This is a genomic window from Pseudomonas sp. Pse35, from assembly GCF_024519715.1.
In the GTDB taxonomy this organism is placed as follows: Bacteria; Pseudomonadota; Gammaproteobacteria; order Pseudomonadales; family Pseudomonadaceae; genus Aquipseudomonas; species Aquipseudomonas paracarnis.
Map to the genome: position 1 here is coordinate 1 of NZ_JALJRP010000015.1, position 115,343 is coordinate 115,343.

General features: G+C 59.8%; 99 protein-coding genes, 5 tRNA genes and 1 pseudogene. 72 read left to right on the forward strand and 33 right to left on the reverse strand.

Features of this window, described 5'->3' with window-relative positions:
* Window positions 1-575 precede the first annotated feature (575 nt).
* A complete protein-coding gene (locus OC445_RS14465) occupies window positions 576-1,508 on the forward strand; it encodes a hypothetical protein (RefSeq protein ID WP_172415489.1) in 933 nt (310 codons plus the stop codon).
* Window positions 1,509-1,594: 86 nt separating this feature from the next.
* On the opposite strand, the gene OC445_RS14470 is transcribed toward OC445_RS14465, so the two are convergent.
* Window positions 1,595-4,873 (reverse strand): EAL domain-containing protein, encoded by a 3,279-nt coding sequence (locus OC445_RS14470; protein ID WP_198790611.1) that lies wholly within the window; start codon window positions 4,871-4,873, stop codon window positions 1,595-1,597.
* A gap of 66 nt (window positions 4,874-4,939) precedes the next feature.
* Complete coding sequence (locus OC445_RS14475; RefSeq protein ID WP_054922601.1) at window positions 4,940-5,830, reverse strand: LysR family transcriptional regulator; 891 nt, start codon at window positions 5,828-5,830, stop codon at window positions 4,940-4,942.
* A 140-nt stretch (window positions 5,831-5,970) separates the two neighbouring features.
* Between OC445_RS14475 and leuC the strand changes: the two genes are divergently transcribed.
* From leuC to OC445_RS14590, 23 genes are all read left to right on the forward strand, one after another.
* Window positions 5,971-7,389 carry a 3-isopropylmalate dehydratase large subunit gene (leuC, locus tag OC445_RS14480; RefSeq protein ID WP_054922598.1) on the forward strand — a complete coding sequence of 473 codons (1,419 nt, stop codon included), beginning with the start codon at window positions 5,971-5,973 and terminating at the stop codon, window positions 7,387-7,389.
* Between the two features lie 10 nt (window positions 7,390-7,399).
* Entirely contained in the window at window positions 7,400-8,044 is a 645-nt protein-coding gene (gene leuD, locus OC445_RS14485) for a 3-isopropylmalate dehydratase small subunit (RefSeq protein WP_014719160.1), read from the forward strand.
* A gap of 144 nt (window positions 8,045-8,188) precedes the next feature.
* On the forward strand, window positions 8,189-8,953 hold the full coding sequence (locus tag OC445_RS14490; protein WP_057977614.1) for a class I SAM-dependent methyltransferase: 765 nt from the start codon (window positions 8,189-8,191) through the stop codon (window positions 8,951-8,953).
* Window positions 8,954-9,006: 53 nt separating this feature from the next.
* On the forward strand, window positions 9,007-10,089 hold the full coding sequence (gene leuB, locus OC445_RS14495; protein ID WP_003192555.1) for a 3-isopropylmalate dehydrogenase: 1,083 nt from the start codon (window positions 9,007-9,009) through the stop codon (window positions 10,087-10,089).
* Between the two features lie 64 nt (window positions 10,090-10,153).
* Window positions 10,154-11,266, forward strand: a complete 1,113-nt coding sequence (gene asd, locus OC445_RS14500; RefSeq protein WP_003192554.1) for an aspartate-semialdehyde dehydrogenase — start codon at window positions 10,154-10,156, stop codon at window positions 11,264-11,266.
* A gap of 249 nt (window positions 11,267-11,515) precedes the next feature.
* Window positions 11,516-12,526 carry an aspartate-semialdehyde dehydrogenase gene (locus tag OC445_RS14505; protein ID WP_054922592.1) on the forward strand — a complete coding sequence of 337 codons (1,011 nt, stop codon included), beginning with the start codon at window positions 11,516-11,518 and terminating at the stop codon, window positions 12,524-12,526.
* A gap of 161 nt (window positions 12,527-12,687) precedes the next feature.
* Window positions 12,688-15,207, forward strand: a complete 2,520-nt coding sequence (locus tag OC445_RS14510) for a FimV/HubP family polar landmark protein (protein WP_096144799.1) — start codon at window positions 12,688-12,690, stop codon at window positions 15,205-15,207.
* 243 nt (window positions 15,208-15,450) lie between these two features.
* Window positions 15,451-16,275 (forward strand): tRNA pseudouridine(38-40) synthase TruA, encoded by an 825-nt coding sequence (gene truA, locus OC445_RS14515; protein WP_054898765.1) that lies wholly within the window; start codon window positions 15,451-15,453, stop codon window positions 16,273-16,275.
* A 63-nt stretch (window positions 16,276-16,338) separates the two neighbouring features.
* Window positions 16,339-16,971, forward strand: a complete 633-nt coding sequence (locus OC445_RS14520) for a phosphoribosylanthranilate isomerase (RefSeq protein WP_262020197.1) — start codon at window positions 16,339-16,341, stop codon at window positions 16,969-16,971.
* A gap of 245 nt (window positions 16,972-17,216) precedes the next feature.
* Complete coding sequence (gene accD / locus OC445_RS14525; protein ID WP_003192545.1) at window positions 17,217-18,137, forward strand: acetyl-CoA carboxylase, carboxyltransferase subunit beta; 921 nt, start codon at window positions 17,217-17,219, stop codon at window positions 18,135-18,137.
* Window positions 18,134-19,441 (forward strand): bifunctional tetrahydrofolate synthase/dihydrofolate synthase, encoded by a 1,308-nt coding sequence (gene folC, locus OC445_RS14530; protein ID WP_034126239.1) that lies wholly within the window; start codon window positions 18,134-18,136, stop codon window positions 19,439-19,441. Before accD ends, folC begins: the two co-directional genes overlap by 4 nt.
* A complete protein-coding gene (locus OC445_RS14535) occupies window positions 19,425-20,093 on the forward strand; it encodes an SPOR domain-containing protein (RefSeq protein ID WP_014719152.1) in 669 nt (222 codons plus the stop codon). Before folC ends, OC445_RS14535 begins: the two co-directional genes overlap by 17 nt.
* A 242-nt stretch (window positions 20,094-20,335) precedes the next feature.
* Complete coding sequence (locus OC445_RS14540) at window positions 20,336-20,893, forward strand: CvpA family protein (protein ID WP_003192538.1); 558 nt, start codon at window positions 20,336-20,338, stop codon at window positions 20,891-20,893.
* A 41-nt stretch (window positions 20,894-20,934) separates the two neighbouring features.
* Window positions 20,935-22,440: an amidophosphoribosyltransferase gene (purF, locus tag OC445_RS14545; RefSeq protein WP_003192537.1), complete on the forward strand. Its 1,506-nt coding sequence runs from the start codon at window positions 20,935-20,937 to the stop codon at window positions 22,438-22,440.
* A 65-nt stretch (window positions 22,441-22,505) separates the two neighbouring features.
* Entirely contained in the window at window positions 22,506-23,717 is a 1,212-nt protein-coding gene (locus tag OC445_RS14550; RefSeq protein ID WP_054922419.1) for an O-succinylhomoserine sulfhydrylase, read from the forward strand.
* Window positions 23,718-23,728: 11 nt separating this feature from the next.
* Window positions 23,729-24,493, forward strand: coding sequence for an SDR family oxidoreductase (locus OC445_RS14555; RefSeq protein WP_003192533.1), 765 nt, complete (start codon window positions 23,729-23,731; stop codon window positions 24,491-24,493).
* 107 nt (window positions 24,494-24,600) lie between these two features.
* A tRNA-Val gene (locus OC445_RS14560) sits at window positions 24,601-24,676 on the forward strand.
* 55 nt (window positions 24,677-24,731) lie between these two features.
* Window positions 24,732-24,808: transfer RNA gene (locus OC445_RS14565), tRNA-Asp, on the forward strand.
* Window positions 24,809-24,913: 105 nt separating this feature from the next.
* Window positions 24,914-24,990: transfer RNA gene (locus tag OC445_RS14570), tRNA-Asp, on the forward strand.
* A gap of 386 nt (window positions 24,991-25,376) precedes the next feature.
* Complete coding sequence (locus OC445_RS14575; RefSeq protein WP_186527145.1) at window positions 25,377-28,208, forward strand: xanthine dehydrogenase family protein molybdopterin-binding subunit; 2,832 nt, start codon at window positions 25,377-25,379, stop codon at window positions 28,206-28,208.
* Complete coding sequence (locus OC445_RS14580; protein ID WP_054922414.1) at window positions 28,201-28,740, forward strand: (2Fe-2S)-binding protein; 540 nt, start codon at window positions 28,201-28,203, stop codon at window positions 28,738-28,740. Before OC445_RS14575 ends, OC445_RS14580 begins: the two co-directional genes overlap by 8 nt.
* A gap of 2 nt (window positions 28,741-28,742) precedes the next feature.
* Window positions 28,743-29,978, forward strand: coding sequence for a c-type cytochrome (locus OC445_RS14585; RefSeq protein ID WP_054922412.1), 1,236 nt, complete (start codon window positions 28,743-28,745; stop codon window positions 29,976-29,978).
* 1 nt (window position 29,979) lies between these two features.
* Entirely contained in the window at window positions 29,980-30,951 is a 972-nt protein-coding gene (locus tag OC445_RS14590) for an XdhC family protein (protein WP_096143888.1), read from the forward strand.
* 136 nt (window positions 30,952-31,087) lie between these two features.
* Here the strand turns inward: OC445_RS14590 and OC445_RS14595 are convergent, their stop codons facing one another.
* Window positions 31,088-32,371, reverse strand: coding sequence for an NAD(P)/FAD-dependent oxidoreductase (locus tag OC445_RS14595; protein ID WP_054898770.1), 1,284 nt, complete (start codon window positions 32,369-32,371; stop codon window positions 31,088-31,090).
* Window positions 32,372-32,555: 184 nt separating this feature from the next.
* Here OC445_RS14595 and OC445_RS14600 point away from each other — a divergent pair.
* From OC445_RS14600 to OC445_RS14620, 5 genes are all read left to right on the forward strand, one after another.
* Window positions 32,556-32,632: transfer RNA gene (locus tag OC445_RS14600), tRNA-Val, on the forward strand.
* 624 nt (window positions 32,633-33,256) lie between these two features.
* A complete protein-coding gene (locus OC445_RS14605; RefSeq protein ID WP_014719143.1) occupies window positions 33,257-33,973 on the forward strand; it encodes a DUF969 domain-containing protein in 717 nt (238 codons plus the stop codon).
* Complete coding sequence (locus OC445_RS14610) at window positions 33,970-34,920, forward strand: DUF979 domain-containing protein (RefSeq protein ID WP_198790609.1); 951 nt, start codon at window positions 33,970-33,972, stop codon at window positions 34,918-34,920. The genes OC445_RS14605 and OC445_RS14610 overlap by 4 nt, the downstream gene beginning before the upstream one ends.
* A 7-nt stretch (window positions 34,921-34,927) precedes the next feature.
* Entirely contained in the window at window positions 34,928-35,557 is a 630-nt protein-coding gene (gene pcp, locus OC445_RS14615; protein WP_054898331.1) for a pyroglutamyl-peptidase I, read from the forward strand.
* Between the two features lie 79 nt (window positions 35,558-35,636).
* Window positions 35,637-36,128: an anti-virulence regulator CigR family protein gene (locus OC445_RS14620; protein WP_198790608.1), complete on the forward strand. Its 492-nt coding sequence runs from the start codon at window positions 35,637-35,639 to the stop codon at window positions 36,126-36,128.
* A gap of 12 nt (window positions 36,129-36,140) precedes the next feature.
* Here the strand turns inward: OC445_RS14620 and OC445_RS14625 are convergent, their stop codons facing one another.
* From OC445_RS14625 to OC445_RS14635, 3 genes are read right to left on the reverse strand one after another with little or no spacing between them, the layout of a single operon-like run.
* On the reverse strand, window positions 36,141-37,541 hold the full coding sequence (locus OC445_RS14625; RefSeq protein ID WP_198790607.1) for a heavy metal sensor histidine kinase: 1,401 nt from the start codon (window positions 37,539-37,541) through the stop codon (window positions 36,141-36,143).
* Window positions 37,538-38,209: a heavy metal response regulator transcription factor gene (locus OC445_RS14630; protein ID WP_032896183.1), complete on the reverse strand. Its 672-nt coding sequence runs from the start codon at window positions 38,207-38,209 to the stop codon at window positions 37,538-37,540. Before OC445_RS14630 ends, OC445_RS14625 begins: the two co-directional genes overlap by 4 nt.
* A gap of 42 nt (window positions 38,210-38,251) precedes the next feature.
* Window positions 38,252-38,512, reverse strand: a complete 261-nt coding sequence (locus tag OC445_RS14635; protein WP_054898328.1) for a DUF2790 domain-containing protein — start codon at window positions 38,510-38,512, stop codon at window positions 38,252-38,254.
* Between the two features lie 183 nt (window positions 38,513-38,695).
* Between OC445_RS14635 and OC445_RS14640 the strand changes: the two genes are divergently transcribed.
* A complete protein-coding gene (locus OC445_RS14640) occupies window positions 38,696-39,373 on the forward strand; it encodes an HAD family hydrolase (protein ID WP_054898327.1) in 678 nt (225 codons plus the stop codon).
* 20 nt (window positions 39,374-39,393) lie between these two features.
* Here the strand turns inward: OC445_RS14640 and OC445_RS14645 are convergent, their stop codons facing one another.
* The 3 genes from OC445_RS14645 to csrA form a co-directional block, all read right to left on the reverse strand.
* Window positions 39,394-39,690, reverse strand: coding sequence for a hypothetical protein (locus OC445_RS14645; RefSeq protein WP_054898326.1), 297 nt, complete (start codon window positions 39,688-39,690; stop codon window positions 39,394-39,396).
* Between the two features lie 93 nt (window positions 39,691-39,783).
* Complete coding sequence (locus tag OC445_RS14650; protein WP_054898325.1) at window positions 39,784-40,044, reverse strand: hypothetical protein; 261 nt, start codon at window positions 40,042-40,044, stop codon at window positions 39,784-39,786.
* A 209-nt stretch (window positions 40,045-40,253) separates the two neighbouring features.
* On the reverse strand, window positions 40,254-40,448 hold the full coding sequence (csrA, locus tag OC445_RS14655; RefSeq protein ID WP_003192511.1) for a carbon storage regulator CsrA: 195 nt from the start codon (window positions 40,446-40,448) through the stop codon (window positions 40,254-40,256).
* A gap of 264 nt (window positions 40,449-40,712) precedes the next feature.
* On the opposite strand from csrA, the gene OC445_RS14660 reads away from it, so the two are divergent.
* Window positions 40,713-41,078, forward strand: coding sequence for an SPOR domain-containing protein (locus OC445_RS14660; protein ID WP_034128243.1), 366 nt, complete (start codon window positions 40,713-40,715; stop codon window positions 41,076-41,078).
* 31 nt (window positions 41,079-41,109) lie between these two features.
* On the opposite strand, the gene OC445_RS14665 is transcribed toward OC445_RS14660, so the two are convergent.
* The 3 genes from OC445_RS14665 to OC445_RS14675 form a co-directional block, all read right to left on the reverse strand.
* A complete protein-coding gene (locus OC445_RS14665; RefSeq protein WP_052199994.1) occupies window positions 41,110-41,799 on the reverse strand; it encodes an endonuclease in 690 nt (229 codons plus the stop codon).
* Between the two features lie 2 nt (window positions 41,800-41,801).
* Window positions 41,802-42,053, reverse strand: coding sequence for a DUF1654 domain-containing protein (locus tag OC445_RS14670; protein ID WP_034128242.1), 252 nt, complete (start codon window positions 42,051-42,053; stop codon window positions 41,802-41,804).
* Between the two features lie 258 nt (window positions 42,054-42,311).
* Window positions 42,312-43,400, reverse strand: a complete 1,089-nt coding sequence (locus OC445_RS14675; protein WP_034128241.1) for an asparaginase — start codon at window positions 43,398-43,400, stop codon at window positions 42,312-42,314.
* Window positions 43,401-43,964: 564 nt separating this feature from the next.
* On the opposite strand from OC445_RS14675, the gene OC445_RS14680 reads away from it, so the two are divergent.
* From OC445_RS14680 to OC445_RS14710, 7 genes are read left to right on the forward strand one after another with little or no spacing between them, the layout of a single operon-like run.
* The gene (locus tag OC445_RS14680; RefSeq protein WP_003192504.1) at window positions 43,965-44,924 is read left to right on the forward strand and encodes a sugar ABC transporter substrate-binding protein; all 960 of its coding nucleotides are present in this window, start codon (window positions 43,965-43,967) and stop codon (window positions 44,922-44,924) included.
* A gap of 57 nt (window positions 44,925-44,981) precedes the next feature.
* On the forward strand, window positions 44,982-46,535 hold the full coding sequence (locus tag OC445_RS14685) for a sugar ABC transporter ATP-binding protein (RefSeq protein WP_054898322.1): 1,554 nt from the start codon (window positions 44,982-44,984) through the stop codon (window positions 46,533-46,535).
* Window positions 46,532-47,509, forward strand: a complete 978-nt coding sequence (locus tag OC445_RS14690; protein WP_054898321.1) for an ABC transporter permease — start codon at window positions 46,532-46,534, stop codon at window positions 47,507-47,509. Before OC445_RS14685 ends, OC445_RS14690 begins: the two co-directional genes overlap by 4 nt.
* Before the next feature lie 3 nt (window positions 47,510-47,512).
* Entirely contained in the window at window positions 47,513-48,535 is a 1,023-nt protein-coding gene (locus OC445_RS14695; RefSeq protein WP_054922657.1) for a LacI family DNA-binding transcriptional regulator, read from the forward strand.
* A 23-nt stretch (window positions 48,536-48,558) separates the two neighbouring features.
* Window positions 48,559-49,476 carry a ribokinase gene (gene rbsK / locus OC445_RS14700; protein WP_054922656.1) on the forward strand — a complete coding sequence of 306 codons (918 nt, stop codon included), beginning with the start codon at window positions 48,559-48,561 and terminating at the stop codon, window positions 49,474-49,476.
* Window positions 49,473-49,877, forward strand: coding sequence for a D-ribose pyranase (gene rbsD / locus OC445_RS14705; RefSeq protein ID WP_034128236.1), 405 nt, complete (start codon window positions 49,473-49,475; stop codon window positions 49,875-49,877). Before rbsK ends, rbsD begins: the two co-directional genes overlap by 4 nt.
* Window positions 49,878-49,904: 27 nt before the next feature.
* The gene (locus OC445_RS14710) at window positions 49,905-50,933 is read left to right on the forward strand and encodes a nucleoside hydrolase (RefSeq protein WP_054898319.1); all 1,029 of its coding nucleotides are present in this window, start codon (window positions 49,905-49,907) and stop codon (window positions 50,931-50,933) included.
* Between the two features lie 29 nt (window positions 50,934-50,962).
* Here OC445_RS14710 and OC445_RS14715 read toward each other — a convergent pair whose 3' ends face one another.
* Window positions 50,963-51,169: a hypothetical protein gene (locus OC445_RS14715; RefSeq protein ID WP_003192496.1), complete on the reverse strand. Its 207-nt coding sequence runs from the start codon at window positions 51,167-51,169 to the stop codon at window positions 50,963-50,965.
* Window positions 51,170-51,326: 157 nt separating this feature from the next.
* Here OC445_RS14715 and OC445_RS14720 point away from each other — a divergent pair, with 157 nt between their 5' ends.
* Complete coding sequence (locus OC445_RS14720) at window positions 51,327-51,632, forward strand: hypothetical protein (RefSeq protein WP_034128280.1); 306 nt, start codon at window positions 51,327-51,329, stop codon at window positions 51,630-51,632.
* A 144-nt stretch (window positions 51,633-51,776) separates the two neighbouring features.
* A complete protein-coding gene (locus OC445_RS14725; RefSeq protein WP_054898318.1) occupies window positions 51,777-52,097 on the forward strand; it encodes an I78 family peptidase inhibitor in 321 nt (106 codons plus the stop codon).
* A 67-nt stretch (window positions 52,098-52,164) separates the two neighbouring features.
* On the opposite strand, the gene OC445_RS14730 is transcribed toward OC445_RS14725, so the two are convergent.
* Both OC445_RS14730 and OC445_RS14735 read right to left on the reverse strand, forming a co-directional pair.
* The gene (locus tag OC445_RS14730; protein WP_003234260.1) at window positions 52,165-52,377 is read right to left on the reverse strand and encodes a cold-shock protein; all 213 of its coding nucleotides are present in this window, start codon (window positions 52,375-52,377) and stop codon (window positions 52,165-52,167) included.
* Window positions 52,378-52,666: 289 nt separating this feature from the next.
* The gene (locus tag OC445_RS14735) at window positions 52,667-52,981 is read right to left on the reverse strand and encodes a hypothetical protein (RefSeq protein WP_019820908.1); all 315 of its coding nucleotides are present in this window, start codon (window positions 52,979-52,981) and stop codon (window positions 52,667-52,669) included.
* 364 nt (window positions 52,982-53,345) lie between these two features.
* Here OC445_RS14735 and thrS point away from each other — a divergent pair, with 364 nt between their 5' ends.
* The 13 genes from thrS to OC445_RS14800 all read left to right on the forward strand — a co-directional run bounded on the left by thrS (window position 53,346) and on the right by OC445_RS14800 (window position 66,389).
* On the forward strand, window positions 53,346-55,268 hold the full coding sequence (gene thrS / locus OC445_RS14740) for a threonine--tRNA ligase (protein WP_262020198.1): 1,923 nt from the start codon (window positions 53,346-53,348) through the stop codon (window positions 55,266-55,268).
* The gene (gene infC / locus OC445_RS14745) at window positions 55,268-55,819 is read left to right on the forward strand and encodes a translation initiation factor IF-3 (protein WP_015884933.1); all 552 of its coding nucleotides are present in this window, start codon (window positions 55,268-55,270) and stop codon (window positions 55,817-55,819) included. The genes thrS and infC overlap by 1 nt, the downstream gene beginning before the upstream one ends.
* 59 nt (window positions 55,820-55,878) lie before the next feature.
* Window positions 55,879-56,073: a 50S ribosomal protein L35 gene (rpmI, locus tag OC445_RS14750; RefSeq protein WP_002553160.1), complete on the forward strand. Its 195-nt coding sequence runs from the start codon at window positions 55,879-55,881 to the stop codon at window positions 56,071-56,073.
* Between the two features lie 29 nt (window positions 56,074-56,102).
* On the forward strand, window positions 56,103-56,459 hold the full coding sequence (gene rplT / locus OC445_RS14755) for a 50S ribosomal protein L20 (RefSeq protein ID WP_003192488.1): 357 nt from the start codon (window positions 56,103-56,105) through the stop codon (window positions 56,457-56,459).
* Window positions 56,460-56,568: 109 nt separating this feature from the next.
* Window positions 56,569-57,585 (forward strand): phenylalanine--tRNA ligase subunit alpha, encoded by a 1,017-nt coding sequence (gene pheS, locus OC445_RS14760; RefSeq protein ID WP_003192486.1) that lies wholly within the window; start codon window positions 56,569-56,571, stop codon window positions 57,583-57,585.
* Window positions 57,586-57,611: 26 nt separating this feature from the next.
* Window positions 57,612-59,990 (forward strand): phenylalanine--tRNA ligase subunit beta, encoded by a 2,379-nt coding sequence (gene pheT, locus OC445_RS14765; protein WP_198790605.1) that lies wholly within the window; start codon window positions 57,612-57,614, stop codon window positions 59,988-59,990.
* A 3-nt stretch (window positions 59,991-59,993) separates the two neighbouring features.
* Complete coding sequence (gene ihfA / locus OC445_RS14770; protein ID WP_002553164.1) at window positions 59,994-60,296, forward strand: integration host factor subunit alpha; 303 nt, start codon at window positions 59,994-59,996, stop codon at window positions 60,294-60,296.
* Window positions 60,277-60,633, forward strand: coding sequence for a MerR family transcriptional regulator (locus OC445_RS14775; protein WP_003174972.1), 357 nt, complete (start codon window positions 60,277-60,279; stop codon window positions 60,631-60,633). The genes ihfA and OC445_RS14775 overlap by 20 nt, the downstream gene beginning before the upstream one ends.
* A 90-nt stretch (window positions 60,634-60,723) precedes the next feature.
* A tRNA-Pro gene (locus OC445_RS14780) sits at window positions 60,724-60,800 on the forward strand.
* Window positions 60,801-61,537: 737 nt separating this feature from the next.
* Entirely contained in the window at window positions 61,538-62,974 is a 1,437-nt protein-coding gene (locus OC445_RS14785) for a hypothetical protein (protein ID WP_068580291.1), read from the forward strand.
* 11 nt (window positions 62,975-62,985) lie between these two features.
* Window positions 62,986-63,795, forward strand: a complete 810-nt coding sequence (locus OC445_RS14790) for a hypothetical protein (protein ID WP_043049579.1) — start codon at window positions 62,986-62,988, stop codon at window positions 63,793-63,795.
* Window positions 63,796-65,340, forward strand: coding sequence for a hypothetical protein (locus OC445_RS14795; RefSeq protein ID WP_068580289.1), 1,545 nt, complete (start codon window positions 63,796-63,798; stop codon window positions 65,338-65,340). It begins immediately after the preceding gene.
* Entirely contained in the window at window positions 65,340-66,389 is a 1,050-nt protein-coding gene (locus OC445_RS14800; protein ID WP_198790604.1) for a hypothetical protein, read from the forward strand. The genes OC445_RS14795 and OC445_RS14800 overlap by 1 nt, the downstream gene beginning before the upstream one ends.
* Window positions 66,390-66,544: 155 nt before the next feature.
* Here OC445_RS14800 and OC445_RS14805 read toward each other — a convergent pair whose 3' ends face one another.
* From OC445_RS14805 to OC445_RS14830, 6 genes and pseudogenes are all read right to left on the reverse strand, one after another.
* On the reverse strand, window positions 66,545-68,788 hold the full coding sequence (locus OC445_RS14805; protein WP_198790603.1) for a DEAD/DEAH box helicase: 2,244 nt from the start codon (window positions 68,786-68,788) through the stop codon (window positions 66,545-66,547).
* Window positions 68,763-70,058 (reverse strand): ATP-binding protein, encoded by a 1,296-nt coding sequence (locus OC445_RS14810; RefSeq protein ID WP_069557042.1) that lies wholly within the window; start codon window positions 70,056-70,058, stop codon window positions 68,763-68,765. Before OC445_RS14810 ends, OC445_RS14805 begins: the two co-directional genes overlap by 26 nt.
* Window positions 70,055-72,478 (reverse strand): TerB N-terminal domain-containing protein, encoded by a 2,424-nt coding sequence (locus OC445_RS14815; protein ID WP_262020199.1) that lies wholly within the window; start codon window positions 72,476-72,478, stop codon window positions 70,055-70,057. Before OC445_RS14815 ends, OC445_RS14810 begins: the two co-directional genes overlap by 4 nt.
* Window positions 72,479-72,850: 372 nt before the next feature.
* Window positions 72,851-74,224, reverse strand: a pseudogene (locus OC445_RS14820) (transposase).
* A gap of 175 nt (window positions 74,225-74,399) precedes the next feature.
* Window positions 74,400-75,854 (reverse strand): tyrosine-type recombinase/integrase, encoded by a 1,455-nt coding sequence (locus tag OC445_RS14825; protein ID WP_198790601.1) that lies wholly within the window; start codon window positions 75,852-75,854, stop codon window positions 74,400-74,402.
* Window positions 75,855-76,242: 388 nt separating this feature from the next.
* On the reverse strand, window positions 76,243-76,764 hold the full coding sequence (locus tag OC445_RS14830; RefSeq protein ID WP_125919826.1) for a hypothetical protein: 522 nt from the start codon (window positions 76,762-76,764) through the stop codon (window positions 76,243-76,245).
* 257 nt (window positions 76,765-77,021) lie between these two features.
* On the opposite strand from OC445_RS14830, the gene OC445_RS14835 reads away from it, so the two are divergent.
* Window positions 77,022-77,420 carry a VOC family protein gene (locus tag OC445_RS14835; RefSeq protein ID WP_072446255.1) on the forward strand — a complete coding sequence of 133 codons (399 nt, stop codon included), beginning with the start codon at window positions 77,022-77,024 and terminating at the stop codon, window positions 77,418-77,420.
* Between the two features lie 70 nt (window positions 77,421-77,490).
* Here the strand turns inward: OC445_RS14835 and OC445_RS14840 are convergent, their stop codons facing one another.
* Both OC445_RS14840 and OC445_RS14845 read right to left on the reverse strand, forming a co-directional pair.
* Complete coding sequence (locus tag OC445_RS14840; RefSeq protein WP_198790600.1) at window positions 77,491-78,822, reverse strand: LLM class flavin-dependent oxidoreductase; 1,332 nt, start codon at window positions 78,820-78,822, stop codon at window positions 77,491-77,493.
* Window position 78,823: 1 nt separating this feature from the next.
* Entirely contained in the window at window positions 78,824-81,016 is a 2,193-nt protein-coding gene (locus OC445_RS14845) for a TonB-dependent receptor (RefSeq protein WP_198790599.1), read from the reverse strand.
* 198 nt (window positions 81,017-81,214) lie between these two features.
* On the opposite strand from OC445_RS14845, the gene OC445_RS14850 reads away from it, so the two are divergent.
* The 18 genes from OC445_RS14850 (at window position 81,215) to OC445_RS14935 (ending at window position 100,228) form a co-directional block, all read left to right on the forward strand.
* Window positions 81,215-82,255 carry a LacI family DNA-binding transcriptional regulator gene (locus OC445_RS14850; protein ID WP_072446249.1) on the forward strand — a complete coding sequence of 347 codons (1,041 nt, stop codon included), beginning with the start codon at window positions 81,215-81,217 and terminating at the stop codon, window positions 82,253-82,255.
* A gap of 257 nt (window positions 82,256-82,512) precedes the next feature.
* Complete coding sequence (locus OC445_RS14855) at window positions 82,513-84,180, forward strand: GspE/PulE family protein (protein WP_233453247.1); 1,668 nt, start codon at window positions 82,513-82,515, stop codon at window positions 84,178-84,180.
* Window positions 84,177-85,373, forward strand: coding sequence for a type II secretion system inner membrane protein GspF (gene gspF / locus OC445_RS14860; protein WP_072446247.1), 1,197 nt, complete (start codon window positions 84,177-84,179; stop codon window positions 85,371-85,373). Before OC445_RS14855 ends, gspF begins: the two co-directional genes overlap by 4 nt.
* A gap of 20 nt (window positions 85,374-85,393) precedes the next feature.
* The gene (gene gspG / locus OC445_RS14865; RefSeq protein ID WP_019821138.1) at window positions 85,394-85,804 is read left to right on the forward strand and encodes a type II secretion system major pseudopilin GspG; all 411 of its coding nucleotides are present in this window, start codon (window positions 85,394-85,396) and stop codon (window positions 85,802-85,804) included.
* A gap of 7 nt (window positions 85,805-85,811) precedes the next feature.
* Window positions 85,812-86,237: a GspH/FimT family pseudopilin gene (locus OC445_RS14870; protein ID WP_262020200.1), complete on the forward strand. Its 426-nt coding sequence runs from the start codon at window positions 85,812-85,814 to the stop codon at window positions 86,235-86,237.
* Complete coding sequence (locus OC445_RS14875; protein ID WP_054898349.1) at window positions 86,234-86,566, forward strand: type II secretion system protein; 333 nt, start codon at window positions 86,234-86,236, stop codon at window positions 86,564-86,566. The genes OC445_RS14870 and OC445_RS14875 overlap by 4 nt, the downstream gene beginning before the upstream one ends.
* The gene (locus tag OC445_RS14880; protein ID WP_054898350.1) at window positions 86,563-87,171 is read left to right on the forward strand and encodes a prepilin-type N-terminal cleavage/methylation domain-containing protein; all 609 of its coding nucleotides are present in this window, start codon (window positions 86,563-86,565) and stop codon (window positions 87,169-87,171) included. The genes OC445_RS14875 and OC445_RS14880 overlap by 4 nt, the downstream gene beginning before the upstream one ends.
* Window positions 87,168-87,869, forward strand: coding sequence for a hypothetical protein (locus OC445_RS14885; RefSeq protein ID WP_054898351.1), 702 nt, complete (start codon window positions 87,168-87,170; stop codon window positions 87,867-87,869). The genes OC445_RS14880 and OC445_RS14885 overlap by 4 nt, the downstream gene beginning before the upstream one ends.
* Window positions 87,866-88,858, forward strand: coding sequence for a PilN domain-containing protein (locus tag OC445_RS14890; RefSeq protein WP_054898352.1), 993 nt, complete (start codon window positions 87,866-87,868; stop codon window positions 88,856-88,858). Before OC445_RS14885 ends, OC445_RS14890 begins: the two co-directional genes overlap by 4 nt.
* Entirely contained in the window at window positions 88,833-89,435 is a 603-nt protein-coding gene (gene gspM / locus OC445_RS14895) for a type II secretion system protein GspM (protein ID WP_032902001.1), read from the forward strand. Before OC445_RS14890 ends, gspM begins: the two co-directional genes overlap by 26 nt.
* Window positions 89,432-89,932, forward strand: coding sequence for a hypothetical protein (locus tag OC445_RS14900; RefSeq protein WP_054898353.1), 501 nt, complete (start codon window positions 89,432-89,434; stop codon window positions 89,930-89,932). The genes gspM and OC445_RS14900 overlap by 4 nt, the downstream gene beginning before the upstream one ends.
* Window positions 89,933-89,937: 5 nt before the next feature.
* Window positions 89,938-92,064 carry a type II secretion system secretin GspD gene (gene gspD / locus OC445_RS14905; protein ID WP_054898354.1) on the forward strand — a complete coding sequence of 709 codons (2,127 nt, stop codon included), beginning with the start codon at window positions 89,938-89,940 and terminating at the stop codon, window positions 92,062-92,064.
* Between the two features lie 1,043 nt (window positions 92,065-93,107).
* Window positions 93,108-95,501, forward strand: coding sequence for a TonB-dependent receptor plug domain-containing protein (locus OC445_RS14910; protein ID WP_034128278.1), 2,394 nt, complete (start codon window positions 93,108-93,110; stop codon window positions 95,499-95,501).
* 19 nt (window positions 95,502-95,520) lie between these two features.
* The gene (locus OC445_RS14915; RefSeq protein ID WP_054898355.1) at window positions 95,521-96,492 is read left to right on the forward strand and encodes an amino acid ABC transporter permease; all 972 of its coding nucleotides are present in this window, start codon (window positions 95,521-95,523) and stop codon (window positions 96,490-96,492) included.
* Window positions 96,485-97,258, forward strand: a complete 774-nt coding sequence (locus OC445_RS14920; protein WP_034128215.1) for an amino acid ABC transporter ATP-binding protein — start codon at window positions 96,485-96,487, stop codon at window positions 97,256-97,258. The genes OC445_RS14915 and OC445_RS14920 overlap by 8 nt, the downstream gene beginning before the upstream one ends.
* A gap of 18 nt (window positions 97,259-97,276) precedes the next feature.
* On the forward strand, window positions 97,277-98,200 hold the full coding sequence (locus OC445_RS14925) for an ABC transporter substrate-binding protein (RefSeq protein ID WP_054898356.1): 924 nt from the start codon (window positions 97,277-97,279) through the stop codon (window positions 98,198-98,200).
* A 10-nt stretch (window positions 98,201-98,210) separates the two neighbouring features.
* Window positions 98,211-99,794, forward strand: a complete 1,584-nt coding sequence (locus tag OC445_RS14930) for a flavin monoamine oxidase family protein (RefSeq protein WP_262020201.1) — start codon at window positions 98,211-98,213, stop codon at window positions 99,792-99,794.
* 11 nt (window positions 99,795-99,805) lie between these two features.
* Window positions 99,806-100,228 (forward strand): RidA family protein, encoded by a 423-nt coding sequence (locus OC445_RS14935; protein ID WP_032896335.1) that lies wholly within the window; start codon window positions 99,806-99,808, stop codon window positions 100,226-100,228.
* A 171-nt stretch (window positions 100,229-100,399) separates the two neighbouring features.
* Here OC445_RS14935 and OC445_RS14940 read toward each other — a convergent pair whose 3' ends face one another.
* The 10 genes from OC445_RS14940 to OC445_RS14985 form a co-directional block, all read right to left on the reverse strand.
* Window positions 100,400-101,236 (reverse strand): 5'-nucleotidase, lipoprotein e(P4) family, encoded by an 837-nt coding sequence (locus tag OC445_RS14940; protein WP_054898358.1) that lies wholly within the window; start codon window positions 101,234-101,236, stop codon window positions 100,400-100,402.
* A 59-nt stretch (window positions 101,237-101,295) separates the two neighbouring features.
* A complete protein-coding gene (locus OC445_RS14945) occupies window positions 101,296-103,806 on the reverse strand; it encodes a fimbria/pilus outer membrane usher protein (RefSeq protein WP_054898359.1) in 2,511 nt (836 codons plus the stop codon).
* An 85-nt stretch (window positions 103,807-103,891) separates the two neighbouring features.
* A complete protein-coding gene (locus OC445_RS14950) occupies window positions 103,892-104,632 on the reverse strand; it encodes a molecular chaperone (RefSeq protein WP_014719105.1) in 741 nt (246 codons plus the stop codon).
* A gap of 75 nt (window positions 104,633-104,707) precedes the next feature.
* On the reverse strand, window positions 104,708-105,310 hold the full coding sequence (locus OC445_RS14955) for a fimbrial protein (RefSeq protein ID WP_014719104.1): 603 nt from the start codon (window positions 105,308-105,310) through the stop codon (window positions 104,708-104,710).
* A 198-nt stretch (window positions 105,311-105,508) separates the two neighbouring features.
* Window positions 105,509-106,156, reverse strand: coding sequence for a response regulator (locus OC445_RS14960; protein ID WP_054898360.1), 648 nt, complete (start codon window positions 106,154-106,156; stop codon window positions 105,509-105,511).
* 23 nt (window positions 106,157-106,179) lie between these two features.
* Window positions 106,180-109,353, reverse strand: a complete 3,174-nt coding sequence (locus OC445_RS14965) for a hybrid sensor histidine kinase/response regulator (RefSeq protein ID WP_198790598.1) — start codon at window positions 109,351-109,353, stop codon at window positions 106,180-106,182.
* Window positions 109,354-109,423: 70 nt separating this feature from the next.
* The gene (locus OC445_RS14970; protein ID WP_003192443.1) at window positions 109,424-110,617 is read right to left on the reverse strand and encodes an EAL domain-containing protein; all 1,194 of its coding nucleotides are present in this window, start codon (window positions 110,615-110,617) and stop codon (window positions 109,424-109,426) included.
* Window positions 110,604-113,402 (reverse strand): ATP-binding protein, encoded by a 2,799-nt coding sequence (locus OC445_RS14975; RefSeq protein WP_054898362.1) that lies wholly within the window; start codon window positions 113,400-113,402, stop codon window positions 110,604-110,606. Before OC445_RS14975 ends, OC445_RS14970 begins: the two co-directional genes overlap by 14 nt.
* Before the next feature lie 57 nt (window positions 113,403-113,459).
* On the reverse strand, window positions 113,460-114,443 hold the full coding sequence (locus tag OC445_RS14980) for a fimbrial protein (RefSeq protein ID WP_054898363.1): 984 nt from the start codon (window positions 114,441-114,443) through the stop codon (window positions 113,460-113,462).
* A gap of 23 nt (window positions 114,444-114,466) precedes the next feature.
* On the reverse strand, window positions 114,467-115,156 hold the full coding sequence (locus tag OC445_RS14985) for a molecular chaperone (RefSeq protein ID WP_014719099.1): 690 nt from the start codon (window positions 115,154-115,156) through the stop codon (window positions 114,467-114,469).
* Window positions 115,157-115,343 lie beyond the last annotated feature (187 nt).

The window sequence follows — 115,343 nt, forward strand, 5'->3', positions numbered from 1 at the left end:
CGGAATCAAATCCCAGGCCCGGTCCCGCGCCGGAATCGAACCCCGTGCCCCAGCTGGGTCCGAAGCCGGAATCGAACCCCGTGCCCCAGCCGGGTCCAAAGCCGGAATCGAACCCCGTGCCCCAGCCCGGTCCGAAGCCTGAATCGAACCCCGTGCCCCAGCCCGGTCCAAAGCCTGAATCGAACCCCGTGCCTCAGCCGGGTCCGAAGCCTGAATCGAACCCCGTGCCACAGCCCGGTCCGAAGCCGGAATCGAACCCCGTGCCGCAGCCCGGTCCGAAGCCGGAATCGAACCCCGTGCCCCAGCCCGGTCCGAAGCCGGAATCGAACCCGATGCCACAGCCAGGCCCGAATCCGGATACCAACCCGATACCTACACCCGCGCCACAGCCCGATAAGTTTGTTCCGGGTTTGACCAGCCCAGGTCCTGATGAGAATAAATTCGACAAAAACTGGCGCTTCAATGCTCGACTTTCATCCAGATCCTGAAATCCACTGGCTCATAAGAACGCTTGAATAAAACGGGGGCTTCTCCGAGGTATACCACTCGGAGAAGTACTGTTTAAGGAGAAACTTGTGTCGTGCTGTTCGATTAATAATATTGCGCGCGTGATAGATGTCCGTCAGGTGGCACCTGTTGATACGTTGAAACCCATTAATGACACTCTGCAGTGCACTCCAGTTAATTACGGAACTGTCGAGACAGCTAAAAATAGCATTGGTACTAATAGGGAATTAGTCACTACATTGTCGGGGCTGTTTGCGTCTTTTTTTTCACAGTTGATTTCTCTGTTGTCCGATAAAAAAGATACGACAGTTCCTGACGTTCCTCCTCCGCCCAGGGTTCAGCCTGAGGTTGCGCCTCGGGTCATACCTGAACCGCTACCACCAAAGCCAGAGGTCGCCGCACACATTCCGGGTCTTTCGATAAAGCGTAATGGGGCTAAGCCGGACAACATCTGGAGTGGCTTTCGCCAAGGGCCAGATGGCAACTGCGTTACCGTATCGGCCATCAAGGCAGCCATGTACCGATTTGGTCAAAGCCCTACGGACATTTTTCGCTCAGTGAGAAAAGAGCCTGGCGGTTATCACGTGGTCATGCGCGACGATTTTCAGCTGAGATTGACCGACTCGGAGTTGGCGCAAGCAGCACAAGGTTCGCGGTTCATAGGTCCCGATAAAGAGATGCTCAAGGATGCGCAGTTTCTTTTTGCCGTCAGCGCCAAGCGCGCGCAAATGGAAGACAACGATGGTACGGCGAGCAGGAGTTTTCATGCTGCCATTCGCAGCCTGAACAATGGGGAGGATGAGTGGGGGCCGGGGGAGGGGTTTCTGCGCCTGGGGTTGAGGAAACACATGAGAACGGTGCCCGTCAGTGCGCTCGCCGGTGGGCAAGTGGGTATGTGCAATCGGGATAAGCATTCGGTAGCGGTTATCAATGGTCGTGAAGAGTTGTGGGGGCGCCGAGGCTCGGCCCCTACCTACGGCCATGCTGTAGCGCTTATGTAATTGAACAGGCACCCAGGCGGGCGGCTCCGTTGACGGCAGTGGCGCTTGGCTGCATCTTTTGCAACCTCGCGTGATCAGGCGCGGCCCTATTCCAGCAACCGCCTGAAACCCTCGATCGGCAATGGCCGGCTGTGTAAATACCCCTGGAACAAATGGCAGCCCAGCTTTTGCAGGAACGCCAGCTGTTCCAGGGTTTCCACCCCCTCGGCGATGACTTCCAGGTTCAGGCTGCGCGCCATCGCCACAATGGCGCGGATGATTTCTGCATCATTGGGGTCGTGGGTCGCATCGCGCACGAACGACTGATCGATCTTCAGTGCGTCCACCGGCAAGCGCTTGAGATAGGTCAGGGATGAGTAGCCGGTGCCGAAATCATCCATCGCAAAGCTCACGCCGAGTTTTTTAAGGCGGCGCATCTTCATCACGGTGTCGTCCAGGTTCTGGATCACGATGCCTTCGGTGATTTCCAGTTTCAGCAGGCTGAACGGCAGGCCGTGTTGCTTGAGGCTGTGCTCCACCCGTTCCACAAAGTCGTTCTGGCGGAACTGCCGCGGGCTGATATTCACGCACAGGCTGAAATTGAGCGGGTCCACCAGGCCGTCGGCAATCAACTGGGCAAAGGCGCCGCAGGCTTCATCGAGAATCCAGGTGCCGACCTCCAGGATCAGGCCGCTGTCTTCCAATACCTTGATAAATTCCGCCGGCGACTGCGCGCCCAATTGTGGATGCTGCCAGCGCACCAGGGCTTCGGCGCCGATTATCCTGTTGCCTCGCGCATCCACCTGGGGCTGGTAATGCACGCTGAATTCGCCGCGTGACAAGGCCAGGCGCAAGTCGGTTTCCATGCGCAGGCGCTCGCTGGCGGTTTTTTGCATGCTGTTGTGGAACATCTGCGTGGTGTTGCGCCCGGAGTCCTTGGCGCGGTACAGGGCGATGTCGGCACGCTTGAGCAGATCGGCGGGTGTGGTGCCGTGGTCGGGGATCAGCGCCACGCCGATGCTGGGCGTGACCTGCAACCGGTGACCGTCAAGGAACATGGGTTCCGAGAGCAATTCGCGCAGGGTATCGGCCAGCGCTTGCACCTGGCTGCTGACCGTCTGGCGGGTGCCCTCCAGGCCGCTGAGCAATACCACAAACTCGTCGCCGCCCAGGCGGGCCACGGTGTCCTCCGTGCGCACGCTGGCTTCCAGGCGCGCGGTGACGATTTTCAGCACGGTGTCGCCAACGGGGTGGCCGAGGGAGTCGTTGATGTGCTTGAAGTGATCCAGGTCCAGAAACAGCAGGGCGCCGCGCAGGTTGTGGCGCTTGAGCAGGGCGATCTGCTGGCTCAGGCGGTCCATCAGCAGTGCCCGGTTCGGCAGGTTGGTCAGCGGGTCGTGATAGGCCAGGTGCCTGATCTGCGCCTGGGCGTTCTTCAATAGGCTCACATCCCGCGCGGTCAGCAGCAGGCAGGGGGTTTCATTCAAGGTGATCGGCTCCACCGAGACCTCCACCGCCAGCACCTCGCCACGCTTGTTGCGCCAGAGCATTTCCAGGTGGTGAATGCGCCCCTTGATGTGCAACTCGGCCAACAGTGCGGCGCGTTGGTTTTCATCGGCCCAGATGCCGATCTGGTACAGCGTCAGGCCGATGGCTTCTTCGGTGCGGTAACCGGTCAGGCGGCAAAAACCGTCGTTGACCTCCACATAACGGCCGGTGTCGCGTTCGGTGATGGATATCGCATCGGGGCTGGAATGGAACGCCTTGGCGAACTTCTCTTCACTGGCCTTGAGTGCGGCTTCCGAGCGTTGCTGTTGGGTAATATCGCGCAGCGTGGTGACGATGCACGGCTGGTCGCTGACCTTGATCAAGCGGCTGGAAATCATGCAGGTCAGGCTTTGGCCGTCCTTGTGATGCACCACTATGGCCACATTGCTCAGGGCCTGTTCGCGTATCACCTGCTCGATGCGCTGCAGGCGCTTGCTGGAGTCGTCCCACAAGCCGATTTGTTCGGCGCTTTTGTCGAGCACTTCGGCGGCTGTCCAGCCAAACGTCTGGGTAAACGCCGGGTTGATCTCGATAAAGGCGCCGCTGTCCAGGCAGGTCACGCAGATCGGGTCGGGGCTGGCCTGGAACAGGCTGGCGAACTTTTCTTCCGAGGCGGTCAGCCGTTGCTCGCGCTCGACCTGGTCGGTGATATCCAGCAAGGTGCCGGCCATGCGCAGGGGCTTGCCTGACTCATCGCGATACAGGCGTGCGCGGCTCTCCAGGTAGCGCGGGCTGCCGTCTTCCATTTGCACGCGGTAGGTCAGCTGATAGTTGCCGTCCGGGCCTTCGCGCAAACTGCGGTACGCATGGCGCATGCCCTCGCGGTCCTCATCGGACATGCCCTCAAAAAACGCATCGAAGGATTCATGGAACGGCGCGGGTTCCAGCCCGTGCAACTGGGCGGCACGCGCCGAGCCGTAGAGCATGCCGCTGGGGATGTGCCAATCCCAGGTACCCAGTTGCGCGGAATCCAGAGCCAGGTCCAGGCGCTCCTGGCTTTGCTTGAGCGCTTGCTCGGCGTTTTTGCGTTCGGTGGTGTCCAGAAAGGTGCTGATCAGGTACGCCTCGCCGTCCAGTTCCACTTTTTGTGCGCTGAGGGTGCCGTCATGAATCTGACCGTTGCTGGCGCAGAACTGCACGTCCATGGTGATCGGTTCACCCTTGCGCTGCGTGGCCTTGACCAGCAGCGCCCGCTGTTCCGGGTGGCGCCACAGGCCCAGCTCCAATGTGGTGCGGCCGATGGCATCGGCCACCGGCCAGCCGAACAGCATCTCGAAGTACTGGTTGGCTTCGCTGATCAAGCCGTCGGCCTGGCGCGTCAGCAGTACCATGTTCGGGCACAGGTGGAACAGGGTGGCGAAGCGCTTTTCCGAATGGCTGAGGGCGTGTTCACGGTCGCGTTGGTGGGTGATTTCGCGGATGACCCCGATCATGCGCCGCCGTCCGGCTTTATCGGGGGCCAGGTTGCCGCTGATTTCCAGCCAGTGCAGGCTGCCATCGGGCCATTGGATGCGGTGGTGCATGGCGCGGTCGAAGGGCTCTCCGGCGAGCACCGCATGAAAGCCGCGCACCACCCGCGCACTGTCTTGCGGGGCCAGTAGGTCTAGGTAATCGAGGTCCTTGGGCAGAGGCTGGCGCGGGTCAAAGCCGAATAGCGCCTGGGTGCCCCGTGACCAACTGATTCTTCCTGTGTCGATTTCCCAGCACCAGGCACCCAGCCGCGCGGCATTGAGGGCCGCCAGCAGTTGCGGGGCACTGTCCCAGCTTTGTTCCGCCGCTTGAGGGTCCAGGGCGTAGATGCGGGGCAGGGGGGGAATCGGGTCAAGGGGGTTGCGCATTATCAAAGGGCCTTGGCTCATTGAGAAAACCGCGCGGTTTGACCTAAACCCCTGGCCCGCACGGTGTCATGCCGGTAACCCTGGCAGATCGACCTGTGCATCCAACAGGCTCATGAAAGCCCGCGCAGCGTTCGACAGCGTCCTTTCGGTGTGCACGATATAGCCTAGCTGGCGACTGAGCTGTATGCCCGGCAAAGCGATACTTGCCACCTGATCGTCAAGCATGGTGCGCGGCAACACGCTCCAGGCCAGGCCGATGGAGACCATCATCTTGATGGTTTCCAGGTAGTTAGTGCTCATCGCGATATTGGGCGTAAGGCCCTGGGCCTCGAACAGGCGGCTGACAATATGGTGGGTAAAGGTGTTGCCACCGGGAAACACGGCCGGATGCCCGGCGATATCAGCCAGGCTGACGGAACCGTTGCTGATCAGGCTGTGTTCCGGCGCCACCACAAAATCCAGTGGGTCGTCCCACACCCGGGTTGCACGTACCAGGTTGTGGGGCTCAGGCGCCAGGGTGATTACCGCGACTTCCGCACGGCCATGGAGGATTTCTTCGTAGGCCACTTCTGAATCCAGAAACTGAATATCCAACGCCACCTTCGGATATTGCCGGGTGAAGGTGCGCAGGATCGGCGGTAGGCGATGCAGACCGATATGGTGGCTAGTGGCCAGAGTGAGGCGCCCGCTGACTTCGCCGGTGAGGTTGGTCAGGGCCCGGCGGGTGTCGTCCAGCACGTTGAGGATTTGATAGGCGCGGGGCAGCAAGGCCCGCCCGGCCTCGGTCAAGCCGACTTCGCGGCCCAGGCGGTCGAACAGCCGTACCTTCAATTGTTGTTCCAAACCGGCGATGCGCTTGCTGATGGCCGGCTGGGTCAGGTGCAGGCGTTCGCCGGCGCCAGAGAAGCTGCCGGTCTCGGCGATGGCGATAAAGGCGTTGAGGTTGGCCAAGTCCATGGTGCTATTCCAGTTGGTAATCCAAAGCATAAAAAATATGAATTTGAGTTATTTAATGTAGCGCCATACCATCAGCCTCACAAGCCAAAGGGTTATTGAAAAGCCCGGCGTATAGAAGCACCGCTGATGAGGACCGACTGATGGCCGGCAAAACGCTTTACGACAAGCTTTGGGATTCCCACGAAGTGAAACGTCGCGATGATGGATCGTCGCTGATCTACATCGACCGTCACATCATCCATGAAGTGACCTCGCCCCAAGCGTTCGAAGGCCTGCGACTGGCCGGGCGCAAGCCTTGGCGCGTCGACTCCATCATCGCCACGCCGGACCACAACGTGCCGACCACTCCTGAGCGCAAGGGCGGCATCGAAGCCATTGCCGACCAGGTTTCGCGGTTGCAGGTGCAGACCCTCGACGACTATTGCGACGAATACGGCATCACCGAATTCAAGATGAACGACGTGCGCCAAGGCATCGTCCACGTGATCGGCCCGGAGCAGGGTGCGACCTTGCCGGGCATGACCGTGGTCTGCGGCGACTCCCACACCTCCACCCACGGTGCGTTCGGCGCCCTGGCCCATGGCATCGGCACGTCTGAGGTGGAACATGTGTTCGCCACCCAGTGCCTGGTGGCCAAGAAAATGAAGAACATGCTGGTACGCGTCGAAGGCCAATTGCCGTTTGGCGTGACCGCCAAAGACATCGTGCTCGCCGTGATCGGCAAGATCGGCACCGCCGGCGGCAACGGCCATGCCATCGAGTTCGCCGGCAGTGCTATCCGCGAGCTGTCCATTGAAGGCCGCATGACCATTTGCAACATGTCCATCGAAGCCGGTGCCCGCGTGGGCATGGTGGCGGCGGACGAAAAAACCGTCGAATACGTCAAGGGCCGCCCGTTCGCGCCGCAAGGCGCCGATTGGGATGCCGCCGTCGAAGCGTGGAAAGACCTGGTCTCCGACGCCGATGCGGTGTTCGACACCGTGGTCGAACTCGACGCTGCGCAGATCAAGCCGCAAGTCAGCTGGGGCACTTCGCCCGAAATGGTCCTGGCCGTCGACCAGAACGTGCCGGACCCGGCCAAAGAGGCCGACCTGGTCAAGCGTGGCTCCATCGAGCGCGCCTTGAAATACATGGGGTTGACCGCCAACCAGGCGATCACCGATATCCAGTTGGACCGCGTGTTTATCGGTTCCTGCACCAACTCGCGGATCGAAGACCTGCGCGCCGCGGCGGTGATCGCCAAGGGCCGCAAGGTGGCCTCGACCATCAAACAAGCCATTGTGGTGCCAGGTTCCGGGCTGGTTAAAGCCCAGGCGGAAGCCGAAGGGCTGGACAAGATCTTCCTCGAAGCCGGTTTTGAATGGCGTGAGCCGGGCTGCTCGATGTGCCTGGCGATGAACCCGGACCGCCTGGAGTCGGGCGAGCATTGCGCGTCGACCTCCAACCGTAACTTCGAAGGGCGCCAAGGCGCGGGTGGGCGTACTCACCTGGTGAGCCCGGCCATGGCCGCCGCTGCTGCCGTCAACGGTCGTTTCATCGACGTTCGCGAATTGATCTGAGGAAAACCCGATGAGAGCTTTTACCCAACACACAGGCCTTGTAGCGCCGTTGGACCGTGCCAATGTGGACACCGACCAGATCATCCCAAAGCAATTCCTGAAGTCGATCAAGCGCACCGGTTTCGGCCCCAACCTGTTCGATGAGTGGCGCTACCTGGACGTGGGCTACGCCTACCAGGACAACTCCAAGCGCCCTCTGAACAAGGACTTTGTGCTCAACGCCGAGCGTTACCAAGGCGCCAGCGTGTTGCTGGCCCGGGAAAACTTCGGCTGCGGCTCCAGCCGCGAGCACGCGCCGTGGGCACTGGAAGAGTACGGCTTTCGCAGCATCATCGCGCCGAGCTACGCCGATATCTTCTTCAACAACAGCTTCAAGAACGGCCTGTTGCCGATCATCTTGAGCGACGCTGAAGTGGACGAGTTGTTCCAGCAAGTGGAGGCCAATGTCGGCTACCAGTTGACGGTGGACCTGGCCGCGCAAACCGTGACCCGCCCGGATGGCAAGGTGTACCACTTTGAAGTGGATGCCTTCCGTAAGCACTGCCTGATCAACGGCCTGGACGACATTGGCCTGACCTTGCAGGACGGCGATGCGATTGCTGCGTTTGAAACCAGGCACCGGGCGAGCCAGCCCTGGCTGTTTCGCGATGCCTGATTTGCGGTAACCGTGCGGGCCCCATCGCGGGCAAGCCCGCTCCCACAGGGATCGAGGTTCGCCTGAGCACCTCGGTCAACGGTGGGAGTTGGCTTGCCTGCGATAGCGCCAGTGCAACCACCACAAACCCCAAGGAAAGCCACCATGACCACCACCGCCCACACCCAAGTCGTGCAAAAACAATTCGGCGAGCAAGCCTCGGCCTACCTGAGCAGCGCCGTACACGCCCAGGGCACCGAATTCGCACTGCTACAGGCCGAACTGGCCGGGCAGGGCGCTGCACGCCTGCTGGACCTGGGCTGCGGTGCCGGTCATGTCAGCTTCCATGTAGCGCCTCTGGTCAAAGAAGTGGTGGCCTACGACTTGTCCCAGCCTATGCTCGACGTGGTGGCCGCCGCCGCCAAAGACCGCAACTTGGACAACATCCGCACCGTGCACGGCGCCGCCGAGCGCCTGCCGTTCGCCGATGGCGAATTCGACTTCGTGTTCAGCCGTTATTCGGCCCATCACTGGAGCGACCTCGGCCTGGCCCTGCGTGAAGTGCGCCGGGTGCTCAAGCCGGGTGGCGTGGCGGCATTTGTGGATGTCTTGTCACCGGGCAGCCCGCTGTTGGACACTTACCTGCAAACCGTCGAAGTGCTGCGCGACACCAGCCATGTACGTGACTATTCCAGCGCCGAGTGGATGCGCCAGTTGAGTGAGGCCGGCCTGCACGTGCGCAACAGCAGTCGCCAGCGCTTGCGCCTGGAGTACGCCTCGTGGGTTGAACGCATGCGCACGCCAGAGGTACTGCGTGCAGCAATCCTTGAGCTGCAAAAGGCGATGGGCCAGGAAGTACGTGATTATTACGAAGTTCAAGCCGACGGCACCTTCAGCACCGATGTGCTGGTGGTCTTCGCCGAACGCTGATTGATTTTTCCCGACCTGCCCACGGGCGGGTCGCTTGATGAAATGAGGAACGCATGAGCAAGCAGATTCTGATTCTCCCTGGCGACGGTATTGGGCCGGAAATCATGGCCGAAGCGGTCAAGGTCCTTGAGCTTGCCAACAGCAAGTACAGCCTGGGTTTCGAGCTGAGCCACGACGTGATCGGCGGCGCTGCCATCGACAAGCACGGCGTGCCGCTGGCTGACGAGACCCTCGACCGCGCCCGGGCTGCCGATGCGGTACTGCTCGGCGCCGTGGGTGGGCCGAAATGGGACAAGATCGAGCGTGACATCCGCCCTGAGCGCGGCTTGCTGAAAATTCGTGCGCAACTGGGCCTGTTCGGTAACCTGCGCCCGGCCATCCTCTACCCGCAACTGGCTGACGCGTCGAGCCTCAAGCCGGAAGTGGTGGCGGGCCTGGATATCCTCATCGTGCGTGAGCTGACCGGCGGTATCTACTTCGGCTCGCCACGGGGTGTGCGCGAGTTGGAAAATGGTGAGCGTCAGGCCTATGACACGCTGCCATACAGCGAGAGCGAAATCCGCCGTATCGCCCGTGTCGGTTTCGACATGGCGCGCGTGCGCGGCAAAAAAGTCTGCTCGGTGGACAAGGCCAACGTGCTGGCTTCCAGCCAACTGTGGCGTGAAATCGTCGAAGAAGTCGCCAAGGATTATCCGGACGTCGAACTGAGCCACATGTACGTCGACAACGCCGCCATGCAACTGGTGCGCGCACCCAAGCAGTTCGACGTGATTGTCACCGACAACCTGTTCGGCGACATCCTGTCCGACCAGGCGTCGATGCTCACCGGTTCCATCGGCATGCTGCCGTCGGCGTCCCTGGACACCAACAACAAAGGTATGTACGAGCCGTGCCACGGTTCGGCGCCAGACATCGCGGGGCAGGGCATTGCCAACCCGCTGGCGACGATTTTGTCGGTGTCGATGATGCTGCGCTACAGCTTCAACCTGGGCGATGCGGCGGACGCAATCGAGAAGGCCGTCAGCCTGGTGCTGGATCAGGGCTTGCGCACCGGCGATATCTGGTCCCAGGGTTGCACCAAGGTCGGGACGCAAGAAATGGGCGACGCAGTAGTCGCCGCGCTGCGGAATCTGTAATCTCTCGGGCCCGCTTGCAGTTGTTGCTGCAAGGCGGCCCACTTTTTAACAAGGTGTAGTTGCGATGAAACGTGTAGGTCTGATCGGTTGGCGCGGTATGGTCGGTTCCGTGCTCATGCAGCGGATGCTGGAAGAGCAGGATTTCGATCTTATTGAGCCGGTGTTTTTCACCACTTCGAACGTAGGTGGCCAAGGGCCGTCCGTGGGCAAGGATATTGCCCCGCTCAAGGATGCCTACAGCATTGAAGAGTTGAAGAGCCTCGACGTGATCCTGACCTGCCAGGGTGGCGACTACACCAGCGAAGTCTTCCCCAAGCTGCGCGAAGCCGGCTGGCAGGGTTACTGGATCGACGCCGCTTCGAGCCTGCGCATGCAGGACGACGCGGTGATCATCCTCGACCCGGTCAACCGCAAGGTCATCGACCAGCAACTGGACGCCGGTACCAAGAACTACGTGGGCGGCAACTGCACCGTCAGCCTGATGCTGATGGGCCTGGGCGGCCTGTTCGAAGCGGGCCTGGTGGAGTGGATGAGCGCGATGACCTATCAGGCGGCCTCCGGTGCCGGCGCGCAGAACATGCGTGAACTGATCAAGCAGATGGGCGCGACCCACGCCGCTGTCGCCGATCAACTGGCTGACCCGGCCAGTGCGATCCTCGATATCGACCGCCGTGTGGCCGAGGCCATGCGCAGCGATGCTTACCCGACCGAGAACTTCGGCGTGCCATTGGCCGGTAGCCTGATCCCGTGGATCGACAAGGAACTGCCTAACGGTCAGAGTCGCGAAGAGTGGAAGGCCCAGGCCGAAACCAACAAGATCCTGGGGCGCTTCAAGAACCCGATCCCGGTGGATGGCATCTGCGTGCGCATTGGCGCCATGCGTTGCCACAGCCAGGCGCTGACTATCAAGTTGAACAAAGATGTGCCGATCGCCGATATCGAAGGGCTGATCAGCCAGCACAACCCTTGGGTCAAGCTGGTGCCGAACAACCGCGATATCAGCATGCAGGAGCTGAGCCCGACCAAGGTCACCGGCACCCTGAATGTACCGGTGGGCCGCCTGCGCAAGCTGAACATGGGCAGCCAGTTCCTTGGCGCGTTCACCGTTGGCGACCAACTGCTGTGGGGCGCGGCTGAGCCGTTGCGTCGCATGTTGCGGATTTTGCTGGAGCGTTGATCGCTTGAGGCAATAACAGAAACCCGCGTTCTGGTGACAGGCGCGGGTTTTTTGTTGCCCTTGTGATCGTTCCCACGCTCTGCGTGGGAATGCAGCTCTGGACGCTCTGCGTCTGCTTTAGAGGCGTGACGCGGAGCGTCACAGGAGGCGTTCCCACGCAGAGCGCGGGAACGATCAGGGGGGCTGTAATTGCCTCACCCTCTACCACCCGGTAAAGTGCCGCTCCCCCGTAATGCCCGAGGCAATCCCATGACCCAGACCTTTGAAATCGCCGTGATCGGCGCTACCGGTACCGTTGGCGAAACCCTGGTGCAGATTCTCGAAGAGCTGGAGTTCCCGGTGGGCACCTTGTACCTGCTGGCGGGTAGCAACTCGGCGGGGGCTTCGGTGCCGTTTCGGGGCAAGAACGTGCGGGTCAAAGAGGTCGACACGTTTGATTTCAGCAAGGTGCAGTTGGCGTTCTTCGCTGCAGGCCCCGCGGTGACCCTGAGCTTCGCCCCGCGTGCCACCGCCGCTGGCTGCGCGGTGATCGACTTGTCTGGCGCATTGCCCGCCGAGCAGGCGCCGCAAGTGGTGCCGCAGGCCAACGCCCATGTGCTGGGCGCGTTGAAAAAGCCTTTCCAGCTCGGCAGCCCGAGCCCTTGTGCCACCTACCTCGCGGTGGTGCTGGCACCGTTGCGCAATGTAGTGGACATCCAGCGCGTGAGCGTCACCGCCAACCTGGCCATCTCTGCCCAGGGCCGCGAGGCCGTCAGCGAGTTGGCGCGCCAGACTGCCGAACTGCTGAACGTGCGTCCCTTGGAGCCAGCGTTCTTCGATCGGCAAGTGGCGTTCAACCTGCTCGCGCAAGTCGGCACGCCAGACGTCCAAGGTCATACCGCCCTGGAGAAGCGCCTCGTACACGAACTGCGTGCGGTGCTGGAAACACCTTTACTAAAGATTTCCGCCACCTGCGTTCAAGCCCCGGTGTTTTTCGGCGATAGCCTGACTGTGTCGCTGCAACTGGCCGCGCCGGTCGACCTGGCCGCGGTGAACCGCGCCCTCGACGCTGCGCCGGGAATCGAGCTGGTCGAGGAGGGCGATTACCCCACAGCCGTAGGCGATGCCGTCGGCCAGGACGTGGTGTACGTCGGGCGAGTTCGCGCAGGTATCGACGACCCGGCGGAACTAAATCTTTGGTTGACGTCAGATAACGTACGCAAAGGCTCGGCCCTGAACGCCGTGGAACTGGCGCAGTTGTTGATAAAAGACCTTGTGTAAAAGATACTTGGCGGCAATTTGTAGATTGATTCTAGCCAGGCGCTATGCTTGGTCCCAAGTGAAACACAAGCGCGTCGGTGACCTATCGGCTCGCCATGCCTTATGGCAGCGGTTACCAACCTTCTCGCAGAGCGGGAAGTGTTCAAACAAAGGATGAGGCTATGGTTCAAGTTCGCAAACTGGTGTTAGCAATAGCGGCCGCCTCGGCGCTGTCCTCCGGTATGGCGCAGGCGCTGCAACTTGGGGAGATGACCCTCAAGTCGAAGTTGAACCAGCCGCTGTCGGTGGAAATCGAATTGCGCGATGTGGGCGGCCTCACGGCGTCCGAGATCACCCCCAGCCTGGCTTCGGCCCAGGCCTTCGTGGATGCGGGTGTCGACCGCCAGGCGTTTCTCGATGACCTGACGTTCACGCCGGTGATCAACCCCGAAGGTCGCAGCGTGGTACGTGTGACCTCCAGCAAGCCGCTGCCCGATTCCTACGTGCGTTTCCTCATGCAGGTGCAATGGCCCAATGGCCGCTTGATGCGTGACTACAGTGTGCTGCTCGACCCGGCCAAGTTTGACCAGCCGGCACCGACTGCCAGCGCGCCGGCCAGCTCTGCGCCTGCCACTGGCACGCTTGCCCGGCACACCACCACGCCCCACGATACCTTGTGGGAGATTGCCGCGAAGAACCGTCACGGCGCCTCGGTCCAGCAAACGATGTTGGCTATCCAGGCGCTTAACCCGGATGCCTTTGTCGACGGCAACATCAACCGCCTGAAAACCGGCCAGGTGCTACGCCTGCCGGATATCACCCAAAGTACAGCCCTGGCCCAGCCGCAAGCGATTGCCGAAGTGAGTGCGCAGAACGCAGCCTGGCGCCAGCGCCAGCGTAGTCCTCAGGGGCAAGTGGCTGGTAAGCCGCAGTTGGATGCAACCCGGCGCACCCAGGCCGGCAATGCGCCGTCGAGCACCCAGGCCAAGGACAATTTGAGTCTGGTATCGGCGCAAGCCGCCAAGAAAGGTGGCAAAGGCGCAGCTGGGGACAGCCGCGCCCTGAGCGACAAGCTGGCGATGACCCAGGAAGAGCTCGACACCACGCGGCGCGACAACGAAGAACTGAAAAGCCGTGCCGCCGACCTGCAAAGCCAGCTGGACAAGCTGCAGAAGCTGATCCAGCTGAAGAATGACCAATTGGCTCGTTTGCAGGCGCAAACCGGTGAGCCCGCCGCGATCCCCGCACAGTTGCCCGGTGAGCCTGCAGCCGAGCCTGCGGCCCCTGTTGCAACGCCAGCGCCAGCGCCTGAACCTGTCAAGCCGGCTGCCGCGCCGGCCAGTACCGAAGGCAAGTTCAATGATCTGCTGACCAACCCGATTGTGCTCGGCATCCTTGGCGGTGCGGCCCTGCTGGTGGTGCTGCTGCTTCTGCTGCTATGGGCTCGCCATCGCAATGCTCGCCGTGAAGAAGAGAAGCATCTGCGCATGGCTCGGGCGTTGGCCGAAGAGCCTGAGTTCGTTTCCAATATCGATCAAGACCTGCCGCCTGACAGCTTCGAGGGCCTTGAAGTGCCGCCGCCGAGCGTCAAGCTCGCCACCGCAGTGGCGCCAGCAGCCGCACCCGCGCCAGCCCCGGTGGTCGAGACGGTTGTGGCGCCGACGGTCGCCTCCGTGCTGGCGCCGTTGGCGGTTGCCGTGGCTCAGGAAAATTCCAGCGACGCCCTGGCCCAGGCCCAATCCCATATTGACCGTGGCCACCTGAACCAGGCGGCGGATGTGCTTGAACAAGCCATCAAGCACGAGCCCAAGCGCAGTGACCTGCGTTTGAAGCTGATGGAAGTCTATGGCCTGCAGAACAACAAGGACGGGTTCGTCACCCAGGAGCGCCAGTTGGTGGCCAACGGTGAGAACCATGCCCAGGTCGAGCAGCTCAAGGCGCGCTTCCCGGCCATGGCCGTATTGGCGGCGGGTGTCAGTGCCGCAGTGGCCGCCGCAGCCCTGGATGCGCAATACGTCAAGGACCTGCTCGACGACAAGCCGGCCTCGGCTGCGCAGGCAGACACCTTCGACACCGATTTCGACTTGAGCCTGGATGACCTGGAAGCCGCCTCGCCGGCCGAGATCGCGCAAGACCAGCAAACCTTTGAAACATTGCTCAAACAACAGACCGAGTCTAAGGCCGACGCACAGGACCTGTCGGACTTTGACCTGGACCTGCAGCTGGACCCGCCCGCGTCGCAAACCGATGACGACTTCCTGTCGGGCCTTGAAGAGCAGATCAAGGATGTACCGCCAGTGGAGCCGCCGACCCTGACGCCGGCTGCGCTGGACGAATTCGACCTGCCGGAAGACTTTGACCTGTCGCTGGCGGACGAGCCGAGCAACCCTGCGGCCAAGCCCGATGCCTTCGCGTCGGAGCTGGACGACGTCAACGCTGAACTGGATCGATTGTCCCAGAGCCTGGAACATCCGCCGATCGAGCCTTCCTTCACGGCTGAAGATGCCGCGCTGGGTGCTGAGGATGAGCCGGATTTCGACTTCCTCTCGGGCACCGATGAAGTGGCTACCAAGCTCGACCTGGCCCAGGCCTATATCGACATGGGCGATGCTGACGGCGCGCGAGACATCCTGTCCGAGGTGCTGACCGAAGGCAACGAAGGCCAGCGTGGCGAAGCCAAGGAAATGCTCGGCCGAATCTAACGGCCGAGGCAGAAAAATGTGTGAGCGGGCTTGTTGTGGCGAGGGAGCTTGCTCCCGCTGGGGGGCGTAGTGCCTCTGAAAAGCGGGCTCCAGTTGCGCTGTCGAACGGGAGCAAGCTCCCTCGCCACAAAAACCCCAGATTAAAAGCCCCCTCTCATGCACCCTGACGCCCTATAATGCCCGCCTTTGCGCAACTCATCAGGCTCACAGTTCTTGGCAAATATAGATAACGCGGCTGCCGAAATGGCGGCCGCAGGCTTTTACCGCATCGCACTGGGCGTGGAATACAAAGGCTCGCGCTATCGCGGCTGGCAGCGTCAGGCCTCCGGGGTGCTGACGGTGCAGGAAACCCTGGAAAACGCCCTGTCCAAAGTCGCCAACTCGCCGGTGTCGCTGATGTGTGCCGGGCGTACCGATGCCGGCGTACACGCGTGTGGCCAAGTGGTGCACTTCGACACCCAGGCCGAGCGGTCGATGAAGGCGTGGGTGATGGGGGCTAATATCAATTTGCCCCATGATGTCAGTGTCAGCTGGGCCAAGGTCATGCCGGCGCATTTTCACGCCCGTTTCAAGGCCATCGCCCGCCGTTACCGCTACGTGATCTACAACGATCAGATCCGCCCGGCGCACCTCAATGAAGAAATCACCTGGAACCACCGCCCGCTGGATGCCGAGCGCATGGCCGAGGCCGCGCAGCATTTGGTCGGGGTGCATGACTTCAGCGCGTTCCGTGCCGGGCAGTGCCAGGCCAAGTCGCCGATCAAGGAAGTCCACCACCTGCGGGTGACGCGCCACGGCAAGATGATTGTGCTGGATATCCGTGCAGGTGCCTTCCTGCATCACATGGTGCGCAACATCGCTGGCGTGCTGATGACCATCGGCACCGGTGAGCGCCCGGTGGAGTGGGCCAAGGAAGTGCTGGATAGCCGCATTCGCCGCACGGGCGGGGTCACGGCGCATCCGTTCGGCCTTTACCTGGTGGATGTGGAGTACCGCGACGAGTTCGAATTACCGGAACGCTTTATCGGGCCGCACTTCCTCACCGGTTTCAGCGAACTTGGCGGCTGACGCCCGGAAAAGCTTTTGTTACCATCCGGGACTTTCTCGGTCCAACCCTGAGGTTCCTACGACATGTCAGCCGTTCGCAGCAAGATTTGCGGGATTACCCGCATAGAAGACGCGCTGGCGGCAGTCGAAGCGGGGGCGGATGCCATTGGCCTGGTGTTTTATGCCAAGAGCCCACGGGCGGTGAATGTGCTGCAGGCGCGGGCGATCATCGCTGCATTGCCGCCCTTCGTGACCACCGTGGGGTTGTTCGTCAACGCCAGCCGCTGCGAGCTCAACGAAACCCTGGATGCGGTGCCGCTGGATATGTTGCAGTTCCATGGCGACGAATCGCCAGAGGAATGCGAAAGCTATCAGCGCCCGTACATCAAGGCGTTGCGGGTCAAGGCCGGGGACGATATCGCCGCAGCCTGCGCCGCTTATACCGGCGCTCGCGGGATTCTGTTGGACACCTACGTCGAAGGCGTACCTGGTGGCACGGGCGAGGCGTTCGACTGGACGCTGATTCCCGAGGGGTTGAGCAAACCGGTCATTCTCGCGGGTGGGCTCACTCCAGCGAATGTCCAGGCGGCCATCGAACAGGTCCGGCCGTATGCCGTGGACGTCAGCGGTGGGGTGGAGCAGGGCAAGGGGATCAAGGACTCGAGCAAGATTCGCGCGTTCATGCAGGCCGTGCGCAACAGCAGTGGTGGGATGTGACGGCTGGCAGTCTGCCGCCGTCCATAACTACCACTGTGTAAAACAGCCCGGCGCCGCCTGTGGGTGGCCCGGAAACGAAGTGGCAACCCTGCGCAGGCAGGTTGTCTGGACGGCTGAGGATACGGGCGGGAAATGGCAGGTCCAACGTCTGACCCCGTCCCGTCTGTGTCATCGCCACATATGAATTTAGCTCAAGGGCATACGCGGGGCTGTGTTCGAGCCACCGGTACTGGAGAAAAGAAAGCATGAGCAACTGGTTAGTAGACAAACTGATCCCTTCGATCATGCGTTCCGAGGTGAAGAAAAGCTCGGTTCCTGAAGGTCTGTGGCACAAATGCCCATCCTGCGACGCGGTGCTGTATCGCCCGGAGCTGGAAAAGACCCTGGACGTTTGCCCCAAGTGCAACCACCACATGCGTATTGGCGCACGCGCCCGTATCGACATCTTCCTGGATGCCGATGGCCGTAATGAGCTGGGTGCCGACCTGGAGCCGGTTGACCGTCTCAAGTTCCGCGACAGCAAGAAGTACAAGGACCGCCTGGTCGGCGCACAGAAGCAGACTGGCGAAAAAGACGCGCTGATTTCGGTCAGCGGCAAGCTGCTGGGCATGCCGGTAGTAGTCTCGGCCTTCGAATTCTCCTTCATGGGCGGTTCCATGGGTGCCATCGTCGGTGAGCGCTTTGTTCGCGCTGCCAACTATGCCCTGGAAAACCGTTGCCCGATGATCTGCTTCGCCGCCTCCGGTGGTGCGCGTATGCAGGAAGCCCTGATTTCCCTGATGCAAATGGCCAAGACCTCGGCGGTACTGGCGCGTCTGCGTGAAGAAGGCATTCCGTTCATCTCCGTACTGACCGACCCGGTCTACGGCGGCGTCTCCGCCAGCCTGGCGATGTTGGGCGATGTGATCGTTGGCGAGCCTAAAGCCCTGATCGGTTTTGCCGGCCCGCGCGTAATCGAGCAGACCGTGCGGGAAAAACTGCCGGAAGGCTTCCAGCGCAGCGAGTTCCTGCTGGAGCACGGTGCGATCGACCTGATCATTCCGCGTGGCGAACTGCGCCCTCGCCTGGGCAGCCTGCTCGCGCAAATGATGGGCTTGCCGACGCCTGTGTACATCGCGCCTAAGGTCGAGCCGATCGTCGTGCCGCCGGTGCCAGCAAACCTATGACCCAACGTACCCTGGGCGAATGGCTCGCCTACCTTGAGCAGTTGCATCCGTCCGCCATCGACATGGGCCTGGAGCGCTCGCAACAGGTAGCGGCCCGCCTCGGGTTGGGCCAGCCGGCACCGCGTGTGATCACGGTGACCGGCACCAACGGCAAAGGCTCCACCTGTGCCTTTGTCGCCGCGCTGTTGCAGGCCCAGGGCCTCAAAGTCGGCGTGTACAGTTCGCCGCACCTGCTGCGCTACAACGAGCGGGTGCAGCTCAATGGCGTCGAAGCCACTGATGCCCAGCTGTGCGAAGCCTTCGCAGCCCTGGAAGCCGGGCGTGGCGACATTTCCCTGACCTATTTCGAGATGGGCACCCTGGCGGCGTTCTGGCTGTTCGAGCGTGCGCAACTGGATGTGGTCGTGCTGGAAGTCGGCCTCGGCGGGCGCCTGGATACTGTCAACGTGGTGGATGCCGACCTGGCCCTGGTAACCAGCATTGGTGTCGATCATGCCGATTACCTGGGCAATACCCGCGAATCGGTGTCTTTTGAAAAGGCCGGGATCTTCCGCCAGGGCCGTCCGGCGCTGTGTGGTGACCTGGACCCACCGCAACCCTTGCTCGACAGGGCGCGCGAACTGGATTGCCCGTTCTACCTGCGGGGTCGCGAGTTCACCCTGGACATCGGCCACACCCATTGGCAATGGCGTGGGCAGGATGCACGTGGCCAACGGGTAGAGCTGCTTGATTTGCCGTTGCTGAACCTGCCGATGGAAAACGCCGCGCTCGCGCTGCAAGCCTATTTGCTGCTGGATCTGCCGTGGGACGCCGCGCAGATCGCCGCGACCTTGCTGGCAACGAAAGTGGTGGGGCGCCTCGATCGCCGAACCTTCGACTGGCAAGGCAAGCGCCTGAGCCTGATGTTGGATGTAGGCCATAACCCCCATGCTGCGCAGTACCTGGCTGAGCGTCTGGCGCGTACGCCGCCGGTGGGGCGTCGCCTGGCGGTGTTCGGGTTGTTGGTCGACAAGGACCTGGACGGCGTGGTTGCGCCACTGCTGGGCAGCGTCCAGTCTTGGGCCGTTGCGCCGCTGGACACGCCACGCAGCCGTCCTGCGGTTGAGTTGGAAACTGCCTTGCAGAACCTTGGCGCGCCGGTGACGTCGTATGCAAGCGTCACTGCAGCCCTGGAGGCGCAGTGTGCGGTAGCGACGGCCGAGGACGAAATCCTGTTGTTCGGATCATTTTATTGTGTTGCCGAGGCGCTTGAATGGCTGGCCCGGCGCTCCACGGAGGAAGCTGCACATGGCATTACTGGATAGCGCATACAAGCAGCGAATGGTCGGGGCCCTGGTGCTGGTGGCGTTGGCGGTAATCTTTTTGCCGATGCTGTTTTCCCGCCAGGACGAACAGCGCCAGGTGGTGGTTGAAGCTCCCGCTGCGCCCCAGGCGCCGGTGGTGCCGCAGGTTCAGGTCGAACCGGTGGTCGTGCCTGAGCCTCAGGTGTTGCCGGAAGAGCCTGTGCCCGTCGAGGAGGAGGTCGTCACACAGCAGGCGCCTTCACAGGCCCCTTCGATGCCGGTGCAGCCAAGTGTGCCGGTGGTCAAGCCAACGCCAGCCCCGGCTGTCGCCGCCAAACCGGCTGCACCGGCGCCAGCGCCCAAGCCGGTAGCGCCGCAGCCTGCAGCGCCTGGCAAGCCGGATGTGGGGCAGAGTCGCATCGACCCTAATGGCCTGCCGATCAGTTGGTCGATCCAGCTGGCCAGCCTGGCCAATCGCGAAAGTGCCGACGCCTTGCAGAAAAAGCTGCGTGCCCAGGGGTATAACGCTTATATCCGCAGCGCTGACGGCAAGAATCGTGTGTTTGTCGGGCCGCTGATCGAGCGTGCGGAGGCAGATCGCCTGCGCGATTTGCTGGGTCGTCAGCAGAACCTCAACGGGTTTGTGGTGCGTTTCCAGCCCGAGCGCGGCTGAACGGGCAATATGCTCTAAATGTGGGAGCTGGCTTGCCTGCGATGACGGTGGTTCAATCGACAACGATGTCGAGCGTGCCGCCTTCATCGCAGGCAAGCCAGCTCCCACATTGGTTTGTGCTGGGGTTGAAATGCGATTGGCCCGTCACAATCTATTGATTTGCAAAGCACCCGCAATCACCGCTTACCGATAGCCCGGCGCTCTGCTAAAATGCGCCGCCTTATCCGTACGTAGGCTGCACTGTGCCATTTACCTGGGTTGATTGGGCGATCGTTGCAATCGTCGCCATCTCCGCTTTGATCAGTCTGAGCCGCGGCTTCGTAAAAGAAGCACTGTCGTTGCTGACCTGGATCATCGCAGGAGTCGTAGCCTGGATGTTCGGTGGTTCACTGTCGGTCTACCTGGCCGGGTACATAGAGACACCTTCGGCTCGCGTCATCGCGGGCTGCGCCATCATGTTCATCGCCACGCTGTTGGTGGGGGCAATGGTCAATTATCTTATTGGCGAGTTGATACGTGTCACCGGCCTCTCCGGGACCGATCGATTTCTCGGCATGGCCTTCGGGGCTGCGCGTGGCGCGTTGCTGGTGGTCGTGGCGGTCGGGCTGTTGAGCCTGGGGCCGGTACAGCAGGATTCGTGGTGGCAGGAGTCGGTACTCGTGCCAAAATTTCTATTGGTTGCAGACTGGTCCAAGAACCTCATCCTGGGGTGGAGCAGTCAGTGGCTGGCCAGCGGAATCAGCGTACCCGCTGATCTTCCGTTCAAGGAGCACCTCTTACCGGCCAAAACGCCTCAGTAAGCTGTGTTCAGTCAAGATTCATTAAGTAGGGGTTGCGTCGCATGTGTGGCATCGTCGGTATCGTCGGTAAGTCGAACGTCAATCAGGCGCTGTATGACGCGCTAACCGTCCTCCAGCACCGCGGCCAGGACGCTGCCGGTATTGTGACCAGCCACGACGGCCGGTTATTCCTGCGCAAGGACAATGGCCTGGTGCGTGACGTGTTCCATCAGCGTCACATGCAGCGCCTCGTCGGGCACATGGGCATTGGCCATGTGCGCTACCCGACTGCCGGTAGTTCGACCTCGGCCGAAGCTCAACCGTTCTACGTCAACTCGCCTTACGGCATCACCTTGGCGCACAACGGTAACCTGACCAACGTTGAACAACTGGCCAAGGAGATCTACGAATCTGACCTGCGCCACGTCAACACCAGCTCCGATTCGGAAGTGCTGCTCAACGTGTTCGCCCACGAGCTGGCCCAGCGCGGCAAGCTGCAGCCGACCGAAGAAGACGTGTTCGCCGCCGTGATCGACGTGCACAACCGTTGCGTCGGTGGTTATGCGGTGGTGGCGATGATCACCGGTTACGGCATCGTTGGTTTCCGCGACCCCCACGGCATTCGCCCGATCGTGTTCGGCCAGCGTCACACCGACGAAGGCGTCGAGTACATGATCGCTTCCGAAAGCGTGTCCCTGGACGTGCTGGGCTTCACCCTGATCCGCGACCTGGCGCCGGGCGAGGCTGTCTACATTACTGAAGACGGCAAGCTGCACACCCGTCAGTGCGCCGTAGCGCCGAAACTCACCCCGTGCATCTTCGAACACGTCTACCTGGCGCGTCCGGATTCGATCATCGACGGCGTCTCGGTCTACAAGGCGCGCCTGCGCATGGGCGAGAAGCTGGCCGAGAAGATCCTGCGCGAGCGTCCCGAGCACGATATCGATGTGGTCATCCCGATCCCGGATACCAGCCGTACCGCTGCGCTGGAGCTGGCCAACCACCTGGGCGTCAAGTTCCGCGAAGGCTTCGTGAAGAACCGCTACATCGGCCGTACCTTCATCATGCCCGGCCAGGCTGCACGCAAGAAATCGGTACGCCAGAAGCTCAACGCCATCGAGCTTGAGTTCCGCGGCAAGAACGTAATGCTGGTAGATGACTCCATCGTGCGGGGCACCACCTGCAAGCAGATCATCCAGATGGCCCGCGAAGCCGGGGCGAAGAACGTGTACTTCTGTTCCGCTGCGCCTGCGGTGCGTTACCCGAACGTGTACGGTATCGACATGCCGAGCGCCCATGAGCTGATCGCGCATAATCGTTCGACCCAGGACGTGGCCGACCTGATCGGCGCCGACTGGCTGATCTACCAGGACCTGCCGGACCTGATCGAAGCGGTTGGCGGTGGCAAGATCAAGATCGAGCAGTTCGACTGCGCCGTGTTCGACGGCAAGTACGTGACCGGCGATGTCGACGAGGCCTACCTGAACAAGATCGAGCAGGCGCGCAACGACTCGTCGAAGATCAAGACACAGGCGGTCAGCGCGATCATCGACCTGTATAACAACTGAGTAAACACCGGCCCTGAGGGGCCGGTTTTGTATCTTAAACAAAGAATTGAATAAGGAGTCGCAGCATGAGTCAGGAATGGGATGCCGGTCGGTTGGACAGCGACCTCGATGGCGTAGCTTTCGATACCCTGGCTGTGCGCGCCGGCCAGCACCGTACCCCGGAAGGTGAGCACGGCGACCCGATGTTCTTCACCTCCAGCTACGTGTTTCGTACTGCCGCCGACGCCGCTGCGCGGTTTGCTGGCGAAGTGCCGGGCAACGTGTATTCGCGCTACACCAACCCGACCGTGCGTGCGTTTGAAGAGCGCATCGCGGCTCTGGAAGGTGCCGAGCAGGCCGTGGCGACTGCCACCGGCATGGCGGCCATCCTGGCCGTGGTGATGAGCCTGTGCAGCGCCGGCGACCATGTGCTGGTATCGCGCAGCGTGTTCGGCTCGACCATCAGCCTGTTCGAGAAGTACTTCAAGCGTTTCGGTATTGAAGTCGATTACGTGCCCCTGGCGGACCTGTCCGGTTGGGAGGCGGCCATCAAGGCCAATACCAAGCTGTTGTTCGTCGAATCGCCGTCCAACCCGCTCGCAGAGCTGGTGGACATCGCCGCGCTGGCCGAAGTCGCGCATGCCAAGGGCGCGATGCTGGTGGTGGACAACTGCTTCTGCACCCCGGCCTTGCAGCAACCGCTGAAGCTGGGTGCGGACATCGTGGTGCACTCGGCAACCAAGTTCATCGACGGCCAGGGCCGTTGCATGGGCGGCGTGGTGGCCGGTCGCAGCGAGCAGATGAAGGAAGTGGTGGGCTTCCTGCGCACCGCCGGCCCGACCCTCAGCCCGTTCAACGCCTGGATCTTCCTCAAAGGCCTGGAAACCCTCAGCCTGCGTATGAAAGCTCATTGTGCCAACGCCCAGGCCCTGGCCGAGTGGCTGGAGCAGCAGGACGGTATCGAGAAGGTGCATTACGCCGGCCTCAAGAGCCACCCGCAACACGCCTTGGCCCAGCGTCAGCAGCGTGGCTTCGGCGCGGTGGTGAGTTTCGAAGTCAAGGGCGGCAAAGACGGTGCCTGGCGCTTTATCGATGCGACGCGGTTGATCTCCATTACCGCCAACCTGGGTGACAGCAAAACCACCATCACCCACCCGAGCACCACCTCCCACGGGCGCCTGGCGCCGCAGGAGCGTGAAGCGGCCGGTATCCGTGACAGCCTGATCCGCATCGCGGTGGGCCTGGAAGACGTTGCTGACTTGCAGGCAGACCTGGCCCGCGGGCTGGCGGCCTTGTGATCGAGTGGTCCATGGAGGCCGCAGCGGCCAGTAACGGGCGCGTGGCGTTGGTGACGGGCGCGGCGCGGGGCATTGGCCTCGGGATTGCCGCGTGGCTGATCAGCGAAGGCTGGCAGGTGGTGTTGACCGACCTGGACCGCGAGCGCGGTGCCAAGGTGTCCAAGGTGCTGGGCGACAACGCCTGGTTTATCACCATGGACGTGGCCGACGAGAAGCAAGTGGCCCAGGGTGTCGCCGAGGTGCTGGGGCAGTTCGGGCGCCTGGATGCGTTGGTGTGCAACGCGGCGGTGGCCGACCCGCGCAATATCACCCTGGAAAGCCTCGACCTGGCGTACTGGAATCGGGTGCTGGCGGTCAACCTCAGTGGGCCGATGCTGCTGGCCAAGCACTGCGCGCCTTACCTGCGTGCCCATGGCGGTGCCATCGTCAACCTGGCCTCGACCCGGGCGCGTCAATCCGAGCCTGACACCGAAGCCTATGCGGCCAGCAAAGGTGGGCTGTTGGCCCTGACCCACGCCCTGGCCATGAGCCTTGGGCCGGAAGTGCGGGTCAATGCGGTCAGCCCTGGCTGGATCGACGCACGTGACCCGGCTGCGCGGCGTGCAGAGCCGCTCACCGACGCCGATCATGCCCAGCATCCGGCGGGCAGGGTAGGGACAGTGGAGGACGTGGCGGCGATGGTAGCCTGGTTGCTGTCACGCCAGGCCGGGTTCGTCACCGGGCAAGAGTTCGTGGTGGACGGCGGCATGAGCAAGAAGATGATTTACAGCGAGTAGGGCGGGTAGCTGTCTTGAAGTCATTTTGTCTTTTTCAGAAAAACTTCAAGCAGGCTATTGACTTAGGTCCGCTACCTGCGTAAATTTCGCGGCCTCAACGAAGCAAAGGGTGATTAGCTCAGCTGGGAGAGCATCTGCCTTACAAGCAGAGGGTCGGCGGTTCGATCCCGTCATCACCCACCACTTCTTGAGAGTTTTGCCCTAGGGCAAGACGCAACGTTAAAGGTTGCACTGACGCGCAGCGGTAGTTCAGTCGGTTAGAATACCGGCCTGTCACGCCGGGGGTCGCGGGTTCGAGTCCCGTCCGCTGCGCCATATTTTCCAGGTTCGATATGTCGGGCTTGAGATTGAACAGCCAAGGCTGATCGATCAGATGTTTAAAGGTGGTTGAGGGTTCATGCTCAATCAGCCAAGCGATACGCAGCGGTAGTTCAGTCGGTTAGAATACCGGCCTGTCACGCCGGGGGTCGCGGGTTCGAGTCCCGTCCGCTGCGCCATATCTGCATCAAGGCCCACTGAACGCCTTGAAGCACAAGGAAAGCCAGTGGCTCACCTTGATCCGATAGCAAAGACCCTGGTCGAAAGACCGGGGTTTTTTGTGTTTGGGGTTTGAAAAAAATCCATCTTCTTCGCTGCCATCAGCGCTCATTATCGGCAAACGGCCGACAGATCATTTCGATTCTGTCGGCCGTTTTGCGTTCTTGTGTCAAAAAATTTCAATGTGGTTATTTGCCGCAGGCGCAGAAACCTTTAAAGTTAACCCTTCGGTCAACTTTGCACTGTCATCATGGCCTTTTGATTCGTCGAGAAAGGTTTCTGCAAGTCTCCAGATTCGGTGTACTTAACCATAAGGGCGGATTTATAACCGCTCAGAGGATGATCCATGTCCAACCGTGAAATAACCCGGCGCTCGTTCCTCCAGGGCGGGCTGGTGGCGGGTGTGAGTGTCACGCTCACGCCGCTCAGCACCCAGGCGCTGGCTGCCTTGATGGAAAACAGCGTGACCGTGCCGTCTGAAAAGTGGCTTGGCCATAACGGCAAGGCGCGCCAGCGTAACGATGCCTTGTCGAAAGTCTGCGGCAGCAAGGTGTTTGCCCGCGACATCCGTTCCAAGGACATGCCTGGCTGGCCCCAGCAGCAAGGTCACGCCATGTTGCTCAAAACCATCAAGGCCGACCACATCTACGCGGGCTACGACCTGTCGTGGCTTGGCGCCGAGCTGCAGCCGGACCGTATTGTCACCGCTGCCGACCTGGACAAGGACGGTATCGTCTTCCCGGAAGAACATGCGCCGGCCCCGTTGCTACCCGAGGGCAAAGTGCCGATGTTCATCGGTCACCCGGTGGCGATCCTGATCTGGAACGACTTCGAGCGTTTCCGTCAGGCCAAGAACAAACTCAAGTTCAATGACAAGGCGATTCGTTACGGCGCCAAAGTGCCGTATTACGAAGGTGACCCCTACGGTAGCTTCCGCTACGTGCGCGTGGGTGGCCCGACCTCGGCCGATGAAGACGAATTCGCCAGCCTCAAGGATTCGATCCTGTTCCCGATGCTGAAAAACCGTCGCCCAGTGTGGAATTCCCAGCCGAACCTGCACGGCAACCTGACCGAGCGCGGGCTGTTCTACGCCGAGCGCATGAAGAGCCAGATCAACACGCCACCGGACAACTGGCTAGTGTTTGACGAGCGCTACAAAACCCCATCGATCGAACCGGCCGCCATGGAGCCGGACAACGGCAACGGTTGGTACGATCCAGCGACCAAAACCCTGCACTTTGTGGTGGCCACCCAGTGCCCATTGGAAGTTGCGACCGAGACCGCCAAGATGATCTCGCCGTCGCGCTTCGGCCTGGCTCATCTGAACATGCACCCGGGTTACACCGTGGGTTACGGTTCCAAAGACCACAACATTTTCGTCTACTACGCCGCCCTCGCTGCGTTGTATGGCGCTGGTGTGCCGGTGCGCCTGGCCAACGACCGTTACGAGCAATTCCAGAGCGGCATCAAGCGTCACCCATTCGATATCCGCTATCAGTTGGCGGTCGACAAGAACGACCACAGCTTCAAAATCTTCCTCGCCGACATGAGCGTCGACGGCGGTGGCCGGATCAACTACAGCCCATCGGTGGCTGCGGTCGGCGCCACGGCGGCGCAGTCGATCTACTACATGCCGCAGAACGACCTGCAAGTCACCGCGTACCATTCCCGTGGCGTTGAAGCCGGTTCGATGCGGGGCTACGGCACCCTGCAAAGCATGGCGGCGACCGAAATGATGGTCGACGAAATCGCCGGCCGCCTTGGTGTGGATGCCATCGAGCTGCGGCGCAAGAACGCATTGCGTTCGGGCATGAAGAACACCCAGGGCGCGATCCCTGCCGGTGCGTTGCGGCTGCACGAAATTCTCGACAAGGCCGCTGTGCACGACGTGTGGAAAAACCGTGACGCGATCAAGCAACAACGCGAAGCCGCAGACCCGGATAACTGGTATGGCGTCGGTTTTGCCATCTGCCAGAAAGACTTCGGCACCGGTTCCGAAGCGCCGATGGCCAGTGTTGAATTCAGCGCTGACGGTCGCATCAGCCTGCGCCACATCGGAATCGAAATCGGCACCGGCATGTCCACTTCGCAGTCGCTGGTGGTTGCCGACTTCCTCGGCAGCCCGGCCCACGAAGTGAAGACCGGCGAAACACAATGGCAGGAAATGCAACTGGTCACCGGCGGCAACCCTTACACCATGAGCCAGGCCGAGCAGGACAACCTGCTGCGTAACCCGCGTTGGGTGGGCAAGCTCGCTTCGGCGTCTTCGGCGACCAACTCGGCGTACTACTTCAGCCACGCCACCCGCGAAGCGGCGCGTGTGCTGTTCAACCACGGCCTGTGGCCAGCGGCGCTAGAGATCTGGCGCCAGGGCCCGTTCGGCGGCCAGGCCAACCCCTATGTGGTACGCCGCGAAGACGCACATTGGGTGGACGGCAAGCTCACCGCCAACGGCATGCAGCCATTGAGCTTTGAAGAGCTGGCCAGGCGCGCTCATGAGCGAGGCCTGGTCACCGCTGCCACGGTCCACGGGTTCAACCGCTGGAGCTGGGCCGAGGCTGAGTACAGCATCGACGGCGTGCGCGAGCGCCTGCCGCTCGACGGTCTGGCGGTGAAATACGGCGATGGCGCACCGAAAGCCAAGCAGGCGCTGATGAGCACTGCCGGTTTCCACCTGCTCGATCGCCAGAACGTCAGCTATCCCGCCACCCAGTTGAATAACGCTGCGGTGACGTACTACAGCCCCGTCGCCACGTTGGTCGAGTTGAAGGTCAACAAGGGTTCGGCGCAGGTCGAAGTGCTCAATCACCATTCATGGGTCGAGTGCGGGCGTGTGCTGGTTGAAGAGTTGGTCAAAGGCCAGCTCGAGGGTGGAGTGGCCATGGGTATCGGTCACGCGTTGATGGAGGAAATGCCGTTGTACGAAGGCGGGCCGGGGGAGGGCGACTGGAACTTCAACCGCTACCGTCTGCCGATGGCGCGTCACGTTGCCGTATGGAAGCAGACCTCGGAGATTCTGCCGGCGCTGTCGCCAAGCGACCCGTCCAAAGGTATCGCTGAAGTGGTGATGATCCCGATTGTCGGGGCCATCGGTAATGCGGTGGCACACGCCATCGGTAAACGTGTTCGCGACCTGCCAATCACGGCTGCACGCATCAAGGAGGCCCTCAATGGCTAACCGTCCGCTTCAACTGACCCTCAATGGTCAACCCGTCGGCCCGGTGGACATCCCTGATGACCTGCCGATGATCGACTACCTGCACGAATACAAAAACCTCACGGGCTCGCGGCTGGGCTGCGGCCAAGGCATTTGCCACGCCTGTGTGGTGATCGTCGACAACCCGGACGGCACCAGCGAAGAAGTGCGCACCTGCATCACCGGCGCGCATTACTTCGAAGGCAAGCAAGTGCGCACTATCGAAGGCCACGCCAAGCGCGATGAGTCGGGCCAGGTCACTGAGCTCAACCCGATCCAGCAGCGCTTCGTGGATGAGTTCGCCTTTCAGTGCAGCTATTGCGCGCCGGGCTTCGTCAACGCGGCGACCGTGTTGGTGGAGAAACTGCAACGCCAGCCGACCGTGTACAGCAAGCTGGAACAAGTCATCGAGGACAGCCTCGGTCATCACGTCTGCCGTTGTACCGGGTACGTGCGCTATTACAACGCCACCCGCAACGTGCTGACCGATCTCGGCCTGGTCAAGGAGGGTTAAGCATGAAGCTTTTTCTGACCCGCCTGGCCTTGGCGGTCGGCTTGGCCGCGCCGGTATTGTTTGCCCACGCTGGTGATCAAGCCAAGCGCGGCGAATACCTCGCCCGCGCCGCTGACTGCATGGCCTGCCACACTGCACCGGGCGGCGCGCCGTTTGCCGGCGGCCTGCCGATTGTCTCGCCGTTTGGCACCATCTATGGCACCAATATCACGCCAAGCAAAGAACACGGCATCGGCTTGTACAGCGATGACGAGTTCTTCGCCGCGTTGACCGAAGGCAAGCGTCGCGACGGTGCGTACTTGTATCCGGCGATGCCCTACACCTCGTACCACCTGATGCCGCGTGAAGACTCGGACGCCATTCATGCGTACCTCAAAACCATCGAGCCGATCGAGCGCGCAGCGCCTGTGACGAGCCTGAGCTTTCCCTTCAACGTGCGCCTGGGCCTGATGGGCTGGAACGTGCTGTACGGCAAAGCGCTGAAACTGGAACCGGCCGAAGGCAAGAGCGAAGCCTGGAAGCGCGGCCAGTACATGGTCGAAGTGCTCGGCCACTGCGGCGAATGCCACACCCCACGTGGCCTGCCCGGTGCGATGGAGCTGGACAAGCGCCTGACCGGCGGCATCCTCAATGGCTATCTGGCGCCCAGCCTGCTCGCCACCGACCTGGCCGCGCGCGGCTGGAATGAGCAGGACCTGGCCACGTTCCTCAAGCATGGCATGAGCGCACAAGGGACGATGTTCAACGAGATGTTCCCGGTGTTCCACAACAGCACCCAGGGCCTGAGCGATACGGACCTGGCCGCGATGGCGACCTTCCTGCTCGGTGATAAACCGCCCGCAGCCAAGGCGCTGGTCGAAGTGCCGGTGGAACACCTTGGCCCGAGCGCTCAGCGCGGCCGCCAGGAATACCTGAACGTCTGTGCCGGTTGCCATGCCGCCGATGGTGAAGGCAAGCCGCACATCGCGGTGGCGATGCGCGGCAACACCACGCTGCGTCTGGAAGACCCGCGCAACCTGGTGCGGGTGATCGAGGACGGGATTGGCGAGCAGAAGTTCTCCGGGTTCGAGCACATGCAACCGATGCCGGGCTTCGCGGGAAAACTCAGCCCGGAACAACTCACCGATCTGATCAATTACCTGCGCCAAGGCTGGGGCGGGCAATCGGCGGAGCTGGCGGTGAGCGATGTGCAGAAGCTGCAGGCTGAGGCGCCGTCCATCGAGCACAAGGCGCACTGACATGCAGCATCTGGATCTGCAGGTGATACGACGGGCGCTGGCGTGGTCGGTGGCGGGGCAGCGCATTTGGCTCTGTACGGTGCTGGCCACCTACGGCTCGGCGCCGCGGGCGCCGGGTTCGCTGCTGGCGGTGAACGCCGCTGGGCAGTGGATTGGGTCGTTGTCGGGTGGTTGCGTCGAGGAGGACTTTCTCGAACGCGTCGCCGAAGGTGCGTTTTTCGCTGCGGTCAACGTGGTGCGCTACGGCGCAGGGGACGATCCGCGCTCGCGGGTCAGCCTGCCCTGCGGCGGCATTCTCGATGTATTGGTTGAGAAGTTCGAGCCTGACTGCGAGGTGCAGGCGCACCTGCGTGAAGTGGAGTCGGCGCTGCTCGGGCAGCGCCGCTTGATTCGCCAGGTCGACCTGGCCAGCGGGGCGCGCAGCCTGGTCGCTGATTGTGAGCAGGGCGTGCGCATCGAGCGTGACAGTGAGCGGGTGCGCATCCGCGTCGGTGCAGCTCAGCGTTTATTACTGGCCGGGTACTCCAGCGTGGCGCAGGCGTGTGCCGAGTTTGCAGTCGGCCTTGGGTTCGAAGTGATTCTCTGCGACCCACGTGATGAAGTGCTCGAAGGCGTGGTGCTCAATGGCGTGGAGATTCGTCGCCAGTTGCCGTCGGTGTTTATTGCCGACGGCGGCTGTCACCGTGATACGGCGGTGGTTGCGCTGACGCATGACCCGCGTATCGACGATCTGGCGATGATGGAAGCGGTGCGTACCGACGCGTTCTACATTGGCGTGATGGGGTCGTTGCAGACCTCGCAGAAGCGCTTTGAGCGACTGCGCCGCATCGGTGGGTTGGGGGAGCCTGAACTGGCGCGGATACACGCGCCCATCGGGCTTAACCTGGGCAGCAGGACGCCGTCGGAAATTGCGTTGGCGGTATTGGCGGATATCGTACGGATTCGTAGCGGGGTTGCTCGCGACCAGCTCTGAAGCGCAGACCTGCTTAAAGGCGCGTTGTAATGTGGCGAGGGAGCTTGCTCCCGCTGGAGTGCGTAGCGCTCCCAGGCTTTTGGGGCCGCTTCGCAGCCCAGCGGGAGCAAGCTCCCTCGCCACAGTTTGCCTGTGTTTACATCCCGAATTTATCCCGCAATCCGTAGTACCAAGCCCCCAGCGCCGCAAACGGCGTGCGCAACATTTGCCCACCCGGGAACGGGTAATGCGGCAAGCCCGCAAACGCATCAAAACGCTCAGCCTGACCTCGCAAGGCCTCCGCCAGTACTTTGCCTGCCAAGTGCGTGTACGTCACGCCATGACCGCTACAGCCCTGGGAGTAATAGATGTTGTCACCCAGGCGGCCGACCTGCGGCAAACGCGACAGGGTGAGGAGGAAATTGCCGGTCCAGGCGTAGTCGATCTTCACGTTCTTCAGTTGCGGAAAGGCCTTGAGCATTTTCGGTCGGATGATCGCTTCGATATTCGCCGGGTCCCGCGCGCCATAGACCACGCCGCCGCCGAAGATCAGGCGCTTGTCGCTGGTGAGGCGATAGTAGTCGAGCAGGTAGTTGCAGTCCTCGACACAGTAATCCTGTGGCAATAAAGTCTTGGCTACTTCATCGCCCAGTGGCGCCGTGGTGATCACTTGGGTGCCGCACGGCATCGACTTGGCCGCTAGCTCCGGCACCAGATTGCCCAGGTAAGCGTTCCCCGCGACGATAATGAATTTGGCCCTGACCCTGCCTTCGGCGGTGTGTACCACCGGATTGGCACCGCGCTCAATGCGCACCGCTGCCGATTGCTCATAGATCGTGCCGCCCAGGGATTCCACAGCCGCGGCTTCACCGAGCGCCAGGTTGAGCGGGTGGATATGGCCACCGCTCATGTCCAGCAAACCCCCCACATAGTTGTCACAGGCCACCACCTCGCGGATGCGGCGCTCGTCCAGCAACTCCAGTTGCGTATGGCCGTAGCGCTCCCACAGACGCTTTTGCGACTCCAGGTGGCCCATGTGCTTGCTGTTGAGGGCGGCGAACACGCCACCGTCCTTCAAGTCGCACTGGATCTGATACTTGGCCACGCGCTCACGGATGATCCTGCCGCCTTCAAACGCCATCTGCCCCAACAACTGCGCCTGGTGAGGCCCGACGCTGCGCTCGATCACGTCGATATCGCGGCTGTAGCTGTTGACGATCTGCCCACCGTTGCGACCCGAAGCACCAAAACCCACCTTGGCGGCTTCCAGCACCGTGACGCGAAAGCCGTTCTCCAGCAAAAACAGCGCACTGGAAAGCCCGGTATAGCCGGCCCCGATCACGCATACATCGGTCTCGACTTCACCTTGCAACACAGGACGGGGCGGAACTGCATTCGCGGAAGCGGCGTAATACGACTGGGGGTAGGGGGTGTTCGCCATCCTGGAACCTCTGTTTTATATTTTTTACGAGTACGCCGATCCTACCTGAGTTGAAAATCGCCTGCCAGCCACCCGAAAATCACGGGTGTACCCGGCGCAAATAAAAAATTCGCATATTCATAGGGTTAGCTGCAAAAAAGATGTTGACACCCCTTCGGAATTCCGTAGAATGCCGCCTCACAGCAGGCACGTAGCTCAGTTGGTTAGAGCACCACCTTGACATGGTGGGGGTCGTTGGTTCGAGTCCAATCGCGCCTACCAAACAAAATCCGCTCTGCTGGGCGGTCTAGAAGGGCTCACCGAAAGGTGGGCCCTTTTTTGTTGCCTGGAATTTAGGCAAAGGAAAGTCATGACGCCGGGGCGGCGTCCTTTCAGGGCTTGTATGTCCAATCAGGCGAAAAGCGTCGCCACCGCCAGCAGGCAAATTACCTGGGCGAACAGCTGGCAGCGTATTTCGCCAAGCGTGGTCGCCATATTACTCATTTGTCCGGCATACATAGCGGGAACCCTCATTGTCGGCGTGACACCGTGAATGAACTCCAATTACACACAGTTGCATCGTGGAGTATAGGCGCTGATCAGAAATGTTCCCTGCCGACGCCCTAGCGAGTTCATCTTCACGACTTTTCCAAAAAACTGCGCTGAATGTCTGCATGGCACCGTACCGCCCGATGCCATTCCCCCCACAAAAATTATTGGTTTGCAGCAACAATTTTTCTTGTTGGACACCTCTGGGCCCAGGCAGCAAAGTTGCGCCACTGACGCTCGACCTTCCAGGTCAACAATAAAAAACCGAGCCGACTGCACGCCACTTTCAAGCTGTGAGCCCTTTGCCCACATCCTGCTGTAATGGCGCCGCAGCGCGCACTAAAGGACCTCCCCGCCATGCAAACTGTTGTGAACTTATGGCCGTTGATCGGCGTACTTGTCATCGTGGTCGGCTTTGTATTGCGCTTCAATCCGCTGTTGGTGGTCACGGCCGCCGCCATCGCCACCGGGCTTGCCGCCCAGTTCCCGCTGGAAAAAATTCTCGCCACCATGGGCGATGGTTTCCTTCAGACCCGCGCCCTGCAATTGATCCTGCTATTACCGCTGGCGGTGATTGGCCTGTTGGAGCGCCATGGCCTGCGCCTGCATGCGCAGAACTGGATTGCACGCTTCGAGCGCGCCACGGTCGGGCGCTTGCTGATCATTTATCTGTTTGTGCGTGAGTCCACGGCGGCCATGGGGTTGACCAGCCTGGGTGGGCATCCGCAGATGGTGCGGCCGCTGCTGGCGCCGATGGCCGAGGGCGCAGCGGAAAAACGCTATGGCAAGTTGCCGGATAAGCTGCGCCACAAGGTACTGGCCATGTGCGCTGCCACCGACAACGTCGGGTTGTTCTTTGGTGAGGACATCTTCGTGGCCTTTGGTGCGATTGCGTTGATGCACACCTTCCTGCTTGGCTCGGGGATTGATGTGGAGCCGCTGCACATTGCGGTGTGGGGCATCCCGACGGCGATCTGCGCCTTCATCATTCACGCTATCCGGTTGCATCGTTTCGACCGGCGCTTGACCCGCGAAATGAGCTCGGCCACCGCTCCGGTGGAGGCTGCTCAATGATTATTTCCATTCAATACCTGTACTGGCTGGCGGGCGTGCTGTTGCTGATCACCGCCGGCATGACCCTGCTCGACCGTTCCCACCCCAAGCGCTGGTCCAGTGCGCTGTTCTGGTTGTTGTTCGCCGTACCGTTCCTTATAGGCGAGCGCCTGCCTTCGGTGGTCATCGGAGTGGGTGTGGTGATGATGGCATTGATTGCGGGCTTGGGCGGCGTTGGTCGTGGCCAGCATGCCGAATTGCACGACAAGGCGTCCCGCGCCAGTGCCGGGCGCCTGGGCCACAAATTGTTCATTTCGGCGTTGGCGATTCCGCTAACCACGGTGATTGGCTCAGTGTTGCTCAAACACACCGAAATCGGTGGTGTACCGCTGCTGGACCCGAAGAACACGACCTTTGTCTCCCTCGGCATCGGTTGCCTGATCGCCCTTGGCCTGGCCTGCTGGCTGACCCGTGATACACCGGTACAGGCGTTACGCGAATCCCGTCGCCTGACCGAAGCTCTGGGCTGGGCCATGGTGCTCCCGCAAATGCTGGCGATGCTCGGGCTGTTGTTCAATGAGGCCGGGGTGGGCACGGCGGTCGCTCATGTCACCACCACCTACATCAACCTGGACTACAAGTTGGTGGCGGTGATGGTCTATGTGTTGGGCATGGCCTTGTTTACCGTGATCATGGGCAATGGTTTTGCGGCCTTTCCGGTGATGACCGGTGGCGTCGGCGTGCCGGTGCTGGTGGGGATTTACGGCGGCAATCCGGCGGTGATGGCGGCGATTGGTATGTTCTCTGGCTATTGCGGTACGTTGATGACGCCGATGGCGGCCAACTTCAATATCGTACCGGCGGCGCTACTGGAGCTGCCGGATAAAAATGCGGTGATCAAAGCCCAACTACCCACGGCGCTGATGATGCTGGTGGTCAATATCGTGCTGCTCTATCTGTTGATGTGAGGCCACTGTGCAAAACGTATTGCTGACGGGCTTCGAGCCCTTTGATAAGGCGGCGGTAAACCCTTCTTGGGAGGCCGTGCGCCAGTTGGACGGTGTGCAGTTGTGCGAGGGGGTGCAAATGGTTTCGCGTTGCTTGCCCTGCGCATTTGCCACCGCTGCCGAAACCTTGCTGCAGTTGATCAACGAACTGCGGCCGGCAATGGTCATCGCCACGGGCCTGGGGCCTGGGCGCAGTGATATTTCCGTCGAGCGCGTTGCGATCAACGTTAACGATGCGCGTATTCCCGACAATCTGGGGGCGCAGCCGATTGATATTGCGGTAGTGGATGGCGGCCCGGCGGCGTACTTCTCGACGTTGCCGATCAAGGGCATGGTCAAGGCGGTGCGTGAGGCGGGCATTGCGGCCTCGGTATCGCAGACGGCGGGGACGTTTGTGTGTAATCAGGTGTTTTATCGTTTACAGCATGCCTTGGTGGGGACTGGGGTGCGCAGTGGGTTTATTCACGTACCTGGTTTGCCTGACGCGGGCGAGCATTCGATGTCGCTATCGACAATAGTCGAGGGGTTGCGTGTGGCGGCATTGGCAGCCTGGCAAACCCAGGTAGATATCGCCTTGAGTGGTGGTCAGGTGAGCTGACGGCAGGCGCTGTTGTTTGTGTACGCTGTGTTGCGATTTCAACTACAGTTCAAGCACATATTTGCCTTGGGAAGTCACCATGTTAAAGCGTACGAAGTTCGTGTCGGTTGCGTTGTCCCTTGCGCTGTCCGTGACCAGTGGCCTTGCCTATGCAGATCCAGGTAATGGCAAAGGCCAAGGCAATAACAAGGGTGATGCCTATGGTGGGCAGGACAACGGCAAAGGTCACGGTAATAACAAAGGTAATGCCCAGGGTGGGCAAGGTAGGGGCAAGGACAATGGTGGGCCCTCCAGGAATGACTTCAGCGTTGATCGCGGTCTTGTACTGAACGTGCTGGGCGGTCACCGCGATTATTGGAGCCCAGGGCCAGCCTTACCGCCTGGCATTCAGAAAAACCTGGCACGCGGCAAGCCCCTGCCGCCGGGTATTGCCAAGAAGCTGGACGGCCGCTTGCTGGGGCAGTTGCCTCGCTACGACGGTTACGAGTGGCAGCAAGCGGGGACCGACTTGATATTGGTGGCCATCGCGACCGGTATCATCTACGAAGTTCTGAACGGCGCGTTTGATTGAGTCGCAGCGCCCTCAGGCTTCACGGCCGGGGAAAAACAACTCAAAACAGGTCACGCCATCTTCACTGCTTACACGGTACCGCCCGTTATGCAGCTGCATGATGGTCGCCACGATCGAGAGTCCCAGGCCGTTGGACTGGGCTGACCGCTCGCGGGATTCATCCACCCGGTAGAACCGTTCGAACAGCCGCGGCAGGTGCTCGGCCGGGATCGTCTGGCCGTGGTTGCTGACCCTCAGGTTGATGCCCGCGCCATCCGGCACTGCCTGGATACTCAGTTCCGAGCCCGGCGCGCCATATTTGATGGCGTTGGCGCACAGGTTGGCCAAGGCACGGCGCAGCAACATCGGCTCAGCCCAGATCACCCCTTCGCCCAAGGCGGTGATGTGCATGTCCACATCACCGGCCAGCCCCTCGAAGTAATCCGCGATGCGTTCCACTTCATCCGCTGCGTCCAGCGCCTGGCGTTGGCGCAGTGCGCTGGCGGGGTCGGTGCGGGCCAGGAACAGCATGTTGTCGAGCATTCGCGCCAGGCGTTCCAGCTCTTCGACATTGGAGGCCAGCAGTTGCTGGTAGCTCTCGATGCTGCGCTGCTGCTGCAGGGCAACCTGGGTTTCGCCGAGCAGGTTGTTGATCGGGGTACGCAGTTCGTGGGCCATATCGGTGGATACTTGGCCCAGTTGTACAAAGCCTTTGGCCAGGCGCTCAAGCATGGTGTTGAACGAGTCGATCATGGGCAGCAATTCTTTCGGCGCGCCTTGGCTGTCGAGGCGTTCGGCCAGGTTGCTGACGCCGATCCCTTGGGCATGCCGGGCCAGGCGGCGCAACGGCAGCAAGCCGCGATGAACCAGCAGGTAACCCACCAGCGCCAGGATGATCGCGGCGATACTCGCCAGGATGTAGACGCTGAGTCGATAACTGGCGAGCACCGCGGTGCGCTCGGTCATCAGGCGGCCGCTGGTGATTTGCAAGCTGCCCAGGTCGCCGGAGTCGATGGCCACGGCCACCAGCGAGAAGGGAATGCCGTTCAGGCCTGGTAAATGTTGCACGTCGCTCAATATGAGCCGGTGATCCTTGGGCAGCGGCTGGATCGACGGCAACTCAATATTCCCCGGGTTTACCAGCAGCAGTGCCTGTTTGCCGGGGGCGGTAATGCTCAGCACCGATTCGCGGTTGCCCAACATGTTCTGGAACAGCTCTGGCTTGGTCTTGATCAGGTCCAGGGTATTGCTGTCGTTGAGCAGGTTGCGTAACTGGTCCACCCGGGATATCAGCGCGGCGTCATCGCGGCGGATCAGTTCGCGCTCCAGTTCCCGGTACAGCGCCACGCCCAGGGTGGCCAGCAAGGCGAAGGCGAGCAGGGCGAAGATCAACGCCAGGCGCAGGGTCAGGGAGTAAGGGTATTGACGGTTCATGGCTGGGTATCGAAGCGGTAGCCAATGCCCCGCACGCTGTGGATCAGCTTGAGCTGGAACGGGTCGTCGATTTTCAGGCGCAGGCGGCGCACGGCGACATCCACCACATTGGTGTCGCTGTCGAAGTTCATGTCCCACACCCGCGAAGCAATCAGCGAGCGGGACAGCACCTGGTCTTGGTGCGTCGCGAACAGATGCAGCAGGGCGAACTCTTTGTTGGTCAGGGTAATGCGCGTGCCGGCGCGGGTCACCCGACGTTTGAGTACGTCAATGTGCAGGTCGGCGATTTGCAGTTGTTCTTCATCCCGGCTCGGGCCACGACGGTTGAGGGTACGCAGGCGCGCCACCAGTTCGGCGAACGAAAAGGGCTTGATCAGGTAGTCATCGGCACCCAGCTCAAGGCCTTTGATGCGGTCGGCGATGTCATCGCGGGCGGTGAGGAACAGCACTGGCGTATCGGCTTCTTTGCGCAGTCGGCGCAGCACTTCCCAGCCATCCATTTTCGGCATCATCACGTCCAGTACGATCACGTCGAACGGCGTTTCAAGGGCCTGGTGCAAGCCGTCCACTCCATCGCGGGCCAGGCTTACGCAATGCCCCAGCTCCTGCAGCCCATTGAGCAGATAATTACCGGCCTTGGGTTCGTCTTCGACTACGAGGATATTCATGGAAGGTGCTCTGCTTCAATAAGTTGCGCCAGTGTAGCCCGATCAATTGTCATTGGCGCAACCGGTGCCCTGGACTTGGTAATCGAGAACATGTTCGCGGTCTTGGTGGTCCAGATAGCGCAGTTGCGCCGGCACAACCCCGCATTGGCCGTAGGTGTCGGTGCTCGACAGCACCCTGGCGACATCCAGGTGCACGAAGAAGCCGGTTTTGTCGTGGATCACGTTGGTAGCGGGGGCGGTATCGGCAGCGAATGCCGAGCCAGTGGCGAGCAAAGCGGCAAAGCCCAGGGCAATCAGTTTCATGGTGGTGTCTCACGTTCCGGGTGGGTAGTGAGCTCACGGTAACCAGGCGACCCCAACAGCCAACCAACAGGATCATGACAAGTTCGTCATTTTTTACTTGGAGGTGACGGGCCAGGACTCGGCGTTTACAAGCGTCGAGGTGATCCGTAGATTGCAGGGCCCAGCCCATGAGGAAGCCGCGCAGTGTCCAGCCCAACTCCAAATGTATTTACCCGGCGTTACCGCGCCTTTCTGTTCGATATGGACGGGACCCTGCTCAACTCCATTGCCGCTGCGGAGCGCGTCTGGGGCATCTGGGCTGCACGGCATGGCTTGGATGTGGAAGCCTTTCTGCACACCATTCATGGCGCCCGCGCGATTGATACGATCACCCGCCAGGCATTGCCGGGCGTCGATCCACAGGTAGAAGCCCAATGGATCACCGAGGCTGAGCTGGACGATGTCGAAGGCATCGTGGCGATTCCCGGCGCGGTGGCGTTTTTGGCGAGCCTGCCCGTCGATCAATGGGCGTTGGTCACCTCAGCGCCAAAGGCATTGGCCGTGCGCCGGCTGCAAGCAGCGGGCATCCCCGTGCCGGCGGTACTGGTGACAGCCGAAGATGTGAAGACGGGCAAGCCCGATCCGGCCTGTTATGTGCTGGGTGCTCGGCGCCTGGGCGTGCCGGTGCAGGACTGCCTGGTGTTCGAGGACGCCACAGTGGGTATTCAGGCTGGGGAAGCGGCGGGGGCGGATATCATGGTGGTGACCTCGACACACGTGGCGCCGATGGTGACCGCCCATGCTTGCATCGAGCAATACGGTGCGTTGAAAGCCGAGCGTGGGGCTGATGGCTTGCTGTCCTTAAGTTCGTTGGCGCCATGATACGTGGAAGGCCGAGCCCGTTACCGGTCTCGGCCTTCCATGCAGTCGATGGGATCGGACAGTGCCTGCAGTCGGCTGTTTTTCATCCCCTGGCGCGACACCACCATTTCCCTGAGTATCTCGGTGGCGAGCCGGTTGATGGCTTCTGTACCGTGATAATGCGCGCGCACGATGCCGGTAATCGCGAAGTGATCGGTTCCCGGGCCGCTGAGAACGGCTGAGAGAGTACCGTCGGCATGCAGCGTGCACTCAACGGTATAGCTGGGCAGGCGCGCTGCCAGTGCTGACTCGATCTGGGCTTTACTGAGGGTATCCATCTGTATCTGCACCTTTGACTGACTGCGCAAGCCCAATGATAGGTGGTGCGGCGGCGCTGTAAATACCGGCGATCCGATAACAGGTAAACGCCCTCAACGTGCGGTTTTTCCATGGGTGCGATGAGCGGCGCGCTGACGCAGCTTGCGCAAGATCACCTTCTGGATGGGCTTGAGGCAGAACGCAAGCAGGTAGCCACAGAGCAGAAGCGCAAGATCCAACCAGGAATGGGCGTCGGGATCGGCCCCTTCCACTTCCATTCTCAAGCAGCACCCGAGTGCCACGAAGACCAGCCCTATCAGCAGGGCGATCATCCAGGATCTTGAAACAAGCGGTTGCGACGCGGCTGGCCTCATCGACGTGTTCCCGAAATGCACTCGGACGGCAGGATAAAGTGTCAGAAGTTGGGCTGCCAATAGCGCGACAAGTTCCGGATGCCCTGACAGTTTCATCTTGCAGCGAAGGAAGGGCTCAACGTGCGCTGGTCACCCGGGAAGCGCGAACAGGCCAATTGGGTTTTCGCCAGCCGTTACAGTGAACGAAAAGGCTGGCTACTGGAGGCGTTTCAAGGCGTCTGGTTTTTGTCAGGTGCAGTCAGGCCGGCCTGGATACGCTGGTAAATCTCCTCGCGATGCACGGCAACATCCTTAGGTGCGTTGATGCCGATTCGTACTTGCTGGCCGCTAACGCCCAGGATGGTGATCGTAATGTCATCACCGATGTTTATGCTTTCACCGACTTTGCGGGTGAGTATAAGCATGGACTTCTCCTTGAATTACTTTTAAGGACACATGTTTCAGACAGGGTAGGTGTCGGATGTGTGTAGCTTACTGCGAAGCGCTTCCCTGTGACTGCCTCTTTCTAGGACGCATAGAGGCGACATTAATTCCCATGGCGGTATCATACAGGTCGCGATACATGATTCGCATTGTTTAAGCCAACGTTTATGACGGCCAGAATAGACAGTGAATGGTAAAGTTGCCTCTTTGATCCTCAAAGGAGCAGGGCAGTGCGTAAAGTAGCGATGGCAATTGTGGTGTTGGCGTTGGCCGGATGCGGTGAAGGTAAGTCGGTCGACGCCCCCAAGGCCAAGCCTGCCGTGACCGAAAGCCTACCGCAAACCGGTGCGATTGCCGCTCAGGAATGGGATATACGGGTCGGCCCGCCGGACCATAAGCTGCAGGCGATCACCGACCTGACCGCCTGGTTGCTGGAGCACGGGTTCAATTTCTACATTGTGAAAGTCGACGGCAAGGATGAGGTGCTATTGGGGCCGTTCGCGACCAAAGCCGAGGCCGAAGCCAAGCAGGCGCTGCTAAACGAAAAAATGGCGCGGGCCAAGAAAAACGACACCGTGTCGGAGATTATCGAACACCAGGCTGCGCAGTAGCAGGTGAAGTGGGCGGGCACCCCGCCCACAGTCAGCCGCAGGCCTTGAGGTTGACCGGGCCGACGAATTCATTACCACGTCCCATCACGCACGCCACTGTCTGGTTGCGCTGGCGCTCCCAGGTTTGCACCGGATAGGTCTTGTTCCAGGCTTCATACAATTGCCGGTCCTGCTTCGACAGGCGCAGGCCATACTGCTTGCTCATATAAAAATACGTGCGTGCGATCATCCCGCGAATGGACGGGCGCGGCATGACTTTCTTCGCCTTGAAGTCCACCTGGGTCAGGCATGAGCCGTACTGCCCGCTTTGCACCGGCAGCCAGCCAAAACTGAAGTTGTTACGGTCACCATTCACTTCGCCGATGCTCGGCACCAGGTTGTGCAGGTCTGCCTCGGCGCGCTTGAACACCTCATCATGGCGCGTGCAGTTTTTTCGCCCGCCATTTTGCCAGCATTGGCGCTGATGTCCGATTTGCCAGGCCGGCACGATGTGTTCCCACTCAATGCGTGCAGCGCGGTTGGCGTTTTTGCGGGGGATGTAACCGCAGGCTTTCAGGTTCACCCGGTTACCGGTGTATTTGCAGCCGCAATAAAATTCGGTGGATTGCGGCGCGTAGAGCTTCCAGGCGATCTTCTTGGCTTCGCTAAAGGTGCGAGGGGCTTGGGCGTTGGCAGTGAAGGTTAAAAACAGACAGCACACAGCAATAAAACGGGCACTCACAATCAATCTTCCTTCGGTACAACCCAAAAAATCTGCACGCCACCGTCGTCCCGATAGGCGAGGGTGACGTTGTCATTCTCTGCAATCTCTTCCAGTAAACGTTGCCAATCGTTCTCCGGTTCCTCGGGTAAACGGAAGATCAACGCCGCCTTGGCTTTCTGCGCGTTGGTCGAATTGATGATTTTTTGCACGCGGATAGCCAGGCGCTGATAGGCGTCAGGCGCTGCAGGTGCTGCGGAAGAGGGCTTTGCCACAGAGCATTCCTTAATTGGCTGTACGCACATACAGTATTTAACTGTAGGCAATTTCGCAACTGCTTAAATTTCAAGAAGTTCGTCTGACAGCGAATCAGGGAGTTTGTTGAAGTTCGGGGGGAGAGGGGCTGAATGTGGCGAGGGAGCTTGCTCCCGCTCGGGTGCGTAGCGCCCGCAAGTATTTTGGGCGCTTCGCAGCCCAGCGGGAGCAAGCTCCCTCGCCACAAAAGCATCTTTCTACAGATGAATCAGCAGGGATTAGTATTCCCAGAAGATCCGTTGCAGTTCCTTGCTGTCCTGGGTCTTGGTCAGGGCGACCATGGCCAGGATGCGGGCTTTCTGCGGGTTCAGGTCAAGGGCGGCGACCCAGTCGTATTTGTCGTCTGGCTGTTCGGCGTTACGCAGAACCATGCCACCGGCGTTGACGTGGGAAGAGCGAATGATCTGCACGCCTTGTTTACGCAATTCCACCAGCGCTGGAACGACCTTGGACGATACTGACCCATTACCGGTACCGGCGTGAATGATCGCTTTGGCGCCCGCTTGGGCCAATGCCTTGTAGGCAGTGTCGCTCACGTTGCCATAGCCGTAGGCAATTTCAACGTCAGGCAGGCTTTTGATGGTCTTGATGTCGAACTCAGAATCCATGGTGTGACGCTTGGCCGGCAGGCGGAACCAGTAGGATTTACCCTCGACGACCATGCCCAGCGGGCCCCATGGGCTCTTGAACGCTTCGGTCTTGATGTTGATCATCTTGCTGACGTCGCGGCCAGATTGGATCTCGTCGTTCATTGTCACCAGCACGCCTTTGCCCCGTGCATCCTTGCTGCCCGCGACCGCAACGGCGTTGTACAGGTTGAGCATGCCGTCCGCCGACATCGCGGTGCCTGGGCGCATGGAACCGACCACCACGATAGGCTTGTCGGTTTTTTCCACCAGGTTCAGGAAGTAGGCGGTTTCTTCAAGGGTGTCGGTGCCGTGGGTGATCACGATGCCGTCGACGTCCTTGCTGTCGGCCAATTCGGCGACACGGCGACCCAGTTGCAGAAGGTTTTCGTTATTGATGCTTTCCGACGCAATTTGCATCACTTGTTCGCCGCGAACATTGGCGATCTGGCTAAGCTCAGGAACGCCGGCGATCAGTTGTTCGATGCCGACCTTGGCCGCCTGGTAGGTGGCACTGTTGGCAGCACTGGCGCCGGCGCCAGCGATGGTACCGCCGGTGGCGAGGATGACTACGTTGGACAGTTTGGTCTTGCTTTCGACTTCCTTTGCCTGGGCGGCAACGGGGAACAGCAGCAGAAGGGCCAGGGCGCCCGGAATGACGTTCTTCAATGCAGATTTCATTATTTTTCTCTCTGGTTTTTGATGAGTGCTGTAGCAGGTTCATCTAGAACACCCGGGCGGTTCTGAACGCCGCGAGGTGCTGAGAAAGAGCAGGATTTGTACCAGACTGAGCATGTTGGTTTTTATAAATTAACTTATTGATTTAAAACAACTTAACCTAAGATTTTAGTTTCATGGGGCTTGGCGCTGTCCGGCTTTCCGAACGCGAAGGGTTGTGGTGTTCGGTTGTCCGAAAGCGATCACGATATGTCCGAGCGCTGTGGTCGATCATTCGCAGTGCAGTCTGTCGTTTCAGCGAACGGCAGAAACGGCGAGCTGGCTTAAACGTATCAGCGGTCGGTGGCTCAAGGGAGAGCTTGGAGGGCGCCAATGAAAGGCTTGCTGCTACCGTTGACAAATCTCGACAAGGTTCTCATAGTTTGCTCAACGCAAACGTTTGCGAGATGTTTCACTGCGCCCTTGGCGCATCGTGACAGCTCGTATCAGCCGCCCAGGTGGGAGGGCTGCCGAAGGGCTCTTCGGTGCAGGCGTTGCTCACAATAATCATAAGATCGGAGTGAACCCATGAAGCTGCCATTTGCTGGACGTCTTCTTGCTGTTGCTGTGCTTGCTGCCGCATCCGCCGCTTTGCCTCTCTCTTCTGCATTTGCCGATGACGCTGCCAAAACGCCTACCGTGGGTTTGGTCATGAAGTCCCTTGCCAATGAGTTTTTCGTCACCATGACCGACGGTGCGAAGGATTACCAGAAAGCGCACCCAACAGAATTCAAGTTGATCTCCAACGGCATCAAGAACGAAACCGATACCAGCGCGCAGATCGCCATTGTCAACGAAATGATCAACGCCAAGGTTGATGCGCTTGTCATTGCTCCCGCCGACTCCAAGGCACTCGCCAGTGTGCTGAAAAAGGCTTCCGATGCCGGTATCAAGGTGGTCAACATCGACAATCGCCTGGACCCGGAAGTACTCAAAAGCAAAAACCTCGATATTCCGTTTGTAGGCCCGGATAACCGCAAAGGCTCCAAGCTGGTGGGCGACTACCTGGCCAAGCAACTGGCCGCCGGTGACAAGGTCGGCATCATCGAGGGCGTACCCACTACCACCAATGCCCAGCAGCGCACCGCAGGCTTCAAGGATGCGATGGACGCCGCAGGCATGAAGATTGTTTCCACCCAGTCCGGTAACTGGGAAATCGACCAGGGCAACAAAATCGCCGCAGCGATGCTGAGCGAAACGCCGGATATCAAGGCGCTGTTGGCCGGTAACGACAACATGGCTCTGGGCGCTGTTTCCGCCGTGCGTGCGGCAGGCAAGGCCGGCAAGGTGTTGGTGGTAGGTTACGACAACATTGACGCGATCAAGCCAATGCTCAAGGACGGCCGCGTGTTGGCCACCGCTGACCAGGCCGCCGCCCAGCAAGCCGTGTTCGGTATCCAGAACGCGCTGAAGCTGGTCAAGGGTGAGAAAGTCGATGCCAAAGATGGCGTGATCGAAACCCCGGTCGAACTCGTCATCAAGCAGTAATCCTGGCAGTACCCAACAGCGCCCGCTCGTCCTGAGCGGGCGCCTGGAGATTTTCCTATGTCATCTTCCGCCCCGAACGCTGTCCTCTCGGTCAGCGGTATCGGTAAGACCTATGCCCAACCGGTTCTGTCCGACATCACCCTGACGCTCAATCGCGGGGAAGTGTTGGCGCTGACCGGTGAGAACGGCGCAGGCAAAAGTACCTTGTCGAAGATCATCGGCGGCCTGGTCACGCCCACCACCGGGCACATGCAATTCAACGGTCAGGATTATCGCCCCGCCAGCCGCACCCAGGCCGAAGCCTTGGGCGTGCGCATGGTCATGCAGGAACTCAACCTGCTGCCGACGCTGACCGTGGCTGAAAACCTGTTCCTGGATAACCTGCCGAGCCGCTGTGGTTGGATCAGCCGCAAACAATTGCGCAAAGCCGCGATCGAAGCCATGGCCCAAGTCGGCCTGGACGCGATCGACCCGGACACACTGGTAGGCAGCCTGGGCATTGGTCACCAGCAAATGGTCGAGATCGCTCGTAACCTGATCGGCGACTGCCATGTATTGATCCTCGACGAGCCCACGGCGATGCTTACTGCTCGTGAAGTCGAGATGCTGTTTGAACAAATCACGCGCCTGCAGGCTCGAGGCGTGGCGATCATTTATATTTCGCACCGGCTCGAAGAGTTGGCCCGTGTCGCCCAGCGCATTGCGGTATTGCGCGACGGCAAGCTGGTCTGCGTCGAGCCGATGGCCAATTACAACAGTGAGCAGTTAGTGACCTTGATGGTCGGTCGCGAACTGGGTGAACACATCGATTTGGGCCCGCGTACCATCGGAGGTCCGGCCTTGACCGTGACGGGCCTGACCCGTTCGGACAAGGTCCGCGATGTGTCCTTTGAAGTGCGCGCCGGTGAAATCTTTGGCATTTCCGGCCTGATCGGCGCCGGTCGCACCGAATTGCTGCGCCTGATTTTCGGCGCCGACCCGGCCGATAGCGGCACCGTGGCCTTGGGTTCGCCGGCCAAGGTGGTGAGCATTCGCTCGCCGGTCGACGCGGTCGGTCATGGTATTGCCCTGATCACCGAAGACCGCAAGGGCGAAGGCCTGCTGCTGACCCAGTCCATCAGCGCCAACATCGCCTTGGGCAACATGCCGGAAATTTCCGGCGGGGGCGTCGTCAACAGCCGTAACGAAACCGCTCTGGCCAAGCGCCAGATCGACGCCATGCGAATCCGCAGTTCCAGCCCGACGCAACTGGTGTCCGAGCTGTCGGGTGGTAACCAGCAGAAGGTGGTGATTGGCCGCTGGCTGGAGCGCGACTGCGCAGTAATGCTGTTCGATGAGCCCACCCGCGGTATCGACGTCGGTGCCAAGTTCGATATCTATGCCTTGCTCGGTGAATTGACCCGCCAGGGCAAAGCGCTGGTGGTGGTGTCCAGTGACCTGCGTGAGCTGATGCTGATCTGTGACCGCATCGGTGTGCTGTCCGCCGGGCGCCTGATCGAGACCTTCGAGCGTGACAGCTGGACCCAGGACGAATTGCTCGCCGCCGCCTTTGCCGGCTATCAGAAACGTGATGCGCTGCTCAACGAAGCAGCGCCTAGGAATACCCCATGAAAACAAACATTTCCCCCGGTAAAACTGGCGGCAACTTCTATGGCCTGGGTACCTACCTCGGGCTGGCGGGTGCCCTGCTGGCGATGATTGCGCTGTTCTCGATGCTCAGCGATCACTTTCTGTCCTATGACACCTTCAGCACCCTGGCCAACCAGATTCCAGACCTGATGGTGCTGGCGGTGGGCATGACCTTCATCCTGATCATTGGCGGCATCGACCTGTCTGTGGGATCGGTACTGGCATTGGCGGCCTCGGCAGTCAGCGTGGCGATCCTGGGCTGGGGCTGGAGCGTGTTGCCTGCCGCCCTGTTGGGCATGGGTTGCGCGGCGTTGGCCGGCACCATCACCGGTTCCATCACGGTGGCCTGGCGCATTCCGTCATTTATCGTATCCCTCGGCGTGCTGGAGATGGCCCGCGGCGTGGCCTACCAGATGACGGGCTCGCGCACCGCTTATATCGGTGACTCGTTTGCCTGGCTGTCCAACCCGATTGCCTTCGGTATTTCTCCGTCGTTCATCATCGCCTTGCTGGTGATCATCGCGGCCCAGTTGGTACTGACCCGTACGGTCTTCGGTCGCTACCTGATCGGCATCGGCACCAACGAAGAAGCGGTGCGCCTGGCGGGTATCAATCCCAAGCCTTACAAGGTCCTGGTGTTCAGCCTGATGGGCCTGTTGGCTGGTGTGGCGGCGCTGTTCCAGATCTCGCGCCTGGAAGCGGCGGACCCGAATGCCGGTTCGGGCCTGGAGCTGCAAGTGATCGCCGCCGTAGTGATCGGTGGCACCAGCCTGATGGGCGGGCGTGGCTCGGTCATCAGTACGTTCTTCGGGGTGTTGATTATTTCGGTCCTGGCCGCCGGGCTGGCGCAGATCGGCGCGACGGAACCGACTAAACGCATCATTACCGGTGCCGTGATCGTGATTGCCGTGGTCCTCGATACTTATCGCAGCCAGCGCGCCAGTCGGCGGGGCTGAACCATGGCAACGATCAAGGATGTGGCAGCGCTTGCAGGTATTTCCTACACCACCGTGTCCCATGTGGTGAACAAGACGCGCCCAGTCAGCGAGCCGGTACGCATCAAGGTCGAGGCGGCGATCAAGCAGTTGGACTACGTGCCCAGTGCCGTGGCACGCTCGCTCAAGGCCAAAACCACGGCCACCATCGGGCTGCTGGTGCCCAACAGCCTCAACCCGTATTTTGCCGAGCTGGCTCGGGGTATCGAGGATTACTGCGAGCGTAATGGCTATTGCGTGATCCTCTGCAACTCGGATGACGACGCAGAGAAACAGCGCAGTTATTTGCGCGTGTTGCTGGAAAAACGCGTCGACGGCTTGATCGTGACATCCGTGGGCGGTGATGACAGTGGCCTTGCCGCAGGCTTGAGTGCAGTGCGCACGCCGATGGTGATTGTCGACCGGGCGCTGGATGGGATTGATGTGGACCTGGTGCGCATCGATCACGAAGAGGGCGCTTACCTGGCGACCCGGCACTTGCTGGAGTTGGGGCACCGGGACATCGCCTGTATCGGCGGCCCTGGGCATACCCGCGTGGCGCAGATGCGCCTGGCCGGGTACCAGCGTGCATTGCGCGAGGCGGGCATCGAGGTGTTGTCCAGTCGTACCCTGGAAAGCGATTTCACCAGCACGGGCGGGTATGCCGCAGCCGTACAGTTATTATCGCAACACCCGCCCAGCGCGATTTTCGCCAGCAACGATATGATTGGTTTTGGCGTGCTGCGCGCCGCCGCCGAGCGCAATGTGCGGGTGCCGGGCGAGCTGTCGGTCATCGGTTTCGATGACATCCAGATGGGGCGCTACGTCTACCCGGCGCTGACGACGGTTGGCCAGTCGATCCTGCAATTGGGCGAGACTGCGGCCGAATTATTACTGCAACGAATAGCAACCCCCCAACTGCCGATCGATCAACGTATCGTGACGCCCAGTATTGTTTTGCGTGAGTCGACCGCGCCATTGGCTGATGTGTTCGCCCAATACCGCTGAACCGAATTGATGAGTACTGATGTATGCCAGCAAAAGTAGTGGTAATAGGCAGCTTGAACATGGACCTGGTCACCCGCGCCAGTCGCTTGCCGCGTGCCGGTGAAACCCTGATCGGCCAGACATTTTCCACTGTGCCCGGTGGCAAGGGCGCCAACCAGGCCGTCGCCTCGGCACGCCTGGGGGCGAGTGTCGCCATGGTGGGGTGCATCGGTACCGACGCCTATGGCAGCCAATTGCGCGATGCGCTGCTGGTGGAAGGGATCGACTGCCAGGCCGTCAGCACGGTGGATGGCTCCAGCGGTGTGGCGTTGATCGTGGTCGATGACAGCAGCCAGAACGCCATTGTCATTGTGGCCGGCAGCAACGGTGAGCTGACGCCTGCGTCGCTGCGAACGTGCGACGCTGTGCTGCAGGCGGCAGACGTGATCATCTGCCAGCTTGAGGTGCCGATGGAGACCGTTGGGTATGCGCTCAAGCGGGGTCGCGAACTGGGCAAGACCGTCATCCTCAACCCGGCCCCGGCAAGCGGACCATTGCCCGCTGACTGGTATGCCTCGATCGATTATCTGATCCCCAATGAAAGCGAGGCCAGCGCTCTCAGCGGCGTAGCGGTCGACTCCCTCGACAGTGCCAAGGTCGCCGCGACCGCGCTGATCCAGGCGGGTGCTGGCAAGGTCATCATCACCCTGGGCGCCCAGGGCGCGCTGTTTGCCGACGGCAAGAGCTTTGAGCACCTGGTGGCGCCGAAGGTCAAGGCGGTGGATACCACCGCTGCTGGCGATACCTTTGTCGGTGGCTTTGCCGCCGCGCTGGCCGCGGGCCAGAGCGAAGCCGAGGCGATCCGTTTTGGCCAAGTGGCGGCGGCGTTGTCAGTGACCCGCGCCGGCGCTCAGCCTTCCATTCCTACGCTGCACGACGTACAAGGTTTTGTGCCCGCATGAAAAAGACACCTTTGCTGAATATCGCCCTGTCGCGCGTGATCGCGTCCCTGGGCCACGGTGACATTCTGGTCATCGGCGATGCCGGCCTGCCGGTACCTCCCGGCGTCGAATTGATCGACCTGGCACTGACCCAGGGCATCCCGGACTTCATCAGCACCTTGCGCATCGTGCTTAGCGAAATGCAGGTGGAAAGCCATGTTCTGGCAGAAGAGATCCTGCTGAAGCAACCGCCCGCGCTGACCGCGCTAAATACGCTCACAGAGCAGGCTGCACTGGGCGAGCGACGCCTGCTCAGCCATGACCAATTCAAGCAATTGAGCCGCAATGCCCGCGCTGTGGTGCGCACTGGCGAGTGCCAGCCGTACTGCAATATCGCGCTGGTGTCCGGCGTAACGTTCTAGCGTCCCCCCTATGACAAGGAGTGCTTTATGCAACGTGGTCTACCTACCCTGAAAAACCTGTTCCGGAGTGTTCTGCTTTTGTCCGCGCTCACTGCTGCAAGCGCCCAAGCGGCGGAAAAAATCGACCTGATCATCGATACCGACCCGGGTGCCGATGACGTGGTGGCCTTGCTGTTCGCCATGGCCTCGCCGGAGGAGTTGAGCATTCGTGCGCTGACCACCGTCGCCGGCAATGTGCGCCTGGACAAGACCTCCCGCAACGCGCGCCTGGCGCGCGAATGGGCAGGTCGCGAGGACATCCCGGTGTACGCAGGTGCGCCAGCGCCGTTGTTGCGCAAACCGATCTACGCCGAGAATATCCATGGCAAGGAAGGCATCTCGGGCGTCACGGTGCATGAACCGAAAACAGGCCTGGCCGAAGGCAATGCAGTCGACTACCTGATCAAGACCCTGAGCAGCGCCAAGCCGCACAGCATCACCATCGCCATGCTCGGCCCGCAGACCAACCTGGCACTGGCGCTGACTCAAGCGCCCGAAATCACCCAGGGCATCAAGGAAGTGGTCGTGATGGGCGGCGCCCACTTCAACGGCGGCAATATCACCCCAGTGGCCGAGTTCAACCTGTTCGCCGATCCGGTGGCGGCGGAGATCGTGCTCAAAAGCGGTGTGAAGTTGACCTACCTGCCGTTGGACGTGACCCATAAAGTCCTCACCAGCGACGCCCGCCTGAAGAAGATTGCGGACCTGAACAACAATGCGAGCAAGGTCGTCAGCAGTATTCTGAATGAGTACGTCAAAGGCGATATGGAGCACTACGGCATTCCGGGTGGCCCGGTCCATGACGCTACCGTGGTGGCGTACCTGCTCAAGCCTTCGCTGTTCAGCGGTCGTGAGGCCAATATGGTGGTCGACAGCCGCGAAGGCCCGACCTTCGGCCAGACCATTGTCGATTGGTATGACGGCCTCAAGCAGCCGAAGAATGTGTTCTGGGTTGAGAATGGCGACGCCCAGGGCTTCTTCGATCTGCTGACCGAGCGCCTGGCGCGTCTGAAGTAAGTTAGCGGGGCGGCGCTCGTCGCCCTGTTCTATTCGCGCTCTTGGGCGCCCATGTAGTCGGCCGGGTATTTCTCGAATATCTGGCCGATGAATGCTTGCGCCGCCTGGGTGCCCAGTTCCTTGACCAACAGGTCGATACCAATGATCGCCAGTTCTTCCGGGCTTCCGGGGCTGTAGGAACTTTGCCCTTGGGGCCACTTGGCTTTGATGTCGGCTTGAAGCGTTACGGTGGTCATGGAAATCTCACGGGCTAAAAATGCGGGGGCAATGCACTGGAACGCCGTTCCAGAGGGGCGCAGTTAAGCATTTTGTACGGCATTTGGCACTGCTACTTAGGCATGAAGCGGCGGCTGTGCGACACTGTTGGCCTGTTAAATGGCCGGGAAACACCGCGTGCAAATCGATTTGAGCAAGCCCGACAACCTGACGCTGGACGCCGTGCGCCAATTGCTTGGCAGCGCCAGTGACGACGAACATACCCAGTTGCGGGTAACCAAAGAAGGCATCGCCTACATTTCTTCCGGCGTAGTCGGTGGGGCTGATATCGCTGGCCTGGTGTTTCGCCTGGAGACCTGGGCCAAAGGTTCCGGCTATGTCGGCAACGTGGCGGCCAGCGATGAAGTCTGGGTCATGCAGATTTTCAACGCGCTGAAGCAGAATTGGCCTACTCCTTCGTCGGACTACATCGATATCTACTGAATACGTTCATATCTAGTCACGATTCACCAAGCGATTGCAGGCCGTGACTCAGGCAGACTTGCCCACAGGCGGTTAACGTCTTGAAACCAATCGCTTTGAATGCTGTCGCACGATCTCTGTCCACTTTTTATCATAGGAGGCTTCATGCCTTGGAAGCTCGCATCATTCGGTACTTTGTTGGCTGCGCTCGCGTTGGCGGGTTGCAGTACCCCGGGTGCCTCTGAGCCAGGCAAAGCTGCCACTGTGACCGATGCCGGTCATAGCCGCTGTGAGTCGAAGGCCGCAGAGTTCGCCATCGGCCAGAAAGCCTCGCCCCAGTTGCTGGAGCAAGCACGTACGCGTGCTGGCGCGCAGAATGCACGCATCCTCAAGCCCAACGACATGGTCACGCTGGAGTATCGCTCCGACCGCCTGAACCTGAACACCGACGACAATCTGGTGATCAACCGGGTTAACTGCGGCTGATACGGCTTTTGCATCGCCCATAAAAAACCCCGTCACATGGACGGGGTTTTTTTAGCTCAGCGGAGAATTACTCGCCGCGAACCTGTGCAGCTTGCATACCCTTTTGGCCTTTCTCAGCCACGAAGGAAACGGTTTGGCCTTCTTTCAGGCTTTTGAAACCGTCGCTTTCGATAGCTTTGAAGTGTACGAACAGGTCGTCACCGCCACCTTGAGGAGTGATGAAGCCGAAGCCTTTTTCATCGTTGAACCATTTAACGGTGCCGGTTTGGCGATTAGACATGGTGTATCTCCAAGAAACATATATTTTCAGTAGTGCTGTGCTGCTCAGGCCAACTGGGCACACAGGGCTATCATAGTCGAAATGTTCGGCTTGGGAGCCCCCCCAAGGCACTGTTTGCTAATCAATCGCTTTGCGTTTGATCCGTTGTTCGGCTGAAAGCCCCGATTTACGGGGCTTCGCGACGAAATATCAGCTGTTAAAAAAAGCCGTAAAACCTGCATAATTTGTGTGAAATGGCAGTTTTCAGGCTGTTTTTTCAGCGAAATGACCGTCGAATCGTCAGCCAATCTTACTTTTTCTTCACCACTTTGCAGGACGAAATAGCCGCGACTGCTTTGTTTTTAAGCTCCGGGCTGGCGTTCTGGTTGGTCATCAATTCCTTGATCTCGGCAGTGCTCAATTCGGCATTGATCTTGTCAGCGCCACATTCACAGTGGGCTTTGGCAGTTTTGACGTCCACGTTCTGGCTGGCTGCGGCACTGCAGTCGTTGACGAAGGCGTCACGGGCGCCAGCTGGCCAGTTGGAAGGGGCTGCAGCCTGCGCGCCGAGGGAAAGGAGGCTCAGGGTAGCGGCGACAGCGAGGGTAGAGGTAAAACGCATCATGGGATGCTCCTTTGGGTCGAGGACGAACGGCGATTCTCAGTGGCTTTGAGGCCCTGCGTACAGCTCAAGTTCACTTTTGCAACTGTAAAGCCATGAATTGCTCTTTACCCAGCGCTTGACCAACGCGATGACCGTTCATCTGTGCTAGCATCCTTGCCTGGCTATTTCCGGGCGCGCCATTTGCCGCCTTGCCAGGTTCTTTTTGTTCACTCCAGTCACTCTGGTTCGATTATCGGTTGGCCGAAAGGCTCCTGCCGCTGTAAGGCAGGCGTTCATTATTGAGCGGCCTGGTGTTGGATCTTGTACTGGCTCATCCCAACCCACGTGACCTTTGGTAGGGGTCACCACTAGGAGAGGAGGCGCCATGCCAACTATTACTCTTCCCGACGGCAGTCAGCGTTCATTCGATCATCCGGTTTCCGTAGCCGAGGTCGCCGCATCCATTGGTGCTGGCCTGGCCAAGGCCACCGTGGCCGGCAAGGTCGACGGCAAGCTGGTTGATGCCAGCGACCTGATCACCAGCGACGCCAGCCTGCAAATCATCACGCCCAAGGATCAAGAGGGGCTGGAGATCATTCGCCACTCTTGCGCGCACTTGATTGGCCATGCGGTCAAGCAACTGTATCCAACCGCCAAGATGGTGATCGGCCCGGTCATTGAAGAAGGCTTCTATTACGACATCGCCTATGAGCGTCCTTTTACGCCGGACGACCTGGCGGCCATCGAGCAGCGCATGCACGCGCTGATCGAAAAAGATTACGACGTCATCAAAAAAGTCACCCCGCGTGCCGAAGTGATCGACGTGTTTACTGCACGTGGCGAGGACTACAAGCTGCGTCTGGTAGAAGACATGCCGGACGAGCAGGCCATGGGGCTGTACTACCACGAAGAATACGTGGATATGTGCCGTGGCCCGCACGTGCCGAACACGCGCTTCCTCAAATCGTTCAAGCTGACCAAGCTGTCCGGTGCCTACTGGCGCGGTGACGCCAAGAACGAACAGCTGCAACGGATCTACGGCACGGCCTGGGCTGACAAGAAGCAATTGGCCGCCTATATCCAGCGCATCGAAGAAGCTGAAAAACGCGACCACCGCAAGATCGGCAAGCGCCTGAACCTGTTCCACCTTCAGGAAGAAGCGCCGGGCATGGTGTTCTGGCACCCGAATGGCTGGACTCTGTACCAGGTGCTTGAGCAGTACATGCGCAAGGTGCAGCGCGAAAACGGTTACCTGGAGATCAAGACTCCCCAGGTGGTTGATCGCAGCCTGTGGGAGAAATCCGGGCACTGGGCCAACTACGCCGACAACATGTTCACCACCCAGTCGGAAAACCGCGACTACGCCATCAAGCCGATGAACTGCCCGTGCCACGTGCAGGTATTCAATCAGGGCCTGAAGAGCTACCGCGAGTTGCCGATGCGCCTGGCCGAGTTCGGTGCCTGCCACCGTAACGAACCATCGGGTGCGCTGCACGGCATCATGCGGGTGCGTGGCTTCACCCAGGACGACGCCCACATCTTCTGCACCGAAGAGCAGATGCAGGCCGAGTCCGCAGCGTTCATCAAGCTGACCATGGACGTTTATCGCGATTTCGGCTTTACCGAAGTCGAGATGAAGCTGTCCACTCGTCCGGAAAAACGCGTCGGTTCCGACGAGCTATGGGATCGCGCCGAAGCGGCACTGGCCGCTGCGCTCGACAGTGCGGGCCTTGCGTACGATCTGCAGCCGGGTGAGGGCGCGTTCTACGGTCCGAAGATCGAGTTCTCGCTCAAAGATTGCCTTGGCCGTGTCTGGCAGTGTGGTACCCTGCAGCTCGATTTTAACCTGCCGATCCGTCTGGGAGCCGAATACGTCTCCGAAGACAACAGCCGTAAACACCCGGTTATGCTGCACCGGGCGATCCTCGGTTCGTTCGAACGGTTCGTCGGTATCCTGATCGAGCACTACGAGGGCGCGTTCCCTGCGTGGCTGGCTCCGACCCAGGCAGTGATCATGAATATCACTGATAAACAGGCAGATTTTGCCGCTGAAGTTGAAAAAACTCTCAACGAAAGCGGATTTCGTGCCAAGTCCGACTTGAGAAATGAAAAGATCGGCTTTAAAATCCGCGAGCATACTTTGCTCAAGGTTCCCTATCTTTTGGTTATCGGAGATCGGGAAGTCGAGATGCAGACTGTCGCTGTGCGTACTCGTGAAGGTGCTGACCTGGGCTCGATGCCCGTCGCCCAGTTCGCTGAGTTCCTCGCGCAAGCGATTTCCCGGCGTGGTCGCCCAGATTCGGAGTAATTATTATTAAGCGTGAAATGAGACAAGATAAACGAGCTGCACCGAAAGCCCCGATCAACGAGAATATCTCGGCACGCGAGGTTCGGTTAATTGGCGCTGATGGCGAGCAGATTGGCATCGTCTCGATTGATGAAGCGCTTCGTATTGCAGAAGAGTCCAAGCTGGACCTGGTGGAAATCTCCGCCGATGCAATCCCACCTGTTTGTCGGGTGATGGACTACGGCAAATCTATCTTCGAAAAGAAGAAGCAGGTTGCCGCAGCGAAGAAGAACCAGAAGCAGATTCAAGTAAAAGAAATCAAGTTTCGTCCAGGGACGGAGGAAGGGGATTACCAGGTAAAACTGCGCAACCTGGTACGTTTCCTGAGTGATGGGGACAGGGCCAAGGTATCCTTGCGATTCCGCGGCCGTGAGATGGCCCACCAGGAGCTGGGGATGGAACTCCTCAAGCGGGTTGAAGCTGACCTGCTGGAGTACGGTTCGGTCGAACAGCATCCTAAGATGGAAGGACGCCAGCTTATTATGGTCATCGCCCCGAAAAAGAAGAAGTAATCAACAGGGCACGGCAGGCCTTCTGATTATGTTTATCAACTGAATGCGGAGTACCGAACATGCCAAAGATGAAAACTAAAAGTGGTGCTGCTAAGCGGTTTCTGAAAACTGCTAACGGCATCAAGCACAAGCACGCTTTCAAGAGCCACATCCTGACCAAAATGTCGACCAAGCGTAAGCGTCAACTGCGCGGTAGCAGCTTGCTGCATCCGTCTGACGTGGCAAAAGTCGAGCGCATGCTGCGCCTTCGTTAATTTTGGTTCAAGAATAGAGGAAGTAACTCATGGCTCGTGTAAAGCGTGGCGTCATGGCCCGTAAGCGTCACAAAAAAATTCTGAAACTTGCTAAAGGCTACTACGGCGCGCGTTCACGCGTATTCCGTGTTGCCAAGCAAGCGGTAATCAAGGCAGGCCAATACGCCTACCGTGACCGTCGTCAGAAAAAACGTCAGTTCCGCGCTCTGTGGATCGCTCGTATCAACGCCGGTGCACGTGTTAACGGTCTGTCCTACAGCCGTTTCATCGCTGGCCTGAAAAAAGCGTCCATCGAAATCGACCGTAAGGTTCTGGCTGAACTGGCCGTGAACGAAAAAGCGGTGTTTGCTGCGATTGTCGAGAAAGCTAAAGCCTCCTTGGCTTAAGTACCCCCGACAGTCACCCTGGGCTACTCCTGTGGCCCAAGGTGGTAAACGTCATAAATAGGGGAAGAGCCTTCAAGCTCTTCCCCTATTTTGTATCTGGAGTCTGTACATGGAAAACCTGGACGCGCTCGTCGCCCAAGCCCTTGAGGCTGTGCAAAGCGCTGAAGATGTAAATGCCCTGGAGCAAATCCGGGTTCACTACCTTGGCAAGAAAGGTGAATTGACTCAGGTGATGAAGACCCTGGGAAATCTGCCCGCTGAAGAGCGTCCGCAAGTCGGTGCGCTGATCAACGTCGCCAAGGAGCGTGTCACAGAGGTTCTCAATGCGCGCAAGGCGTCGCTCGAGGAGGCCGATCTTGCGGCCAAGCTCGCCGCCGAGTCCATTGACGTGACCTTGCCTGGTCGTGGCCAGGCGTCGGGCGGTCTGCATCCGATCACCCGGACTCTGGAACGTATCGAACAGTTCTTCACACACATCGGCTACGGCATTGCCGAAGGCCCTGAGGTCGAAGACGACTACCACAACTTCGAGGCGCTCAACATCCCAGGCCATCACCCGGCCCGGTCGATGCACGACACCTTCTATTTCAACGCCAACATGCTGCTGCGCACCCATACCTCGCCGGTACAGGTCCGCACCATGGAAGCGAACAAGCCGCCGATCCGCATTGTCTGCCCAGGCCGTGTGTACCGTAGCGACTCGGATATCACCCATTCGCCGATGTTCCACCAGGTCGAAGGCCTGCTGGTTGATCGCGATATCAATTTCGCCGACCTCAAAGGCACCATCGAAGAGTTCCTGCGGGTGTTCTTCGAAAAAGAGTTGGCGGTACGTTTCCGTCCTTCGTTCTTCCCGTTCACCGAGCCATCCGCTGAAGTCGACATGGAATGCGTGATGTGCAGCGGTAAAGGCTGCCGTGTGTGCAAGCAGACCGGCTGGCTGGAAGTGATGGGCTGCGGCATGGTTCACCCCAACGTGCTGCGCATGTCCGGGATCGATCCAGAAGAGTTCTCGGGCTTTGCCTTCGGCATGGGCGTTGAGCGTCTGGCCATGCTGCGTTACGGCGTGAACGACTTGCGTCTGTTCTTCGACAACGACTTGCGGTTCCTCGCGCAATTTCGCTAGTCGTAACGAATCTTTAGGAGAGCAGGATGAAATTCAGTGAACAATGGCTGCGTGGCTGGGTAAGCCCGCAGGTAGATCGCGACGAGCTGGTTGCTCGCCTGTCGATGGCCGGTCTTGAGGTCGATAGCGTTACGCCGGCCGCCGGTGTTTTCAGTGGTGTGGTGGTGGGCGAGGTGTTGAGCACCGAGCAGCACGCGGATGCCGACAAATTGCGTGTGTGCCAGGTCAGCAACGGTTCGGAAACCTTTCAGGTCGTGTGCGGAGCGCCTAATGTGCGCCCGGGCCTGAAGATCCCGTTCGCTATGATCGGTGCCCAGTTGCCGGGCGACTTCAAGATCAAGAAGGCCAAGCTGCGTGGCGTTGAATCCAACGGCATGCTGTGCTCCCAGGCCGAACTGCAAGTGGGTGAGGGCAATGATGGCCTGATGGAGCTGCCGGCCGACGCGCCAGTGGGTCAGGACATCCGTGTTTACCTGGAACTGGAAGACGCCAGCATCGAGGTCGACTTGACCCCCAACCGCGGCGACTGCCTGTCCCTGGCTGGCCTGGCCCGTGAAGTGGGCGCGCTCTACAACGCACCTGTCACTCGTCCAGTGGTCGCTGCCGTACCGGCGATACACGACGAAGTACGCTCGATTGAGGTACTGGCACCAAACGCCTGCCCGCGTTACCTGGGACGTGTGATCCGTAACGTGGACCTGTCCAAGCCAACCCCGCTGTGGATGGTCGAGCGCCTGCGTCGTGCCGATGTACGCAGCATCGACGCTGCCGTCGACATCACCAACTACGTGATGCTGGAACTCGGCCAGCCGTTGCACGCGTTTGATCTTGCCGAAATCAATGGCGGCATCCGCGTGCGTATGGCCGAGGAAGGCGAGAAACTGGTGCTGCTCGATGGCCAGGAAGTCAGCCTGCGTGCCGACACTCTGGTCATCGCCGACCACACACGTGCCCTGGCAATTGCCGGCGTGATGGGTGGCGAGCACAGCGGTGTATCCGCGACCACCCGTGACGTATTCCTTGAAAGCGCGTTCTTCGACCAGATCGCGATCGCTGGCAAGGCTCGTTCCTACGGCCTGCACACCGATGCGTCGCACCGCTACGAGCGTGGCGTGGACTGGAAACTCGCCCGTGAAGCCATGGAGCGCGCTACCGGCCTGCTGCTGGAAATCACCGGTGGTGAAGCCGGCCCGATTACCGAAACCGTCAACGAACAGTTCCTGCCGTCGATTGCGCCGATCACCCTGCGTGCCAAAAGCGTTGAGCAGATGCTTGGCCTGGTCATCGAGCCGGCTGAAATCGAGCAACTGCTGTCCGCGCTCGGCCTGGGTATTTCTGCGGGCGGGGAAGGGCAGTGGCAAGTTGCAGTACCTAGCCATCGCTTCGACATCAGTCTGGAAGTCGACCTGATCGAAGAGCTGGCGCGCCTGTACGGTTACAACCGCCTGCCGGTTCGCTATCCGCAAGCACGCCTGGCACCGCAACCCAAGGCCGAAGCGCGTGCGCACCTGCCTGAACTGCGCCGCCTGCTGGTTGCCCGTGGTTATCAGGAAGCCGTGACCTATAGCTTCATTGATCCAAAGCAGTTCGAGTTGTTCAACCCTGGTGTTGAACCGCTGTTGTTGGCCAACCCGATCTCCAACGACATGGCCGCCATGCGTTCGTCGCTGTGGCCGGGCCTGGTGAAGGCACTTTCCCACAACCTGAACCGCCAGCAAGACCGCGTGCGTCTGTTCGAAAGCGGCTTGCGTTTCGTCGGCCAGCTTGATGGCTTGAAGCAAGAGCCGATGCTGGCGGGCGTCGTCTGCGGCAGCCGTCTGCCGGAAGGCTGGGCGCAAGGCCGTGAGGTCGTGGACTTCTTCGACGTCAAGGCAGACGTGGAAGCGGTGCTCGGCTTTGCCGGTGCGTTGGACGCCTTTACGTTCGTGCCGGGTAGCCACCCAGCGTTGCATCCAGGCCAGACTGCACGTATCGAGCGTGAAGGTCGCCTGGTGGGCTTTGTGGGCGCCATTCACCCAGAACTGTCGAAAACCTTGGGGCTGGACCGTCCAGTCTTCGTGTTTGAGCTAGTCTTGGCTGAAGTTGCGTCGGGCAAGATGCCTAAATTCAGCGAGTTGTCGCGCTTCCCTGAAGTGCGTCGCGACCTGGCCCTGATCGCCGACCGTGAAGTCGCCGCCACTGCAGTTCTGGATGTAATCCGTGAAAATGCAGGGGAATGGCTGACAGACCTCAGGCTATTTGACGTCTATCAGGGTAAAGGCATTGATCCGCATAGAAAAAGCCTCGCAGTTGGCTTGACCTGGCAGCATCCATCGCGCACTCTTAATGACGATGAGGTGAATACCACGACGCAAAATATCCTCACCTCGCTCGAACAAAGGTTGAACGCCACGTTAAGGAAGTGACGTATGGGGGCTTTGACGAAAGCTGAGATGGCGGAACGTCTGTACGAAGAGTTGGGTCTGAACAAGCGCGAGGCCAAGGAATTGGTCGAGCTGTTTTTTGAAGAGATCAGGCACGCTCTGGAGGACAACGAACAGGTCAAATTGTCCGGTTTCGGCAATTTTGACCTGCGAGACAAACGCCAGCGGCCTGGCCGCAATCCAAAAACGGGAGAAGAAATCCCGATCACGGCTCGCCGTGTGGTCACCTTTCGTCCTGGGCAGAAGTTGAAGGCCCGAGTTGAGGCTTATGCTGGAACCAAGTCATAACGACGAGCTACCCGTCATCCCAGGCAAGCGCTACTTCACCATCGGTGAAGTCAGCGAGCTGTGTGCGGTAAAACCGCACGTGCTGCGCTATTGGGAGCAGGAGTTTCCTCAACTCAACCCCGTCAAACGCACCGGGAACCGTCGGTATTATCAGCGCCAGGACGTGCTGATGATCCGACAGATCCGCGCGTTGCTGTACGACCAGGGGTTCACCATCAGCGGCGCACGCCAGCGTATGTCCGGTGACGAAGCCAAAGACGACACCACTCAATACAAGCAACTGATCCGCCAGATGATCTCCGAATTGGAAGATGTACTGGTGGTGCTGAAAAAATGATTCAAGCTTTAAAAATACTTCCACATTTCAAAAGCTTGCGGTATATTCCGGTTCGCTTCGTTAAGAAGCGAACCCAGTAACACGCCAAGTCGGGGCGTAGCGCAGTCCGGTAGCGCACTAGCATGGGGTGCTAGGGGTCGAGTGTTCGAATCACTCCGTCCCGACCATATAATTCAAGGGGTTGCGAGATTTTATCTCGCGACCCTTTTTTATTTTTTGCCGTTTTTACCCCCACAAAACCACCGGCTCTGGGTGGAATCCTCACGGCTTCCGCGTGGGCGGGCGCAGGCTTTGGCGCTCACGCGTGGTCTCTTTACCAATGCTGTTTGGTCTTTCTCTTCAGGTCCTAACGTTTTTGAGTGTTTAAGGTTATTTTTTTTGCTAATTGAGAACTACATACAGGTCAACCATCAGCTTGTTTATCTCAGGTCGCTCGGGTCATCCTGCATACCCGGTAGTTAGGCTTGGGCGGCTCTGGGATCGTATAGCCGTCGGGGGACTAGACTGCGTAGGTCATAGTCCATCATGAACAATCTAGCTTCAAAGGCGTGGCAGCGGCCTACAAGTTGAGGCTGCTTGGCGAATAGTTCGGACCCTTCTAGTACTGCGCGGATGATCCAACCTGGTTGGGCCTCCAGCCGAGTAAAAATTCTTGCTTTGACTAGCAGCCGCCTATTAGCCCGGCCGTTAGTCCGCAAACTACTCGTTCCTGCTTGCTATGGAGCAGTGGTGCAGTCATCATTTCGCCGCCCTGATGGCTATTTGATACGGCTGCACGTTACGGACGACGATTCCTCCTGAACTCACCCTCCAGAACGATAAAAACGGCAATTCATGCTGCGTAGCACGCTTGCGCATATGAATGTCATAAGTCGTTGATTAACAAAGCGCATGGATGTCTTCAATGCATTTTTTCAAAAGATTCTTTGCTTTTATTGCTTCCCTTTTTTCGAGCCAGGAAACAGAGCATAGCGAACCGCTCATCCCGAAGATTGACCCTGAGAAGCTCAAGAAAAAGCTGGATCTTCAAAAAATCGCTAGAGAACACGGCGCGAAAGGCATCCCGAGGAGCGGCGATACGCAATTAACCGCTGCCGAGCACGCCGTCCGTGCGGAGCTTGGCCGGATGCGAGAGCAAACGGTGAAGTATGGCGAGCAGCGTGTTAAGCAAATTCAGAATCGCCTGGACTCGATCGACATTACGCTGGATATGAACCGCGCCATCGAGTTAGGGAACGAGTTTGTTCGTACGTCCGATCATCACCTTACTCGTGAAGACGGGCGTATGAAGGATTTCGCAGCTGACACAAAAACTAAATTTCAGATCCTCAGCGATTTTCGTAGCGAAAACCGCCTGCCCAGCGTCCCTGCAAAATGCCCCACTGGTGGTAGCCAATTTTTCAAGCTGATGGTCGTGCTTGGCTGTTGCGTCCTAGAAGGCGCGCTAAATGCCACGTTCTTCGGCTCAGGACTGGAGGGTGGTTTGCTCAGCGGTTTTACGATGGCCTTCATGTTGTCGTTTTTCAACGTACTTGCGTGTTTTCTCGCGGGGCTTGGTTTCAGAAACAAGAACCACGTCAGGGGAACACGCCAGTTTTGGGGCTGGGTCTCTTTCGCTTTGGCAGTAGCCGTCATGATTGGATTGGGGGTGTTGATCTCCTATTTCCGTTATGTGCTGACCGTCGATGAAGGCGGAAGTCAAAACGCCTTCCCTCTGGTCTGGCAAAGCCTTCGCACAGGCATATTTCCCATTCAGGATTTCGAGTCATTGATTCTGTTCTTCGGGACGATTGTGTTTGGCTGTGTCGGCGTTTGGGAGGGCTACAACTTCACGGATCGCTATCCGGGGTATGCAGGGGTATGGAGTCAATATGCTGAGGCTCACCGCCGCTATATCGAATTGATCGAAGGCTTGCGAGATAGGCTGGAAGTCGAGAAGGCCGAAGTGCTGTTGAAAATCGATAGCGGCGTGCAGGCAGCTGAAAAGGCGATCAAAGCTTTCAAGTTCAATATGAACCAGAAGTCGATAGTGAAAAAACAGGTATCCGAAACGCTGGTCATGGCCGATGAAACGCTGCAGAGCCTAACCCGCTACTACCAGAACGAAAATATGATGGCGCGCCCTACGGATGTTCAACCACCTGATTATTTCGACCATCCAGTGACATTTGGCCCCCTGGACATGCCGGATTTCAGTGTTCAAAAGGATGAGTTGCGACTGGATGCACAGGAGCAGCTTCTGCGTGAATTGGTCGCTGAAGTTGAGCCGATCCGGGCAAGAGTCCAATCCTCGTTCAATCAGCAATACAACCAGCTTCAGCCGCTCCAGGATTTGGTATAAGGGGATTTTTGATGTCGGTTTATGCCAAGCGTGAAAGTAACACCGGGAAATGGGTTTGGGGCGGCGTGATTGGCGTTGCAGTCGCCTTGGTGCTCGGCGGGATTGGCTATTACAAAATGAACCACGAAACCCTGGACAAGGAGACCCTTTGCCCCAGTAACGGCCCTAAAGGCCAATATGTCGTGTTAATTGATAACACCTCGCCGTTCCCTTTCACCCAGAAGGCTGCTTTGTCCCAGCGGCTCAAGACGATGGTGGTGAACGAGGTGCCTGAAGGGCACCTGCTTTCTGTGTTTTTGCTCGGGGAAAAATTTGAGCAAAACGAAAAGCCTATCTTCGAACGCTGCAACCCTGGTCAGTGGGGCGATCGCAGTCAACTCACGGCGACCAAGAAGTTTGTTGATAGGGATTTCAATGAAAAGTTCGCCAAGCCGCTCGATGCCGTTGTGCGCCATATCCCACTCGACGAACACAGCAAGCTGTCACCCATTTTTCAGATGCTTCAACTAGTAGGCATCAACGGGTTCGATCATGCCAACGTAAAAGGTGACCGCAAGCTTGTCATCTACTCGGACATGTTGGCCAACATGCCTGATTTCTCAATGTACAAAAATAAACGACACAATTATGCAGAGTTTGCCAAGTCTCCTTATGGTCGCAACGCCCAAGCGCCAGGCTTAAACGGAGCCACCGTGACCATCAATTTGCTGGCAAACGAGCAGAAAACGCCACAAACCAACGAGCTTGGCAATTTCTGGGCTCAATATTTCGAGGCCAACGGGGCTTCGGTTGAGGGAATTACTGCAATGGAGGGGCTGTAATTGGACTTCAACAAGCACGTGCGCCGGGTGCAAACCTACTTCATTGCGGCGGTAATACTCAAGGCTACTTTGGCCGTAACCAGCCTCCTACTCAACGAGCCTTTCTGGCTCGGCTTTGTGCTTCCATTGCTCGTGATGTGTTGTTATTGGTTTGTAGGTTACCGCGTACGGGAGAAGTGGAACGTCCAGCTCACCCTCGCGAAATTTGCGGACTCGGTGTACTACCTCGGGTTCTTATTCACTGTCGGCAGCATCATCATCTGTCTGCTCGACATTAACTCCATTGGTGAGAATCTCAATGGAATGGCCGTTCGGTTTGGCGCCGCGATGGTGAGCACAGCCATAGGCATGCTAGCCAGGGTGCTACATACAGGCTTCAAAGTTGATACAAACGACGCGGTCAGGAGCGTTGAGGAGCGTGCTGTTCAGTCGGCTGAAAACCTGACCATGGCTTTTGACGCTGCCAGCCAGCAGCTGGAGGTGTTCAGGGATCAAGTTATGGCTGCTTCCAAGGAAGCAGTGCAGAGCGTCCATGAGCAAATCACCACGATCTCTCAGCACAGCACCAATGCTATGGATGCGTTTTTCGCCAGCGCTACCCGTCAAAGCAATGAAGCTTTCGAACGCATCCTTAAACAAGCCAATGACGCCAGTACGGATTTACTGACCACCATCAACGGGCTTTCTGAGAAAAGCTCTCAGACACTCGATCGCATGGAATCGCATGCACTCGACTTCGGTAAAAAAGCACAGGAGCGGCTCGATCAGACTCTGTTCCCGGATAACCTGTTCGCTCAAAAACTTAACCCCGCTATTGATACGCTATCCGGAACCACCGACACCCTGAACGAAGGGGTCTCTACATTGGCATTGGACGTCAAGGCTGCCGCTCGGATGGTGGGCACTGCGATCCGTAGTTTGAACACCAAAACTGAAACGATCGGGCAGGCAGTCGCCGCGGTTAGTTCTATCGTGGAAAGCCAAGAACGCTTGGCGCAATCGATGAAGTCACAGGGCAGTGACGTCATGGGTCGAGTGGAACAAATTCAAAAAAGCTATCTGGATGCGTTGGAAGATCAACGAGAGGATTTCATGGAGGACATGAAAGCTAACCAGCAGGTATTCGCGAAAATTGTCGAAAAGCTTGAAGAATTACGCACTGTTGTGAGTGACGAAACCACAGTGGAGCGTTTAACTCAGGAAGTAACGGGCGCACTAAATGCCGTCAGCGATTCCGGTGTTAAGAGTAACGAGGTCTTCGCGGACAATTTACGCTTGACGTTGATGCCGTTGGTGGAGGCGGTCGTGGCCAGCAGTGATGTGCATAAGGCGCTGGCTGCCAGCGTTGAATCGAGCAACCGCGGCATCGAGGCGGCGAATGCCAGATTGCTGGATGAGCTGATGGGCAAGATTGATCTCATCAGCAATCCTGAAACACGTTTGTTAGCGGCCAGCGAAGAAGCTTTCGGACCATCACTCGAGTCAATTGCCAACGCGACGCAGGCCCTCGACCATGTGCCTGCGTCGGATGTGAGAACTGCCTGATGAGTTCTAAAAATGATCAGGTGTTTCAGCTGTCACTTACCGAAATCTGGATCATTTTGTGTTTCATTCTTCTTTTGCTGATGGGGTACAAAGTTTGGCAGCTCACGCATAAGAATACGGAGATGGCGAACAAAATTTCCGCCTATCAAAATATCGATGAGCGTGAACAAGCTATCAAGCTTGCGAGTGATGAGCTCAAGGCGCGAATGGTTTCTCTTAAGGTGAAAAATCCAGACGAGATCATTTCGAAGCTCATCGATGCCTCCAAGGCAAAAGAAGAGGCCGGCCGCCTCAAGGTGCTACTCACTCAGAAAGATGAACAGCTTACTGCGCTAGCCTCTATCGATAAGGCTTTGCAGGAGGCTGGTAGCAAAAACAAGGGTGAAGATGCCAAGCGCCTTATCCTTGAAACAATGATGTCCTATGACCAGCTCAAAAAACTCGTGGTCGATCCTGACCAGGAAAAGGACGCACAACCCACGGACGTCATCAAACGCATAGGTGCTCTCAAGGCAACGGAGCAATTGTTGAAGACCGCGTTAGGGCAAGAAGGCGTTCCGACTTTGGAGCAGATTTCAGACATTGTGAAGAACGCTGAAGCTTATGTCCAAGCCGAGAAACAAGGTGCAAATCCGACGACGTTGCAGAAAACCAACAGTGACCTGAAAGGGCAGGTTCAGTTTCTACAAAACAAGCTGAACAAGGGCAAGGGAGGCGATCTGCCGCCTTGCTGGGCGAACGAAGCCGGCAAAGCAGAAATGTTCCTCACGGTGTACTTGAAGGAGGACTCACTGAGCTTTGAACCGGCCTGGCCGCCAACACGACAGGCAGATGCTGAAGCGCTCCCGAATTTCTCCGCTCTGATGGCAAACACCACTCGCACGTATGAGGACTTTCTTCAGGCGGCACGCTCCATCTCTGATTTAGCCAATCAACGAGAGTGTAAATTCTATGTGCGACTGGCGAGTCAAATTCAAGGGGCAGTGATGTCCGATCGGCGCCGCCTGATGATAGAAAATTTGTTCTACAAGGTTGAAGTTCGACGTTAGGTCTTGTCGTCGACATGCGGTTTCTGAGCCGTGTTAACAGGCTCAGAATTACGCAAGGCTAGGCTGGTAATGATCACTCATCACCAGCCCAGTGGCGGGACGTCAGCGTGTTCGCGCGTAGTCGCGTCGGCGCAATGCAGTGCGGTTTCTTCCACTTATTTTTCCAGAGAATGACTCTGTGCAAAAAGAATTGCGGTCGAGATATCGAGCGATATGGAAGCAAACGACTTCATCAGCAAGGATTGCGGCAGTGCCCAATCCCACTTTTCGCGCAGCATGTTTTCCACCTCCGAAAGTATCGAATCTAGATCAGCAGCATCCAGGCTTCCGACTTCCTTCAGTGCCATTTGGGTTCGACCGATGTCGGCGTCAACCTCAATGGTAAGGCCTGCGTTATCACAAGAAAGGCCGACATGATTGAGTAACAAGCGCAGTGCATCGTTGGCATGATCACCTAGCCAGCTCATCAGATAACACTTACCGCCCGACTCAACTATGTAGCGCTTACCAAGTCCCAGCGAAACAAATGTCTTTCGAGCCTCGTCGAGAAGCTCTTGAGCCCCTTGATCAATAAAGGGGCAGGGGATTGTGTCTGCCAAGACGGCTCGCATTTCTTGGCGTACGTTGTCATGCACCATCGCCCCCAGACCATCGAACTGAGGAGGAGCGCCACCGCGTGCTGCTGAAACGATGATGACTTTGGCCTGGAGATCAACATCACGAACCTGCCACCTCCGGCCTCCGAAAATAATGCGCTGATCCTTGGTCAGTGGACGGCTTACCGGCACAGATCCCAGTGCCCTACCATCGCATACAAGGCGAAATTCTTCGTCGCTGGTGAATGCGCTGTAGAACTCATAGTGGTTGATCAATCGCTCTCCAACCGTCCCAGGAAGAAGCAACCCTGAGCTGTCCTGAACAATGAGCTCGTGCTCGCCGAGCGCCTTGAGCAACTTCACAAAGTCTGGTTTCTCAACTTTTGGAAATGTTCCCTCAGCAATCAAACTTTTCCAGAGATCTGCAGCAGATGCACCGCCGCACTGGGCAATCACTGAAAGACATTGTTGAACGAGGGTGGACGCGTGAATGCCTTGAGCCCTGGGAGGTTCAAACCATCCCTTGGCCAGCAGTCGAACCATGGCAATGGTTTGAACCAAGCCTTGGCGCAGTTGATCCGAGAGGCTCGATCCATCTTTGAGTGGCGATTCCTTGCAGTAAACGCGCAGCGTTGCTTTTTCTCCTGGGCGCCTTCCCGATCGCCCTAGACGTTGTCGCAGACTCGCCACCGATGGTGGGGCACCAATCTGCACGACTGTTTTGATGCTGCCGATGTCTATGCCGAGCTCAAGCGTCGTGGTGCAAATCGCGGATGCTGCATGAGTCCCTGCCTTGAGAGCATGTTCTGCTTGCTCACGTAAGTCCTTCGAAAGGCTACCGTGATGAGGCCAGAATTCGTTAGGCACGCCGTCTTTCTCGCAGCGCCGTCGCAGTTGATCTGCGTACCATTCAACCTGAGACCGGCTGTTTGGGAAAATCAGGTTGTTACTGCCGCGTAACACCTTGTAAAGATGATCAGCGATCGCGAAGTCTGGGCTTGCCTCGTTCTCTGTCTCGTCTTCATTTTCCGCCTGGTCAGAGAGCTTTACGGGCTTCTTCTTGAGCTCGCTCATGGGTGGCTGAATGTAACCACGAACTTGCACCTGGAGAGTCTGGTTGGAGCTTTTTGATTCAATGACGGTAACGCCATCGGCATTTCCCGGGCGCAAAAACTCCGACGCCATCTTCATATCGCCGAGGGTGGCTGAGAGCCCGACTCTAGGGAGACGGTGGCCGGCAACAAGTTCTACCCGATGCATTAGCGACTGAAGTTGCTTGCCTCGTTCGCTACCGATGAACGCATGCAGCTCATCCACGACGATATAACGCAGGTGCTGGAACACCCCGCCAAGACTTGAACCGCGGTTGACGAACAGGGCTTCAAGGGATTCAGGAGTGATCAGAAGCACCCCCTCAGGGGACTTCAAAAAGCGATGTTTTTTACTTGAGGAGATGTCCCCGTGCCAAGCCACTACGGGAATCTCAAGCTGCTCACAAAGACGGCTTAACCTGTCCCACTGGTCGTTGATCAGGGCCTTGAGCGGGCTGATATACAGCACCGAACCGGGTGGATCATCACGATTCAGCAAATTGGTGAGTATGGGAAGAAAAGCAGCCTCGGTTTTGCCTGCCGCTGTTGCTGCGGCGATGATGACATCCTGATCGGCATCCACCAGAACAGGTACCGCCCATTCCTGGGCGTCGCGCAAGGAAGTCCAGCCTTCCGCCCAAACCCATCTCTGGATTCGGGACTCAAGTTGATCGAAACCCGATGACTCAGAGTGTGAAGGTGGCAAGTTCATCGTCCGCATCGACTTTGGTATCGTCTTCGCCGCCTGAGTCCCTGGCGACCTCGACGGCTCCAAGCAGCATTCGCCAATCGGCGCCCGGGTTTTGCTCCAAGATGGCGAGCAGGTTGATGAACGCTGTGATCGTGGTACGTGGCGTGCGGAAGTAAGCTTCTCCCAGGCGCTGATTACAATGCGCCATGAACAAGGGGAGCGCTTCGTCAGGTAGTAAGTATTTTTCGACATCCCCGCCAGCGTATACGTGACGAAGTTTCTGAAGCAGCACGTAGAAGTCTTCCGGGGTCAGGCTGGTCAGGCGAATGACCGGCCCCGACAGATCCACCAATCCTGATTTTGCAAACGAGTTCTCGGCCAATCGAGATTGCAGGGCAGGGTAGCTGAATAGCCCCCGACGAGTGTCCATCAAAAACTCAGGAGTGCCACCTAAAACGAAACCAAGCCCTTCGGACGATCCCTGCAGAGAGTCGTTGAGAATACGGAGGATCTGTTCGTAATTGGCATTACGAGCTTGGGTATTGGCCAGTTTGTAGAGGTTGACCAGTTCGTCGAGGCAGATCATCAGACCGCCAAAACCTGCAAGTCTGACGAATCTCGACAGGAGCTTGAGCTGATCGTAGACGGAGGCATCATCAATGATGGTTCGTACACCCAAGGCTGCTCGGGCATCAGTCTTAGTGGTGAACTCTCCACGCAACCAACGGATGGCGTCGGCCTTGAGCTGCTCGTTGCCTTCTTCGAAACCTCGGCAATAGGCGGCAATCACCTCCGCAAAATCATACCCGTTGACCATCTCGGTCAGCTCGGCCAAGTGAGCACGAATAACAGTCTCGCTGTCCGTACCCGCCGCCTTGGCTTCGGTTTTGGCCTGAGAGATAAATTTCTCAACAATGCCTTGCATAGCCCCTCCGTCGGGCTTCGTACGCGTCGACATGTTTTTAGCCAACTCGGAGTAAAGCGAACGTGCTTGTCCACCCGTGGCATGTAATCTGCGATCTGGGTTCAAGTCGGCATGCATGGTGACAAGCTTGCGCTCCATGGCAATGGCTCGTACCAGGTTCAGAAAGAACGTCTTGCCCGCACCGTACTCGCCAATGACGACTCGAAATGCCGATCCACTTTCAACCAGGCGATTGACGTCCTTGATCAGTGCATCTAGTTCGCCTACCCGGCCAACCTGAATCAGGTGTTGGCCTACGCGAGGAACGACGCCTGCGCGTAGCGACTGGATGACCGCATCGCGATCCTTGGCTCTGATAGTGCTCATAGGGCTAACTCTTCCAGAATGTCTGTATTGATCTCGACAGGGTCATCACCCTCAGTGACGGGCATGTCGAAACGTTCAAAAGCCATGTCGTTAATTTGTTCCAGGGCACCATCGAGCATCAGTTCCATGTCGCTGGCGGCAGCTTCAAGTTCGGAGCGGCTCCACTCAGTGCGTGAGATCAGCAACCGAAGGAATGCAGAGTGTTCTAAATCGAGACCATCAATGTCTGCACTCGATTCTTGTACCGATTCTGCCACATCGACCAACTGTTCCGATTCGTCAACCTGGTCATCAGTGAAGACTTTGGCAAGGAGGGCGGAGACCTCTGCGGTTTCTCGTTGCAGTTCTGCAATGCGCTCGTGATCAAGCACGAACCCTTGATTCGCAGTGGCGGTGACCGGGGTACCAGGCTCGGAACGAGGAATGCCGGCTTTTGGTTTTACGGAGGCAATACTTGCTCCAGATGCAGCACCGTGGAGATCGCTGTACAGCAACTGACTGTCTAGCTGCAGGGCCTTGTAAACGCGCTCAAGAAGTTTCACTTCCAATGGGCTGACGATGCCATCAGCTTGCGCCAGATGGGCCAGGAAGCTGGCAATCGTGCGTTTGGCTTCGACCGTTAGTGGGTCGAGTTTTTTCTTCAGGCTGGCCAGCGTTGGCGGTTGCTGAATCTGGATTCGCAGGTGTGCTTTAAGGCGTTTGCGATGGGCGACACTCAGGTGATTCCAGGAATCGATGTGTTGAGCAAGCAGCGTAACTTCCTCAGTGGAGGTATCACCATCGGCAGAAGCCACAGCACTAGCAAGGTCGAGCGTCACCGAAGCAGCATTGTAGGCTGCAGAAGCTCGCAGTGACCCGTCTTCTGGTTGAGTCACGAACAGCGCGATTTGATCTTCTGCTTTCGGTGTCTTACTGCCAGCCAGTACGTCGGGTTCAATACCGATGTGAAGCGATTCCAGCGCGCGGGCAAGTGCAAGTACTTTGTCGCGGGACAGGGCGCCGGCGCTCTTGAACCGGCCTGCGAGTTCGCCAAAGCTCATGACAATCAGGTCGTCGCCAATTCTGAATTGAAGCTCGTCCAATTCTGTACGGGCTGCCGTCGGCCAGAGAGCGACGGGAAGTTGCAAAAGACCTTCGAGAGCTTCTGCGCTATCAGGGTTGCGGCCCAAATATCGGCTGTAGGGTTCAAGCTCGGTAGTGCATACCTCAACCAGCAACTGCAGGCTTTTTCGTGTACCTGACGTGGCCAGGACATCAGGAAGGTCACCCAAGCTAAGCGTGGGGGCCATTAAGACCGCGGAGGCCGGCCGATAGCTGGTTTTAAGTTTGGTCTTGTTCTGCGCCAGGACAAGACCCTTAGGATGGGCGCTTGTGTACTTAAGCTTGAACAGTCTCGAAAAGACATCCTTGCAGCGAGTCACGGGCGTGCGTTTGCTGATGTTGGGGTCAGCTAGCGCCCAGGCTAATGCCCAATCGGCATCAAGGGGGCGCTTGTTGGAAGCGAATTGCCCCAGACCTACGCGCAGTGGCAGTGGCATCTCGTAGCTATACGCGACAACGTTGGGAGGTGAGCCAAGGTAAAGGTCTGGATCGATCTTGGTGTTGCTCAGGTAATCCAGAAAACCTTCCGCATATCCCCTGAACGACCTATTTTCCCCGTAGATACTCAATAGGCGCTGGACTTCTTCTAAGATCAAAGGAAGCTCAGCCTTGACGCCCGGGTCACTCACTGCGTCAACGAGTGCTCGACGCTCTAGACCATAGAAATACAAAAAGACGTAGCCGGTGTCTGCCAGTGGGTAACGACGACCGCCCTCCAGCCATTGAAGGTATCCACGGCGAGCCTCTGATGTGATGGAGTGAAAACTGGGCCAATAGGACATCAGCCGTTCTTCTAGATCGACGTGTGTCTTTGCGATACGGAGCTTGGGGTTTATCAGTGAGGGTTCTTCGGCATCGTGCCGGCCACCTAGCACGCTGCCCATATAGAACATGCCACCGGGAATTGAAAAACCGGAAACGGTGACAGATTCACCTGCTGGCACCCAGCGAACATCAGGTTTTTGCGTGCTCGCATTTGGAATTTTGAAGGACTTTGAAGATGCTGAGCCGAGTTGGACAGTGTAAAAATCAGAGGTTTCCTCTGTGCCCATATTGCTCCCTGAAACCTCACGGATAGAGAAAGTGATGCCTGACCGTTGATGCTCTCGCAGATGTTCCGTCTCCGAAACGGCTACTGACAATTGCTCGGCCTGTCGCCTTGAGCGACGAACCAGCAGCCAAAAAACCGCGGCAATGCAAGCAATAACACCAATGGCGATCCAAGCATTTTTCGGGATCGATGCGACTGCGCCGAAGGCCAGAGCGAAAATGATCAGGATGCCGTTACTTGTAGAATTTTTTGCCTTCTTCCTTGCCATGAGTCGTTTCAACCTTGAAATATGGGTGCTGGCGCAATGGCAGTATCCGATAATTGCCCTACGAGAACCATGGGCTGAGGAACGCTATTGATCGGAAAACTTTGCTCGCGCACGAATAGCTACAATCATCAGAAGTAGCTTTTCAGCATGACGCGCGCAGATCATCCCCCTCCATTGCTGATAGCTGCGATTAATTGTGGGCAGCTATCAGCCGATTCTGTTGAAAAAGTCGGATTTTCAGATCGCCTGAACTCAGGCACGACCACCATTGGAGAACCTACTCACCACATTGAGTGGTTTTTCGGCCCTTCGGTGACCTTTGCTGCTCTGTTAGTGGGTTAGTTTGAGGCTTTTTGCTTGGCGCAGGCACACCTATCCCGTGACCGGTGGCCCTTGAGAGGTAAATTTGGCCAGTCGTCGCAGGTTCTGCACCGCAGCGGCCAGCGTGAATTCATCAGTCGCGCCACTCATGCCACGTAGTCGCAGGCGATCCAATTTCAGGATGCGCTTGAGGTGGGCAAACAACATTTCGACCTTTTTACGTTCGTGGCGAGAGCGCACGTACGCAGGTGTTTCTGCGATTCGCCGAGCCACATCACGCGCGGCTTCATGCACGCTGCGAGCGATCTTGCGGAACGCAGTATTCGGGTAGCACTTGGCTTTCATCGGACAGGCAACGCAGTCGGTCTGCCGGGATCGGAAGATGATGGTGTTGGCTTTGGTGACGTGCGAACGCTCGTTCTTGAAGGCTCGCCATTCACTACGTAATGCATTGCCAGCCGGGCAGCAGTATTCCTCGGACTCTTCATTTCAGTGGAAATCGTTACTCGAAAAGCTGTCGTTCTTGCGCTCGGTTTTGTCCCACACCGGGACATGCGGCTCGATGTTTTTTTCCTCCACCATCCAGGCCCGCATCGGCGCAGTACCGTAAGCGGTGTCGCCAATGAGGCGTTCCGGCTTAATGTCGAACTGCGCTTCGACCCGATCGATCATCGTCTTGGTGCTCTCGACTTCTGCGGTTCGATGAGCCGGTGTGGGTTCCACATCCATGATCACACCGTGCTCGGTATCGATCAGATAATTCGTGGAGTAAGCGTAGAACGCTGGGCCGCCTGGAGCTGCGGTCCAGCGGGCTTGAGGATCAGTCAGCGATAGGCGCTTCGGTAGCGTTTCGGCCAGAGCCTCTTCATCGAGTGCCTCAAGATACTCACGCACGGCGCGGGTGCTCAGGGCTGGATCGCTCCAGTTGACCTGTTCATCACCCGGTACACCGCGCTGCCGGCTGGCATCCGCTTTGATGATGCTGGCGTCCACGGCAAAGCCTTCACCTTTGACCAAGCCTGCGTCCATGCAGCGACGCAGCGCTTCATTGAACAGCCAGCGAAACAGATCGCTGTCCCGAAAACGGCCGTGTCTATTTTTGGAAAAGGTCGAGTGGTTGGGCACTTCATCTTCAAGGCTTAACCGGCAGAACCAGCGATACGCCAGGTTCAAATGGGCCTCTTCGCACAACCGCCGCTCTGAGCGAATGCGGTAGCAATAGCCCACGATCAGCATGCGGATCATCAGTTCAGGATCAATCGACGGACGCCCGATCGGGCTATAGAAATCGGCGAGGTAATGGCGCAGGTCGCTCAGATCGAGACACCGATCAATGCTGCGCAGAAGGTGATTGGCTGGAATGTGATCTTCAAGGTTGAACGAGTAAAACAGCCGATCCTGCCCACTCGATAACTGTCCCATCATGCTGCGTGCTTCCCTGCTGGCCAATGCAGATATTTTGCCGCAGGCCAGATAGGGGAGCTACTTTTTCAACAGAATCGGCCGATTTCTGCCGGTCATGATGGGCAGAAATCGAGCCAAATAGCGCGCTCGGCGATGTCATACGAAACTATGAGTACTCAGTACTGAAGATGCCGACTTATGAAGTCGGTAGCAATCCAGTCGCGGTATAGGCTGGGAAAGAAATCATCGACTCCGCCGGTGAGTGCTCGTAGGTGGAGGACAACACAGCACTGAGTCGATCGCCCAGCAGATTCCAGGCACGTTTCTTCTCTTCGGCATAGTCGTGATGCAGGTAGTGGCGTCTCACCCGAGAACCGGCCAGCACATGGTTTTGGCAGCGATCGATGACGTCCAGGCTGACCCCCAAAGCCTGCATCATGGTTGCGCCCGTACGGCGCAGGTCGTGCGGCGTCCAGTCGCCGTTCTGGCCGTCGGCCAGGACCAGGGTATTGTCATGACGCCGTCTAGAGAGGGCCTTGCGGTTTTTGAAGCGAGCCTGGCGGTCACCGACCTGCTTGCTCACCACTTTCACGTCCACATGCCCTTCATCCTGCTTGTTGGGAAAACACCACTGTGAATCTCCCGTCAGGGTTTTGAGTTCCTGAAAGAAATGCAGGGCAAAGGGGGAGAGGAAGACATGGTGGTCCTGCTTCTTGCCCCGGGTGCCCTTGACGTTTTCACTGGGGAGGAACCAGGTCTGCTGGTCCAGATCGACATTTCTCCATTCGGCCTGTAGCAACTCGCCAATCCGGCACAAGGTGCCCAGGCTGATCCAGAGCGCGAGCTGCGTTTCCTTCTTTAGCGGCCGAATACCGTCGTATTTTTGGCCCGCGGGGAGGGCGTCGTAATCGGCGGTCATTTGCTGGAAGCGGTTGTGCAATTCCAACAGCTCAGTCGGGGAAAGGATGCGGCTTCTTTCAGCTTCGTAGTCGACAGGGATCAATGGGGAGATGTCGACCAGTTCAGTCGGATCACCCTCAACCAGTAACGCCCGCCAAGGTTGGCGCTTTCTAGCCCAGCTGAACATCTGGGTGAGGTCGGCGAAGAAGCTGATGGCCTGCCGGTGAGCGCCGCGGTTGACCACGGCCCGGATCAGCGCCCGAACATCGTGTTCGGAAACATTGTTCACCGCTGTCTTGCCAAGTGCTGGCAAAAGGTCCTTGTTAAAGCGTCGTTTCAACTCGGCATTGCTGTCTTTACGCGCCACGCCATCCAACAGCCAGGCCTTGGCCAGATCCTGGACGGTCAGCGTTTGCACCTTCGTCGTTTTTACTTGTTCGGCCTCTACGTTAGCCGCGGCGTAGGCCTGTGCCTTGGCGGTTTTCTTGTGCTCGTTGGGATTGATCTGCTCATCAATGAGCGTCCGGGCTTGGTTGCGTGTCTTGCGGATGTCCGTCAGGGATTTGCGCGGCCAGGACCCGCAGGAGTATTCTTTGTTCTGGTCGCCCCACCGATAGCGATAGAAAAAGCTGACCGATACGCAGTCCTTACGGACTGAGATTCGACCGGCGAGATTACCATACTCGCGGAGGATGCGACCGGCATCATTGGCGGTCAGTGCTTCGAGTTCTTTAATGGTAATTTTAGCCATAAAACGGACTCCCCCTACTTTTACCCCCACAAAAACGTCGGCTCTTGATGGACGTTACTGGACTCTCGTAGAGCAGAACACCGCTGGAGCTCAAGTAAATACTAGCTTAGAAAAATCCAGAGTGAAATTTCGGAGTCTTTCAAAAAGTATGAAAAAGGAGATGGGGTGCTAGGGGTCGAGTGTTCGAATCACTCCGTCCCGACCATTATTCCTGAGTAAAATCAGACACTTGAGCCGATCAGCTAGATCGGCTTTTTTGTGCCTGCGCAAAAACTTGCACAAAAACTACCCGGTGATCTCAATGATATTCAGGTCCAGTATTGCCTCGGACCAGATGATTCTTCGTTGGTCTCCCTGGGAGCTTTCAGTCATTCCGCCATTGCGTTCATTAGGCTCGGCCTAAGCAGGCTCTCAGTGATCCCTGATGTTCGATAATCTGGGCTTTCGTCTCTTCCCTCCGATCATCCGCTAAGCGAAAGTAATCATTACGAGCCAGGGTCGCCTCAAGTTTCGCGATGGTCTGTTGTATGGCGATGCACGGGTCGTTCCTAGAGAGCTGCCTCTGGAGTCGATCAGACGTTATGGTGTAATGCTCGATCGTTGCGTATGCAGTGCCGAGTTGTTTATCGACCTCTACCAGTTTATTTTCCGCTGCCGTGAGTTTCGATTTCACTAAGTTGAGTTCTTTCGACAGTTCATCTCTGGTGTCCGAAAGCTTACGGTTTTGCTCTCGATACTCATCAATTCTTAAGCTTTGCTGCTTAACAGTAGCTTTGACGTTACCGAATTCCATGAGTTGGTAGCCCGCACCACCGAGCAGTGTGAGGGCAGGCACCAATACCGCGATTACTGTGCCCGCTTTAGCCCACCCGCTTCTCGGATGTACTTGTTCATTATGTTCTTTCGGCATTTTCACGCTCAGCTTTGTGAATGAGATGAGATCCGACTGCCTTATCTTAGCGGACGTCCGAGAATCGAACGCCATGGTTCGGCCGAAACCTTTATATGAGTTCCTTCAGGATTCAGCAATGACAATGGGCTCGGACCTTATCTGGGGAGTGTCGCCAGGCCGGGTATCTGTCTTTCAGCCGCCAATGGTGACTGTGTAACCTTCTGCCTGAAAGGCAAGATAGAATCCCTCGCATCAAAAACAAAGGAGGGTCGCGGATGTTCAGTCACATCACTGTTGGAACAAATGATCTTGATCAGGCTGCCGCTTTTTACGACGCTGTACTGATCCCGCTGGGGCTGTGTCGCCGCACCGTAACTCCTGATGGTGGACCGACGTCGGCATGCTGGGTCAAGCCAGATAGCGCTCTTCCTCGCTTTTATGTGTACAGCCCTTATGATCGCAACGAAGCCAGGGCAGGGAATGGCAGCATGGTCGCTTTCTCGGCTCCCTCTCCAGATGCGGTAGACGTTGCCTATACCGCCGGGCTTCATGCGGGCGGATCGGATGAGGGAATGCCCGGCTTACGTCCGCAGTATGGTGAAGGTTACTACGGCGCATACTTGCGTGATCCAGATGGCAATAAGGTACATGTTGTTCATCGTGGAGATTTGTAAGTTCGGCACATTCTGGCTTGTACGGGGTGTTTGCGGCAGTGCCGTTCTGGCTGCCGCCTTACCTGGGGCTTCATGATCGCGTCTTCTTGAAACGGCTGACCGGGCGCGCCAAACCAAGGTTTTCGCGCAGTGTGGTGCCGGTGTATTCGCGCCGAAACAAACCGCGCCGCTGTAACTCGGGAACCACCCAGCGGGCAAAATCCTCCAGCCCGCCCGGCAAGTGCGGCACCAGAATATTGAAGCCATCCGCCGCACCTTCTTCGAACCAGCGCTGCAGTTCATCGGCGATCTGAATCGGCGTGCCGATCACGCTGTAATGACCGCGGCCACCGGCAATGCGTCGGCCCAGTTGCGCTAGTGTCAGCTGTTCACGCTGGGCCAGTTCACTCAGCAGTTGCTGGCGGCTGCGTTGACCGCTGTCGGTCAAGGGTAGCTGCGGCAGCGGCCCATCCAGGGGGTAGCCGGACAGGTCGAAATTACCCAGCATGCGCCCCAGCAACGCCACCCCCACCTTGGGTTCGACCAGCGCCTGGAACGCTTCGAATTTGGCCTGGGCCAAGGCTTCGGTTTGCCCCACCACCACAAACACGCCCGGCATGATTTTCAGCGAATCGGCCTCGCGCCCGTATTGGCCCAGGCGAGCTTTGAGGTCGCTGTAGAAGGCCTGCGCGTCGGCCAGTGAGGTCTGCGCGGTAAACACCACTTCGGCGGTCTGCGCGGCCAGTTCACGGCCGGTTTCCGAGGAGCCAGCCTGCACGATCACTGGCTGGCCCTGGGGCGAGCGCGCCACGTTCAGGGGGCCTTTGACCTGGAAGTGTTCGCCCACATGGTCCAGCACATGGCGTTTACTTGGTTCGTAATAGCGCCCGCTGGCCTTGTCGCGCACGAAGGCGTCGTCGTCCCAGCTGTCCCACAGCCCCGTCACCACCTGATGAAATTCCCGTGCGCGGCTGTAGCGTTCGGCATGCCCCAGGTGCTCGTCGCGACCGAAATTCAGCGCCTCGGCGGCGTTATCCGAGGTCACCAGGTTCCAGCCTGCGCGACCGCCGGAGAGGTGATCCAGCGAGGCGAATTTACGCGCCACGTGGTACGGCTCGTTATAGCTGGTGGTAGCGGTGGCGATCAGGCCGATATGTTCGGTCACGGCACTGAGGGCCGAGAGCAGGGTGAGCGGCTCGAAATGATCCGAACGCGCCATCTGGCTCGCGACCTCACCGGTGGCGGCGGCGATGCTGTCGGCCACGAACAGTGCGTCGAACTTCGCCGCTTCCGCCACCCGTGCCAAATGCTTGTAGTGGGCGAAGTCCAGGCCAGCATTCGCCGGTACGTCGGGGTGGCGCCAGGCGGCCACGTGGTGCCCGGTAGCCATCAGGAAGGCGCCGAGTTTGAGTTGACGGCTCATGCTAGAAATCCTTGCGCAGTTGCACGCCGAAGTAACGCTCATCGTCACGAGGCACGGCGCGGTAGATGTAGTTGCCGCCGCTGGCTAGCAGCGGTGAGTAGGATTTGTCGGCGAGGTTCTTCGCCAACAGCGCCACGCGCCAGCCATTGGTGTAGTCGGCCAGGGCCACGCTGGCGTTCCAGATGCCGTAGGCGCCTTGTTTGGTGTTCAGGTTCTGGCTGATGTCGTATTGCACTTCGCTCTGCCAGCTGTAGTCAGTGCCCAGTTCGATATCCAGGCCGTTATTCAGAGGGATGCTGTAGTCGGCGCGCACGTAGCTTTTCCAGTCCGGGCTGAAGGGCAGTGGCTTGCCATTGACGTTGCAGGTCGCCGCCGCGCCTGGCGGGCACGCGAACTGATCGATGCGCGCTCGGGTATAGGCCAGGGCGCCGGAGAGCTTGAGTTGCTGGGTGGCTTGCAACGCGTAATCGAGCTCGACGCCTTCGGTGCTGACGCTGCCAGCGTTGATCAGGCGTGTCACGACTTGGCCGGCGACGGTGTCGAAAAAGTTGGCCTGGTAGTTGTCGTAGTCACTGTGGAACACCGCCAGGTTGGTGGTCAGGCGGTTGTTCCAGGCAGTGGCCTTGATTCCGGCTTCCCAGGTATTGGAGGTCTCCGGCTTGAGCGCGTCGGTGTCGCGCGGCTGCATGTTGAAGAACACGTTATAGGCCGGGCCTTTGTAGCCGCGCGAGTAAGTGAGGTAGCTGGTCACGGTGTCGCTGATGTCGTACTGCACGCCCAGCCGCCCGGACCAACCGTCCTCGTCTACCGAACCAGAACTCGATGTCGCCGGTTGAATGCCGCTGACGGTAGTGGCAGAGGTGGACACGCGGCGATGGTCGTACTTCAAGTCGTCATGGGTGTAACGCAACCCGGCGATGCCGCGAAAGCGCGAGGTGAAGTTGAGCGTGGTCTCGCCGAACACCGCGTAGCTGTCGCTGGTGGTGCTGTAGTCGGCAATGCCTCTATCGACCCGCGTCGTGGTGGTGAGGGTGCGCTGATAGGTCTCCTCATCCTTGCCATGCATGTAGAACAGGCCGCCGACGTACTCCAGGAACTCGTCTTTGGGCGAGGCCAGGCGCAGCTCCTGGGAGTATTGGTCGAACGCCAGGTCGCCCTTGTCAGCGGTGCCGGGGAATGCGGCGGTGACCGTGCCGAGACGGTCGCCATCCTGATATTGAATGTTGTCCCAGCCGCGCCAGGCGGTGATCGAGGTGAGGGTGTAGTCGCCCAGGTTCCAGTCCAACTGTGCCGACAGGCCCTTGTTGGTGTCTTGCACATGGCTGCGGGTATCGGTGTTGATATCGCGGTTGTCGCTTGAGGCGCGCACCGGCCTCAAGGCATTGCTGAACGCCGGGTTCAGGGACTTGCTGACCACACCATTGGGCGCGTCATCGTGGGACTGCATGTAATCGGCGATCAGGGTCAGCTTCACGTCGTCGTTGGGCGTGAACTCCAGCTTGCCGCGAACGCCCTTGTGGTTGTAGCCATTGACCTCCTGACCGTTATGGCGGTTGTCGACGTTGCCGTCGTAGCTGCCGAACAAGGTGCTGATCGAGCCTTTGAGTACCTCCGGTACCAGGCTGCCGCCGATGCCGAAGCGCGTGCGGCTTTCATTGCCGCTGTAGAACGACTGATCGATAAACCCGTGGGTCTGGGCCGTCGGCGCCTTGCTGGTGATATTCAGCACGCCGGCCGAGGCGTTCTTGCCGAACAGCGTGCCTTGCGGGCCGCGCAGTACTTCGATGCGCTCAAGGTCCAGCAGGTCGAGGGTGGCCTGGCCGGGGCGTGCATAGACCACGCCGTCGATCACCGTAGCCACCGTTGGCTCAACGCCCGGCGAGGTAGAAATGGTGCCTACGCCGCGCACGAACAGTGACGTGTCCTTGTTCGAAGCGCCGGTGCGAAAGTTCAGCGACGGTACTTGCTGCGCGATGCTCGCCACCCCGTTGCGATTGTCACGCTCCAGTTGCTCGCCCTCAAGCACCGAGACGGCCACCGGGACTTTTTGCAGCGATTCTTCGCGGCGGGTAGCGGTGACTGTCACGGATTGGAGCGTGGGTTCCTGCTCATCAGCTGCAACAGCGCCGCAGACGGGCAAGGCGCTGAGGCCGGCCAGAAGCAACAAATGGGTGTGCCGTGGAAAGTTATGCATGCTGTGCCCGCTCGAAAAAATACCCTGGTCCGCTGCGGTTCTGCGACCGTCAGCGCCTGTGAACATGTCTTGGGCATTCGCTCGAGCGAGTAGCAGACAGCGCGCTTTGTTAGCGCTAACATCAACATTATTGAAGCGGGCCATTTAGAGCGTCAAATACTAAAAAATTAGTTTTATATTCCTTTTTGAGGTTTTGCCGTGGACGAACACAAACCGCGCAAGCGCCGGGGCGCCGGCCGCGTCACCCTGAACACCGTGGCGCGCCAGGCCGGGGTGTCGGCTATTACGGTGTCGCGTTACTTCAACCAACCTGAACAGGTTTCACCCGAGCGCCGTGGACGTATCGCCGAGGTGGTCGCGCAGTTGGGGTATGTGCCGAACCTGGTGGCCGGTGGCTTGGCCTCTGCGCGAGGCAAAATCGTCGCGATGGTGATTCCGAATATCTCGGGGCCGATTTTTGCCAATACGCTGCAGGGCTTCAGCGACACCCTCAGTCGTCACGGTTACCAGCTGTTGTTGGCCTCCAGCTATTTCAGCATCGAACAGGAAGAAAGCGCGGTGCGTGCCTTTCTCGGCTGGTCGCCGGCAGCGCTGGTGCTGACCAGCCGCTTTCACAGCCCTGGCACCGAGAAGATGATCGCCGAGGCAGATATACCGATCGTCGAAACCTGGGACTACGTGCCAGAACGCGCGCCGTTGCAAGTGGGTTTTTCTCATTATGAAGTGGGCGTCACCGCCGCTCGCTACTTGCATGGCAAAGGCTATCGGCGCATCGCCTTCGTACAAAACAGTGCAGTGGGCGACTTCAGCGCATTGGAGCGGCGCGATGGGTTTACCGCGACCCTCTCCGAGTTGGGTGTGCAGCCGTGGGTCTTTGTGCCGGACGCCGACCGTGCGCCCTTCGAAGCTGGCAAGCAGGCCATGGACGCGCTGATGGGGCAGACGATCACGCCCGACGCGATTTTCTTCGCCAACGATAACCTCGCCGCCGGTGGTTTGCTGGCCGGTCAACGCGCCGGGCTGAGCATTCCCCAGGACTGCGCCGTATTGGGATTTGGCGACTACCCGTTTGCCCATATGTTGCTGCCCAGCCTCAGCACCCTCCAGCCACCCGCGTTGGAGATTGGTGTACTCGCTGCCACACGCGTCCTGCAAAGTCTGGGCGTATTAGCCACCGATGAGGAAGTTGAGCGCTTGAATCTTTTGCACTGTCAGTTAATTGAAAGAGAGAGCACCTGAATGACCCGTCGTTATGGCTAATTGCAACTAGTGGCTATTGGCTGCTAACGCTCTAAATCAGTGCATTTGGCAATGTTTTGTATTTAATTACCCCCTTATCCGGAACTAGGGCTATAACTTCCAGTCGATACACCCGGCTAACGCCTGCCTGGGCTATGGCGAACTAATGGCATTGTTCGGTAGTTCTAAATAGCCATACTTTTCGCAACGTTAGATATTCCTCAATGATGTCGTCAGCGCCCATCGATGCTTGCAAGATGCAGATCCCGCATACCGACCAGGTGTGCGCGTGGCTGATGCAGCACGCCGGGCTCAAAATCGCTGATCTGGAACGCGCCCAGCGTTTATCCACTGAGCCTGGCGACCTGCTCGGTTTACTCACGCGCCTGGGCCTGGTGTCCGAGGTCGAACTGGCTCGCGCCTGGGCCGATTTGCTGGATGCGCCACTACTGGTGGCCGACGCGGCGCCGCCGTTGCTTGACCCGCTTCCCGTGCTCACCGAGCGCTTTATGCGCCATTACCAGCTAGTGCCGATGGGTTGGCATCAGGGCGGGTTGCGCGTAATGGCTGCCAACCCGGCGCAGTGGTATCCGTTCCAGGCCCTGGCGTATGCCTGTGAGGTGCCGGTCTGGCTGGCCGTCGGTTCGCATAATGAAGTCGAGACGCTGATCGAGCGCTATTACGGCCAGGGCCGTTCCGCCATGGGCAGCCTGATCGAAAACCTCGATGAGCAGGGCGGCGTGCTGGAGGACATCGAACACCTCAAGGACATGGCCTCCGAAGCGCCAGTGATTCGCCTGGTCAATCTGATCCTGCAGCGCGCCGTGGAACAGCGCGCCTCGGATATCCATATCGAACCCTTCGAAAACCAACTCAAGGTGCGCTACCGCATCGACGGCGTGCTGCACGACGCCGAAGCACCGCCTGCCAGTTCGTCGGCGGCGGTGATCTCGCGGGTGAAGATCATGGCGCGCCTGGACATCGCCGAACGACGCCTGCCCCAGGACGGGCGCATCATGCTGCGCATCCAGGGCAAAGCGTTGGACCTGCGGGTGTCCACGGTGCCCACCAGCTTTGGCGAGTCGGTGGTGATGCGCCTGTTGGATCGGCAAACCGTGCAATTCGATTTCCCCAGCCTGGGCTTCGACGGCCCGCGTCTGGCGGCCTTCCAGGATCTATTGGCGCGGCCCCACGGCATCCTGTTGGTCACCGGGCCCACAGGTTCGGGCAAAACCACCACGCTCTATACCGCGCTGTCGCAACTCAACACGGCTGAACGCAAGATCATCACCGTGGAAGACCCGGTGGAATACCAGCTTGAAGGGATCAACCAGATCCAGGTCAAGCCCGCCATCGGCCTGGACTTTGCCGGAGCGCTGCGCGCCATCGTGCGCCAGGACCCGGACGTGATCATGATCGGCGAAATCCGCGATCTGGAAACCTGTCGTATCGCCGTACAGTCCTCCCTCACGGGTCACTTGGTGCTCTCAACCCTGCACACCAACAGCGCCGCTGCGAGTATCACGCGCTTGCTGGACATGGGCGTGGAGAGCTACCTGATTGCCTCCACGGTCAGCGGTATTCTCGCCCAGCGCCTGGTGCGGCGCCTGGACCCTGCCACGCGCGTGGCCTTCCAGGCCCCGCCGGAATTGATCAAGGAGCACGGCCTGGATCGCCTGACCGAGCAGCGTCCGATCCTGCTTTACCGCGGTGACTATCACGGCCGCAGCGCCCTCACTGAGTTGTTGGTAATGAACGACGAGTTGCGTGGCCTGCTGATGGGCCACGCCGACGCCGCCAGCCTCGAGCACGCCGCCCGCCGCGCCGGTTTGCGCACCTTATATGAAGACGGTTTGCGCCAGGCCCTGGCCGGTGTCACCTCCCTGGAAGAAGTGCTGCGCGTCACCCGCGGAGATGACGCGTGAGCCTGTTCAAGTTCCGCGCCCTGGACAGCCAGGGCGTGGCCCAGAGCGGCACGTTGCAGGCCATTGACCAAGCGGCCGCTGTCGCCGTCTTGCATCAGCGCGGGTGGTTGTTGCTGCACATCGAAACGGCCAGCGGCCCCTTGTTGCGTCAGGCACGTGGGCAGTTGAAGGGCGTAGCGCTGGTGAGTTTCACCCAGCAATTGGCCACGCTACTGGGCGCCGGCCAGCCCCTCGAACGCGCTTTAAACCTGTTGCTCAAGCAAGCCCGCCATCCTCAGGTGCGGGCCTTGATCGAGCGTATCCGCGACCAGGTCAAGGCCGGCAAACCGCTGTCGGCGGCGCTGGAGGAGGAGGGCGGCACGTTTTCCCCGCTGTACCTGAGCATGGTGCGCGCCGGTGAGGCCGGCGGGGCGCTGGAGGGCACCTTGCGCCAGCTCAGCGACTACCTGGAGCGCAGCCAGTTACTGCGCGGCGAGGTGATCAATGCGCTGATCTACCCGGCGTTCCTGGTGGTGGGTGTACTGGGTTCCCTGGCGCTGTTGCTCGCCTATGTGGTGCCGCAATTCGTGCCGATTTTTCAGGACCTTGGCGTACCGATTCCACTGATCACCCAGGTGATCCTGGCGCTCGGCGAGTTCCTCGGCGCCTATGGCCTGGTGGTGCTGGCCGGGTTGTCGATCAGTGGGTGGATTCTGGCGGCGCGCCTGCGCGACCCCCGTCGCCGTGAGCGTTACGACCGTCACCTGCTGAGCATCCGCGTGATCGGCCCGCTATTGCAACGGGTGCAAGCCGCCCGCCTGACCCGCACCCTCGGCACGTTGCTCAGCAATGGCGTGGCGCTGCTGCCCGCGCTGGTGATCGCCCGGCAAGTCTGCAGCAACCGTGCGCTCCAGGCGCAAGTGGCGCTGGCAGCGCAACGGGTCAAGGGCGGCGGCACCCTGGCCGATGCGTTCGGTCGCCAGCCGCTGCTACCGGAGCTGGCGCTGCACATGATTGAAGTCGGTGAACAGGCCGGTGAACTGGACAGCATGCTGCTCAAGGTCGCCGACATCTTCGACGTCGAGGCCAAGCGCGCCATCGAACGCTTGCTCGCTGCACTGGTGCCGACCCTGACCGTGGTCATGGCGGTGCTGGTGGCGGTGATCATGCTGGCGATCATGCTGCCGCTGATGAGCCTCACCAGCCATATATGAACTTTCAAGGAGCAGAACCGATGAAAACCCGACACCGCCAAGGCGGCTTCACCCTTTTGGAAATGCTGGCGGTGATCGTGCTGCTGGGCATTGTCGCGACCATTGTGGTGCGCCAGGTCGGTGGCAATGTGGACAAGGGCAAGTACGGCGCGGGCAAGGCGCAATTGGCCAGTTTGAGCATGAAGATCGACAGCTACGCCCTGGACGTGGGGGCGCCGCCCAACAACCTGCAACAGCTGCTCGACAAGCCGGCCAGTGCTTCGAACTGGGCCGGCCCCTACGCCAAGCCTTCGGAGCTGAAAGACCCGTTCGGCCACGGGTTCGGCTATCGCTTTCCCGGTGAGCACGGTGCCTTCGACCTGATCTTCTACGGCCAGGACGGCCAACCCGGCGGTGAGGGCTACAGTGCCGACCTGGGCAACTGGGAATAACCCGCCCGTGGTCCAGCGAGGCTTTACCCTGCTGGAGATGCTGGTCGTCATTCTATTGATCGGCATTGCGGCGGGGGTGTTGGGGTTGGGTGTACGGCAAGGGCTGCAGGTGGCCAAGGAGCGCCGGGTGGTCGCGCAGATGGTCGAGGCGCTGCGCGCCACGCGGGCGAGCGCCATCGTCAGCGGCCAGGCGGCGCGCACTCAGTTCGACCTCCAGGGCCGCTCGTTCCAGGCCCCAGGGCGTGCGTCACAGCAGTGGCCAGCGCAGGTGCAAGTGACCTTGCACAGTGCCGAGCAGGCCGGGGCCGCCGTGGTGTTCTATCCCGACGGCAGTTCCACAGGCGGTAACCTGCTGCTGGCCAACGGCAGCCGTCGTTGGCGTATCGACATTGGCTGGCTTACCGGCAGTGTGCAGTCCAAGGCGCTGCCATGAAGCACCAGGCCGGTTTCACCCTGCTGGAAATGCTCGCCGCCCTGACGTTGATGGCGGTGTGCAGCAGCGTGTTGCTGGTTGCCTTCGGCCAGAGCGCGCGCGCCTTGTCCCAGGTGGCCCGCAGCGACCGCCTCAACCATGCCGCGCTCACGCTGCTGGACCAGGAAGCCGCCGGCCCGCTGACGGAGGGAACCCGCCAAGGCGAACTCGAGGGTATCTATTGGCAATTGACCAGTACCCGCCAACAGCCGCACCTGTTTCGTCTCGACCTTAACGTGCGTGAAGGCGCGCATCAGGCGCACTTCAGCACTTTGAAGGCGCGCCTGTGAAGCGCCGTGAGCAGGGTTTCACCCTGCTGGAAGTGCTCGTGGTGCTCAGCTTGCTGTCGGTGTTGTTGCTGCTGGTGAGCGCAGCGTTGCTGGGGGCCAATCGGGCGGTGGCCAAGGCCCAGGCCTACACCGTCAGCCTGGATGAAATGCGCGCCGCCCAACAGTTTTTGCGCACCTCGATCAGCGAGGCGCTGCCGCTAAAGCTCACTGACGATGACAGCCAGGCCGAAGGTTTTTTTATCGGCACGCCTGAGCGTCTGCAGTTTGTGGCGACCTTGCCCGGTGTATTGGGCGGGGGTATCCAGCGCTTTACCCTGCAACGGGTCGGGCAGGATCTGCAGGTGGCTTTTTCGCAGAGGGCCTCCCACGCCAACGCGCAGCGCGATGAGCCGCAGGTGCTTTTGCATGACGTCGAGGCGCTGCAGTTCAGCTATCGCGGTGTCTCGCCACTGGGCCAGCCCACCGACTGGTTGAGCCCGTGGCCCTGGCCCCGGCGCCTGCCCACTGCGGTGCGTATCGACGCCTCTGTCGACGGGCCGGTGCCATGGGTCGCCCAGGTGGTTGCGCTGCGCCTGAACCTGTCCAGCGCGAGCAGCGAAGAATGAAGCGCCAACGCGGTGCGGCCCTGTTGCTGGTGTTGTGGGTGCTGGCCTTGCTCAGCGTATTGCTGGGTGGCCTGGCCGGGTGGGTGCAACTGCAAAGTCGCCAGGCGCTATGGCTGCGCCAGCACACTCAGACACTGTTGGCCGCCCAGGCCGGTATCGCAGAGGTCATGGCGCAAGGGCAGTGGGTGGCGGACGGGCGTCCTATTGCGCTGACCTTCGACGACGCCCGCTTGCAGGTCAGTCTGCGCAGTGAGCGCGGCAAGTTGTACCTGGTCAACGCTGCCCCCCAGGACCTCACGCGCCTGGCCCTGGCCTGCGGCGCCACACCGGTTCAGGCCCAGCAGTTGGCCAAGGCCCTTGAGACTCGCCGCCATCAGGGCCTGGCGCCGTTTCGGGTGCTGGAGGAGGTACGTCAACTTCCCGGCATGACCCCGGCGCTCTACAGCCAACTACTGCCGCACATCACCTTGTGGAGCGACCTCGACCGGCCCGCTCCGGCATTCGCCAGCCCCCTGATGCGCAAGGCGTTGAACCTGCCACGCCAGGACGCCGAGGGCGTCGACCCCGGCCAGGTCGTGGAAATCGACAGCCGCGCCGAGCGCCCCGGCGGCTATCAGGCACGCCTGCGACTGACCCTTTTATTGAGCCCTGCGGAGGACAGCGCACAGCCCTATCGGGTGGTGCGGTGGCAAGAATGATTCAACTCGAACCGATTGCCCGCTACTGGCGCGGCAGCCTGCTGCAACAAGGCTGGCGCCTGTGGCTCACGGAGTTACGCGGCTGTGTGCCGAAGTGGCTGGCGTTCCAGGAACCGCCTGAGCAGGTTCATCACTGGCCGCTGACGGCTCCAGTGTTGCCAGGCAATGCGCGCCAGGTGCTGATGCTTGCTCCTGATGCCGTGTTGCAGCAAAGCGTGCAACTGCCTCTGGCTGCCGCGCGCAACCTCGTGGAGGTGGTTGGCTATGAACTGGACCGCTACACCCCGTTCAACGCCGGGCAGCTCTATTTCGTCGCCCGCCAGGAGCGGCGCACACCCAGCCACCTGGAGGTGAGGGTGGTGGCGATCCTGCGCGAGCGCCTTGACCAGGTCCTCACTGACTGCGCCGCCCTCGGCCTGTACCCACACCGCGTGGATGTGGCGGGCCTGGGTATCGACCTGCTGCCCGCGCCGTTACGCCCGCGTTCGCGGCCTGCCGGCAAGCAATTGCAGCGCAGCCTGCCGTGGTTGTGCGGCGCGTTGCTGATCGCGGCGATGCTGTTGTGGCTCAACGACCGCCAGCGGGTACTCGACAGCATGCACGCCACTGTCCAACAGCAAAAAGCCGAGGTCGCCCAGGTGCACGCCCTGCGCCAGCAACTGCTCAACACCCGTGGCGCGGCGCAGTACCTCAGCCAGCGTAAACGGGCGCAACCGCCCCTGGCCGCGCTGCTGAATGACTTGACCAGTTGCCTGCCCGCAGACACCTGGCTCGACCAATTGGACGTCAAGGACGGCGAGGTGAGTTTCTCCGGCCAGAGCGCCAAGGCCAGTGGCCTGATCAGCCGCATCAAAGGCTGCCAGCGCTTGGACAACGCGCAATTCGAAGGGGTGATCCAACCCGACGCACGCACCGGCAAGGACCAGTTTGCCTTGCGTGCCCACTTACGCCAGGAGGCCGCCGATGCGCCGACCCCTCACACGCCGTGAACGCCGCGGCGCCGCCTTGTTGACCCTGGCGTTGGTGCTCGGCGCGGCCTATTGGCTGTTGATCGACAGCTGGTTCGCCGGGCCGCTGCGGGCCATGGGTGAACAGGCCGAACAGTTGCGTGAACAGCAGCAGCGCTATGCCAGCGTCATACGCCAGGGCGATGCTTTGCGCGAACAGTTGGCGCAAGCACAGCAAGACCCGGCCAGCAGCGCCAGCCTGTTGCCAGGGGACGACCCGGACGTGGTCGCCGCCGACCTGATGCAGCGTCTCGCCGACCTGATCAACAGCCACGCCAACCTCGGCGGCGGCTGCAACCTGACCCAGCGCAAACCGATCACGCCTGAACAGAACGACAGCGAGCCCTATCGTCAGGTCAAGGTCAGCCTCACGCTCAATTGCGCCATCGAACCGCTGACCGCGATCCTGCATGGGCTGGAATATCAACCGCCTTTTCTGTTCGTCGATGAGCTGCATATTCGTCGCGACAAACAGGCGCCAGCCAGTGGCGGGGCGGGCAAGCTGGCGGTGCAACTGCTGGTGCGCGGCTACCTGCAACCGGCGCGGGTGGCACCATGATTGGCCCCTTGCGTCCTCTTGAATGGGGCTGGCTCGGCGTGGCCGGGCTCTTGGGGCTGTTGATGGCGATGATCCTCAGCAGCATCGGCGACGCCCCCCGGTGGTTACCCGATGCGCCGGTGCACGCGCCACCCTCGTTCCAGGTGCAGGCCGCTCCCACGCCAGCGTTGCAAGACCTTGCCGGTACCTGGCAAGCGCCGCTGTTCAGCCCGGATCGCCGTCCGGACCGGGAGGTGGGTAAAACCCAAGTGGCGAGCCTGGCCAACCTGACCCTCAGCGGCATCATGATCACCGGCAACCTGCAAATGGCCATGCTCAAGCAAGCCGGTGGCCCAACGCTCACGGTGCGCTTGGGCCAGGCGTTGCCCAACGGCTGGCGCCTGGAACACCTGACCCCGCAATACGCTCGTTTTGCCCTGGACGGGCGCACCCAGACCCTGAGCCTCTACGGTAAGCGGTTACCCCTGATCTCACATCCCCGCGAGTCTCTCCCTTGATTGATATGCGCACTTCGCTGTTTTGCCTGGCTACCGCCGTTTCCCTGGGCGGCTGTGGCTCTTTGCCCGACACCCTCGACCCGGACGACGACCTGCTGCACGAGGCCCTGCAGGGCACCGGCGCACAACGCCCGCCGCTTCAGGCGCCTGTGGCCGAAACCGCTCCACCTGCCACCCAGGCTCCGCCGCAGCGCCAGCTCATTCGTGGCAATCAAGCGTTTGTGCGCCAGCCCGCGGCACCCGTAAACGTGCCGGAGCAGGGCGGCGACATCGTGTTCAACTTCGCCGATCAGCCCATCGAGGCCGTGATCAACAGCGTGATGGGCGACCTGCTGCACGAGAACTACAGCATCGCCGAGGGCGTGAAGGGCACGGTCAGCTTCTCCACCTCCAAGCCTGTAGACAAACAGCAAGCGCTGTCGATTCTCGAAACCCTGTTGTCCTGGACCGACAACGCCATGATCAAACAGGGCAACCGCTATGTGATCCTGCCGGCCAACCAGGCAGTGGCGGGCAAGCTGGTGCCGCAGATGCGCGTGGCGCAACCGGCCAGCGGCCTCTCGGCACGTCTGTTTTCACTGCGCTATATCTCGGCCACCGAGATGCAGAAACTGCTCAAACCCTTCGCTCGTGAAAACGCTTTTTTGTTGGTGGACCCGGCGCGCAATGTCCTGAGCCTGGCCGGCACGCCCGACGAACTGGCCAACTACCAGGACACCATCGACACTTTCGACGTGGACTGGCTCAAGGGCATGTCGGTGGCGGTGTTCGGCCTGCAACGCGCCTCGGTGGCCGAGCTGATGCCCGAGCTGCAAGCCATGTTCGGCGCGGACAGTGGCACACCCCTGGCCGGCATGCTGCGGTTCTTGCCGGTCGAGCGCACCAACTCGGTGGTGGCGATTTCTTCCCAGCCCCAGTACCTCAGCGAAGTGGGCGACTGGATCCGTACCATCGACGAGGGCGGCGGCAACGAGCCGCAGATGTATGTGTACGACGTGCGCAATATGAAGGCCGGCGATCTGGCCAAGTACCTGCGGCAGATCTACGGCAATGGCGCGATCAAGGATGACGCCCCGGCGAAAGTAGCGCCGGGGTTGCGTACCACCACCTTGTCCTCATCCACCAGTGCCGGTTTGCAGGCGAGCGCCCCGGTGCCCGCAGCCGAAGAACCTGAATCCGAGCCTGCCGAAAACACCCAGGCATCGCCCACCAGCGACCTCGAAGCGGGCACGCGCATCACCGCGCAAAAGAGCAGCAACCAACTGCTGGTGCGCACCCGCCCGGCGCAATGGAAAGAAATCGAAGCGGCGATCAAACGCCTCGACAACCCACCGCTGCAAGTGCAGATCGAGACCCGCATTCTGGAGGTCAAGCTCACCGGCGAACTGGACCTGGGGGTGCAGTGGTACCTGGGCCGCCTGGCCGGTAATTCCACCAGTACTACGGTGGCCAATGCCTCCGGCAGCCAAGGCGCCCTGGGCGGTGGCGGGGCAGGGCTGGGGGCGGCGGACTCGTTGTTCTACTCCTTCGTCAGCTCCAACCTGCAAGTGGCCCTGCACGCCCTGGAAACCAACGGCCGCACCCAGGTGCTGTCGGCGCCATCCCTGGTGGTGATGAACAACCAGCCGGCGCAGATCCAGGTGGGGGACAACATTCCCATCAGTCAGACCACCGTCAATACCGGGGACGCCGACACCACCTTGAGCAGTGTGGAATATGTGCAGACGGGGGTGATTCTGGATGTGGTGCCGCGCATCAATCCGGGTGGGCTGGTGTACATGGATATCCAACAACAGGTCAGTGATGCCCAGAACTCGACGGGAAACAGTGAGACGCCGGTGAACCCGCGTATCTCCACGCGCTCGGTGTCCACCCAGGTGGCGGTGCAGAGTGGCCAGACGGTGCTGCTCGGCGGGTTGATCAAGCAAGACAATGCTGAGAGCGTCAGTGCCGTGCCTTACCTGGGGAAGATTCCGGGGTTGCGCTGGTTGTTTGGCAACACCGGCAAGTCCAAGGACCGCACGGAGCTGATTGTGTTGATCACGCCAAGAGTCATCACCAGCAGCAGCCAGGCGCGGCAGGTGACGGATGATTATCGTCAGCAGATGCAGCTGTTGCGACCGGCTCAATGATCCTGGCTGTACCGAGTACCCATGTGGGAGGGGGCTCGCTCCCGATGGTGGCCTGGCACCTTGCGATCAAAAATGTGGGAGCTGGCTTGCCTGCGATGATGGCCTGCCAGCCGACACCTATCAACCTGACACCCCGCGATCAAAAATGTGGGAGCTGGCTTGCCTGCGATAACGGCCTACCAGCCGACACCTATCTACCTGACACTCCGCAATCAAACTGTGGGGGCGGGCTTGCTCGCGAAGGCGGCCTAACAGGCGACGCAGTTATACCGGGTACATATCCATTCCTGCGGTAACGGCCACTTAGGGTTCCGCCCTGACGGCGGCTCACTTTGCAAAAGCGGCAAAGTAAGCAAAACGCTCTTGCCCCACCACTCGGCACCTCGCTTTGGCTCGGTGTGCCCGTAATTCGCCAGTGATTTGGGGGGCCGCCGCCACGCGCCATCCATGGTGCGGGGCGGCTAAACCGGCATCCCTGCCGGTTTACCCCCCAAATCCCTGTCGAATTCCGGCCAGCGTGGTTTAACGGGGCGCCTGAGATCAAAAGCAGATCAAGAGCGGCTCGCTTCGCATCGTGGTTACCGTCGGTAGTTACCGTTGCGATGGGGGGGCGTGTCAGTAAATGCATTTTGACTGGCCCACAGTCATCAGGAGCACGCCCCCTCCCACACTTTGAGCGTTCTGCGCGCCCAGATTAAAAATCATTTTTATGAATAATTATTTTTATAAATAATGAAAGTACAGAATATTAGCTTATGCCCAAATAGCATTATATTTTTAAAATCCATTCCGTTATGTTTGATCCCAACAGCCTACCCCTGACCTCGGATGGTACCCAGCGTGATTCAGATTCTGCGCGCCTGACCGGGTAATCATCCCGCCGCAGCAGAGTCGTTGGACGGGAGCTCAACGTATGTTGCCACTTCAAACCCCTCGCTTGCCCCACACCTAGCCCAAGCCGCATCGCCCCTTTGACTACCGGCCACGTCGCGCCAGGCGCGTGCCTGCCCGACTTTGCGATTTGGAAAAAGCTGGGAATGGATATGAAGCAAATTCTGCAACCTACTGCTGCCCTGACCCTGTCGCTGTTCGCCGCAGCAGCCCAGGCCCAGGATGACAGCACCTTGTCGACGGTCGTCGTGACCGGCAACCGTGGCGCCGAGCAGCGCACGGTCACCAGCAGCCCGGTGCCGATTGACGTGGTCAGCGCCCGGCAATTGCAAAACACCGGCAAGCCCGGGTTGATGGAGGCGTTGAGCGCGGTGATCCCTTCGCTGACCCTGCCGGAAAAAACCGGTTGGGACGCCAGCGGCATTGCCCGGGCACCGAACCTGCGGGGTTTGAGCGCCGCCGAAGTGTTGGTGCTGGTCAACGGCAAGCGCCGCCACACCAGTGCCACCTTGAATATCAACGGCATCAACACCGGCGCGGCGCCGGCTGACCTGGACCTGATCCCCATCAGCGCCATCGACCATGTCGAAGTGCTGCGCGATGGTGCGGCTGCCCAATACGGGTCTGACGCCATTGCCGGGGTGATCAACGTGATCCTCAAGGCCGACACCCGCGGTACCTCGGTGACCCACGCGGGCCTTGGCTACGACGGCAAGAAACAGACCGTGCAGCAAAGCCTCAACAAGGGCTTCGAAATCGGCAACGGCGGCATCGTGCAACTGGCCCTGGATGCACGCAGCCAGAACGATGACAACAAGGCCAGCGCCAACGGCTACACCTATGAGCAAGCCTATGGCCTGGCGGGCAAGTCCACCTATGGCGGCTACGGTACGCCCAAGACCAACCTGCTGACCCTGGGCTACAACGCCGAGTTGCCGATCGACGACAGCCTCAGCCTCTACTCCTTTACCACCTACTCGCGACGCAAGGCCGAGCAGGGGCAGAACTTCCGTCTGCCGACCATCACCAACACCATCACCACCGGGCCTAACGGTTACCCGGCCGGGTACACCCCGACCTGGTACATCGACGAGGACGACTTCCAGGCGGCGTTTGGTGGCAAGGGTACTGTGGGCGAGTGGGACTGGGACTTGTCTACCACCTATGGGCGCAACGAAGCGGAGCAGGGCACCACCCACAACCAGAACCCTTCCCTGGGCGAAGCCACGCCGAACAGCTTCACCTCCGGTACCTGGATTTCCACCGAGCTGACCACCAACCTGGACTTCAAGCGTGGCTTCGACATCGGACTGCAAAAGCCCTTGGACCTGTCCTATGGCTTCGAGCATCGGCGCGACACTTACGAGGTGCAAGCCGGCGATTACGCGTCTTATGCCAATGGCGGTTACTGCGTGGCGCCGGGTAACTGTGCGTCGTCCGGGGCACAGGTCACCAACGGCATTTCACCGGACGAAGAAAGCAGCGCGTCACGCAACAGCCTGGCCGGTTACGTGGATGTGGGTTTCAACCCCTTGCCGGACTGGTACGTTGGCACGGCGGTGCGTTATGAGCATTACAACGAGGGCGTGGGCGCCACCCGCAGCGGCAAGCTGACCACCCGCTACGACTTCACCCCGCAGTTCGCGGTGCGTGCCACCGTGAGCAATGGCTTTCGTGCGCCGTCCCTGGCCAACAGTCTGTTCAGTGCGCGCTCCACCACCTATGGCGTCGTCGATGGGGTGTATCAGTCGATCAACTATGGCGTGCTCCCCGTGGGCTCGGCGGCGGCCCAGGCGCTAGGCGCGCAGGCGTTGAAGCCCGAGCGCTCCACCAACTTCAGCCTTGGTTTCACGCTCACGCCCACCGACCGCCTGAGCTTCACCGCCGATGCCTACGTGATCAACCTGCGTGACCGCATCACCCTTACCGGCACCTTGCTGGGCCCGGAAGTCACCCAGGTGTTGCAGAACAACGGCATCAACTCCACCTCCGGCGGCCAGTACTTTATCAACGGCGCCGACACCCGCACCAAAGGTCTGGACCTGGTCAGCAGCTACAACCAGGACCTGGGCGCGTTCGGCGCGCTGAAGTGGACCGCCGCGTTCAACTGGAACCAGACCCAAATCCTCAACTACAAGGAATCCACCCACATTCTTGGTACCTCCTACGACCTGATGGACCGCCAGGCGCGCAACCTGATCACCGGCGTGCAACCCAACACCAAGCTGATCCTGGGCGGTGACTGGAGTATCGAACGCTTCAACCTCAACCTGGCCCTGACCCGCTACGGCTCGTACAAGGAAGTGAACTCATCGGCCAATCGTGACCTGGACCGGGTCTACAACGCCCGCTGGATCACCGACCTCGACCTGGGCTACAGCCTCACCAAAGACCTGAACATTGCCATCGGCGCCAAGAACCTGTTCGACCTCTATCCCAAGAAACAAGGGGTGCCGAGCAGCACCATGGTTGCCAGCTACGGCACCTATTCGCCCTACGGTTTTACCGGTGGGTATTACTACACCCGGCTGACTTACGCCTTCTGAGGCCTGCGAGGAAAAGAACATGCCCATTGTCGCCAAACCCTATGACCTGCTGGATGAAGTCAGCGCCCAACCGCTGCGCCAGCGCCGTGCCGCCACGCCGATCAAGGCGTTGCGCGTGGTGCCGGCCCGGCACCCCTGGCGCTGGGCCGGGTCGATTTTCGCCGCGCTGGTATTACTCGCCATCGTGCACTCCCTGGCCACCAACCCGCGCTGGGAATGGGGGGTGTTCGGCCAGTGGTTCTTTTCGCCCTCGGTGCTGCGCGGGTTGGGCCAGACGTTGCTGCTGACGCTGTTGAGCACAGTCTTCAGCATCCTGCTGGGTACCGCGCTGGCCCTGGCGCGGCTGTCGGGTTCGCCGTTGCTGGCGGCATTGGCCTGGGGCTATATCTGGTTTTTCCGGTCGATGCCGGCGCTGCTGGTGCTGATCATCCTCTACAACTTTGCCTACCTGTACGACCACATCGTGCTAGGCGTGCCGTTCACCGATCTGGTGTTCGCCGAGTGGTCGACGGTGGATGTGCTCAGCCAATTTACCGTGGCCGTCCTGGGCTTGAGCCTGATGCAGGCGGCCTACGCGGCGGAGATCATTCGCGGTGGGCTGATTGGCGTGGATGCCGGCCAGCATGAGGCGGCGGCGGCCTTGGGGCTGCCGGCCTCTCGACGCATCTTCCGGATCATCCTGCCCCAGGCACTGCGCTCGATCTTGCCGTCGGGGTTCAACGAAATCATCGGCCTGGTCAAGGGCACCTCGATTGTCTACGTGCTGGCCTTGCCCGAGCTGTTCTATACCGTGCAGGTCATCTACAACCGCACCCAGGCGGTGATCCCGTTGCTGATCGTCGCCACGGTCTGGTACCTGATCATCACCACCGTGCTCACCAGCGCCCAGTACTACGTCGAGCGCCACTTCGCCCGGGGCACCGCGCGGGTGCTGCCACCCACGCCGTTGCAGCGCGTGCGCCGCTGGTTCAAGGAGAAGGCCCATGCCTGAAGCACGTGCCGGGCGCATTCAGATCCAGGGCGTGGGCAAGCGCTTTGGCAACCAGCAGGTACTCGATCATATCGACCTGAGCATTGACCCTGGCAAGGTCACGGTGATTCTCGGGCCGTCCGGCTCGGGCAAGTCCACCTTGCTGCGCACCATCAACCATTTGGAGAAGATCGACAGCGGGCATATCACCATCGACGGTGAGTACGTCGGATATCGGCGCAAAGGCGAGCTGCTTTTTGAACTCACCGAACGCGAGATTCTCAAGCGCCGTATCGACGTGGGCTTCGTGTTCCAGAACTTCAACCTGTTTCCCCACCTCACCGCCTGGGAAAACATCGCCGAAGCGCCCCTGGCGCACAAGCGCTGGAGCCGGCTGCAGGCCCGTGACAAGGCCGATGAATTACTCGCCAAGGTCGGCCTGGCGGACAAGGCCGACGCCTACCCGCGCCAGCTCTCCGGCGGCCAACAGCAACGCGTCGCCATCGCCCGGGCCTTGGCGCTCGACCCCAAAGTGCTGCTGTTCGACGAGCCCACCTCGGCCCTCGACCCGGAACTGGTGGGTGAAGTGCTGGACGTGATCAAGGGCCTGACCCAACTGGGCGTGACCCTGGTGATCGTCACCCATGAGATCGGCTTTGCCCGCGAAGTGGCCGACCACGTGGTGTTCCTCTGCGACGGCCAACTGATCGAAGAAGGCCCGCCCGAACAGATCCTGCGCCAACCCCGACATCCCCGCACCCAGGCCTTTCTCGGCAAAGTGCTTTAGTTCAAGGAGTGACTGCCCATGTTTATCACCACTGCCCGTGTCGTCCTGTTGGCAATTGCCGGGGCCGCTGCCCACAGCGCATTTGCCGTGCAACAGGTCGACCTCAGCCCCGATCGCCCGCGCATCCATGCGCCACGCAATGAAGCGGCCATCGCGCAGATCCCGCCGGGCTTCAAGTTCGCCCAGCCGGGCAAGTTCACCGTGGCCGTGTCAGGTGTAGCCGGGCCACCGCTGGCGCTGCTGGCCAGTGACGACAAGACCACCATCGGCAGCGAGGCGGACACCGCCCAATTGGTAGCCGACAGCCTTGGCCTGCAACTCAACGTCGTGCAGACCAGTTGGGAAGACTGGCCCCTGGGCGTCAGCTCGGGCAAATACGACGCGGTGATCAGCAACGTCACCGTGACCGAGGCGCGCAAAAAGCGTTTCGACTTCGCCACCTACCGCCAGGATGTGCTCGGGTTTTACGTCAAGAGCACCAGCAAGATCAGTGAGATCAAGCAGGCGGCGGATATTGCCGGGCTGAAGATCATCGTCGGCTCCGGCACCAACCAGGAAAAAGTCCTGCTGGCGTGGAACGAGGCCAATGAGAAAGCCGGCCTCAAACCTGCGTTGTTGCAGTACTTCGACGACCAGGCCGCCGCACAACTGGCGGTGCAGTCTGGGCGCAGCGACGCACTGTTCGGGCCGAACTCGGTGTATGCCTATTCGGCAGCGATCACCGGCGGCATCAAGCGTGTCGGCACCGTCAATGGTGGCTGGCCGTTGCAGGCGGATATCGCGGTGACCACGCGCAAGGACAACGGCCTGGTGCAGCCGATCCACACGGCACTGCAGGGCGCGATTGTCGGCGGCCAATACGAGCAGGTGCTGCAACGTTGGGGCCTGGATGTCGAGCGCGTCGACAAGTCGCTGATCAACCCACCGGGCCTGCCGGACTAGGAGCATCGACATGGGACTGACACGACGTGAAGCGCTATCGAGTATTGCCGCAGTCGGCGGTGAGAAGGCGGTCAAGGACGCATTGGCGGTGTTGGGTCTGGGCCCATCGTCACACCGCCGACCGCAACCGCTGAAACTCAAGGACGACCTGGGGCAGGGCACTCGGGTTCTGGTGCTGGGCGCCGGAATTGCCGGGCTGGTCACTGCGCTGGAGTTGACACGCGCCGGCTTCAGTGTGCAGGTGCTGGAGGCCCGCGAGCGCGTGGGTGGCCGCACCTGGACCCTGCGTAACGGCGACCGCGTGGACTATAAGGACGGTCGCTCGCAGACGGTGGGGTTTGACCCAGGCCAGTATTTCAACGCCGGGCCGGCGCGCATCCCCAGCCAGCACCGCACGATCCTCGACTATTGCAGTGAGCTTGGCGTGCCGTTGGAAGTGCTGGTCAACAGCAGCCATGGCGCCCAGGTGCGGCCGGACCTCAGCCAAGCGGCGTTCAGTGTCGGCCAGGCGCTCAACGATACCCGCGGGCATCTGTCGGGGTTGCTGGCCAAAGCGGTGCAACGCGACGCTCTCGATGATGTATTAAGTGGCGAAGAGCGCACACGCCTGCTCGGTTTTTTGCAGGTGTACGGTGACCTGTCCCAAGAGTTGGCTTTTGAAGGCACCCTTCGCTCCGGGCACCTTGAATCTGCCGCCCACCCTGGCGCCTTGCCCGCCCGCCATAAACCGTTGGGGTTGGACCGCTTGCTGCACCCGGAACTCTGGGGCGCTCTGTTACACACCGAATTTCCGGAGTTTTCGGCCACCATGTTCCAGCCAGTGGGCGGCATGGACCGCATCACCGAGGCCTTCTACCGACGCGTGCAGGAGCAGGTGCAACTGGGCGCCCAGGTGCGGCAGATCCGCCAGCTGGAGGACGGCGTGGCGGTGACCTACCACGACCAGCACAGTGGCCGTGAACAGGTGGTGCGTGCCGACTTTCTGGTCTCCACCTTGCCGCTGCCCCTGCTGGCCAAGCTCGATACGGACTTCAGCGCGCCGGTCAAGGCGGCCCTGCTCAGCACCCGCAGCGACCAGGCGACCAAGGTGGCCTGGCAATCCCCGCGCTTTTGGGAGACCGACTACCGTACCTACGGCGGCTTGTCGTGGATCGAGCACCCGGCGCGCCCGCTGTGGTACCCCAGCAACGACCTCAACACCCGCGAAGGCGTGCTGGTGGCCGGTTACGTGACCGGCGAGGGCGCTGACGTGTTTGGCGGCCAGCCCCTCGATCAGCAGTACGCCGCTTCCCGGCAAGCCGTGGAGCTGTTGCATCCAGGTTATTCCAGGCACTTGCGCAATCCTCTGGCGGTGTCCTGGGAGCAGATCCCCTACAGCGAAGGCCCGTGGTTGCAACGCGAACACTTCCCCGCCGAGGCCCACGCCCTGCTTGAACAGCCCCATGGCCGGGTGTACTTCGCCGGCGACGGCCTGGTGCAGAGCGGCGTGGGTATCTGGCAGGAATCGGCAGCCAACTCGGCGCGCCATGTGGTCGCGCAACTGGCCGAGCGCATCACCCAACAACACCAACTCGCGGCGTTGGCCGCATCCTGAGGAGCCTCACCATGAGCGACAGCATCCAACGCACCAGCGTCGGCGAATTCCCCATCTCGCAAACCGTCACCGTGCCGGCCTCGGCCAGCCTGGTGTTTGTCAGCGGCACGCTGCCGGACCCCGCCGACCCGAAGGTGCCTGGGGTATATGGCGACACCGAAGTGCAGAGCGTTTCAGTGTTCAACAAACTGCGCCAGATCCTGCGCCAACACGACCTGGACCTGGGCGACATCGTGCAGTTACGGGTGTTTCTGGTCGGCGCCGAAGAGACCGATGGCAAGCTGGATTTTGCCGGGTTGCAGCGCGGCTATACCCAGTTCTTTGGCACGCCCGAACAGCCAAACAAACCGGCGCGCACCGCGTTGCAAGTAGTGGCGTTGCCGTTGCCGGGGGCGTTGGTGGAGGTGGAGGCGATTGCGGCCAGGGCGGTGTGATCACACCCGTCACTCTGCGGATCGTTCCCACGCTCTGCGTGGGAATGCCGCCCCGGACGCTCCGCGTCCCATCGCCTCGCAAGCGCCACGCACTGCACAAGGTGACGCGGAGCGTCACAGAATGTATTCCCATGCAGATCGTGGGAACGATCATCATGGCAGAGGTTCCACCTACTCCTGCAACAGCAATGCCTGCTGCTTGAGCCTGCGTTTTTGCGCAAACGGCAAGCTCTCATCATCCCCATACGGCGCGCTATACCAGTTGCCGTAGCTCGGGTTGGGCAGCAGGAACCAACGCTGGCCTAGCCAATTCACATAGGGTTCGACGGCCTTGCGTTGTGCATTCAGGGTGTTGTGTTCGGCTTGCACAAAGTCTCCCAGCGAGTCACCTGCCATCAACAGCACGCGGGCATGGTTGGCGACCCACTGGCGACGACAGTTCTTGCCATAACCCGCGCTTTCGCAGTGGCCGGTGGGGGTGCTGGCCGCCAGGATCTGTGCGTCGCTCTCAATCGGAAAGCCGCGCAAACGCAGGTTTTTGGCGGTGGCCGCGACCTGGCTGTGCTCGCGGTTGGTGAGGTAGTAAACCTGGATGCCTTTTTGCCGGGCCGCCTGCAGGAACGCTACCGAGCCTGGCAGTGCCTGGGCCTTGGCCTGGTTGACCCAGGTGTTCCAGCGGTCATAGGAATAGACCTGATTATTGATGATATCGCGGGCGTTGAGGGGCACGTTGTCCAACAGCGTTTCGTCGATGTCCACCACCACGGCCGGGGGCAAGCCGGCCATGTTGCGTGGGGCAAAGGGCAGGGCGTCCCAGCTCGGGTCGGCCAGGGCGACATCCAGTTGGCGGGTGGCATTGGCGAAGAGCTGGCGGTAGATCAGCTCGTGTTCGATGGACGTCTGGGTCCAGAGCACTGCATCGAGTTGGTCGTTGGCCGGGGGTGTTTGCTGGCAGCCTGCCAGAGCGGTGGTCAACAGGCAGACACTGGCGAATAACAAGTTACGCATGAGCAAGTCTCGCAGAGGGTAGGCGCGTGGTCAGCACAGTAGCGCAATTACCCGCACAATCAAGGCGTGCACACCAGTGACTGGCGCTCATAGTTCAGCGCCTTGTTCTGCGGTGGTAACGCATAGGTGGCACGACAATGCTGCTCACCCCACTTGATGATCAGCGTGCCCTGATCCTCTTCCACCAGTGCCAAGGCATTGCCATTCGGATCGGCAATCGCCAACTGCTTGCCATTGGCGTCTTCCAGTGAGGCACCAAACGACAGCGGTTGATGCTGGGCATCAAACAACTCAAACAATACGCGACGCCCGCTAGTGCCACTGTAATGCGCCACCACGATGGCGCCACGGCGCGGCACCAGTTGCTGGGTGGCGTTGGTGATTTCCACGTCGCCTCCCAGATCGCGGGTGTCCAGGCTGATCCAGTTGACCCGGTAGGGTTGCGCAGTGGGCACCACGGCATAGCCGTTGTACCCGGTCTCCACCCCGCTGTAGCTGCTGATCTTGGCACCAGAGACGCCTGGTACTTCGGCCAGGGCGAAGGTCTCGCTGACCGTCTGCCCCAGGTTGACGCCACCCGCATGAGCCACCACCGAGCCTGCGAGGTTGAAGTTCTGTGAGTTGTAGCCCTGGCCCTGGCTGTAACCGAGGCTGACATCTGCCACGGCGGTGCGACTGTTGACGTTCACCGAGCCTGAGTCGCCGCTGGTGTCACTGTGGCCGGCCTGCACCGAATAGAAAGTGTCGCTGGTATCGGCCACGTAGCCATTGATGCCCGCTTGGGTGGTGGTATCGCCACGTTGGTGGCTGGTGGTGACAAACGCCCGTGGCGCGCGGGCCTGGCTGCCCAGCGGGAAAGACACCGACAGGTTCACCTGCGTGTCGCTGCTCGGCTCGCCCCAGGTGACGATCTGCTTGGTGCGCGTCACGCCAAGGTTGTAGCTCAGGTCGCCCCAGTTGCCGGTGTAGCCCGCGGAAAAGCTCTGGGAGCCGCCCCGATTCCAGTAGCGTTGGTCGCTGGCGTTCACATACAGGCTGCCGAATTCGCTGTTGCGTCCGATGCTCTGGTTGATGGTCAGGTCGGTGCGGGTTTTCGAGTGGCCGGTGCGTACGCGCAGGTCTTCGCTGCTGTCTTCCACATGGTCGGTGAGGGTGCGATAGCCCTCGGTGGAGTAGCGATAGGCGGCCAGGGTGAAGTTGGTATCGGTGCCGGCAAAGGTCTTGGCGTACAAGGCGCGTACGCTGCTGCCCTGGGAGGTTCGCCCCTGGGCCTTGCTGGACGAATGGGTGGTATCCAGGGAGAACGCACCGAACGAGGTGTTCCGCCCGGCACCGATCGACAGCGCGCTGTAGTCCTCACTGGCTTGCACACCGACAATCCCACTGAGGTTGCTGGTCAAGCCGTAGGCCAGCGTACCGCTGAGAAAGCGCGGGGAGGCCAGGCCATCGGCATTGCTTTTGAACGTGCCCGCCGAGACGCTGTATTTCACCTGGCCTTCGCGCACCATGATCGGCAGGCTGGAGAACGCCTGCATCGTCACCCGGCGCGTGCCGTCGGCTTCAATCACGGTGATTTGCAGGTCACCGTTGGAGCCGCTGGGGTAGATATCGTTGATCTCGAACGGGCCTGGCGCGACGTTGGCGGTGTAGAGGATGTAGTCGTTCTGGCGGATTTCCACCGTCGCGTTGGTCTGCGCCACCCCACGGATTACGGGGGCATAGCCGCGCTCGCTGTCGGCGCGCATGCCATCATCAGAGGCGAGCTTGACCCCGCGATAGCGCACGCTGTCGAACAGGTCAGTGTCGGAGAAAATCTCACCGGCGCTGAACTGGCCCTTGATCGCGGTGACGTCATGCTGCAAGTAAGTGCGGTTGCTGGTGAAGGTGTTCGAGCGATCGGTGCCGCCGCTCAGGTTCGACTCGTTGCGCAGGCGCCAGGCCCCCAGGTTGATGCCGTTGCGCAGGCCCAGGTTATTGGCAATGCGGGTTTTATAGTCGCCGGCGGTGCGGCTGCTGTTGAGCTGGTAGTTGATGAAAGCGGCGGGCACACCGTCGTCCCACAACTGTGGGTCGACATACCCGCGCAAGCCACGCTGCATCGCCACCTGCGGGATACTTGCGAGCAGGCGCAGACGGCTGCTGTCGTAGCGCACGCTGGCGTCTTCGATCATGTCGGCAAGGGCGTAGCAGTCCTGCGGCTGCTGCGGGTCAAGTTTGCCCTCGGCCTGCAAACGGTGCAGGTCGATACCCAGTTGCTTGAGCAGGTCGAGGGTCAGGCAGGCTTCTACACGACCGTTTTTCGGGTTGCGCTTGAAATCGATATCGCGTCGGCCCACCAGCATTTCGTTGCTGTACAGGTCGACGCGGTAATTGCCCGGCAGCACGCTGTTGGCCGAGAGCAATTGCTGCAAGTCCACCGGCGACTGCGAGCCTTGCAGGAAGGTGGTGTTGAAGGTTTGCGCAGCGTCATCGGCCATGGTCAGACTGGGCAAGCTGGCAGCAATCGCCAGCGACAGCGTCTTCAACTTCAATACGCCACGTGCGGGCCTGTTGCTGGAAAGAAAAGACATGCGAAGACCTATGACATCCCTGATTGACGGACAGTCGGGCACGCAAACACGCACGCGAAGTGAGCTTGTGAGTTAGCGAAAGTGCTTAGGGGTTAAGTCGCGATTCAGTCGCATACGCCGGTAGCGCAGTGCCGCTAGACAGTGGCGCGCTGTAGTGATTCTGCGCGCCGTAATCATTGATGCTGGAAAACGACAACCGCACCGGCCCGCTGGCAACTGGAGCACTGAGCGCAAACTGTTTTTGTTCGCCGGGCGCAATCATGGTGGAGTCGCTGGCCACTACCGCCTGCACTTTGATGTCGGCCATGGACACGTGGTACAGTGTCGGGTTTTTCACCTGCAACAGGGTTTGGCTGCCGTGTTTGGCCAGCGTCCATTCAAGCTGTGCAGGGGCTTGCAGCGCGCTGCCGGTAAGACCGGCAGGGCGGTAAAAAATCTTGATGCGTTGGCGGATGGCCAACTGCAAGGTGTTCTCGGATTCGCTGGCTTGGGGGATTTCCTGCACATTGAGCCACACCACCGACTCGCGGTCCGTGGGCATGCCGGTGCCCTCATACAGAATGCGCAGCAGTTGTTGTTCCTTGGCGAATACCCGGGCCAGTGGCGGGGTGACGGCAAACGGTGCACGGCTGGCGCTGGCGTCGTTCATGTCGACCCAGGATTGAATCAATACATCCTGGTTACCGTTACGCACGGTGATGTTGGCTTCCTTGTGGTCACCGTCAAACACGATACGGGTGGCATTCAATGAAATGCTGGCGGCGGCCTGGGTAGCCATGAGCAAGCCCAGCAGCCCCAGACATGCGGCGATAGAACGAGGCGGCATGAGGGTTATCCGGTGTAATCAGAAGACAATGGCGAGGCCGCAAGGCCTCGCGCGTTCGGTGCCCGGTGCGCCGAATTATTCGTATTGCAGGATGAACGGCAGGGTGGCGTCACCGCGACCGGCGGTCGACGAACCCGCCGCTGCGGTAGTGACGTAGGCGGCCGCGAAGCTCAGGGTGGCGTCGCCGCCTTCAGTACCGGCACCGTGCATGGTGCTTTCAATGCGTGCGGTGCTTGGCGAGCTGAGGTCAATCAGACTGCCCTTGCTGTCCAGCAGGGCAATACCGACGTTTTGTGCAGTGGCCGAACCCGGGTTCAGGGCCAGTACTTTTTTGCCGGTGACCAGGCCGGAACCGCCGTTGTTGGCGTCAAAGATCATGGCGACCTTGGTGCCCTGGTTGCAGTTGACGTTCAGGTTGAAGTCTTTGGCGGTCACACGACCTGCGGTTGGGTTTTCCGCGGTGCCCATGTCCTTGATCGAAACGTTGCCCATGTCCACCGAAATGGTGCGGTCGGAGTTGGCGCCGTCCACCGAGCACGCGTCGTTGTTGATCACGCCGGTGAAGGTGATTTTGCCGCTGCCGCCCAGGGTTGGCGCTGCTGCTTCACCTTCGGCGAATGCACTGCCGGAGGCCGCGATAATAGCCGAGGCGATAACAGCCAGGGAAAACTTCTTCATGATGATGTCCGTAAGGTTTAGTTGGAAAAAAGTGCTGTTGTTGAACTGCGAGCAAAGAGTAGGCGACGAGGCGGTAGGAGCGAATAAGACGATTCTTATAAGCGCTGGGGCGGGCAGGTTATTTGCACGGTTGCAGCAGTGAAGAGCCAGAAAACAAAGGGCGAAGCCATTGTCCAGAAATGGCTTGCAAGTTATGCGTTAGTTGAAGATGTTACGTTCCAGGCAATAAGCAAGAAGGTCCTGGTCGCTGCTCACTTCAAGTTTGCGCATGGCCGATACTTTTTGTGCGCTGATGGTCTTTGAACTTCGGTTCTGGCGGCGCGCAATGTCACTCACGCTCATGCCGGAAATAAACAGGCGCAGGATCTCGAACTCTTTGGGTGACAAACTTGTAAAGCGCTCGTCAATTGCCGTGAGGGTCTCTATCACCGAGGTCTTTGGCGGCTCCAGGCTGCGATAGTCGCTGTCTTGGGCGATCGCCTTGAGTGCCAGTTGAATCTCGGTATGCAACTGGCTTTTCTGGATGATGCCGACCACGCCCAGCTCTTGCAGGCGGGTGAGAATCAGGTGATTGGAGATCATGGTCAGGATGAGGATCTGTACCTGCGGGAAGTGCCGTTTGAGGTACTCCACCAGCTTCAGGCCATCGCCATAAGGCGAGTCGCCCGGCATGTTGTAGTCGGTAATCACGATGTCAGCGCCTTGATGCTGCAACAGCTCGATCAGGCCGGCCGAACACACGGCCTCGCCGACGACTTGAAAGCGCATGTCACGCTCTACCAGTTCGCGAACGCCAAGCAACACGATCGGGTGATCGTCCGCGATTACCACGTTGAATTTTTTCATAAAGGGCCGTCCGTAGTGCCAGTTCAAGTGAGTGAAGAGTGCCCGAGCTGGAGAGTCTCCAGAACGGCCGACAGACGCTGCATCACAGTCTTCACCTTGAGCTCAAGCGTTGTGTCGAGGCTGCCGCGGTTAAGTGCGCTTTCCAGTTCGATGCAGGCCTGGGCCAGGCTGAGCGCCTGCACTGCGCCCAGAGCGCCGGCGATCGAGTGCAGCAATTGGCCGAGGCCATGAGCATCACGCTGGACCAGGGCCGCGCCGATGCGCTGCATATCCTGCTGCACGCTGCTGATGAACAGCGGGCGCATCTTGTCCGACAGTTGCACGCGATCGTCGAATACTTGGGCGTCAGGCTCAACCGGCGACTTGACTTTGCACAGTTTGATCAACTGATCGCGCAGGGTTTGCAGGCTCAAGGGCTTGACGATCCAGGCGTTCATGCCCACTGCCAGGCAACGTACGCCTTCCTCGCGCATTGCATTGGCGGTCACGCCGATAATCGGCAAGTGTGGATCATGCTCACGCAAGGTTCTGGCCAGTTCATAGCCATTCATCAACGGCATGTTCACGTCGGTCAGCACCAGGTCGAAGGCCTTCGGTTGCCATAACTGCAACGCCTGTTCACCGTTGGCGGCCAGGCTCACCGAGCAACCGAGCGCCTCCAGCTGTTCCTTGATAATCGCCTGGTTGACCGGGTTGTCCTCGGCCACCAGGATGCGCAGCTCTAGCCGCCCGGCGCTTTGTGGCCGGGTCGCTGTGGGTTGCTCGTGCCTGCCGTGCTGCGCCAGTGATACGGTGGCGGCGATGGTGCGTATGTCGTGCATATCCACCACCCAGCCTTGGGCTGTGTGCAGCGGCGGGCTGTGTGCACCGGGCAGGCAGAGCACACGTTGGCCGGGCCATGGCTTAGGGGGATCGCCGGGTAACAGTTCTACCAGTACCGCGTGGTGACTGTCTTTGTCCTGGGTGGTCGCGGCCAGGGCGGCGGTGATTCCCAAGCGGTTGAGCCAGTCACTCATTGCCTGCGCCAGTTCGCGTACCGGTGCCTGCACATACACCGGCGTCGAGCTGGGCTCGATCAGCGGCAGGTTGGTCAGTGCACCACAACACAGTGGCAAGCGCATTTTCAGGGTAAAGCTGCTGCCCAGCCCGGGCTCGCTGACCACGCGGATTTCGCCGTCCATCATCTGCGCCAGCCACCGGCAAATCGGCAGGCCAAGCCCGGTGCCGCCTTCGCTGGCGGTGTCCGGTGCCTGGTAGAACAGATCGAAGAGCTTGGCCTGCTGCGCCTCGGCAATGCCAACGCCGGAATCGGTGACTTGCCATTCCAGGTCGACATTATTGGCGTCGCTGCCCACCACCCTGGCACGAATCACCACGCACCCAAAGTCGGTGAACTTGATGGCGTTGCTCACCAGGTTATTGAGGACCTGGCGGATGCGCATCGGATCGCCCATCAGGCAGTTCGGCAACTGCGGGTCGATGCAACTGTAAAGCTGCAACCCCTTGCGCCGGGCGAAGGCGGCGTAGGTGTGCAAGGTATCTTCGAGCATGTCCAGCGGGCAGAAATCCACGGCTTCTATCGCCATTTGCCCAGACTCGATCTTCGAGACATCCAACACATCACTGATCAGTTGGAACAGTGTGGCGGACGAACGCTGGATGGTGTGCAGGTACGTTTTCTGGTGCGGGTCGAGGTCGGTCAGTCCGAGCAATTCGAGGGTGCCGAGCACGCCATAAAGCGGCGTGCGGATCTCATGGCTCATGGTTGCCAGGAACAGCGTCTTGGCCTCGCTGGCCGCATCGGCGGCATGACGTGCCTCTTCCAGGGCCTGGGCGTCTTCGATGTGCCGGGTGATATCGTTGAATGCATACAGGCGTACGTCTTGAGCCTGATAGCGGGTCGACACAAAGCCGATCTGCAGGTGCCGGCCTTCGATCTCCAAGTGCGTCTCACCGCTCTCGGCGCCATCGTGCTTACCGGCCATTGCCTCCACCAGGCGTGAGGTGCCCGGCCATTGCTGGGCGCGCTGGTTCTCGATCAATACCCTGCCATCGCTGCGTCGCACAACGCATAACCCAGTGGGTGCGGTGTCGATTATCACGCGGCTGAACGCCACGCTTTCGGCGATGCGTTCGTGGGCCAGTTGTGCTGGGGTGATCACCTGGCGTCGATACCATCGGCTGCCAGCCCAACCCAGTGTAATCAGGCTGAACAGCACCAACGCCATGGTGCTCAACGGCCACAATGCGGAGTGAAAGAAGTGCGAGTAGTTCAGGCCATAGACCGCGCTCCAGGGCTGGTCGCCGGCCTCGGTGACCTTGAATTCAAAGCCGTCGGCCGTGAAATGCACACCATCGCTGAGCTGCGCCTGGTTGGCTGGCCCAATCAACCGGTTACCGTCAGGGCCAATCAGGGTAAAGCGATCAAACGCCGAGTGATTCAGCGCGCGCTGTACATCGTCGACCTGCGACACGTCGAGCAGGGTGCCGATCACGGCCTGGCCCTGGGCGTCGAGTGGCAGGCCGATGTAGGCCAGCAAATATTCGGGTTCGGGGCCGGCCTGCCAATACACCCGATTCTGCTCCAGTGGCTGCGGCGCCTGTGCAAGGATTTGCTGTACGGCGTTGACCCGGGCCACCGGGTTGTCGGTATCCTCGGGGCTTTCCCGGTGCTGATAGCCCACGGACGGAATGGTGATGGCGTAGTCGGCCTGGCGATTGAGCAGGAAGGTTTGCGGCGCTTCGTACGGCGAGGAGGACCAGAAGGCGCTGTAGTAGCTGGTCAAGTGCGCACCCAGGGCAAAAATCGGCGGCCTCGCGGCGGTGCTGATCTGCTGTTCATCGAACTTGACGCTGAAGGGCACCGAAAACGAATACTTCTGGCCCTCGTACAGCGTGCGACGGTTGTCGACCATGCGGCTTTTGAGGCTGACCTGCACGTTGGTGGCGTGCAGCAGTTCGGCCTGGATGCCGGGGTGTGTCAGGCTCTTGAGGTAGGTTTGCTGTTCTGCGAGGTTTTCCATCAGCCGCGCAAAGTGAAAGCGCATCGCGCTGTAGCGAATTTCGACGCCCCGGTGCAGAGACCAGTAATTGGTCAGCATCAGCAGCAACGCGATTCCCATCAACACCATCAAGCCTTTGTTCAGGCGCAATGAGCTGCGGGTAAAGGCTTCGAGAATCGCGTTATTGTGCTTCATCAGGGGTTTCCGCAGGCGCAGGATAAATCGGCACTGGATGGAGCTTACTCCTTATGATCGTGGCCGCCAGCTAGTGAGATGTCGCAGGGCCATCATTGTTCAGTAGCTGCTGAAATTGGTCCGAAGACACTGCGTGAGAGATCAGGAACCCCTGCACCTGATTGCAGTCGATTTTGCGCAGCAGCGCCAATTGCTGCGGGGTCTCCACGCCCTCGGCAACCACCGTCAGACCCAACTTGCGGCCCAGCGCGATAATGCTCGCCAATGCCTGGGCGATGCCTTCGTTGTCGTGGCTGCCCTGCACCAGCGCCTGGTCGATCTTCAGTTCGGTAAATGGCGTGGACACCAGATTGAGGTAGGAGCTGTAGCCCTTGCCGAAATCATCCTGGGACAAACCGAACCCCTTGATCCGCAATCGGCAGGCGCCGGCGTAGAAATTGCTGATGTCCTGCGGCACCGAACATTCCATCAACTCGAAGCAGATCATTCCCGGGATACCATCGTGGTGCAGCACGAACTCCAGCAAACGGTCTGCCAGGTCATGGCTGTTGAGCAAGTGGGTCGGCAGGTTGATCGACACTGGAATTTCATAGCCGCGCTGGCGCCAGTGTTCCTGGGCGTGGATCGCTTGCTTGAGCACCAGCCACAACAGCCGCTCCTCCAGTTCGAACGCCTTGATTGCCGGCAGGAACGCGGCAGGCAGCATCACGCCTTGTTCGGGGTGCATCCAGCGCACCAGGGCTTCGGCAGCGACGATACGGCCGTTGGCCAGGGATTTTTTCGGCTGGAACCAGGCCTGGAACTGGCCGCTGCTCATGGCCTGCACCAGCGTGTGACGGTCGATGTCCATGTGCTCGGGCAGTTCGGGGGTAGGCGTGCGCACCCTGTTCCTGAGTTGGTTGACCAGGGTGCGCAAGGCCTCGGCGTTCACGGGCTTGGAAATCAGGCCAAGCACTTCCACATCGAGGTTTTTCGCCACCAGGCTGGCCGCCATCAGCATGCGCCTCGACGCCGCACTCATGATTGCCAGCGCCGGCTTGCAGCGCAGGCTGGCCAGGCACTGGATAAACTGCACGCCGTCCATGCCGGGCATCAGCAGGTCGGTCAGTACCAGGTCGAAGTCCCGCTGGCGCAGGCGCTCCAGCGCTTCTTTGCCATCCTCGGCGGTTTCGAGCAGGAAGTCTCCCAACTCGCTGAGCAAGTTCTGCAGGTAGATATGCTGCAGGGGATGGTCCTCTACAATCAGAATACTAAGGGGCTTCATGGGTGATCCGTGCATAAGGCGCCAGGGAGTTGAATAGAGCCCGCAACGCAAAGGGTTTGACCAGGCAATGGTTCATGCCGGCGGCCAGGCACAGGTCGGCCTCGCCGCGCATGGCGTTGGCGGTGGCCCCGATAATCGGCAACGTGCAGCCCTGGCGCCGCAGTTCACGCGCCAGTTCATAGCCGTTGATATGGGGCATGTTCACATCCGTCAACACCACGTCGAAGTTGCCGGCGGTGTGGAGCTGCAACGCTTGCTGACCGTCGGCCGCCAGCTCCACGGTGCAGCCGAGTTCTTCCAGTTGATCACGCAAAATCAGCTGGTTGATGATGTTGTCCTCGGCCACCAGCAGGTGCAGGTTGAGTTTGTTCAGATCCCGCCGGTGCGTTTGCTCATCGGCACGGGCCACCCATAGCCCTTGCGCCTGGCTCACGGCCTGATGAATAGCCCCCAGGTGGTTGAGGTTGACGTGCCAGGCGCCGGCGTCGGCTTCTACGCCGGGGCAGGCGTTGCTGCTCACGTGAATCACCGGCCCGGGCCACTCGGGCACCAGCAACGGGTCGACACTGCCGGGGTGCACTTGCAACAGCAGATGTGTGTCCGCCAGCGTCGGCAAGCCGGCCTGGGCCCTCGCACCCCAACGGCGCAACCAGCCGGCGACGGCGTTTGCCAGTTCCGGGATCGGCGAGGCCACGTAAATGGTCTCGGCCAGCAACGGTGTCATCGGTGGAACAGATGCTTCTTCCAACGGCAGGATCAGGCTGAAACTGCTGCCCAGGCCGAGTTCGCTGACCATGCGGATATTGCCGTTCATCAACTCCGTCAGACGCTGGCAGATAGGCAGGCCCAGGCCGGTGCCGGCGACCACATTGGTATTGCCCTCACTCTGGTAAAACGGCTCGAAGATCATCGCCTGGTCTTCCTGGGCGATACCTTTGCCGGTGTCCGAGACTTGCCACAACAGACTGGAGCGTTCTCCGTCGCGGCCCAGCACCTTGACCCGCAGCACCACGCGCCCATAGTCGGTAAATTTCACCGCGTTGTTGAGCAGGTTATTGAGAATCTGGCGGATGCGCGTTACGTCGCCGATCAGACGTTCCGGCAGCTTGGGATCAAAGCAGGCATACAACTGCAGGCCCTTGGCGTGGGCCGCTGCGGCGTAGCCCTGGATGATTTCATGCACAAGGTCCAGCGCAGAGAACTCGCCCATCTCCAGTGCCAACTGCCCGGCCTCGATCTTCGATACGTCCAGCACATCGCAGATCAGTTGCAGCAAGGTCGACGATGAGCCTTCGATCGCCTGCAAGTAGTCCTTTTGTTGTGCATCCAGTTGCGTGCGAGCCAGTAGTTCCAGGGTGCCGAGCACGCCATACAGCGGTGTACGGATTTCATGGCTCATGGTCGCCAGGAACAGGGTTTTTGCCGCGTTGGCTGCGTCCGCCGATTGCCGCGCCTCTTCCAGCGCCGCCTCGACCTGCTTGCGCGCACTGATGTCACTGAAGGCGCAAAACAGCACGTCTTCGCCTTTGTAGCGGGTGGGTGCACTGCTCAGGTACAGGTGACGGCCATCGATGGTTTCAAAGTAGTCACTGCGCTCGGAAGGTCCGTTGGCAAAGGCTTGCTCGATCCAGCCGGCGCGCAGCGCCTCGCGCTCCGGCCCGTTACCCAGCCATTGCTGGGCCAGGGCGTTTTCCAGTACCACCTGGCCGTCGGTGCGGCGCAGCACGCAGAGGGCCACAGGAGCGGTCTGGATCACATCGCGGCCGAAGGCTTCGCTTTCGATCAGCGCCTGGATGCGATGGATCGACGGAATGATAAAACGCTGGTCGACGCGGCGCATCACCAGCCCGATCAGCGTCAGGCTGAACAGGCAGAGCAACAACGAACCGAGCAGCTGTTTCCACAGGCCAGTGACCACTGCACGCAGGTCGATGGAGTACATCAACTGCCACTCAGAGGACTTCAGGTGTTTGCGAATCACCAGGTGGTCGGGTAGCCAGCCGTTGCCGACAAAACCGAAAAAACTGTCTTCGCCGGGCCTCAGCTGTTGCTGGCTCAACTGTGTATCGGTGCTGTTGGTGAACACCAGCATGCCCTGGGAATTGAGCATCATGAACTCGCCGGCGCTCTGGTCGCTGAGTGTCGAGGAGACTTCACGGCTATCCATCTCCAGGCCGAGCCAGCCGGAGTCGGGGTCGCGTTCGTCCAGGCGGATGAAGATGTACAGGTGCGAGTGCTGTTCAGTCCTGTCGCTCAGCCAAAGTTCGTTAAGTGTGGCCGGGTCGGTGTGCTGCAGGGCCTTGAGGCGGTTGAGCATGCATTTGGAAATCGGCAATACCTGCGCGGTGGCGTCGTAAAGGCGCATCACTTGCGGGTTGGGGCCGGCGTTGACATAGAGTAGGTTCAGCTGTTTGGCCTTCAGGTAGTCGCGCATGCGTGCGGTCAGCCAGATGCTCCACTGGTTGCCCGATGTGTCGCCCAATTCCAGGTGCTGTTCTTCGGCCGAGGATGGATAGACCCTGGACTGCTTGCGCACTGCCGACAGGCTCAGGCTTTCGAGCAGGGCTTGGCGGTTGGTGAAAAAGGTATGGGCTTCGGCAATGGCGCTGCTCATGTAGCCGCGGCGCTGGGAGATGTCGTTGTTGAAGGTCGACAGCAAAAAGGTATAGACCCCGCTGAGGATGCCTACCAGCAGCACGCTCGCAAAAATACGAAGCAGCCTTCTGGCTGCTTCGGGTCGGGAGAGGACGGGGTTGATCTGGAGCAGATAACTTTTCAATCGCATCGGCGGACTTTACGTCTGGGCCTTTGCCGGTGGCATAAGACGATCCTTAAAAATCACCTACTTGTAGTACATATCCACCACCACGGCAGCATCGAACGCTCCTGGAATCGGTAGGGTGCGCCACTTGAGGTCGGCCCGGAATTCATCGTGGCTCTGGCCCAGGCCCATCAGTTCCTGCAGCGTGAACCAGTTATTGAAGGGCAGTTGCTGCTGGCTCTCGGCGCGAGATAGCGAGATGCCGACTGAGCTGTTGTTGTCCGGCACCAGCAGGCCATTGTTCACACTGCCGCCGCCCGGCGTGGTGGCGAAGCGTGCGCTGACGGTATAGGGCGTGTCGCAACCCTTGCGCAGGTTCAGGCTGAAGTTTGCGCTGCTGGCGACTTCACCGATCGAGGCTTTGCGCGAAGGTGTGGGGAAGTTGACCACGCTGGGGCTGATGGTCAGTTCGGGAGTGCAAGGCACGAAGCGGATATCGTTCATGCCAGTGACCACATAATTGAAGTTGCTGTTGGGGCGTGAGTTGAGCCCGCGCACGCCGTCCAGTTGGAACACGCGGTAAGAGGTCAGCGTGCTGGCCTGGCCGCTCGGTGGCGTGGGGTCGTACTTCTCGATGAACACGCTGAAATTGAGGGTGAAGCGCGCCTTGTCCCAGCCCACGCAGTTGGACAAATTGCAGCCTCGGTCGGAGAAAAAACCGGTACCGACCTTGCCGGTACTTTGGGTAATCGGTTGGTTGTTGTAGCGAATGCCCACGCGAATCCCGGTGCCGATACTCACGCTGGCGGGGTTGACGTAGAAATACACTTCCTCACGGCCGTGGAGGTAGTCGTCCTTGCAGATGACATTGGTCGAGCGCGGGCCTGATTCCCAAATGATAGTGCCGTTAGGTGCGTCGGCGGCGACCGCCAGCGCCGTACCCAGCGCTTCCTGGGTGATGATCGAGTTGGTGCCGTCCTCGCGGCAGGCCAGTGCGTGGCTGGTGGCGGGCAAGACCGCGCAGGCCAACACCAGAAGCGGTAAACAGCGTTTGGTCAGTGACATCGGTTCAAATACCCCGTGATTTATCAGTTGAGCGCCGTGCTATGACGGGCTTGCAAACCGATATCGGTGATTTCGGTGAAGTGGAGAGTGGTGCCCTTGGGTACAGCGTCGAGCGCGGTCAGGGTTTTGCGTTCATGAGGCTTGAGCAGCAGGTAATCGCTGAGTGTCTGGCTGTCGGTTCGCAGGTTGACCAGCGATAGGTGGAAGGCGCTGGGGTTGTTGGCCGTCACCGTGCGCCCGTCGCTGCTCCATACCAACTGCTGCACCGCCTCGGCCGAGCCGCCCAGGAGTGCGGGAGGGCGATAGAACAGCTTGAGCCGCTGGCGGATCGCGAATTGCACGCTGTTGGGGTCTTCGACCTTGAGCGGGATTTCCATGATATTGAGCCAGAACAGCGATTCACGATCGCTGGGCAAGCCCTCACCGGCATACAGTATGCGCAGCTTGTGATGCTCCCCGGCGCCCAGTTGTACCAATGGCTCGGTGGCGGCAAAGGGCACGGTACGGTCGGCTGATTCGTCCTCGCCGGTGATCCAGGTTTGCACCACCACTTCCCGCGAGGCCTGGTTGACCACACTGATACCGGCGGCCTTGTCCTGGCCGAAATAGATCAGGCGGGTGCCTTCGATCTTCAGCGCCGCATTGGCAGGCGGGGGTGCAAGCACCAGCAGCCCGCAGGCCAGTAGCACCACTCTGAGTAGAAACATGAACACGGCAATTCCATGGTCGGGTGAGGGAACGCAGACCATGGTAGGTAGCGAGTGGCACGAAGGCTTTGAGGCGATTCTTAAAAGTACGGTGTGCCCCTGATTGCCGTTTCAGAATCGCCTTAAAGTCAGGGTTCACCCCTGACGGTTACTTTGCTCAGCGTTGAATGATCGACGCGGATGCCCAACTGTC

Coding starts and splice junctions, on each gene's coding strand:
- OC445_RS14470 (WP_198790611.1), bottom strand. CDS start 4,873: ATGCGCAACCCCCTTGACCCGATTCCCCCCCTGCCCCGCATCTACGCC.
- OC445_RS14475 (WP_054922601.1), bottom strand. CDS start 5,830: ATGGACTTGGCCAACCTCAACGCCTTTATCGCCATCGCCGAGACCGGC.
- leuC (WP_054922598.1), top strand. CDS start 5,971: ATGGCCGGCAAAACGCTTTACGACAAGCTTTGGGATTCCCACGAAGTG.
- leuD (WP_014719160.1), top strand. CDS start 7,400: ATGAGAGCTTTTACCCAACACACAGGCCTTGTAGCGCCGTTGGACCGT.
- OC445_RS14490 (WP_057977614.1), top strand. CDS start 8,189: ATGACCACCACCGCCCACACCCAAGTCGTGCAAAAACAATTCGGCGAG.
- leuB (WP_003192555.1), top strand. CDS start 9,007: ATGAGCAAGCAGATTCTGATTCTCCCTGGCGACGGTATTGGGCCGGAA.
- asd (WP_003192554.1), top strand. CDS start 10,154: ATGAAACGTGTAGGTCTGATCGGTTGGCGCGGTATGGTCGGTTCCGTG.
- OC445_RS14505 (WP_054922592.1), top strand. CDS start 11,516: ATGACCCAGACCTTTGAAATCGCCGTGATCGGCGCTACCGGTACCGTT.
- OC445_RS14510 (WP_096144799.1), top strand. CDS start 12,688: ATGGTTCAAGTTCGCAAACTGGTGTTAGCAATAGCGGCCGCCTCGGCG.
- truA (WP_054898765.1), top strand. CDS start 15,451: ATGGCGGCCGCAGGCTTTTACCGCATCGCACTGGGCGTGGAATACAAA.
- OC445_RS14520 (WP_262020197.1), top strand. CDS start 16,339: ATGTCAGCCGTTCGCAGCAAGATTTGCGGGATTACCCGCATAGAAGAC.
- accD (WP_003192545.1), top strand. CDS start 17,217: ATGAGCAACTGGTTAGTAGACAAACTGATCCCTTCGATCATGCGTTCC.
- folC (WP_034126239.1), top strand. CDS start 18,134: ATGACCCAACGTACCCTGGGCGAATGGCTCGCCTACCTTGAGCAGTTG.
- OC445_RS14535 (WP_014719152.1), top strand. CDS start 19,425: ATGGCATTACTGGATAGCGCATACAAGCAGCGAATGGTCGGGGCCCTG.
- purF (WP_003192537.1), top strand. CDS start 20,935: ATGTGTGGCATCGTCGGTATCGTCGGTAAGTCGAACGTCAATCAGGCG.
- OC445_RS14550 (WP_054922419.1), top strand. CDS start 22,506: ATGAGTCAGGAATGGGATGCCGGTCGGTTGGACAGCGACCTCGATGGC.
- OC445_RS14555 (WP_003192533.1), top strand. CDS start 23,729: ATGGAGGCCGCAGCGGCCAGTAACGGGCGCGTGGCGTTGGTGACGGGC.
- OC445_RS14575 (WP_186527145.1), top strand. CDS start 25,377: ATGTCCAACCGTGAAATAACCCGGCGCTCGTTCCTCCAGGGCGGGCTG.
- OC445_RS14580 (WP_054922414.1), top strand. CDS start 28,201: ATGGCTAACCGTCCGCTTCAACTGACCCTCAATGGTCAACCCGTCGGC.
- OC445_RS14585 (WP_054922412.1), top strand. CDS start 28,743: ATGAAGCTTTTTCTGACCCGCCTGGCCTTGGCGGTCGGCTTGGCCGCG.
- OC445_RS14590 (WP_096143888.1), top strand. CDS start 29,980: ATGCAGCATCTGGATCTGCAGGTGATACGACGGGCGCTGGCGTGGTCG.
- OC445_RS14595 (WP_054898770.1), bottom strand. CDS start 32,371: ATGGCGAACACCCCCTACCCCCAGTCGTATTACGCCGCTTCCGCGAAT.
- OC445_RS14605 (WP_014719143.1), top strand. CDS start 33,257: ATGCAAACTGTTGTGAACTTATGGCCGTTGATCGGCGTACTTGTCATC.
- OC445_RS14610 (WP_198790609.1), top strand. CDS start 33,970: ATGATTATTTCCATTCAATACCTGTACTGGCTGGCGGGCGTGCTGTTG.
- OC445_RS14620 (WP_198790608.1), top strand. CDS start 35,637: ATGTTAAAGCGTACGAAGTTCGTGTCGGTTGCGTTGTCCCTTGCGCTG.
- OC445_RS14625 (WP_198790607.1), bottom strand. CDS start 37,541: ATGAACCGTCAATACCCTTACTCCCTGACCCTGCGCCTGGCGTTGATC.
- OC445_RS14630 (WP_032896183.1), bottom strand. CDS start 38,209: ATGAATATCCTCGTAGTCGAAGACGAACCCAAGGCCGGTAATTATCTG.
- OC445_RS14635 (WP_054898328.1), bottom strand. CDS start 38,512: ATGAAACTGATTGCCCTGGGCTTTGCCGCTTTGCTCGCCACTGGCTCG.
- OC445_RS14645 (WP_054898326.1), bottom strand. CDS start 39,690: ATGGATACCCTCAGTAAAGCCCAGATCGAGTCAGCACTGGCAGCGCGC.
- OC445_RS14650 (WP_054898325.1), bottom strand. CDS start 40,044: ATGAGGCCAGCCGCGTCGCAACCGCTTGTTTCAAGATCCTGGATGATC.
- csrA (WP_003192511.1), bottom strand. CDS start 40,448: ATGCTTATACTCACCCGCAAAGTCGGTGAAAGCATAAACATCGGTGAT.
- OC445_RS14660 (WP_034128243.1), top strand. CDS start 40,713: ATGGCAATTGTGGTGTTGGCGTTGGCCGGATGCGGTGAAGGTAAGTCG.
- OC445_RS14675 (WP_034128241.1), bottom strand. CDS start 43,400: ATGAAATCTGCATTGAAGAACGTCATTCCGGGCGCCCTGGCCCTTCTG.
- OC445_RS14680 (WP_003192504.1), top strand. CDS start 43,965: ATGAAGCTGCCATTTGCTGGACGTCTTCTTGCTGTTGCTGTGCTTGCT.
- OC445_RS14685 (WP_054898322.1), top strand. CDS start 44,982: ATGTCATCTTCCGCCCCGAACGCTGTCCTCTCGGTCAGCGGTATCGGT.
- OC445_RS14690 (WP_054898321.1), top strand. CDS start 46,532: ATGAAAACAAACATTTCCCCCGGTAAAACTGGCGGCAACTTCTATGGC.
- OC445_RS14695 (WP_054922657.1), top strand. CDS start 47,513: ATGGCAACGATCAAGGATGTGGCAGCGCTTGCAGGTATTTCCTACACC.
- rbsK (WP_054922656.1), top strand. CDS start 48,559: ATGCCAGCAAAAGTAGTGGTAATAGGCAGCTTGAACATGGACCTGGTC.
- rbsD (WP_034128236.1), top strand. CDS start 49,473: ATGAAAAAGACACCTTTGCTGAATATCGCCCTGTCGCGCGTGATCGCG.
- OC445_RS14710 (WP_054898319.1), top strand. CDS start 49,905: ATGCAACGTGGTCTACCTACCCTGAAAAACCTGTTCCGGAGTGTTCTG.
- OC445_RS14715 (WP_003192496.1), bottom strand. CDS start 51,169: ATGACCACCGTAACGCTTCAAGCCGACATCAAAGCCAAGTGGCCCCAA.
- OC445_RS14725 (WP_054898318.1), top strand. CDS start 51,777: ATGCCTTGGAAGCTCGCATCATTCGGTACTTTGTTGGCTGCGCTCGCG.
- OC445_RS14730 (WP_003234260.1), bottom strand. CDS start 52,377: ATGTCTAATCGCCAAACCGGCACCGTTAAATGGTTCAACGATGAAAAA.
- OC445_RS14735 (WP_019820908.1), bottom strand. CDS start 52,981: ATGATGCGTTTTACCTCTACCCTCGCTGTCGCCGCTACCCTGAGCCTC.
- thrS (WP_262020198.1), top strand. CDS start 53,346: ATGCCAACTATTACTCTTCCCGACGGCAGTCAGCGTTCATTCGATCAT.
- rpmI (WP_002553160.1), top strand. CDS start 55,879: ATGCCAAAGATGAAAACTAAAAGTGGTGCTGCTAAGCGGTTTCTGAAA.
- rplT (WP_003192488.1), top strand. CDS start 56,103: ATGGCTCGTGTAAAGCGTGGCGTCATGGCCCGTAAGCGTCACAAAAAA.
- pheS (WP_003192486.1), top strand. CDS start 56,569: ATGGAAAACCTGGACGCGCTCGTCGCCCAAGCCCTTGAGGCTGTGCAA.
- pheT (WP_198790605.1), top strand. CDS start 57,612: ATGAAATTCAGTGAACAATGGCTGCGTGGCTGGGTAAGCCCGCAGGTA.
- ihfA (WP_002553164.1), top strand. CDS start 59,994: ATGGGGGCTTTGACGAAAGCTGAGATGGCGGAACGTCTGTACGAAGAG.
- OC445_RS14775 (WP_003174972.1), top strand. CDS start 60,277: ATGCTGGAACCAAGTCATAACGACGAGCTACCCGTCATCCCAGGCAAG.
- OC445_RS14785 (WP_068580291.1), top strand. CDS start 61,538: ATGCATTTTTTCAAAAGATTCTTTGCTTTTATTGCTTCCCTTTTTTCG.
- OC445_RS14790 (WP_043049579.1), top strand. CDS start 62,986: ATGTCGGTTTATGCCAAGCGTGAAAGTAACACCGGGAAATGGGTTTGG.
- OC445_RS14800 (WP_198790604.1), top strand. CDS start 65,340: ATGAGTTCTAAAAATGATCAGGTGTTTCAGCTGTCACTTACCGAAATC.
- OC445_RS14805 (WP_198790603.1), bottom strand. CDS start 68,788: ATGAACTTGCCACCTTCACACTCTGAGTCATCGGGTTTCGATCAACTT.
- OC445_RS14810 (WP_069557042.1), bottom strand. CDS start 70,058: ATGAGCACTATCAGAGCCAAGGATCGCGATGCGGTCATCCAGTCGCTA.
- OC445_RS14815 (WP_262020199.1), bottom strand. CDS start 72,478: ATGGCAAGGAAGAAGGCAAAAAATTCTACAAGTAACGGCATCCTGATC.
- OC445_RS14825 (WP_198790601.1), bottom strand. CDS start 75,854: ATGGCTAAAATTACCATTAAAGAACTCGAAGCACTGACCGCCAATGAT.
- OC445_RS14830 (WP_125919826.1), bottom strand. CDS start 76,764: ATGCCGAAAGAACATAATGAACAAGTACATCCGAGAAGCGGGTGGGCT.
- OC445_RS14835 (WP_072446255.1), top strand. CDS start 77,022: ATGTTCAGTCACATCACTGTTGGAACAAATGATCTTGATCAGGCTGCC.
- OC445_RS14840 (WP_198790600.1), bottom strand. CDS start 78,822: ATGAGCCGTCAACTCAAACTCGGCGCCTTCCTGATGGCTACCGGGCAC.
- OC445_RS14845 (WP_198790599.1), bottom strand. CDS start 81,016: ATGCATAACTTTCCACGGCACACCCATTTGTTGCTTCTGGCCGGCCTC.
- OC445_RS14855 (WP_233453247.1), top strand. CDS start 82,513: ATGCAGATCCCGCATACCGACCAGGTGTGCGCGTGGCTGATGCAGCAC.
- gspG (WP_019821138.1), top strand. CDS start 85,394: ATGAAAACCCGACACCGCCAAGGCGGCTTCACCCTTTTGGAAATGCTG.
- OC445_RS14875 (WP_054898349.1), top strand. CDS start 86,234: ATGAAGCACCAGGCCGGTTTCACCCTGCTGGAAATGCTCGCCGCCCTG.
- OC445_RS14885 (WP_054898351.1), top strand. CDS start 87,168: ATGAAGCGCCAACGCGGTGCGGCCCTGTTGCTGGTGTTGTGGGTGCTG.
- OC445_RS14890 (WP_054898352.1), top strand. CDS start 87,866: ATGATTCAACTCGAACCGATTGCCCGCTACTGGCGCGGCAGCCTGCTG.
- gspM (WP_032902001.1), top strand. CDS start 88,833: ATGCGCCGACCCCTCACACGCCGTGAACGCCGCGGCGCCGCCTTGTTG.
- OC445_RS14900 (WP_054898353.1), top strand. CDS start 89,432: ATGATTGGCCCCTTGCGTCCTCTTGAATGGGGCTGGCTCGGCGTGGCC.
- gspD (WP_054898354.1), top strand. CDS start 89,938: ATGCGCACTTCGCTGTTTTGCCTGGCTACCGCCGTTTCCCTGGGCGGC.
- OC445_RS14910 (WP_034128278.1), top strand. CDS start 93,108: ATGAAGCAAATTCTGCAACCTACTGCTGCCCTGACCCTGTCGCTGTTC.
- OC445_RS14915 (WP_054898355.1), top strand. CDS start 95,521: ATGCCCATTGTCGCCAAACCCTATGACCTGCTGGATGAAGTCAGCGCC.
- OC445_RS14920 (WP_034128215.1), top strand. CDS start 96,485: ATGCCTGAAGCACGTGCCGGGCGCATTCAGATCCAGGGCGTGGGCAAG.
- OC445_RS14925 (WP_054898356.1), top strand. CDS start 97,277: ATGTTTATCACCACTGCCCGTGTCGTCCTGTTGGCAATTGCCGGGGCC.
- OC445_RS14930 (WP_262020201.1), top strand. CDS start 98,211: ATGGGACTGACACGACGTGAAGCGCTATCGAGTATTGCCGCAGTCGGC.
- OC445_RS14935 (WP_032896335.1), top strand. CDS start 99,806: ATGAGCGACAGCATCCAACGCACCAGCGTCGGCGAATTCCCCATCTCG.
- OC445_RS14940 (WP_054898358.1), bottom strand. CDS start 101,236: ATGCGTAACTTGTTATTCGCCAGTGTCTGCCTGTTGACCACCGCTCTG.
- OC445_RS14945 (WP_054898359.1), bottom strand. CDS start 103,806: ATGTCTTTTCTTTCCAGCAACAGGCCCGCACGTGGCGTATTGAAGTTG.
- OC445_RS14950 (WP_014719105.1), bottom strand. CDS start 104,632: ATGCCGCCTCGTTCTATCGCCGCATGTCTGGGGCTGCTGGGCTTGCTC.
- OC445_RS14955 (WP_014719104.1), bottom strand. CDS start 105,310: ATGAAGAAGTTTTCCCTGGCTGTTATCGCCTCGGCTATTATCGCGGCC.
- OC445_RS14960 (WP_054898360.1), bottom strand. CDS start 106,156: ATGAAAAAATTCAACGTGGTAATCGCGGACGATCACCCGATCGTGTTG.
- OC445_RS14965 (WP_198790598.1), bottom strand. CDS start 109,353: ATGAAGCACAATAACGCGATTCTCGAAGCCTTTACCCGCAGCTCATTG.
- OC445_RS14970 (WP_003192443.1), bottom strand. CDS start 110,617: ATGAAGCCCCTTAGTATTCTGATTGTAGAGGACCATCCCCTGCAGCAT.
- OC445_RS14975 (WP_054898362.1), bottom strand. CDS start 113,402: ATGCGATTGAAAAGTTATCTGCTCCAGATCAACCCCGTCCTCTCCCGA.
- OC445_RS14980 (WP_054898363.1), bottom strand. CDS start 114,443: ATGTCACTGACCAAACGCTGTTTACCGCTTCTGGTGTTGGCCTGCGCG.